101 protein-coding genes, 3 tRNA genes and 3 pseudogenes (1 of these 107 only partly in view) are annotated in these 115,343 nt (G+C 68.1%); 59 read left to right on the forward strand and 48 right to left on the reverse strand.

Translation table 11 applies throughout. The features are described 5' to 3' along the window. On the reverse strand, positions 1–549 hold a 549-nt coding region (gene rsmG / locus DEU38_RS09245), incomplete at its 3' end, for a 16S rRNA (guanine(527)-N(7))-methyltransferase RsmG (protein ID WP_114720468.1). Positions 550–1,310: 761 nt separating this feature from the next. Here rsmG (DEU38_RS09245) and DEU38_RS09250 point away from each other — a divergent pair. Next, entirely contained in the window at positions 1,311–2,261 is a 951-nt protein-coding gene (locus DEU38_RS09250; RefSeq protein ID WP_258557756.1) for a triacylglycerol lipase, read from the forward strand. Positions 2,262–2,310: 49 nt separating this feature from the next. On the opposite strand, the gene rsmG (DEU38_RS09255) is transcribed toward DEU38_RS09250, so the two are convergent. The 6 genes from rsmG (DEU38_RS09255) to rpmH form a co-directional block, all read right to left on the reverse strand. After that, positions 2,311–2,997 (reverse strand): 16S rRNA (guanine(527)-N(7))-methyltransferase RsmG, encoded by a 687-nt coding sequence (gene rsmG / locus DEU38_RS09255; RefSeq protein ID WP_114720470.1) that lies wholly within the window; start codon positions 2,995–2,997, stop codon positions 2,311–2,313. Between the two features lie 102 nt (positions 2,998–3,099). After that, complete coding sequence (locus tag DEU38_RS09260; RefSeq protein ID WP_114720267.1) at positions 3,100–3,663, reverse strand: protein jag; 564 nt, start codon at positions 3,661–3,663, stop codon at positions 3,100–3,102. A 20-nt stretch (positions 3,664–3,683) separates the two neighbouring features. Further along, entirely contained in the window at positions 3,684–4,787 is a 1,104-nt protein-coding gene (gene yidC, locus DEU38_RS09265; protein WP_114720269.1) for a membrane protein insertase YidC, read from the reverse strand. 75 nt (positions 4,788–4,862) lie between these two features. Further along, positions 4,863–5,204 (reverse strand): membrane protein insertion efficiency factor YidD, encoded by a 342-nt coding sequence (gene yidD, locus DEU38_RS09270; protein WP_114720271.1) that lies wholly within the window; start codon positions 5,202–5,204, stop codon positions 4,863–4,865. After that, positions 5,201–5,578: a ribonuclease P protein component gene (rnpA, locus tag DEU38_RS09275; protein WP_114720273.1), complete on the reverse strand. Its 378-nt coding sequence runs from the start codon at positions 5,576–5,578 to the stop codon at positions 5,201–5,203. The genes yidD and rnpA overlap by 4 nt, the downstream gene beginning before the upstream one ends. A gap of 27 nt (positions 5,579–5,605) precedes the next feature. Then, on the reverse strand, positions 5,606–5,749 hold the full coding sequence (rpmH, locus tag DEU38_RS09280) for a 50S ribosomal protein L34 (protein WP_005516618.1): 144 nt from the start codon (positions 5,747–5,749) through the stop codon (positions 5,606–5,608). 663 nt (positions 5,750–6,412) lie between these two features. On the opposite strand from rpmH, the gene dnaA reads away from it, so the two are divergent. From dnaA to DEU38_RS09365, 17 genes are all read left to right on the forward strand, one after another. Continuing rightward, positions 6,413–8,002: a chromosomal replication initiator protein DnaA gene (gene dnaA, locus DEU38_RS09285; protein WP_114720275.1), complete on the forward strand. Its 1,590-nt coding sequence runs from the start codon at positions 6,413–6,415 to the stop codon at positions 8,000–8,002. Between the two features lie 570 nt (positions 8,003–8,572). Next, the gene (dnaN, locus tag DEU38_RS09290) at positions 8,573–9,757 is read left to right on the forward strand and encodes a DNA polymerase III subunit beta (protein WP_114720277.1); all 1,185 of its coding nucleotides are present in this window, start codon (positions 8,573–8,575) and stop codon (positions 9,755–9,757) included. Positions 9,758–9,824: 67 nt separating this feature from the next. Next, the gene (gene gnd / locus DEU38_RS09295; protein ID WP_114720472.1) at positions 9,825–10,730 is read left to right on the forward strand and encodes a phosphogluconate dehydrogenase (NAD(+)-dependent, decarboxylating); all 906 of its coding nucleotides are present in this window, start codon (positions 9,825–9,827) and stop codon (positions 10,728–10,730) included. After that, positions 10,730–11,956, forward strand: a complete 1,227-nt coding sequence (gene recF / locus DEU38_RS09300) for a DNA replication/repair protein RecF (protein ID WP_114720279.1) — start codon at positions 10,730–10,732, stop codon at positions 11,954–11,956. The genes gnd and recF overlap by 1 nt, the downstream gene beginning before the upstream one ends. Continuing rightward, positions 11,953–12,516 (forward strand): DUF721 family protein, encoded by a 564-nt coding sequence (locus tag DEU38_RS09305; RefSeq protein WP_114720281.1) that lies wholly within the window; start codon positions 11,953–11,955, stop codon positions 12,514–12,516. Before recF ends, DEU38_RS09305 begins: the two co-directional genes overlap by 4 nt. A gap of 119 nt (positions 12,517–12,635) precedes the next feature. Continuing rightward, on the forward strand, positions 12,636–13,547 hold the full coding sequence (locus tag DEU38_RS09310) for a metal-dependent hydrolase (protein WP_114720474.1): 912 nt from the start codon (positions 12,636–12,638) through the stop codon (positions 13,545–13,547). Continuing rightward, positions 13,544–14,665, forward strand: coding sequence for a PDR/VanB family oxidoreductase (locus tag DEU38_RS09315; protein WP_114720283.1), 1,122 nt, complete (start codon positions 13,544–13,546; stop codon positions 14,663–14,665). Before DEU38_RS09310 ends, DEU38_RS09315 begins: the two co-directional genes overlap by 4 nt. Positions 14,666–14,701: 36 nt before the next feature. After that, positions 14,702–15,643 carry an alpha/beta fold hydrolase gene (locus tag DEU38_RS09320; RefSeq protein WP_114720285.1) on the forward strand — a complete coding sequence of 314 codons (942 nt, stop codon included), beginning with the start codon at positions 14,702–14,704 and terminating at the stop codon, positions 15,641–15,643. Between the two features lie 266 nt (positions 15,644–15,909). Further along, positions 15,910–17,943 carry a DNA topoisomerase (ATP-hydrolyzing) subunit B gene (gyrB, locus tag DEU38_RS09325; protein ID WP_114720287.1) on the forward strand — a complete coding sequence of 678 codons (2,034 nt, stop codon included), beginning with the start codon at positions 15,910–15,912 and terminating at the stop codon, positions 17,941–17,943. A 331-nt stretch (positions 17,944–18,274) separates the two neighbouring features. Beyond that, positions 18,275–21,016 carry an ATP-binding protein gene (locus DEU38_RS09330; RefSeq protein WP_114720289.1) on the forward strand — a complete coding sequence of 914 codons (2,742 nt, stop codon included), beginning with the start codon at positions 18,275–18,277 and terminating at the stop codon, positions 21,014–21,016. Between the two features lie 14 nt (positions 21,017–21,030). After that, the gene (locus DEU38_RS09335) at positions 21,031–21,453 is read left to right on the forward strand and encodes a roadblock/LC7 domain-containing protein (RefSeq protein ID WP_114720291.1); all 423 of its coding nucleotides are present in this window, start codon (positions 21,031–21,033) and stop codon (positions 21,451–21,453) included. A 13-nt stretch (positions 21,454–21,466) separates the two neighbouring features. Then, complete coding sequence (locus tag DEU38_RS09340; protein WP_114720293.1) at positions 21,467–21,841, forward strand: DUF742 domain-containing protein; 375 nt, start codon at positions 21,467–21,469, stop codon at positions 21,839–21,841. A 16-nt stretch (positions 21,842–21,857) separates the two neighbouring features. Further along, a complete protein-coding gene (locus DEU38_RS09345) occupies positions 21,858–22,409 on the forward strand; it encodes an ATP/GTP-binding protein (RefSeq protein WP_114720295.1) in 552 nt (183 codons plus the stop codon). A gap of 207 nt (positions 22,410–22,616) precedes the next feature. After that, positions 22,617–25,130, forward strand: a complete 2,514-nt coding sequence (gene gyrA / locus DEU38_RS09350; RefSeq protein ID WP_114720297.1) for a DNA gyrase subunit A — start codon at positions 22,617–22,619, stop codon at positions 25,128–25,130. Continuing rightward, positions 25,131–26,366, forward strand: a complete 1,236-nt coding sequence (locus tag DEU38_RS09355) for a DUF3566 domain-containing protein (protein WP_114720299.1) — start codon at positions 25,131–25,133, stop codon at positions 26,364–26,366. It abuts the gene before it with no gap. A gap of 75 nt (positions 26,367–26,441) precedes the next feature. Beyond that, positions 26,442–26,515, forward strand: a tRNA-Ile gene (locus DEU38_RS09360). Positions 26,516–26,681: 166 nt separating this feature from the next. Further along, positions 26,682–26,754: transfer RNA gene (locus DEU38_RS09365), tRNA-Ala, on the forward strand. Between the two features lie 216 nt (positions 26,755–26,970). Here DEU38_RS09365 and DEU38_RS09370 read toward each other — a convergent pair. Beyond that, positions 26,971–27,345 (reverse strand): nuclear transport factor 2 family protein, encoded by a 375-nt coding sequence (locus tag DEU38_RS09370; RefSeq protein ID WP_114720301.1) that lies wholly within the window; start codon positions 27,343–27,345, stop codon positions 26,971–26,973. Between the two features lie 234 nt (positions 27,346–27,579). Here DEU38_RS09370 and DEU38_RS09375 point away from each other — a divergent pair, with 234 nt between their 5' ends. The 4 genes from DEU38_RS09375 (at position 27,580) to DEU38_RS09390 (ending at position 31,191) form a co-directional block, all read left to right on the forward strand. After that, positions 27,580–28,200, forward strand: a complete 621-nt coding sequence (locus DEU38_RS09375) for a hypothetical protein (RefSeq protein WP_114720303.1) — start codon at positions 27,580–27,582, stop codon at positions 28,198–28,200. A gap of 120 nt (positions 28,201–28,320) precedes the next feature. Continuing rightward, positions 28,321–29,013, forward strand: coding sequence for a class I SAM-dependent methyltransferase (locus DEU38_RS09380; protein ID WP_220181895.1), 693 nt, complete (start codon positions 28,321–28,323; stop codon positions 29,011–29,013). A 35-nt stretch (positions 29,014–29,048) separates the two neighbouring features. After that, positions 29,049–30,308 (forward strand): TetR/AcrR family transcriptional regulator, encoded by a 1,260-nt coding sequence (locus DEU38_RS09385; RefSeq protein WP_114720305.1) that lies wholly within the window; start codon positions 29,049–29,051, stop codon positions 30,306–30,308. 31 nt (positions 30,309–30,339) lie between these two features. After that, positions 30,340–31,191: a lipase family protein gene (locus DEU38_RS09390; RefSeq protein WP_114720307.1), complete on the forward strand. Its 852-nt coding sequence runs from the start codon at positions 30,340–30,342 to the stop codon at positions 31,189–31,191. Between the two features lie 4 nt (positions 31,192–31,195). Here the strand turns inward: DEU38_RS09390 and DEU38_RS28355 are convergent, their stop codons facing one another. Further along, entirely contained in the window at positions 31,196–31,372 is a 177-nt protein-coding gene (locus DEU38_RS28355; RefSeq protein ID WP_181818717.1) for a hypothetical protein, read from the reverse strand. Between the two features lie 58 nt (positions 31,373–31,430). Between DEU38_RS28355 and DEU38_RS09395 the strand changes: the two genes are divergently transcribed. Continuing rightward, the gene (locus DEU38_RS09395; protein ID WP_114720309.1) at positions 31,431–31,952 is read left to right on the forward strand and encodes a peptidylprolyl isomerase; all 522 of its coding nucleotides are present in this window, start codon (positions 31,431–31,433) and stop codon (positions 31,950–31,952) included. Positions 31,953–31,962: 10 nt separating this feature from the next. Beyond that, positions 31,963–32,865, forward strand: coding sequence for a rhomboid family intramembrane serine protease (locus DEU38_RS09400; RefSeq protein WP_114720311.1), 903 nt, complete (start codon positions 31,963–31,965; stop codon positions 32,863–32,865). Between the two features lie 12 nt (positions 32,866–32,877). Here DEU38_RS09400 and DEU38_RS09405 read toward each other — a convergent pair whose 3' ends face one another. Together DEU38_RS09405 and crgA are read right to left on the reverse strand one after the other, a co-directional pair. After that, a complete protein-coding gene (locus DEU38_RS09405) occupies positions 32,878–33,375 on the reverse strand; it encodes a PH domain-containing protein (RefSeq protein ID WP_114720313.1) in 498 nt (165 codons plus the stop codon). A 108-nt stretch (positions 33,376–33,483) separates the two neighbouring features. Continuing rightward, complete coding sequence (gene crgA / locus DEU38_RS09410; protein ID WP_114720478.1) at positions 33,484–33,747, reverse strand: cell division protein CrgA; 264 nt, start codon at positions 33,745–33,747, stop codon at positions 33,484–33,486. A gap of 193 nt (positions 33,748–33,940) precedes the next feature. Here crgA and DEU38_RS09415 point away from each other — a divergent pair, with 193 nt between their 5' ends. Then, positions 33,941–34,705, forward strand: a complete 765-nt coding sequence (locus DEU38_RS09415) for a DUF881 domain-containing protein (protein WP_114720315.1) — start codon at positions 33,941–33,943, stop codon at positions 34,703–34,705. Between the two features lie 34 nt (positions 34,706–34,739). Then, positions 34,740–35,405, forward strand: coding sequence for an aminodeoxychorismate/anthranilate synthase component II (locus tag DEU38_RS09420; RefSeq protein ID WP_114720317.1), 666 nt, complete (start codon positions 34,740–34,742; stop codon positions 35,403–35,405). A 24-nt stretch (positions 35,406–35,429) separates the two neighbouring features. Here DEU38_RS09420 and pknB read toward each other — a convergent pair whose 3' ends face one another. From pknB to DEU38_RS09455, 7 genes are all read right to left on the reverse strand, one after another. Continuing rightward, positions 35,430–37,364, reverse strand: a complete 1,935-nt coding sequence (gene pknB, locus DEU38_RS09425; RefSeq protein ID WP_114720319.1) for a Stk1 family PASTA domain-containing Ser/Thr kinase — start codon at positions 37,362–37,364, stop codon at positions 35,430–35,432. Next, positions 37,361–38,737 (reverse strand): serine/threonine-protein kinase, encoded by a 1,377-nt coding sequence (locus DEU38_RS09430; protein ID WP_114720321.1) that lies wholly within the window; start codon positions 38,735–38,737, stop codon positions 37,361–37,363. The genes pknB and DEU38_RS09430 overlap by 4 nt, the downstream gene beginning before the upstream one ends. Before the next feature lie 3 nt (positions 38,738–38,740). Continuing rightward, complete coding sequence (locus tag DEU38_RS09435) at positions 38,741–40,228, reverse strand: penicillin-binding protein 2 (protein WP_114720323.1); 1,488 nt, start codon at positions 40,226–40,228, stop codon at positions 38,741–38,743. Next, positions 40,225–41,667: an FtsW/RodA/SpoVE family cell cycle protein gene (locus DEU38_RS09440; RefSeq protein WP_114720325.1), complete on the reverse strand. Its 1,443-nt coding sequence runs from the start codon at positions 41,665–41,667 to the stop codon at positions 40,225–40,227. Before DEU38_RS09440 ends, DEU38_RS09435 begins: the two co-directional genes overlap by 4 nt. Beyond that, the gene (locus DEU38_RS09445) at positions 41,667–43,112 is read right to left on the reverse strand and encodes a PP2C family serine/threonine-protein phosphatase (protein ID WP_114720327.1); all 1,446 of its coding nucleotides are present in this window, start codon (positions 43,110–43,112) and stop codon (positions 41,667–41,669) included. Before DEU38_RS09445 ends, DEU38_RS09440 begins: the two co-directional genes overlap by 1 nt. Further along, positions 43,109–43,576, reverse strand: coding sequence for an FHA domain-containing protein (locus DEU38_RS09450; protein WP_114720329.1), 468 nt, complete (start codon positions 43,574–43,576; stop codon positions 43,109–43,111). The genes DEU38_RS09445 and DEU38_RS09450 overlap by 4 nt, the downstream gene beginning before the upstream one ends. Before the next feature lie 163 nt (positions 43,577–43,739). After that, entirely contained in the window at positions 43,740–45,029 is a 1,290-nt protein-coding gene (locus DEU38_RS09455; protein WP_114720331.1) for an FhaA domain-containing protein, read from the reverse strand. Positions 45,030–45,224: 195 nt separating this feature from the next. On the opposite strand from DEU38_RS09455, the gene DEU38_RS09460 reads away from it, so the two are divergent. Continuing rightward, positions 45,225–45,307, forward strand: a tRNA-Leu gene (locus DEU38_RS09460). A 762-nt stretch (positions 45,308–46,069) separates the two neighbouring features. Beyond that, positions 46,070–46,558, forward strand: coding sequence for an FBP domain-containing protein (locus DEU38_RS09470; protein ID WP_114720333.1), 489 nt, complete (start codon positions 46,070–46,072; stop codon positions 46,556–46,558). 70 nt (positions 46,559–46,628) lie between these two features. On the opposite strand, the pseudogene DEU38_RS29090 reads toward DEU38_RS09470, so the two are convergent. The 4 genes and pseudogenes from DEU38_RS29090 to DEU38_RS09485 all read right to left on the reverse strand — a co-directional run. After that, positions 46,629–46,769, reverse strand: a pseudogene (locus DEU38_RS29090) (DNA alkylation repair protein); the annotation flags it as partial. Then, the gene (locus DEU38_RS28360) at positions 46,724–47,317 is read right to left on the reverse strand and encodes a hypothetical protein (protein WP_181818718.1); all 594 of its coding nucleotides are present in this window, start codon (positions 47,315–47,317) and stop codon (positions 46,724–46,726) included. The gene DEU38_RS28360 and the pseudogene DEU38_RS29090, both read right to left, overlap by 46 nt. Positions 47,318–47,372: 55 nt before the next feature. Beyond that, positions 47,373–48,110: an IclR family transcriptional regulator gene (locus tag DEU38_RS09480; RefSeq protein ID WP_114720335.1), complete on the reverse strand. Its 738-nt coding sequence runs from the start codon at positions 48,108–48,110 to the stop codon at positions 47,373–47,375. Next, a complete protein-coding gene (locus tag DEU38_RS09485; RefSeq protein WP_114720336.1) occupies positions 48,110–49,597 on the reverse strand; it encodes an APC family permease in 1,488 nt (495 codons plus the stop codon). Before DEU38_RS09485 ends, DEU38_RS09480 begins: the two co-directional genes overlap by 1 nt. A 238-nt stretch (positions 49,598–49,835) precedes the next feature. On the opposite strand from DEU38_RS09485, the gene DEU38_RS09490 reads away from it, so the two are divergent. Genes DEU38_RS09490 through tatA form a run of 3 tightly spaced genes read left to right on the forward strand, consistent with a single transcriptional unit; the run spans position 49,836 to position 52,317 of the window. After that, on the forward strand, positions 49,836–51,413 hold the full coding sequence (locus tag DEU38_RS09490; protein ID WP_114720338.1) for an FAD-dependent oxidoreductase: 1,578 nt from the start codon (positions 49,836–49,838) through the stop codon (positions 51,411–51,413). Positions 51,414–51,442: 29 nt separating this feature from the next. Then, complete coding sequence (locus DEU38_RS09495) at positions 51,443–52,117, forward strand: Rid family hydrolase (RefSeq protein ID WP_114720340.1); 675 nt, start codon at positions 51,443–51,445, stop codon at positions 52,115–52,117. After that, entirely contained in the window at positions 52,117–52,317 is a 201-nt protein-coding gene (gene tatA, locus DEU38_RS09500; RefSeq protein ID WP_114720342.1) for a Sec-independent protein translocase subunit TatA, read from the forward strand. Before DEU38_RS09495 ends, tatA begins: the two co-directional genes overlap by 1 nt. Positions 52,318–52,386: 69 nt before the next feature. On the opposite strand, the gene DEU38_RS09505 is transcribed toward tatA, so the two are convergent. Further along, positions 52,387–52,842 (reverse strand): MarR family winged helix-turn-helix transcriptional regulator, encoded by a 456-nt coding sequence (locus DEU38_RS09505; protein WP_114720344.1) that lies wholly within the window; start codon positions 52,840–52,842, stop codon positions 52,387–52,389. Positions 52,843–53,027: 185 nt separating this feature from the next. Here DEU38_RS09505 and DEU38_RS09510 point away from each other — a divergent pair, with 185 nt between their 5' ends. Continuing rightward, a complete protein-coding gene (locus tag DEU38_RS09510; protein ID WP_114720346.1) occupies positions 53,028–54,479 on the forward strand; it encodes an MFS transporter in 1,452 nt (483 codons plus the stop codon). 163 nt (positions 54,480–54,642) lie between these two features. On the opposite strand, the gene DEU38_RS09515 is transcribed toward DEU38_RS09510, so the two are convergent. Next, positions 54,643–55,662 (reverse strand): FAD-dependent oxidoreductase, encoded by a 1,020-nt coding sequence (locus DEU38_RS09515; protein WP_114720348.1) that lies wholly within the window; start codon positions 55,660–55,662, stop codon positions 54,643–54,645. Between the two features lie 282 nt (positions 55,663–55,944). Between DEU38_RS09515 and DEU38_RS09520 the strand changes: the two genes are divergently transcribed. The 6 genes from DEU38_RS09520 (at position 55,945) to DEU38_RS09545 (ending at position 68,379) form a co-directional block, all read left to right on the forward strand. After that, positions 55,945–56,916, forward strand: a complete 972-nt coding sequence (locus tag DEU38_RS09520; RefSeq protein ID WP_114720350.1) for a beta-propeller fold lactonase family protein — start codon at positions 55,945–55,947, stop codon at positions 56,914–56,916. A 426-nt stretch (positions 56,917–57,342) separates the two neighbouring features. Continuing rightward, positions 57,343–61,968 (forward strand): glutamate synthase large subunit, encoded by a 4,626-nt coding sequence (gene gltB / locus DEU38_RS09525; RefSeq protein WP_114720352.1) that lies wholly within the window; start codon positions 57,343–57,345, stop codon positions 61,966–61,968. Then, positions 61,961–63,424: a glutamate synthase subunit beta gene (locus DEU38_RS09530; protein ID WP_114720354.1), complete on the forward strand. Its 1,464-nt coding sequence runs from the start codon at positions 61,961–61,963 to the stop codon at positions 63,422–63,424. The genes gltB and DEU38_RS09530 overlap by 8 nt, the downstream gene beginning before the upstream one ends. A gap of 232 nt (positions 63,425–63,656) precedes the next feature. Further along, positions 63,657–65,426, forward strand: coding sequence for an Ig-like domain-containing protein (locus DEU38_RS09535; RefSeq protein ID WP_258557758.1), 1,770 nt, complete (start codon positions 63,657–63,659; stop codon positions 65,424–65,426). Between the two features lie 22 nt (positions 65,427–65,448). Beyond that, on the forward strand, positions 65,449–67,197 hold the full coding sequence (locus DEU38_RS09540; RefSeq protein ID WP_114720356.1) for an Ig-like domain-containing protein: 1,749 nt from the start codon (positions 65,449–65,451) through the stop codon (positions 67,195–67,197). Positions 67,198–67,464: 267 nt separating this feature from the next. Next, on the forward strand, positions 67,465–68,379 hold the full coding sequence (locus tag DEU38_RS09545; protein ID WP_114720482.1) for a cutinase family protein: 915 nt from the start codon (positions 67,465–67,467) through the stop codon (positions 68,377–68,379). Between the two features lie 51 nt (positions 68,380–68,430). Here DEU38_RS09545 and DEU38_RS09550 read toward each other — a convergent pair whose 3' ends face one another. Beyond that, positions 68,431–69,048 carry a DUF732 domain-containing protein gene (locus DEU38_RS09550; RefSeq protein ID WP_181818719.1) on the reverse strand — a complete coding sequence of 206 codons (618 nt, stop codon included), beginning with the start codon at positions 69,046–69,048 and terminating at the stop codon, positions 68,431–68,433. Between the two features lie 339 nt (positions 69,049–69,387). Here DEU38_RS09550 and DEU38_RS09555 point away from each other — a divergent pair, with 339 nt between their 5' ends. Beyond that, complete coding sequence (locus DEU38_RS09555; RefSeq protein WP_114720360.1) at positions 69,388–70,260, forward strand: hypothetical protein; 873 nt, start codon at positions 69,388–69,390, stop codon at positions 70,258–70,260. Positions 70,261–70,322: 62 nt separating this feature from the next. Here DEU38_RS09555 and DEU38_RS09560 read toward each other — a convergent pair whose 3' ends face one another. From DEU38_RS09560 to DEU38_RS09570, 3 genes are read right to left on the reverse strand one after another with little or no spacing between them, the layout of a single operon-like run. Continuing rightward, the gene (locus tag DEU38_RS09560) at positions 70,323–71,129 is read right to left on the reverse strand and encodes an SDR family oxidoreductase (protein WP_114720362.1); all 807 of its coding nucleotides are present in this window, start codon (positions 71,127–71,129) and stop codon (positions 70,323–70,325) included. After that, on the reverse strand, positions 71,126–72,787 hold the full coding sequence (locus tag DEU38_RS09565; RefSeq protein WP_114720364.1) for an FAD-binding dehydrogenase: 1,662 nt from the start codon (positions 72,785–72,787) through the stop codon (positions 71,126–71,128). Before DEU38_RS09565 ends, DEU38_RS09560 begins: the two co-directional genes overlap by 4 nt. A gap of 3 nt (positions 72,788–72,790) precedes the next feature. After that, positions 72,791–73,462: a TetR/AcrR family transcriptional regulator gene (locus DEU38_RS09570; RefSeq protein WP_114720366.1), complete on the reverse strand. Its 672-nt coding sequence runs from the start codon at positions 73,460–73,462 to the stop codon at positions 72,791–72,793. Positions 73,463–73,543: 81 nt separating this feature from the next. On the opposite strand from DEU38_RS09570, the gene DEU38_RS09575 reads away from it, so the two are divergent. The 4 genes from DEU38_RS09575 (at position 73,544) to sigJ (ending at position 76,737) form a co-directional block, all read left to right on the forward strand. Further along, complete coding sequence (locus tag DEU38_RS09575; protein ID WP_114720484.1) at positions 73,544–74,038, forward strand: hypothetical protein; 495 nt, start codon at positions 73,544–73,546, stop codon at positions 74,036–74,038. Between the two features lie 56 nt (positions 74,039–74,094). Then, positions 74,095–74,388, forward strand: coding sequence for a putative quinol monooxygenase (locus DEU38_RS09580; protein ID WP_114720368.1), 294 nt, complete (start codon positions 74,095–74,097; stop codon positions 74,386–74,388). Positions 74,389–74,587: 199 nt separating this feature from the next. Beyond that, the gene (locus DEU38_RS09585; protein WP_147283490.1) at positions 74,588–75,835 is read left to right on the forward strand and encodes an NAD(P)/FAD-dependent oxidoreductase; all 1,248 of its coding nucleotides are present in this window, start codon (positions 74,588–74,590) and stop codon (positions 75,833–75,835) included. Further along, positions 75,832–76,737: an RNA polymerase sigma factor SigJ gene (gene sigJ, locus DEU38_RS09590; RefSeq protein WP_114720372.1), complete on the forward strand. Its 906-nt coding sequence runs from the start codon at positions 75,832–75,834 to the stop codon at positions 76,735–76,737. Before DEU38_RS09585 ends, sigJ begins: the two co-directional genes overlap by 4 nt. A gap of 88 nt (positions 76,738–76,825) precedes the next feature. Here sigJ and DEU38_RS09595 read toward each other — a convergent pair whose 3' ends face one another. Continuing rightward, complete coding sequence (locus DEU38_RS09595; RefSeq protein ID WP_258557765.1) at positions 76,826–77,506, reverse strand: DUF998 domain-containing protein; 681 nt, start codon at positions 77,504–77,506, stop codon at positions 76,826–76,828. A gap of 13 nt (positions 77,507–77,519) precedes the next feature. Then, positions 77,520–80,870, reverse strand: coding sequence for a bifunctional lysylphosphatidylglycerol synthetase/lysine--tRNA ligase LysX (lysX, locus tag DEU38_RS09600; protein ID WP_114720486.1), 3,351 nt, complete (start codon positions 80,868–80,870; stop codon positions 77,520–77,522). An 85-nt stretch (positions 80,871–80,955) separates the two neighbouring features. Here lysX and DEU38_RS09605 point away from each other — a divergent pair, with 85 nt between their 5' ends. Together DEU38_RS09605 and DEU38_RS09610 are read left to right on the forward strand one after the other, a co-directional pair. Further along, positions 80,956–81,189 (forward strand): RNA-binding S4 domain-containing protein, encoded by a 234-nt coding sequence (locus DEU38_RS09605; protein ID WP_114720376.1) that lies wholly within the window; start codon positions 80,956–80,958, stop codon positions 81,187–81,189. A gap of 73 nt (positions 81,190–81,262) precedes the next feature. Next, complete coding sequence (locus DEU38_RS09610) at positions 81,263–82,831, forward strand: molybdopterin-dependent oxidoreductase (RefSeq protein ID WP_181818720.1); 1,569 nt, start codon at positions 81,263–81,265, stop codon at positions 82,829–82,831. A 16-nt stretch (positions 82,832–82,847) separates the two neighbouring features. Here the strand turns inward: DEU38_RS09610 and DEU38_RS09615 are convergent, their stop codons facing one another. Beyond that, positions 82,848–84,344: an adenylate/guanylate cyclase domain-containing protein gene (locus tag DEU38_RS09615; RefSeq protein WP_114720378.1), complete on the reverse strand. Its 1,497-nt coding sequence runs from the start codon at positions 84,342–84,344 to the stop codon at positions 82,848–82,850. Between the two features lie 32 nt (positions 84,345–84,376). Next, positions 84,377–84,898 (reverse strand): annotated as a pseudogene (locus tag DEU38_RS09620) (GntR family transcriptional regulator); the annotation flags it as partial. 8 nt (positions 84,899–84,906) lie between these two features. On the opposite strand from DEU38_RS09620, the pseudogene DEU38_RS09625 reads away from it, so the two are divergent. Continuing rightward, a pseudogene (locus DEU38_RS09625) lies at positions 84,907–85,401 on the forward strand (FAD-binding oxidoreductase); the annotation flags it as partial. A gap of 61 nt (positions 85,402–85,462) precedes the next feature. Here the strand turns inward: DEU38_RS09625 and DEU38_RS09630 are convergent. After that, entirely contained in the window at positions 85,463–86,245 is a 783-nt protein-coding gene (locus tag DEU38_RS09630; RefSeq protein ID WP_114720380.1) for an enoyl-CoA hydratase/isomerase family protein, read from the reverse strand. Next, positions 86,242–87,675 carry an acyl-CoA synthetase gene (locus DEU38_RS09635; RefSeq protein ID WP_114720382.1) on the reverse strand — a complete coding sequence of 478 codons (1,434 nt, stop codon included), beginning with the start codon at positions 87,673–87,675 and terminating at the stop codon, positions 86,242–86,244. Before DEU38_RS09635 ends, DEU38_RS09630 begins: the two co-directional genes overlap by 4 nt. Positions 87,676–87,809: 134 nt before the next feature. On the opposite strand from DEU38_RS09635, the gene DEU38_RS09640 reads away from it, so the two are divergent. Beyond that, positions 87,810–88,547, forward strand: a complete 738-nt coding sequence (locus DEU38_RS09640) for an IclR family transcriptional regulator (RefSeq protein WP_114720384.1) — start codon at positions 87,810–87,812, stop codon at positions 88,545–88,547. Between the two features lie 7 nt (positions 88,548–88,554). On the opposite strand, the gene DEU38_RS09645 is transcribed toward DEU38_RS09640, so the two are convergent. Beyond that, entirely contained in the window at positions 88,555–89,208 is a 654-nt protein-coding gene (locus DEU38_RS09645) for a winged helix DNA-binding protein (protein WP_114720386.1), read from the reverse strand. Positions 89,209–89,487: 279 nt separating this feature from the next. On the opposite strand from DEU38_RS09645, the gene DEU38_RS09650 reads away from it, so the two are divergent. The 9 genes from DEU38_RS09650 (at position 89,488) to DEU38_RS09690 (ending at position 99,969) form a co-directional block, all read left to right on the forward strand. Continuing rightward, positions 89,488–90,681, forward strand: coding sequence for a Rieske 2Fe-2S domain-containing protein (locus DEU38_RS09650; protein ID WP_114720388.1), 1,194 nt, complete (start codon positions 89,488–89,490; stop codon positions 90,679–90,681). Between the two features lie 41 nt (positions 90,682–90,722). Next, entirely contained in the window at positions 90,723–91,751 is a 1,029-nt protein-coding gene (locus tag DEU38_RS09655) for a 2Fe-2S iron-sulfur cluster binding domain-containing protein (RefSeq protein WP_254622703.1), read from the forward strand. A 53-nt stretch (positions 91,752–91,804) separates the two neighbouring features. Continuing rightward, positions 91,805–92,683: a VOC family protein gene (locus DEU38_RS09660; protein ID WP_114720392.1), complete on the forward strand. Its 879-nt coding sequence runs from the start codon at positions 91,805–91,807 to the stop codon at positions 92,681–92,683. Beyond that, positions 92,680–94,011 carry an amidase gene (locus DEU38_RS09665; RefSeq protein WP_114720394.1) on the forward strand — a complete coding sequence of 444 codons (1,332 nt, stop codon included), beginning with the start codon at positions 92,680–92,682 and terminating at the stop codon, positions 94,009–94,011. The genes DEU38_RS09660 and DEU38_RS09665 overlap by 4 nt, the downstream gene beginning before the upstream one ends. Next, positions 94,004–95,338, forward strand: a complete 1,335-nt coding sequence (locus DEU38_RS09670; protein ID WP_114720396.1) for an acetylornithine deacetylase — start codon at positions 94,004–94,006, stop codon at positions 95,336–95,338. The genes DEU38_RS09665 and DEU38_RS09670 overlap by 8 nt, the downstream gene beginning before the upstream one ends. Next, positions 95,335–96,096 carry an aspartate/glutamate racemase family protein gene (locus DEU38_RS09675; RefSeq protein ID WP_114720398.1) on the forward strand — a complete coding sequence of 254 codons (762 nt, stop codon included), beginning with the start codon at positions 95,335–95,337 and terminating at the stop codon, positions 96,094–96,096. Before DEU38_RS09670 ends, DEU38_RS09675 begins: the two co-directional genes overlap by 4 nt. A gap of 2 nt (positions 96,097–96,098) precedes the next feature. After that, entirely contained in the window at positions 96,099–96,956 is an 858-nt protein-coding gene (locus tag DEU38_RS09680; protein ID WP_114720490.1) for an alpha/beta fold hydrolase, read from the forward strand. A gap of 55 nt (positions 96,957–97,011) precedes the next feature. Then, complete coding sequence (locus DEU38_RS09685; protein WP_254622704.1) at positions 97,012–98,517, forward strand: NAD(P)/FAD-dependent oxidoreductase; 1,506 nt, start codon at positions 97,012–97,014, stop codon at positions 98,515–98,517. A gap of 150 nt (positions 98,518–98,667) precedes the next feature. After that, complete coding sequence (locus DEU38_RS09690) at positions 98,668–99,969, forward strand: S9 family peptidase (RefSeq protein WP_114720492.1); 1,302 nt, start codon at positions 98,668–98,670, stop codon at positions 99,967–99,969. 5 nt (positions 99,970–99,974) lie between these two features. Here DEU38_RS09690 and rraA read toward each other — a convergent pair whose 3' ends face one another. Both rraA and DEU38_RS09700 read right to left on the reverse strand, forming a co-directional pair. Next, positions 99,975–100,445: a ribonuclease E activity regulator RraA gene (rraA, locus tag DEU38_RS09695; protein WP_114720402.1), complete on the reverse strand. Its 471-nt coding sequence runs from the start codon at positions 100,443–100,445 to the stop codon at positions 99,975–99,977. 62 nt (positions 100,446–100,507) lie between these two features. After that, positions 100,508–100,888, reverse strand: coding sequence for a DUF5313 family protein (locus DEU38_RS09700; protein ID WP_114720494.1), 381 nt, complete (start codon positions 100,886–100,888; stop codon positions 100,508–100,510). Positions 100,889–100,942: 54 nt separating this feature from the next. On the opposite strand from DEU38_RS09700, the gene DEU38_RS09705 reads away from it, so the two are divergent. Continuing rightward, entirely contained in the window at positions 100,943–101,623 is a 681-nt protein-coding gene (locus DEU38_RS09705) for a sugar phosphate isomerase/epimerase (RefSeq protein ID WP_258557766.1), read from the forward strand. 9 nt (positions 101,624–101,632) lie between these two features. Here the strand turns inward: DEU38_RS09705 and DEU38_RS09710 are convergent, their stop codons facing one another. From DEU38_RS09710 to DEU38_RS09725, 4 genes are all read right to left on the reverse strand, one after another. After that, positions 101,633–103,483, reverse strand: coding sequence for a long-chain fatty acid--CoA ligase (locus DEU38_RS09710; RefSeq protein WP_114720404.1), 1,851 nt, complete (start codon positions 103,481–103,483; stop codon positions 101,633–101,635). Between the two features lie 96 nt (positions 103,484–103,579). After that, complete coding sequence (locus DEU38_RS09715; RefSeq protein ID WP_114720406.1) at positions 103,580–105,214, reverse strand: ABC transporter permease; 1,635 nt, start codon at positions 105,212–105,214, stop codon at positions 103,580–103,582. Beyond that, entirely contained in the window at positions 105,211–106,110 is a 900-nt protein-coding gene (locus tag DEU38_RS09720; protein ID WP_114720408.1) for an ABC transporter ATP-binding protein, read from the reverse strand. Before DEU38_RS09720 ends, DEU38_RS09715 begins: the two co-directional genes overlap by 4 nt. Before the next feature lie 83 nt (positions 106,111–106,193). Continuing rightward, positions 106,194–106,844, reverse strand: a complete 651-nt coding sequence (locus tag DEU38_RS09725; RefSeq protein WP_114720410.1) for a TetR/AcrR family transcriptional regulator — start codon at positions 106,842–106,844, stop codon at positions 106,194–106,196. Between the two features lie 183 nt (positions 106,845–107,027). Between DEU38_RS09725 and DEU38_RS09730 the strand changes: the two genes are divergently transcribed. Continuing rightward, positions 107,028–108,626 (forward strand): acyl-CoA synthetase, encoded by a 1,599-nt coding sequence (locus tag DEU38_RS09730; RefSeq protein ID WP_114720412.1) that lies wholly within the window; start codon positions 107,028–107,030, stop codon positions 108,624–108,626. Positions 108,627–108,778: 152 nt separating this feature from the next. On the opposite strand, the gene DEU38_RS09735 is transcribed toward DEU38_RS09730, so the two are convergent. Next, positions 108,779–110,080 carry an MFS transporter gene (locus tag DEU38_RS09735; RefSeq protein ID WP_258557761.1) on the reverse strand — a complete coding sequence of 434 codons (1,302 nt, stop codon included), beginning with the start codon at positions 110,078–110,080 and terminating at the stop codon, positions 108,779–108,781. An 835-nt stretch (positions 110,081–110,915) separates the two neighbouring features. On the opposite strand from DEU38_RS09735, the gene DEU38_RS28365 reads away from it, so the two are divergent. Next, entirely contained in the window at positions 110,916–111,083 is a 168-nt protein-coding gene (locus DEU38_RS28365; RefSeq protein ID WP_181818721.1) for a hypothetical protein, read from the forward strand. Positions 111,084–111,445: 362 nt separating this feature from the next. Here the strand turns inward: DEU38_RS28365 and DEU38_RS29780 are convergent, their stop codons facing one another. From DEU38_RS29780 to DEU38_RS09770, 6 genes are all read right to left on the reverse strand, one after another. Continuing rightward, positions 111,446–111,739 carry a flavin reductase family protein gene (locus DEU38_RS29780; protein ID WP_114720418.1) on the reverse strand — a complete coding sequence of 98 codons (294 nt, stop codon included), beginning with the start codon at positions 111,737–111,739 and terminating at the stop codon, positions 111,446–111,448. A gap of 146 nt (positions 111,740–111,885) precedes the next feature. Next, entirely contained in the window at positions 111,886–112,530 is a 645-nt protein-coding gene (locus DEU38_RS09750) for a TetR/AcrR family transcriptional regulator (protein WP_174907279.1), read from the reverse strand. Between the two features lie 64 nt (positions 112,531–112,594). Further along, positions 112,595–112,867, reverse strand: a complete 273-nt coding sequence (locus DEU38_RS28045; RefSeq protein ID WP_147283491.1) for a hypothetical protein — start codon at positions 112,865–112,867, stop codon at positions 112,595–112,597. Positions 112,868–113,201: 334 nt separating this feature from the next. Then, positions 113,202–113,498: a putative quinol monooxygenase gene (locus DEU38_RS09760; RefSeq protein WP_114720424.1), complete on the reverse strand. Its 297-nt coding sequence runs from the start codon at positions 113,496–113,498 to the stop codon at positions 113,202–113,204. Between the two features lie 99 nt (positions 113,499–113,597). Further along, on the reverse strand, positions 113,598–114,755 hold the full coding sequence (locus DEU38_RS09765; RefSeq protein ID WP_114720426.1) for an acyl-CoA dehydrogenase family protein: 1,158 nt from the start codon (positions 114,753–114,755) through the stop codon (positions 113,598–113,600). Between the two features lie 83 nt (positions 114,756–114,838). Beyond that, a protein-coding gene (locus DEU38_RS09770) for an acetyl-CoA C-acyltransferase (protein WP_114720428.1) crosses the window boundary here: on the reverse strand, positions 114,839–115,343 show its 3' portion. 689 nt of this gene lie beyond the right edge of the window; 505 of the gene's 1,194 nt are visible here — the last part of the coding sequence; its start codon lies beyond the right edge, outside the window; it ends in the stop codon at positions 114,839–114,841.

Consider the following 115,343-nt stretch of genomic DNA (forward strand, 5'->3'; position numbering starts at 1 on the left):
CCGGGAAATCTCCTCCGCCGCACTCGAACCCTTCAACGCCAACATCCTCCCACCCACACGCACCAACGGCAGCGACCACCGCGCCAACCGCTCCAACGGCGCCACCGCCCGCGACGTCACCACATCGGCGCCGCCGACCTCTTTCACCACGCCCGTCTGTTCCGCGCGCCCCCGGACCACGGTGACGTTCGACAGCCCCACCGAATCCACGAACTCCTGCAAATACACCGACCGACGCAACAACGGCTCCACCAACGTCACCCGCACATCCGGCCGCGCAATCGCCAACGGAATCCCCGGCAAACCCGCACCCGACCCCACATCGACCACCGACTCACCAGCCCCCACCAACTCACCCAACACCCCACAATTGAGCACATGCCGCACCCACAACCGCGGCACCTCACGCGGACCGATCAACCCCCGCACCACACCATCCGACGCCAACGACGCGTGATACGCCTCCGCCAACGACGCCCGCTCACCAAACACCCGAGCCACCGCACCGACAACATCCCACTGCTCATCAACCAGTTCCACGTGAAACATCCTCCCCAACCCACCACCACAACAACAAACTCTGGCACCAGTTCTCGACACCACGACCAAAGTGGGGGAGGGGGGCGGACACGTCGCCGCGCGCCGGATGCTCGACGCCGGCCAGCCCAGTTCCCTGACTCGACCGCATGGACGGCGGCCATGTTCCACGTGGAACAGTGCCGCGCCGCCGTTTCACGTGGAACACCGCGAAGCCGGCCCGGCGACACCCGCCCCCTCGACGATGATCCGGGCCCGACGTGCGCCGCTCGGGGCACGCCGGCAGGCGGCCCAGCCTGGTGGCACGACATCACTTCGGTCGCGGACGGCGCACGGCCCCCAGCGACCTGGTGACGCATCGGGTCGCCTCCTGCGAGAGCCCTGCGATCGACGCCCGGATGATTCACGTGAAACATCGCCACCGTGACCAGTCCGCACGCCCCAACGGGAGCGGGATCGACGAGAGCTGAGCCGCACGCTCCGCGGTCACCACACCGATCGACCTCCGCGCACCCGTGAGGGGCGCCGCGCGGATCGGATTCGAAGCCCCGAGATCCGCCAAACCCCGAACCCGCTGTCACAGTGACGAAATGAGCCGGTATGACCGGGTGGGGGCTCACGCCAGCACTGTCGCCCATATCCGACAAATCGGCTCTTCTGTTGCCGCGCAGCATGATTCACCTGAAACAACGCGGAATCGCGGCTTTCGTGACGCTCACCGCCTCGCTCGCGTAGCGTTCCGGCACATAGGGACGCGATCAGGGGGCGGCGGGATGGCAATCGGTAAGAGAATCCGCATGGGGTGGCGGGCCGCGGTCGTAGCGGCGGTACTTGCCATCGGCTCGGCTCTGTCGACGGGACCGGCCGGCGCCGAGCCGTTCCCGGTGCCGTACAACCTCTTCGTCCAGGACGAGTTCACCAACCCCGGCGGCTCGGCCGCCGGATCCAACGACTGGTCCTGCCGGCCGACCCCGGAACACCCGAACCCCGTGGTGCTCGTGCACGGCACCGGAGCCAATCGACTCAACATGTGGACCACGTTCGCGCCGCTGCTCGCCAACGAGGGCTACTGCGTCTTCGCGCTGACATTCGGCAACTACGCCGATCAGCCCTATCCGGTCAGCGCGATCGGGGGCATGGCGCGCGCGGAGGACAGCGCGGCCCAGATCGGTGACTTCGTGGACGAGGTGCTCGCAGCGACCGGCGCGGCACGTGTGGACATCCTGGGTATCTCGCAGGGATCGGTCGTGCCCAACTACTTCGTCAAGTACCTCGGCGGCGCAGCCAAGGTCGACAAGTACGTCTCACTCGGTCCGGCTTGGAACGGCAGTGCACTCACCGGACCGGACGGTGGCGCAACGATTCTCGGTCTCGGCACCGACGACGCCCGTGGAGTGCTGCCATTTTGCCAGGCGTGTCTCCAGTTCCTGCCTGCATCGCAGTTCATCGCGAAACTGCACGCCGGTGGCCTGTATGCGCCGGGGGTGACCTACACCAACATCATGACCCGCTACGACGAACTGATCCTGCCGTACACGAGCGGCTATGTGGAGGCACCGAACGCGACCAACATCGTGGTGCAGGACGGCTGCCCGTCGGACTTCTCGGACCACCTGGCGCTCGCGGCATCCCGCGTCGCGGCCGGCCACGTGCTCAATGCGCTGGATCCGGCGCATCCGCGGCCGGTGCCGTGCGTGTTCGTCGCGCCGTTCGTCGGCGGCTGATCGGAACCGTCCCGCACCATCCCTCGGTGGGGAGGGGAGTGGTCCGGTGTCAGTTGCGGTGACCGCGATGCCGATGGTGCGCGACTCGTTCCGCGCTCACCACGATCGTCGGCACCGGCAACACGTCGCCGCCGCACTCGACGACTTCGAGCTTCCCGGCACCCAGCCGCGCCAGCACGGCACGGTCGCGGGAAATCTCCTCCGCCGCACTCGAACCCTTCAACGCCAACATCCTCCCACCCACACGCACCAACGGCAGCGACCACCGCGCCAACCGCTCCAACGGCGCCACCGCCCGCGACGTCACCACATCGGCGCCGCCGACCTCTTTCACCACGCCCGTCTGTTCCGCGCGCCCCCGGACCACGGTGACGTTCGACAGCCCCACCGAATCCACGAACTCCTGCAAATACACCGACCGACGCAACAACGGCTCCACCAACGTCACCCGCACATCCGGCCGCGCAATCGCCAACGGAATCCCCGGCAAACCCGCACCCGACCCCACATCGACCACCGACTCACCAGCCCCCACCAACTCACCCAACACCCCACAATTGAGCACATGCCGCACCCACAACCGCGGCACCTCACGCGGACCGATCAACCCCCGCACCACACCATCCGACGCCAACGACGCGTGATACGCCTCCGCCAACGACGCCCGCTCACCAAACACCCGAGCCACCGCACCGACAACATCCCACTGCTCATCAACCAGTTCCACGTGAAACATCCTCCCCAACCCACCACCACAACAACAAGAGAAAGGCCGAGGGGATCTCAGTCCTGGAACTGAGATCCCCTCGGCCTCTGCACCGACGTCAGCCGGGTGCGATCAGTCCTTCAGCACGACCACGCGACGGTTGGGCTCGGCGCCCTCGCTCTCGCTGGACACACCGTCGACCTTGGCGACGGCGTCGTGCACGATCTTGCGCTCGAACGGCGTCATCGGGGTGAGTTCCTCGCGCTCGCCCGAAGCCAGGACACGCTCCGCCGCGGCCTTGCCGAGCTCGCTCAGCTCTGCGCGACGTCCGGCACGCCAGCCGGCGACGTCGAGCATGAGCCGGCTGCGAACACCGGTGGACTGCTGGACCGCGAGACGCGTCAGCTCCTGGAGGGCGTCGAGCACCTCGCCCTTGCGGCCGACCAGCTTCGACAGATCGTCGCCGCCGTCGATGCTCACGACCGCACGGTCGCCCTCGACGTCGAGATCGATGTCGCCGTCGAAGTCCAGGACGTCGAGCAACTGCTCGAGGTAATCGCCGGCGATCTCGCCTTCCTCGATCAGTTCGTCCTCGGTGTCGGTGTCCGCGTCCGTGTCCACGTTCTGCGTCTCGAGTACCACGTCTGTGCCCTCCCTGTTCTCACCGGCCCGGGCGGTGTCCTGCTCACTGGTCATGGTCGTTCTCTTTCTGGAGGTCAGCGCCGCTTGCGCTTGTTGCTCTTGGGGCGGTTCGCTGCCGGCCGCGGTTTCGGCTTGGGGCGCTGCTGCCCGGTCGATCCACCACCCGATCCGGTTCGTTCGTCAGCCGACGACTCTCCGGTCTCCGACGTCCCCGCATCGGTGGACTCGGCGTCGACGACCGGGGAGGACGGGGCGGCCTTCTTCTTCTTGTCGAGCGACGGACGTGCACCCGGCTTCGGCGCATTGTCGGCACGACGCTCGAGCGCGGCCTGCTTCTTGGCGTCCTCCTCCGCGTCGATCTTGCGGAAGACGAGGTGCTGCTGCGCGTAGGTCCAGATGTTGTTCGACACCCAGTACAGGAGGATGGCGATCATCAGGAACGGGCCACCGACGAGCACGCCGAGCGGGAACACCCACAGCGCGAGCTTGTTCATGATCGCGGACTGCGGGTTGGCTGCCGCGGCGGCGCTCTGACGCGCGACCGAGGCGCGCGAGTTGAAGTGCGTCGCGACGGACGCGATGATCATCAGCGGAACCGCGACGGCGGCGATGTTCGCGACCGTCGGCACAGTGCCGTAGGCGCCGAACGACTCGAGCGTCTCCTTCGGCATCGTGATGTAGGACGAAATCGGGGCACCGAACAGACGGGCACTCAGGAACGACTGGACGTCGGTGGCGCTGAACCAATAGTTCGCGGTGTTGGCGTTCTCCTCGACCGACATGCCGAGACCGCCGTAGCCGGTACCGGTGCGGTTGAACGAGCGCAGGACGTGGAACAGGCCGATGAACACCGGCGCCTGCAGCAGCACCGGCAGACAGCCCATGACGGGGTTGAAGCCGTGTTCCTTCTGCAGCTTCTGCATCTCCAGGGCCATCCGCTGGCGGTCCTTGGAGTACTTCTTCTGCAGCGCCTTGATCTGCGGCTGCAGCTCCTGCATCTGCCGCGTGGTGCGCACCTGCTTCACGAACGGCTTGTAGAGGATGGCGCGCAGCGTGAAGACCAGGAACATGACGGACAGCGCCCAGGCGATGCCGTTGTCGTCGCCGAGAACGGCGCCGAACACCTTGTGCCAGACCCACAGGATCCCGGACACCGGATAGTAAATGATGTCGAGCACGGCTCTAAGTACTCCTCTGTTCGTCCACGTTCACCACACCGTGGTGTTGGGCAAGTATCGGGCGAGCGCGGCGCATCATTCCTGGCTCGCATGGTGGTGGATGTGTCGTCCTCGACGTTCCGGGACGGGATCCCACCCACCAGGGTGCCAGGGCGCGCACTTCACAATCCGCACGACAGTGAGCGCCGAACCCTTCACCGCACCGTGGGTGCGTAGCGCGTCGACCGCGTACTCGCTGCAGGTCGGTGTGAACCGACAGGTCGGCAGGCGGAGTGGGGACACATAGGTTCGGTACAGCTCGATGAGGAAGATCAGGACGCGCGCGGGAAAGCGTCGCAGCGTCGTCCAGAGGGTACCCGCGAACGACGAAGAGCGCGGACCGGAATCGGTCCGCGCCTCATCGAGTTCGCTACTCATGCCGGATCACCTTCGTCAGCCAGCAGATCCATCTTTCGGAGCACGGACCGCAGCTGCTTGTCGAGTTCCCGGGAAGTCGCGGTCGCCGAACCAGGCAACGCGCGAATCACAACGTCGGTGTCGACGGGAACGGTCTCGACCAACCCGGCACAGATATGACGAAACCGGCGGGCGACTCGATGTCGAATCACCGCCGGCCCGACAGCCTTGCTGACGACGAGCCCGAAACGGGGACCGTCGATACTCACCAGGGTGTCGGTCGAGCCACGCTCGAGAGCGTGGACGACCAGATCTCGTCTACCCATTCGACGTCCGCCACGCACCGTCGCGGAGAAATCCGAGCGACGACGCAGGCGGTACGGCTCAGGTAACACCCCGAGCTCCTGAAGTCGGTATCGAAATCAGGCGGTGAGCTCGGCGCGGCCCTTACGGCGACGCGCCGACACGATTGCACGACCCGCACGGGTCCGCATACGAAGACGGAAGCCGTGAACGCGCGCGCGGCGGCGATTGTTCGGCTGGAACGTCCGCTTGCCCTTGGCCACGGTCAACACTCCTCGAAGCTCGGTGACGCCGGTCGGCGTCGGTCTAACATTTCAAATGGAAAATCCGGTGATCACACGAGAGCACTGGGGCGCGACCTCTGGCCAGCGCACATCCTCCACCATCGGGTGACTGTTCGAGGGTACTGATCGCCACAGGCAAGGTCAAACCGGATCGGTCTCGAGACCTCGAGAGATCCTCGACCGGGATCCGCGGCGGGGCCGAACGCGCCAATTGCGTGGAATCGCCATGCAGGAACCGACCGATTGTTACCGTCCCTGCATGGCACAGCCGAAGCCCGGATGCTCGCGTCGCACCGCGGATCTCGCCCGCTGCGAATCAGCCTTCCCCCTGCGACGCTCGAGAATCGGGACTGTAAGGCAACTAACATCACCACGCGCGGCCCGTGTCGACGCCGGCAGTGCCGGCACTTCCTCCGCCTGAGCGCATACCACCAGGTGACAGCCTCGAGCATTCGGTACGCGCCGAATGCCGAGTGGACGAACCCCGCACTCGAGCGTTGTCCACATCTGTGGATAATTGTGTGGAAACACAGCTCGGGTGGCATATTCGTTGCCCAGTAAGGGGTCCAGCCTCACCGGGGGGAGCTCAACCGACAACCACGGCGACGGGCCGTTCAGGCCCGCATACGGGGAGGACACACAGTGAACGACGATCCGAACGCCTTGGCGAATGTCTGGCGCGACGTCGTTGCAGAACTGACCTCCGATGCCGGGGACGGCGCAGCACTCACCAAGGCACAGAAGGCGTGGCTCGCACTCGTCAAGCCGCTCACGTACGCACAGGGTTTCGCGTTGCTGTCGGTGCCGTCGCCGCTGGCGCAGGAAGCGATCGAACGCGATCTGCGGGAGCCGATCCTGCGGGCCCTCAACCTCCATCTGGGGCAGAAGGTCGAGGGGCTGGGTGTGCGCATCGCCGCACCGTCCGAGGACGCCGACACCCTCGGCGAGCCCCTGAGCAGCAACGACATCGACTCCGCGCCCCGCGCGAACGAGCGTGTCGGGTCCACCGATTTCGCCGACGCCGGGTCGGGCGCGCACCGCCGACGCCATCTCGCGATGGGCGCCGCCGACCCCGTTCCGACGGACCTCGCCGAGCACGAGGAGGTCGACGACGACCGCGAGGCGCTGGCCAGCGTCCACGAGTCCTGGCCGTCGTACTTCACCAAGCCGCCGACGAGCACTGCGACGGCGTCGTCGGGTGGCAACAGCCTCAACGCGAAGTACACGTTCGACACGTTCGTCATCGGCGCCTCCAACCGGTTCGCGCACGCCGCGGCCGTCGCGATCGCCGAGGCACCGGCCCGCGCCTACAATCCCCTGTTCATCTGGGGCGCGTCCGGCCTGGGCAAGACGCACCTGCTGCACGCCGCCGGCCACTATGCGCAGCGTCTGTTCCCCGGCATGCGGGTCAAGTACGTCTCCACCGAGGAGTTCACGAACGACTTCATCAACAGTCTTCGTGACGACCGCAAGGTCGCCTTCAAGCGGCGGTACCGCGAGACCGACATCCTGCTCGTCGACGACATCCAGTTCATCGAGGGCAAGGAAGGTATCCAGGAAGAGTTCTTCCACACCTTCAACACCCTGCACAACGCGAACAAGCAGATCGTGGTGTCCTCGGACCGCCCGCCCAAGCAGCTCGCGACGCTCGAGGAGCGGCTGCGGACCCGCTTCGAGTGGGGTCTGATCACCGACGTCCAGCCGCCCGAACTCGAGACGCGGATCGCGATCCTGTCGAAGAAGGCGCGGATGGACCGTCTGGATGTTCCGCACGATGTTCTCGAGTTGATCGCCAGCCGGATCGAACGCAACATCCGCGAACTCGAGGGGGCGCTCATCCGTGTGACGGCGTTCGCGTCGCTCAACCGGCAGGCGCTGGACCTCAAGCTCGCCGAGGTGGTGCTCCGGGACCTGATGCCCGATTCGGCGGCACTCGAGATCAACGCGGCGACGATCATGGCGGTGACCGCCGAGTACTTCAACACGTCGATCGACGACCTGTGCGGCCCCGGCAAGGCCCGACCGCTCGCGCAGGCCCGCCAGATCGCCATGTACCTGTGCCGCGAGCTCACCGACCTGTCGCTGCCCAAGATCGGCCAGACGTTCGGCAGGGACCACACCACGGTCATGTACGCGGACAAGAAGATCCGCAAGGAGATGACCGAGCGGCGCAAGGTCTACGACCAGGTGCAGGAGCTCACCGCTCGCATCAAGCAGCGCTCCAAGAGCTGACCAGAACCGACAAGAACCGACACAGCCGGACCGTCTCGAGAACGGCACCGCCGCACGATCCACCGACATCCGCACGGATTCTGCCGTGCGGATGTCGTGCTTCCGGGGTGACTCGAGACACGAATCCGAAAGAATTCACACCTGTGGATAGGTGTGTGTATAAGGTGTAATCGTTGTGGACAACTGTGGGACAACTTCGAACTGTCTCGAGGTATCCACAACCGCGCCCGATTCGTCCTCGAGTACGTCCTCGAGAAGTCCCCATGCCTCGAGTACCGGGGACCAGCGACTTCGAGTGTCCATCCACAGATTCCACAGTGCCTATTACTGAGATTGAAGTCTTCTCGAGAGAAGTTCTTTGAAAACAGGCCCTGTGAACATCCGGGCGAACCCGACTGTTCACAGCCCGCCTCGAGGTGTCTCGAGGCGCCGGCGCCCGCTTTTCAACACGACCTCCGAACGCATACGGTGTCCTCTGGCCGCTGTGTCAGACTGCTAGCGCAGCCTCTGCAGCCTTCGTGCGCAGCTGCTGCAGATACGTCCGTGCCTACCGAGAGGAACACCCGAGCGATGGAGCTTGGAAGTATGAAGTTTCGCGTTGCTCGGGAGGACTTCGCCGACTCCGTCGCATGGGTCGCGCGCAGTCTGCCTTCGCGGCCGCCGGTGCCCGTCCTCGGTGGCGTGCTGCTCGGTGCGGACGAGCAGGGACTGACCGTCTCCGGTTTCGACTACGAGGTCTCGGCGCAGGTGCGCGTCTCGGCCGAGGTCACCACCACCGGTCAGGTCCTCGTGTCCGGCAAGCTCCTCGCCGACATCACCCGGGCCCTGCCCAACAAGCCCGTCGACGTCACCGTCGACGGCACCCGCGTGCTGATCACGTGCGGCAGCGCCAAGTTCTCGCTGCCCACCATGCCCGTCGAGGACTACCCGCAGCTGCCGACGCTGCCGCAGCAGACCGGTTCGGTGCCGGTGGATCTGTTCTCCGAGGCCATCAGCCAGGTCGCCGTCGCGGCCGGCAAGGACGACACCCTCCCGATGCTCACCGGCATCCGCGTCGAGATCGAGGGCACCAACGTCGTGCTCGCGGCCACCGACCGTTTCCGGTTGGCCGTCCGTCAGCTCGAGTGGATGCCCACCGCGGGCGAGACCTCCGCCGCGGTCCTGGTGCCCGCCAAGACGCTGTCCGAGTCCGCGAAGACGCTGGGCGGCAACACCCTCGCGCCCGTCGAGCTCGCGCTCGGTTCCGGGGCATCGGTCGGTTCGGAGGGCATGCTCGGCATCGTCGCCGACGGCCGCCGCACCACCACCCGCCTGCTCGATGCCGAGTTCCCCAAGTTCCGCCAGCTGCTGCCGGCCGAGCACACCGCGATGGCCACGGTCGAGGTGGCACCGCTGGTCGAGGCGATCAAGCGTGTCGCCCTGGTCGCCGAGCGCGGCGCGCAGGTGCGGCTCGAGTTCAACGCCGACGGTCTGCTGCTGTCCGCCGGTGGCGACGATGCCGGCCGCGCCGAGGAGTCGCTCGAGGCCGACTTCCAGGGTGAGCCGCTGATCATCGCGTTCAACCCCGGCTACCTCATCGACGGCCTCTCGTCGCTGCACTCGGAGCGCGTGCTGTTCGGCTTCACCACGCCCAGCCGCCCCGCAGTGCTGCGCCCGGCCGGCGAGGAAGCGCCCGAGCGCGGCGAGTCCGGTGCGTTCCCGGCGCCGGAGAGCGACTACACGTACCTGTTGATGCCGGTTCGACTGCCGGGCTGATCCCCGCGTCGCAGCCGACGCCCCGCGGGCCCCGCTCGAATCACCACTAGTGGAGGGACATCTCACGATGCAGCTCGGACTGGTCGGACTCGGCAAGATGGGCTTCAACATGCGCGCGCGTCTGCGTGACCGCGGGCACGACGTGGTCGGCTACGACCCGCGGCCCGAGGTGAGCGACGTCTCCTCGCTCGCCGAGTTGGCGTCGCGCCTGTCCGGTCCCCGCGTGGTGTGGGTGATGGTGCCTGCCGGCGAGATCACCCGCCGCACCGTGGCGGACCTGGCGACGGTACTCGAGTCCGGTGATCTGGTGATCGACGGCGGGAACTCCCGCCACACCGACGATCGGATGCACGCGGATCTGCTCGAGTCCCACGGCATCGGATACCTGGATTGTGGTGTCTCCGGCGGTATCTGGGGTCTCGACGAGGGCTACGGCCTCATGGTGGGCGGCTCGGACGCCGACGTGGCCCGGGCGATGCCGATCTTCGACGCGCTGCGTCCCGACGGCGACCGGGCCGGCGGATTCGTCCATGCGGGACCGGTCGGTGCCGGTCACTACGCCAAGATGGTCCACAACGGCGTCGAGTACGGGCTGATGCAGGCGTACGCCGAGGGCTACGAACTGCTCGAGGCCGAGGACCTGATCACCGACGTGCCCGGCGTGCTGCAGGCCTGGACGCACGGCACTGTCGTCCGGTCGTGGCTGCTCGACCTGCTGGTGAAGGCGCTCGCCGAGGACCCCGGTTTCGCCGAGATCTCCGGGTACACAGAGGATTCCGGCGAGGGGCGCTGGACGGTCCAGGAGGCACTGGACCACGCGGTCCCCGCGCCGGTGATCTCCGCCGCGCTGTTCGCACGGTTCGCGTCGCGTCAGACCGATTCCCCGGCCATGAAAGCCGTGTCGGCGCTGCGGAACCAGTTCGGCGGGCATGCCGTGCGGGCTGCGGATTCGGGAACGGCGACCCGAGGCTAGTGTTCGTCCGCAAGTTCTCCCTCCGCGATTTCCGGTCGTGGGACGCCGTGACCGTCGGTCTCGAGCCCGGTGCCACCGTGTTCGTCGGCCGCAACGGGCACGGCAAGACCAACCTGCTCGAGGCGCTGGGGTATCTGTCGACGCTGTCGTCGCACCGGGTGTCGGCCGATGCCCCGCTGATCCGGGCGGGCGCCGCCCAGGCGTACGCGGGGGCGATCGTGGTCAACCACGGCCGTGAGCTGGGCATCGACATCGAGATCAACGACGGTAAGGCCAACCGGGCCCGGATCAACCAGTCTCCGGTCCGCCGACCGCGGGAGATCGTCGGGATCCTGCAGACGGTGTTGTTCGCGCCCGAGGACCTGTCCCTCGTCCGTGGCGATCCGGGTGACCGCCGACGATTCCTCGACGAACTGCTGACCTCGCGGATCCCGCGGATGGCCGCGGTGCGTGCCGACTACGACAAGGTACTGCGCCAACGGTCGGCTCTGCTCAAGACCGCGGGTGGTGCGCTGCGCCGCGGGTCCAGATCGACCGACGGTGCGAGCGCTCTTGCCACACTTGATGTCTGGGACGGGCATCTCGCGGTGCACGGCGCCCAACTGCTCGAGGCGCGGCTGCGTCTGGTGCACGACCTCGCCCCGCACCTGGTGACGTCGTACCGCTCGCTGGCCCCCGAGTCGCGGCCGGCGTCGGTGCGCTATCGCAGCAGTCTCGGTACCTCGCTTCCTCCCGAATTGTTGGATCCGACAAGGGAACCCGAACGTGAGGACGTGGAACTGCTCGAGGCGAGCTTTCTGCACGAGCTGTCGGTGATGCGGCAGCGGGAGATCGAACGCGGGGTGTGCCTGGTAGGCCCGCACCGCGACGACCTCGAGCTGTATCTCGGCGACCAGCCCGCGAAAGGCTTTGCCAGCCATGGTGAATCGTGGTCGTTCGCGCTGTCGATGCGACTGGGCGCGTTCTTCCTGCTGCGTGACGACGGCAGCGACCCGGTCCTGATGCTCGACGACGTGTTCGCCGAGCTGGACCGCAAGCGCCGGACCGCGCTCGCGGGCGTGGCGGCCGAGGCAGAGCAGGTGCTCATCACCGCCGCGGTGGCCGAGGACGTGCCGGACGAGCTGTCCGCGACCCGCTTCGGGGTGCAGGCGCACGACACCGAGCGGGGCCGGATCTCGCAGATCACCGCGCTCGGCCGGATCACCACGACGGGAGGCGAACTATGACCGACGAGCAGCCCGAGACCCAGTCCGGTCCGCAGCCGGAGCTCAAGGGCATCGACCTGGCCCGGCGGGCGCTCGAGGAGGCGCGCGCCGCGGCCAAGGCCAACGGCAAGGCCGTCGGACAGGGGCGGTCGTCGCCGCGCGGCGGCGGCATCCGGGCGTTGCGGTCTCGCCGTCGGAAGAGCTGGTCGGGGGCCGGACCGGACGACCGCGATCCGCAGCCGTTCGGTGCGCTCGCCGGCGCCATCGCCAAGCAGCGCGGCTGGTCGCCGCGGGTATCCGAGGGCACCGTGATGGGCCGCTGGGTCGACGTCGTGGGCGCGGACATCGCGGCGCACGCCGAGCCGACCGGTCTGCGGGAGGGCGTTCTCAGCGTGTCGGCGGAGTCGACGGCGTGGGCGACGCAGCTGCGGATGATGCAGTCGCAGATCCTCGCGAAGATCGCGGCGGCCGTCGGGCACGGTGTCGTGAAGTCGCTGCGGATCACCGGTCCCACCGCTCCTAGCTGGAGAAAGGGCGATCGGCACATTTCCGGTCGGGGCCCGCGGGACACCTACGGCTGAGCCCTAGGTTTACCTATAACGCCGTGTTACAGTTACGCCACTTCGTCGAGTGAGTGAACTGGGTCACGATGCTGCCGTGGTGCGGCGGACGGGATCCGCGTCAGTACCTGGGAGTGGTCATGTCCGTAACGCACACCGCGCATACGCCCGCCACCGCGGAGCCGGAGCACATCCTTCTGCAGGCCCGCAACGTCGAGTTCGACTGGTCCGACCTGCCGATGCACTGGATTCCCGGTGACCCGTTCAGCACCCACGTGCTCAACGTCCTGCACCTGCTGCTGCCGGCGGGCGAGGAGTGGTTCGTCGAGACGTACAAGGAGGCCCTGCCCCTCATCGAGGACGACAGGCTCCGCGAGGACGTCGTCGGATTCATCGGCCAGGAGGCGATGCACGCGGGCGCTCACACCGGCGTACTCGAGCACCTGCGGGCGAACGGCCTGGATCCGACGCCCTACACCGAACAGATGCACTGGGCGTTCCGGAAGCTGCTCGGCCCCAGGCCGCTCACCGGTCGCCGCGCCGAGAACCACCTCATCGAGCGTCTCGCGATCATCGCGGCCGTCGAACACATCACCGCGTTCCTGGGGGACTGGGTGCTCAACGCCGACGGGCTCGACCGCGCCGGCATCCACCCGACGATGCTGGATCTGCTGCGCTGGCACGGCGCCGAGGAGGTGGAGCACCGCTCGGTCGCCTACGACGTGATGCGTTACTTCGACAAGCGCGAGTCGCGCCGGATCCGCACCCAGCTGATCGCGACACCGATGATCGTGTGGCTGTGGGTGCGCGGCACCCGCTTCCTGATGCGCAACGATCCCGAACTCGCGAACTGGGCACCGAGCCGTCGCCGTCCGCGGATGTCCGACTTCGTCGCCGCCGGCCGACGTGGAACCCTGCCCACCGCAACGGAACTCGGCAAAAGGATGTCGACCTACTTCCGTCGTGACTACCACCCGGGCAAGGAGGGCTCCACGGCCCAGGCCGTGGCCTACCTGGCGTCCTCCCCGGCGGCGCGGGCGGCCTCGCGGTGAAACTGCCCCGCGTGCGCGACCTGCTCACCGCTCACGAGGCCCTCACCCGACCGGCGCCGCCGGCCGACCTGCAGGGCCGTGACCGTCCCGACCGTGCCATGACGATCGTCGAGGCCGTCGCGGACAAGTACCTGCGCGTGCTCACCGCGTACGACTACGACCCGGCCGTGGCGGGTCACAACCCGGACACCGCGATGACGCTCGTCGTCACCGAGCGCACGATCGTCGCCGAGGACGAGAACGTCGCGGCCCTGACGTTCGCGGCCGTGGACGGCGGTGACGTGCCGACGTGGCAACCGGGCTGTCACCTCGACTTCCATCTGCCGTCGGGCCGGCGACGCCAGTACTCGCTGTGCGGAGACCCGGCCGATCGCCGGCACTATCGCATCGCGGTCCGCTCGATTCCCGACGGTGGGGGCGGGTCGACCGAGATGCACGGGCTGACCCCGGGCACCACCGTCACGGTGCGCGGTCCGCGTAACGGCTTCCCGTTCGTCCCCGAGGGCGCGGCCCTTTTCGTCGCCGGCGGTATCGGCATCACGCCGATCATCGCGATGGTGCGTGCCGCACGGGAGGCCGGAATGGACTGGCAGTTCGTCTATTCCGGGCGTTCACGCGAGTCCATGCCGTTCCTCGAGGAGATCGCGTCGTGGGAGGCGGATCGGGTGTTCGTCCGCCCCGACGACGAGTTCGGCCTGCCCACCACGACCGACCTGCTGGGCCGCGCACCGGCGGGGGGAGCGGTGTACTGCTGCGGTCCCACCCCGATGCTCGACGCCGTCCGCGGCGGCTTCGCCACCTCGGGTGCCAAGGCGCTGCACTTCGAACGGTTCGGCGCGCCACCGGTTCTCGACGGCCAGCCGTTCGAGGTGCAGTTGGTGAGCACCGGGGAGGTGCTGGATGTGCCGGCCGACGAATCGGCGCTCGAGGTGATCCGGGAACGACTGCCCGGTGTCGGCTACTCGTGCCGGCAGGGGTTCTGCGGCACGTGCCGGGTGCGGGTGCTGTCGGGGACACCGGACCACCGCGAATCGCGTCTGACACCCGAGGAACAGCAGGACCAGATGCTGATCTGTGTCTCCCGCGCCGACGGCGGACGCCTCATCCTCGATCTCTGATCCGTGAGCCGAAAGGCTTGACCGAGAGGAACTTCCATGAGCACGCCGCACTCCGTCGACCCCGGCTCAGTGCCACCCCGGCTCGTCACCAACGGCGCCGTCCGACTCGCGGTCTTCGAGCAGGGAAACCCGGACGGCGAGACCTTCGTGCTGGTGCACGGCTGGCCCGACACCCACGAGCTGTGGCAGCACGTGATCCCGCATCTGGCGGACCGGTTCCGGATCGTCAGCTACGACACCCGCGGCGCCGGGGCCAGCTCCGCGCCGACCGCGGTGTCGGCGTACGCGCTGCCGGAGCTGGCGAAGGACCTGTTCGCGGTGATCGACGCTGTCAGCCCCGACGCGCCGGTGCACGTGCTCGCGCACGACTGGGGCGCGGTGGAGTCGTGGGAGGCGGTGTGCGAGCCGGGGGCGGAGCGGCGGATCGCGTCGTACACGTCCATCTCGGGACCGAACCTCGACCACCTGGGTGCGTGGATGCGGCGCTCGCTGGCGCAGGGCCGGGTGGCCGGACCGCTCGCACAGGCCGCGGCGTCGGCGTACACGGTGCTGTTCCAGATCCCGGGGGTCGGCACGCTGCCGTTCCGGCTGGGGCTGTGGCGGATCTGGCCCATGTTCCTGCGGTTCTTCGATCGGATGGACCCGTCGCTGGTCCGGCCGGCGCCGACGCTGCGCTCGGACATGGTGACCGGGCTCAAGCGGTATCGAGCCAACATCCGGCCGCGGCTGCGTCACCCGCGGGAGCGGCGCACCGACGTCCCGGTGCAGCTGATCCTGAACCGGCGGGACCTGGCGGTGCGTCCGGTGGGTTACGAGGACACCGGGCGGTGGGTCTCGGACCTGCGGCGACGTGAGTTGCCGGCCGGGCACTGGTCGCCCGTTTCCCACGGGCGCGACGTGGCCCGACTGACCGCCGAGTTCGTCGATGATCTTCGCGGGGACACCGCAACCGACAGCCTCGGGGCCGGTTCCGCCTAGGGTTTCACCCGCCGGGGGCCGAGAAAAGTCGTCTGCGGGGCAGCTGGGGGTGTGTTAGGCGCCCTGTATGTCTGCACGTACACGTAAGATGGTCGGGTAACTAGCGGCGAATCTCGACACACCGCTCGCGGTGCTTCGTTGTGCGTGGCCGACAGAGACCTCAACAGAGACCTCGACAGAGACCTCAGGGAACTTACGGCCACCGTGTCTCGAAGCGCAGTGTAGAGCCGTGTCGGCACACTACGGAGAAGGAGAGCTACCCACCCGTGGCTGCCCAGAAGTCAGACAAGAGCAACACCTACGGCGCTTCCTCCATCACCGTCCTCGAAGGACTGGAAGCCGTCCGCAAGCGTCCCGGCATGTACATCGGTTCCACCGGTGAACGCGGCCTGCACCACCTGATCTGGGAGGTCGTCGACAACTCGGTCGACGAGGCGATGGCCGGCTACGCGAGCAAGGTCGAGGTGACCCTGCTCGAGGACGGCGGCATCCAGGTCGTCGACGACGGCCGCGGTATCCCCGTCGCGATGCATGCCTCCGGTGCTCCCACCGTCGAGGTCGTCATGACCCAGCTGCACGCGGGCGGCAAGTTCGACTCCGACGCCTACGCGGTGTCCGGTGGCCTGCACGGCGTCGGCATCTCGGTCGTGAACGCGCTCTCGACCAAGGTCGAGGTCGACATCAACGTCGACGGTTACCACTGGTCACAGACGTACGACCACGCCAAGCCCGGTCCGCTGGTGCAGGGCGAGCCGACGAACGAGACCGGCACCACCGTCCGGTTCTGGGCGGATCCCGAGATCTTCGAGACCACCACCTACAACTTCGAGACGGTCGCGCGCCGCCTGCAGGAGATGGCCTTCCTCAACAAGGGCCTCACCATCACCCTCACCGACGAGCGCGTCGCCGAGGAGGAGATCACCGACGACGTCGTCAGCGTCACCGCCGAGGCCCCCAAGACCGCCTCCGAGACCGAGGAGGCGGCGGCCGCGCCGACGCCCAAGGTCAAGTCCCGCGTCTACCACTACCCGGGCGGCCTCGAGGACTACGTGCGGTTCATCAACCGCACCAAGCAGCCGATCCACAACTCGGTCGTCGGATTCACGGCGAAGGGCACCGGACACGAGCTCGAGATCGCGATGCAGTGGAACTCCGGCTACTCGGAGTCGGTGCACACGTTCGCGAACACCATCAACACCCACGAGGGCGGCACCCACGAGGAGGGCTTCCGTGCGGCGCTCACCTCGGTCGTGAAGAAGTACGCGAAGGACAAGAAGCTCGTCAAGGACAAGGATCCGGAGCTCACCGGTGACGACATCCGCGAGGGTCTCGCCGCGATCATCTCGGTGAAGGTCGCCGAGCCGCAGTTCGAGGGCCAGACCAAGACCAAGCTCGGCAACACCGAGGTCAAGTCGTTCGTGCAGAAGGCCTGCAACGAGAACATCGCGCACTGGTTCGAGTCCAACCCCGCGGACGCCAAGACCATCGTCACCAAGGCGGTGTCGTCGGCGCAGGCCCGGACCGCGGCCCGCAAGGCGCGTGAGCTGGTCCGCCGCAAGAGCGCCACCGACATCGGCGGCCTGCCCGGCAAGCTCGCCGACTGCCGCTCCAACGATCCGAGCAAGTGCGAGATCTACATCGTGGAGGGCGACTCCGCAGGCGGCTCGGCCAAGTCCGGCCGTGACTCGATGTACCAGGCGATCCTGCCGCTGCGCGGCAAGATCATCAACGTCGAGAAGGCCCGCATCGACCGCGTCCTCAAGAACGCCGAGGTCCAGTCGATCATCACCGCGTTCGGTACCGGCATCCACGACGAGTTCGACATCGCCAAGCTGCGGTACCACAAGATCGTGCTGATGGCCGACGCCGACGTCGACGGCCAGCACATCGCGACGCTGCTGCTGACGCTGTTGTTCCGGTTCATGCGTCCGCTCGTCGAGCAGGGCCACGTGTACCTGGCGCAGCCGCCGCTGTACAAGCTCAAGTGGCAGAAGGGTTCCGCGCCGGAGTTCGCGTACTCCGACCGCGAGCGCGACGGCCTGCTCGAGGCCGGTCTGGCGTCGGGCAAGAAGATCAACAAGGACGACGGCATCCAGCGCTACAAGGGCCTGGGCGAGATGAACGCCAAGGAGCTGTGGGAGACCACGATGGATCCGAGCGTCCGGGTGCTGCGTCAGGTCACCCTCGACGACGCCGCGGCCGCCGACGAGCTGTTCAGCGTGCTGATGGGCGAGGACGTGGAGGCGCGTCGTAGCTTCATCACCCGCAATGCCAAGGATGTCCGTTTCCTCGACGTCTGAGTGACCACCCTACCGAGCCGGGCGTTTTGTGATGTCTATCACTTTAGCGCCCGGCTCGGCGCTATCCGGTGAAGGTAGTAGGGCACGCCGGTATCACTGTGCCTGTTCGGTCGGGGTCGACCGAACAGCGCGGGGGTCGGTCGTCCACATGAATCACGACACGATATCGACTCGGGAACGATAAGGCTCTGCCTGGCGTCCCGGAGCATTTAGACTCCGGAACCGCCCAGGGCTGTCCTCGACTCCCTCCGGCGAAACTTGTTCTGTGGTCCGGGGGAGGGCACGAGCGCGGCATCTTGTGCTGGACCTGGGTGGAAAGTGAGCTTGGACGATGAAGACCCAATCGCCGCCTGTCAGCAGGCTGGGGAGGCTGTGGAACCTCGAGGGCTGGGGTCTGCGCTGGAAGGTCACCGCGGTGGTGGCACTCCCGATCACCGTGGCAATGGTGCTGGGCGGTCTGCAGGTGAAGGACGAGTTCAGTCGTGCAGTGAGATACAGCAACACCGCGGACCGGGTCGCGGGTGTTCCCGACATCGTCACGCTCAGCAACGAATTCGGCCTGCTCTCCGCCGGCTACGCGGCCGGTACGTTCAAGAAATCGGACCTCGGGGACTTCAACGAATCGGTCGTCGCGGCTCACGCCGCCGCGGACAATCCCGCGATGCCCGCCGACCTGGCCGACCTGGTGCGGTCCTCACTGGTCGTGGTCGAGAGCCTCGTGGCCGACATCGAGTCCGGCACCGTGGCCCGCCCGAACCTGCCGGCCGAGACCGCGAAGGTACGCGATGACCTGATGCGCGTCGTCGACGAGATCGTCGGACCCATCGACGACCCCACCGTCATCGTTGCCTTCCGTCACCTGCACGACCTGGCTGGTGCGCAGCAGGCCCTGACGGACCAGGTCGCCGGCATGATGACCCACCTGATGGACACCTCCAAGCCGCCGAGCGCGATGGTCGCCGCGGGCGGTGCGGAGCTCGCGCTGATCGACGCCATGATGCGCGCGTACCCGGACTCGGTGCCGGTGCTCGAGAAGGCGCGGGATTCAGGGAGGGCTCGTCTCGACCTGATCATCAACTCTCCGGCCAGCCAGATCCAGTTCCAGATGCGTGATCTGTTGTACGCGAGCGTCGACAACTACACCGGCCTCGTCGCGAAGACATCCAACACCATCGCTGACACGGTGGCCGCGCGCGCCGACGAGACTTCCGCCGCAGCGTTGCGCGCCGCGGTCGTGGTGCTTCTGACGCTCCTCGCGACGATCGTGCTGGGTGTGCTGGTCGCCCGGTCGCTGATCCGCCCGATCCGCCGACTCCGGCGCGGAACGCTCGAGGTGGCCAACGTGGACCTGCCCGAGGCGATCGAACGGATCAAGGTCGGCGACGGCTCCGCGGTCACCGACTTCGAACCGATCCCGGTGCACACCACCGAGGAGATCGGCCAGCTCGCGCGCGCCGTCGACGACATGCACGGTCAGGCACTCCGGCTCGCCGGCGAGCAGGCGCACCTCCGGCTGCAGATCGGCGACATGTTCGAGACCCTGGCCCGGCGCAGCAAGTCGCTGGTCGACCAGCAGTTGGGCCTGATCGAGAACCTCGAATTCGAGGAGAAGGACCCCAAGCGGCTCGAGAGTCTGTTCCGGCTCGACCATCTCGCGGCCCGCATGCGCCGCAACGGCGACAACCTGCTGATCCTGTCCGGTAACCGGGTCCGACGTGCCCAGTCCGCCCCCGTGCAGATCGGCGACACGGTGCGCGCCGCGATGTCCGAGGTCGAGAACTATCAGCGGGTGCAGCTCGGGTCCACTCCGAACGGCGCATTGAGCGGTGCGGTCGCGGCCGACGTCGCGCATCTGCTCGCCGAACTGCTCGACAATGCGCTGCGTGCCTCCCCGCCGGACAGCAAGGTGTGGATCACGTTCGCGCGTGCCGTCGACGGCGGGGTGCTCCTCGAGATCGAGGACAGTGGAATCGGTATTCCCGCAGAACAACTGGACGAGATCAACGAGCGTCTCGCATCGGGTGGCGCGGTCGGTCCGGAGACGGCCCGGCACATGGGCCTGTTCGTGGTCAGCCGCCTCGCGGCCCGCCACCGGCTCACGGTCCGCCTGCGGCGGACATACGAGTCCGCGTCCGATCAGGGCGTCACCGTGAGCGTGCACATTCCCGATACCCTGCTGGTCTCGCAGCTCGAGATGCCGCAGACCGGTCCGGTCCCGCGCGTGGGCACCGCCGGGCTGCCGCAGGTGACCATTGTCCACTCCGGCGAGATGCCGCAACTGGTCGCCGAACCCGCCCGGCAGGAGCCGGTGCCCGCGGCGAACCCGGCGAGCGCCCTGCCGCGGCGCACTCCCGGTGCGACGGAGCTGCCGCGGCGCACTCCCGGCGCGACGGAACTGCCGCGGCGCACTCCCGGCGCCGCCGTTCCCGCGCCACTGCCGGTGGATCCCGCTCCCGTGCACCACGCGCCCGAGGAACAGTATTCGCCTCCGCCGACGCCTCCGCCGACGCCTCCGCCCGCACAGGCGCCCGCGCCGCTGCCGCCCGTGTCCGAGCCCGCCGCACCGGCTTTCGGCAGTACCGACTCCACCGAGTCCCCGGGCGCCCAGTCGGTCGACATCACGCCGCCCGCAAGGCGTCACCGTTACCTGAGCAACGCTGCCAAGACCGCGTCGTTCTTCCAGCCGCGTCCGAATGTGGCTCCGTCCCAGGACGTTACGACCACCGGAACGCCGATCTTCTCCGGCATGGTCACGGACTGGCTCACGGATCCGACCGAGTCGGAGAATCTCGGCAAGTTCGAATGGACGTCGGCCGCCGACCAGGGTTGGACCGCCGCACACCGGGCCAGTGAGGCCCCGGTCGAGGCCAGGACCGAATCGGGTCTGCCGCAGCGTAAGCCGGGACATCGGCTGGTGCCGGGTGGGGTCGACGCCGGCGACCGGGGCGCGAACCGGTCGCGGCTGCGTGACCCGGAAGCCGTCCGTGAGAACCTGAGCCGCCACCAAAAGGGAACTCGCGAGGGCCGCGCAGTGAGCTCGGCCGACCGCGCCAGTATCGGAGGAGACAGATGAGTATCGATCAGGGAATGGTGTCGAACGGGGATCAGGGCTCCGGCGGCGCCCGCCCGCTCGACTGGTTGGTCTCGAATTTCGCCAGGGAGGTCCCGGGCGTCTCGCACGCCGTGCTGGTGTCCGCGGACGGCCTGCTCATGGCGGGCAGCGAGCATCTGCCGCTCGATCGTGCGGAGCAGCTCGCGGCGGTCACCTCCGGGCTCGCCAGCCTGTCCGCGGGGGTGTCGAACCTCTTCGACGGTGGCGGAGTCCTGCAGTCGGTCGTCGAGATGCAGCGCGGCTACCTGTTGCTGATGAGCGTCGGCGACGGATCGCACCTGGCCGCGCTGACCTCCTCGTCGTGCGACATCGGGCAGGTCGGCTACGAGATGGCACTGCTGGTCGAGCGGGTCGGCAGCTCCGTGCAGGCCACGCCGCGATCGATGTTCGGATCCTGACCGGACCGTGGCCATGAACGACGAGTACGACGAGGTGAGCGAGCGCGGGCCGAGCCTGGTGCGCCCGTACTCGCTCACTTCCGGCCGGACGAAACCGGCGGTGGAACTGGCGCTGGAGGCTCTGATCCAGGCGCTTCCGCCCCGGGATTATCAGACCCCGGACCTGGGAGACATCGAGGCGACGATCATTGCGCTGTGCGCGCAGTCGCCGTCGGTGGCCGAGATCGCCGCCCGAGTGGGTGTGCCGATCGGTGTGGCACGGGTGCTCGTCGCCGATCTCGTCGAGTCCGGTCACCTGCGGATCCTGGCAACTCTCCAAGACGACGCGAGCGACACCGAACGTCGCGAACTTATCGAAAGGGTCCTCGGTGGACTACGGAACATCTAGCTCTGAGCGCAACCGGGTGACCTCGACCAAGATCGTCATTGCGGGCGGCTTCGGCGTCGGCAAGACCACTCTCGTCGGCGCGGTGTCGGAGATCGTCCCGCTGCGGACGGAGGCGCTGGTCACCAACGCCTCCGACGGTGTGGACAATCTCACGGCCACCCCACAGAAGTCGACCACCACCGTGGCGATGGACTTCGGGCGTATCAGCCTCGCACCGGACCTGGTCCTGTATCTGTTCGGAACGCCGGGACAGCAGCGGTTCTGGTTCATGTGGGACGACCTGATCCGCGGTGCGATCGGTGCGATCGTGTTGATCGACACCCGCAGACTGGACGAGTCGTTCGCCGCGGTCGACTATTTCGAGGCCCGCAACCTGCCGTTCGTGGTCGCGGTCAACGAGTTCGACGACGCGCCGCGGTACCCACTCGAGGAGATTCGTCAGGCCCTCGCGGTGTCGGCGCAGGTGCCGATCCTGTCCATCGACGCCCGCAACCGGGAGTCGGCGAAGGCCGCGTTGGTCGCGATCACCCAGTACGCGCTCACCCGGCTCGGTCAGACGGTCGGGTAGAACCCCGCCGGCACCAGCTTCGCCGGCGCATCCGACTCGACGCGGAAGGCCGGGCAATCAGCGAGTGCTGCCAGGTCTGGCTGACCTGCACCTATAGACTTGACGGGTTGCGCGTGCCTGGCATCGGAGCCATCGAGCTTCAACGCTTCGCACGCCCAGGGTCCACAGGCTCTACCAGGACCGTTTTGCTGAGAAGAAGAGGAGCCGATGACTGACACCACGTTGCCGCCAGAGGAATCGGGGCACGACCGCATCGAGCCGGTGGACATCCAGCAGGAGATGCAGTCCAGCTACATCGACTACGCGATGAGCGTGATCGTGGGCCGCGCGCTGCCCGACGTGCGCGACGGCCTCAAGCCCGTGCACCGCCGCGTCCTGTACGCGATGTACGACAACGGCTACCGCCCGGACCGCGGCTACGTGAAGTCCGCGCGCCCGGTCGCCGACACGATGGGTAACTACCATCCGCACGGCGACAGCTCCATCTACGACACCCTCGTGCGCATGGCGCAGCCGTGGTCGCTGCGCTACCCGCTGGTCGACGGCCAGGGCAACTTCGGTTCCCGCGGCAACGACGGCGCGGCCGCGATGCGTTACACCGAGTGCCGTCTCACGCCGCTCGCCATGGAGATGGTGCGCGAGATCGACCACGACACAGTCGATTTCGTCCCGAACTACGACGGCAAGACGCAGGAGCCGACGGTTCTGCCGAGCCGTATCCCGAACCTGCTGATCAACGGTTCCGGCGGTATCGCCGTCGGTATGGCCACCAACATCCCGCCGCATAACCTGCGCGAGGTCGCCGAGGCCATCTACTGGGCGCTCGACAACCACGAGGCCGACGAGGAAGCCACCCTCGAGGCCGTCATGGAGCGGGTCAAGGGCCCCGACTTCCCGACCTCGGGCCTGATCGTCGGCGGCCAGGGCATCCAGGACGCCTACCGCACCGGCCGCGGCTCGATCCGCATGCGCGGTGTCGTCGAGATCGAGGAATCGGATCGCGGTGCCACCCAGATCGTCATCACCGAGCTGCCCTACCAGGTCAACCCGGACAACCTGATCACCTCGGTCGCCGAGCAGGTGCGCGACGGCAAGATCGCTGGCATCTCCAAGATCGAGGACCAGTCCTCGGACCGTGTCGGCATGCGCATCGTCGTCGTCATCAAGCGTGACGCGGTTGCGAAGGTGGTGCTGAACAACCTCTACAAGCACTCGCAGCTGCAGACCAGCTTCGGCGCGAACATGCTGTCCATCGTCGACGGGGTGCCGCGCACCCTGCGTCTGGACCAGATGATCCGCCTGTACACCACGCACCAGCTCGAGGTCATCGTCCGGCGCACGCGCTACCTGCTGCGCAAGGCCGAGGAGCGGGCCCACATCCTGCGCGGTCTGGTCAAGGCACTGGACGCGCTCGACGAGGTCATCGCGCTCATCCGCGCGTCGCAGACCGTCGACATCGCCCGCGCCGGCCTGATCAACCTGCTCGACGTCGACGACATCCAGGCCGACGCGATCCTCGCGATGCAGCTGCGTCGCCTGGCCGCCCTCGAGCGTCAGAAGATCATCGACGAGTTGGCCGAGATCGAGCGCGAAATCGCCGACTACAAGGACATTCTCGCCAAGCCGGAGCGTCAGCGCGCGATCGTGCGTGACGAGCTCACGGAGATCGTGGACAAGTACGGCGACGACCGCCGCACCCGGATCATCGCGGCCGACGGCGATGTCACCGACGAGGACCTCATCGCCCGCGAGGACGTCGTCGTCACGATCACCGAGACCGGCTACGCCAAGCGGACCCGAACCGACCTGTACCGCTCGCAGAAGCGCGGCGGCAAGGGCGTGCAGGGTGCCGGGCTCAAGCAGGACGACCTGGTCAAGCACTTCTTCGTCAGCTCCACGCACGACTGGATCCTGTTCTTCACCACCAAGGGTCGCGTGTACCGCGCCAAGGCGTACGAGCTGCCCGAGGCCAGCCGCACCGCCCGCGGCCAGCACGTCGCGAACCTGCTGGCGTTCCAGCCGGACGAGCGGATCGCGCAGATCATCCAGATCAAGACGTACGAGGACGCGCCGTACCTGGTGCTCGCGACCCGCAACGGCCTGGTCAAGAAGTCCAAGCTCACCGACTTCGACTCCAACCGCAGCGGCGGCATCGTCGCCGTCAACCTGCGCGGCGAGGACGAACTGGTGGGCGCGGTGCTGTGCTCGTCCGACGAGGACCTGCTGCTGGTCTCGGCCAAGGGACAGTCGATCCGGTTCGCCGCGACCGACGAGGCGCTGCGCCCGATGGGCCGCGCGACGTCCGGTGTGCAGGGCATGCGGTTCAACCAGGACGACGAACTGCTCTCGCTCAACGTGGTCCGTGAGGGCACGTACCTGCTGGTCGCCACCTCCGGTGGCTACGCCAAGCGCACGCCCATCGAGGACTACGTCGCTCAGGGTCGTGGCGGAAAGGGCGTTCTCACCATCCAGTACGACCCGAAACGTGGCACCCTTGTCGGTGCGGTCATCGTCGACGACGACGACGAGCTGTACGCGATCACGTCGGGCGGCGGTGTCATCCGCACCGCAGCCAAGCAGGTGCGTAAGGCCGGCCGTCAGACGAAGGGCGTGCGGTTGATGAACCTCGGGGAGGGTGACACCCTGCTCGCGATCGCGCGTAACGCCGACGAGCCCGAGGAAGCTGCTGCGGGTTCGTCCGATGGAGCGAAGGAGTCGTAGTTGAGCACTCCCCAACAGCCCGGCGACGGCAAGAAGGACGGTAAGCCGGACGAAACGCCCGGTAAGCCGGCCTCCGGCTCGGCCGACGCGAATCCTGCTGCGGGGTCGGCCGAGTCGGCCGCTCCCGCGCAGGGCAGCGCTCCCGCGCAGGGTCCGGGTCCGCAGAAGCCTCCGGTCCAGAAGCCGGCGGAGCAGAAGGCACCTGTGCAGAAGCCCGCGGAGCAGAAGGCACCTGTGCAGAAGCCGGCGGAGCAGAAGGCGCCCGAGCAGAAGCGGCCGGGACAGACGCCGCCGTGGCAGCGGGGACAGCAGCAACAGCAGCGTGTGCCGCAGACCAACCTGAGCCGCCCGGGTCCCGTCCCGGGTCAGGGTGCGCCGGGTCAGGGTGCGCCGGGTCAGGTCGGGGGGCCCAAGCCTCCCGTCGGCCCGGCCAAGCCGAGCACCAACGGCAAGGCGGCCCCGTCTGCCCCGGCCAAGTCCACCCGGCCCGTCGTGACGGGCACGGCCGCTCCCAAGCCGCCGGCTCAGCCCCAGGCTCAGCCGCCGGCCGGGCCCAGCAGGCCCGCCCGGCCCGTCGTGACCGGTACGGCGGCCCCGAAGCCACCCACGTCCTCTCCTGCGGCCCCTGGCGGGCCGCAGGGGGGTGCGGGCGGCCCGGAGGCGGGACAGACCGCGAAGGCGGCGGCGAAGGCCGCGGCCAAGTCGAAGGCGGCGGTCATCGACGGGCCCACCCGCAGCATCGCCCGCACCGATCTGGCAAAGGACATGCCGGACCTGTCGGCGGTGAAGCATCCGGTGCCCGCCGGTGCCCCGGCTGCAGCCGGCTCGGCCCGCAAGGCGGCCGCTGCCGCGCTCACCGTGTCGACCCCGGCCGAGGGTGAGGGACTACGGGCGACGGTCCAGGTGCGCCGCGTCGACCCGTGGTCGATGCTCAAGGTGTCGCTGGTGATCTCGGTGGCGCTGTTCTTCGTGTGGATGGTCGCCGTGGGCCTGCTGTACGTCGTTCTCGACGGCATGGGCGTGTGGGACAGGCTCAACAGTGCCTTCACCGAGATCGTGACCGACACCGGCAGCGGTGGACTGGTGACGTCCGGTCAGGTGTTCGGTTACTCGGCCCTGATCGGGCTGATCAATGTGGTGCTTATCACAGCGATCGCGACGATCGGTTCGTTCATCTACAACCTGTGTTCCGACCTGGTCGGCGGCGTGCAGGTCACTTTGGCAGACCCCGACTGACCAGGCAAAAGAGTGCCCCGCCGGAGCCGTTTTGGTATCCGACGCTTCGGTGGGGTAATCTTCTGCCCGGTTCAAGGGCCTATAGCTCAGGCGGTTAGAGCGCTTCGCTGATAACGAAGAGGTCGGAGGTTCAAGTCCTCCTAGGCCCACTCCACGTGCCAACGAAGGGGTTACCAACGTGAAGGTCATCCTGATTGCGGGAGCCGGATTGCTGGTGGCTCTCGGGCTTGCCAAGTTGCTGTCCAAGCGACACGGTGAAGATGTCTGGCACGAGGTCACAAGTCGCTGAATCCGGTTTCCGGAACCAGTGCAGACGGGGCCTTAGCTCAGTTGGTAGAGCGCTGCCTTTGCAAGGCAGATGTCAGGAGTTCGAATCTCCTAGGCTCCACAAAGTTTCACAACGCAGGCGCTTTCCTTCGGGAGAGCGCCTTTTGCGTTTCCTGGGTCCGCTTCGTGGGTCCGTTTCCCGGGTCCCATGTCACGACGGACGTCGCACACGCCCTGCTGCGCGCGACATGGTGCGCTGCGCGGTAGACGGCGCGCGGGCGGCGATTCTGCGCGCAGCAGGGCGGCTGGGGGGCTTCTGGGGGCCCGGGCGGGTCGATCAGCCCGTGATCATGTCTTCCTGGCCCCAGACGGCGCGCATGCTGACGATCTTGCCGGCGTCGTCGAACTCCATGATGTCGATGGGTGCGATCTCGACGGTCTGATCGCCGATCTTCGTGATCAGACGGAAGTGGAAGGCCGCGGTGTTGGCCGCGATGCGCAGCGTCACCAGCTCGGCCTCCTGGTCCAGCGGCTCGATGATCGCGTAGAACTCACGGATCGACTCGCGCGTGGTGCGGGGCTCGGTGCCCACGGGATCCTCGACGCTGGCGCCCTCGGCGTACAGCGCCAGGACGTCGTCGGCGGTGCCGCTCGCGACAGCCTTGATGTAGCTCTCGACGGTGCTCCGGATGCTCTCGCGTGACGCGGCCATGCTGCTCCTCCATAGTTGGAACCTGTTTCAGTTTGCGAGGGTATCGCAGCGCTGCGGTCGGATGGCCCCAGCCGCGAATGACGAAACGGGTGAAGGCGATCGGAGCGGTCCTCCCGCGCATAGCACGCATACCGTTCGTTCAGTGCGGGAATGGTTCGAACTGGGACTGGCATCACAGGTGGCTGGATATCCTGTGGCGAGGCCCAGTTCGACTCGCCCACCTCGGGAGCTGCCATGAAGCTCGGGAAGATAGTCGCCACAGCCGCTTTCGTTGCGATGACCGTTGCCGTCGGTGCCGGCACCGCCTCGGCCGATCCGGCCGCGATCGTGAATACCGCGTCGGCCCAGGGGAACGACCAGGGCGTCGGGTTCACCACCGCGGTCGACCCGTCCGGTGCGACGGTCACGACGGTGCTCGATGCCGGCACGTTCCGCATCGAGGCGGACGGTGCGCAGGTGAGCGTCGTGCGCGACGACGGCACCGTCGTCGGCGCCGTTCCGCTGGCGTACCGCCTCGACGGGCAAATGTTCCCGATCGTGGGCAGTGTGGGGACGGACGGGCGCACGCTGACGCTGACGCCGGATCGAAATCCGTTGCAGACCAATCCGGTCCGCATCGACGACCCGGTTGCGCAGCAGAAGCTGATCGAAGAGGCCCAGAAGAACCAGGCGGGCGCAATCATCGGCAACATCGTCGGTTCCGCGGTGGGACTGCTGGTCGGATGCATAGTCGGCGTGATCGGCGGGTGCATCCCCGGTCTGATCGTCGGAGGATTCGTCGGAGCAGCGATCGGAATGGACATCCAGGGCGGGCCTCCGATGCGGCAGGCCTTCATCGACTTCATAACCCCCTGACGTTCAACGTCATCCGACCCCGACCCCGACGCCGCGTCGCGTCGGGGTCGGATAGTTGTACCGTGGTCTATTCCGGGTGAAACCACTACACGAACGTCCATTTGGCGCTCAAATGGACGCGTGCGTGTGAACGAGGTGGTGAGCGGACCCGTCCGTTCGTTGTGGGCAAGGGCCGGTGCCGCGGTGTACGACCCGATGTTGGTGAAGGCGGAGCGACGCGGAATGGCGGAGCGCCGGCGCCGACTGCTGGCGTCGGCCGAGGGCGCGGTTCTCGAGATCGGTGCCGGTACCGGGCTCAACGTGCCGTACTACCCGACGACCGTGTCGTCGCTGGTGTTGACGGAGCCCATCGCCCCGATGGCGGCGCGACTGCGCAATCGGGTGCGGACGTTGCGGCCCGACGCCGAGGTGGTCGAGGCGCCGGGGCACCGGTTGCCCGCCGCGACCGGCACCGTCGACACCGTCGTGAGCACGCTCGTGCTGTGCACCGTGCCGGACCCCGATGCGGTCCTAGGCGAGATCGCTCGGGTACTGCGTCCGAACGGTCGTTTCCTGTTCTGCGAGCACGTACGCTCGGAGGATCCGGCTCTGGCGCGGCGGCAGGATCGCCTCGCCGGGCCGTGGTCGGTGTTCGGGCAGGGGTGCCGGTGTGATCGCCGTACTCTGTCATCGATCTCGGGGGCGTTCGGGGACGTCGAGGTCGATCATGGAGCGTGGCAGGGGATGCCGGCGTTGGTTCGTCCACTGGTGATCGGACGGGCGATGCACGGCACGGTGTCCGGTCGCGGCACGTCGCCGCGACCGGTGATCTGACAAAGGTCGGTAGGCCATGGAAGCAGGGGGATGAAGTGAGTCGTACCGGAAAGGTACCGGTCTCGGCCGAGGGCGGGAAGGAACGGCCGGACAAGCGTGACGAGATCCTGACGGCGTCGTCGGAACTGTTCGCGGCCAAGGGATATACGGGTACGTCGATGCGGGACATCGCGGGCGCCACCGGGATGCTGGCCGGCAGCCTGTATTACCACTTCGATTCGAAGGAAGCGTTGGCCGCGACGATGGTCCGGGGCCTGCGCGACGACATCGTCGTCGCGGTGCAGCGTCCCGCGGTGGCGTCGGACTCCCCGATCGAGGCGATCCGGCGATTCGCGCTGGACATCGCCGACGCGTCCGCCCGCCATCCCGGCGCACTGCAGGTGTGCCTGGGTGTACCCGGGACGCGGGACGAGGAGCTTCAGGGCCTCCTCGCGGCCGAGCCGCGGTGGTCGGAGAAGAAGTGGCAGACGCTGATTCGCAATGCCGAGCAGGCGGGCGTACTGCGCTCCGAGGTCGATTCCCGGATCCTGCGCGAGGTACTACGGGTCGCGCTCACGCACAGCGCGACGCTCGCGCCCACCGGATTCTCGGCGCGCAAGGTCGCGGGTTGCACGATCGACATGTTGTTCGGCGGACTCGCAACCAAGCCTGCCGACGACGATCTGTCCGACTCGGCGTCCGCCCGGGTGGCGCGCAAGGTGATCGCGTCGTGGGACCGCGAGGACTCGATGATCTTGTCCGACAAGCAGGATCGCATCCTCGATGCTGCCCGGTTCGTGTTCGCCGAACGCGGGTTCGATGCGACGACGACCCGGGACATCGCCACCGCGGTGGGGCTGACCCAGGGCAGCCTGTACCACCACTTCGAGTCGCGGGAAGCAATCCTCGTCGCGATCCTGCAGCACTTCTCGTCCCGCATGCGCGCCGCGCACGAGGAGGTCGGGGCGGTGGGCGGGACACCGCTAGAGACCATTGACGCACTGATCCGGATGCGCAGTGCGGCCGGTAAGCGGTTCGACGCCGAGATCGCGATTCTCAAGTCGTGGGTGATGCTCACCGGCAAGGAGCACTTCGACTTCCTGAAGAAGGACGGCCGCAAGTTGCTGCGAGTGTGGGATCGCGCCTTCGCGGCGGGCGTGCGTGACGGCAGCGTCACGATGCCGGGATCGACTCGGTTGGTGTTCCAGTGCATGGGCGAGATCCTGTGGTCCACACACGGACTGCCGCGTGTCTCCACCGAGCGCATGACCCGGTACAACCTCGAGACGGTCCTGTGGGGGGCCTCACCCAAGTAGCACGACGTCGGCGCGACGACGGGAGGAAGTCGTGATCGGGAGGTGGTGTGCCGCAGCGGCGGCGGTGATCGGTGTAATGGTGGCCGGTGCACCGGCCGCGGCGGCGCCACCGGACTTCTACCTCCCGCCGCCGGGGTTACCCGCGGGCCCGGCCGGGGACGTGATCCGGGCCGAGCCGATGCCGCTGGTGTGGCAGGTGGGGGTACCCAACATGGTCACCGGCGCCTACTTCGATCCGGCACTGCCGTGGACCGGACCCGGTCCGCGTCCGCTGGTGAGTATGGCGGCCGGCACCCAGGGCCAGGGCGATCAGTGTGCGCCGTCCCGGACGCTCGGCGACGTGATCCGGTACGTCTCGCCGAGCGAGACGGTGACGTCGTACGAGATGGTGTTCGTCAACGCATTGCTGTCGCAGGGGATCGCGGTGGTGATCACCGACTACGAGGGGCTCGGAACCCCGGGGACACACTCGTACGTCAACCGGGCGTCGGAGGCACACGCCGTGCTCGACGCGGCCCGCGCCGCGATGCGCCTGCCCGGCACCGCGCTCAGGCCGCACGCTCCCGTCGGGTTCTGGGGCTACTCGCATCAGACCTATCCGGAGGCCCGGGAGCTGATCGATTCCGAACTCAACGACCGCGGCCGGCAGATGCTCGCCGACGTGCAGAACCAGTGCGTCAACGAGACGAAGGCGACGTACGGGTTCCAGCGCACGGAGGCGTTCACCCGCACCGGTGAGCCGCTGAATCCGTTACCGCCGATCAACCCGGGCACGGGACTCAACCACGCGCTCCCGTACGTGTTCGGGGTGCCGGAGTCGGTCACCTGGATGACCGACCGCTTCGCGGGTCGGCCGGCGCCGACCACCTGCCGGGTTCCGTGAGCGGCTAGCGCGGGTCGGTCACCGACGGCGGCTCGGCCGCCACCGGCGGCATGTCGGGCCGTCGGGTGAGCGCGACGACGGCCGCCCCCACCGCGGCCACGACCGCACCGAGTCCGATCAGCACCCGTCGGCGGCCGGCCGAGGACGTCGGGGTGGAATCACTCTTGGTCGCACGCGTCATGCCTCCACTCTTACACAGCTCGCACACGTCGCCCGGAGCGCAATGGCACGATAGGGGGGTGACTTCACAGACTGCTACCGCAACGCTGCACACCAACCGCGGCGACATCAAGATCGCCCTGTTCGGTAACCACGCGCCGAAGACCGTCGAGAACTTCGTCGGCCTGGCCGACGGTTCCAAGGAGTACTCCACGCAGAACGCCAAGGGCGAGGCCTCCGGCCCGTTCTACGACGGCGCCGTCTTCCACCGCGTCATCGACGGCTTCATGATCCAGGGCGGCGACCCGACCGGCACCGGTCGCGGCGGCCCGGGCTACAAGTTCGGCGACGAGTTCCACCCGGAGCTGCAGTTCGACCGCGGTTACCTGCTGGCCATGGCCAACGCCGGCCCGGGCACCAACGGCTCGCAGTTCTTCATCACGGTCGGCCCCACCCCGCACCTGAACCGCCGCCACACCATCTTCGGTGAGGTGCTGGACGAGGAGTCGAAGAAGGTCGTCGACGCCATCGCCACCACCGCGACGGACCGCGGCGACCGCCCGGTCGACGACGTCGTGATCAACAACATCACCATCGCGTAAGGATCCACGAATGACGAACCCCGGCTGGGGTGGCACGGCGAGCGAGGGCACCCCGCCACCTCAGCCGAGGTGCGTGCACCACCCCGATCGTCCCACCGCCCTCTCCTGCACCCGCTGCGGTCGTCCGGCGTGCCCGGACTGCCTGCGTGCCGCCTCCGTCGGCCACCAGTGCGTCGACTGTGTCGCCGCTGGTCAGCGTGATGTGCCGCAGGCACGTACCGTCGCCGGTGCACCGGTACGCACGCAACTGCCGACGCCGCTGCTGACGTACGTCCTGATCGCGGTCAACGTGCTGATCTTCGCGGTCACCGCCGTGCAGTCCCGCAGCGTGATGGACAACCACATCGCGTCGCCGCTGTTCCTCGACTGGGTGCTGTGGGGTCCGGCCGTCGCCGCCGGCGAGTTCAGCCGGATCGTCACCAGCGGATTCCTGCACATCGGCCTGATGCATCTGGCCGTCAACATGTTCGCGCTGTACGTGATCGGCCGGGACACCGAGATGGTGCTCGGGCGGGCGCGCTACCTCGCGGTCTATGTGATCGCGCTGCTCGGCGGATCGGCGTCAGTACTGATGCTCGACCCGCTGATCCCCACCGCGGGCGCGTCGGGCGCGATCTTCGGTCTGCTCGGTGCGCAGGCGGTGATCCTGCTCCGGCTCAAGCGCAGTCCGATGCCGGTGCTGGCGGTCATCGCGATCAACGTGATCATCAGCGTCACGATCCCCGGGATCTCCCTGTGGGGGCACATGGGCGGCCTGGTCGCCGGTGCCGCCGCGACCGCTGCCCTCCTGTACGTCCCGGGTGCCGTCGGCGCCAGGGACCGTAAGACCGCCGGCACCGCCGGTTGGTTCGCCCTCGGTGGCGTCGGACTGCTGACGCTGGTCGTCACCGCTGCCGCCGTCGCCGCCATCTGACCGTAGCGCCGGTCAGTCGCTGCCCGCGGCCCGATCCTCCGGCGGCACCAGTCGGTGCACGGACAGGGCGTCGAACACCACCACCGGGTCGACGCCCAGGTCCCAGCGTCCGAAGATCAGCAGACGTTCGGCGCCGTCGGGATCGACGGCGTCGATCTCGAGCATCGGCACCCGCCGGCCGAGCCGCGGGTAGCGGACGATGCGGATCCGGGCGATGTCGTCGGGCCGGTACGTGCGCCGGCCCGTCAACCGCGTCACCGCGACGGCGGAGCCGCCCGCGCCACCGGCGTCGCGCACGATCGCGAGTTTGGGGCGCTGTCTTGCGCCGAGACCGGCGAGCACGAACATCCCGACCGCGGCCAGCACGGCCAGGAACTGTCCCGGCGCGTCGAGTCCCAGCAGCAGCGCCGCGAGGAGCATGGCGATGCCGCCGGCGGCGAGAGCCACCACCGCGCCGAGTGGGGTAGACCACTCGAGCGGCGGTTCATGATCGACTTCATCCTCAGGCATGTGGACAAGTACCCCCGTTATCCACAGAGGTTATCCACACTGGGGATGAATAACACGCGTGTAATTGACTGCCTGGGGATAACTCGGTCGCTGAAACAGACCGGCAGGTCAACGCCATCTCATCGTCATGATCAGGCCCACGACCATGAAGCCGAAGCCGATGAGGAAGTTGTAGGCCCCCAAGTTGTTCATCCATGTGAGGTTTTCGCCCGCGAGGTAGTACACAATCAGCCAGGCCAGTCCGACCAGCATGAATCCGAGCATCACCGACACGTACAGCGCGCTCGACGGCCCGGCCTTCACCTTCACCGGGGTGCGGTTCGCGGGATTGATCGTGTAGTCGGTCTTCTTCCGGACCTTCGACTTCGGCATGACTTCCTTATTCGTGTGGATGGGCCCAGCGGGCTCGGGGCGGATCGGTCGCGCGGCGAGCGCGGTGCCCGGATCGGTCCGGGCCGACAAGGTACATTCGGCAGTACCTGTTGTGTAATACACGCTAACTCAAACAAGCACAGCCAGGACCGGTCGCGCACCGAATCGTCCGTGGTGGGAGTGGTGGTCGAGGGTGCCGGACGTGGAGGAGGAGCCGCAGGGCAACCGCCCGCGGTTCGGCTTCTGGCCGATTGCCGTCCTCGTGGTCTGCCTGGTCGCGGGGCTACTGCTGGCGACCACGCGGCAAGTCTCGCACGGCAACGAAATCCGCGCCGCCGATTCGACCCGTTTGTCCGACCTCGTGCGCCGTGCCCAGACCGAGGCGGACGCCGCCGCCCGCACCCGTGACGAGCTGGCCGCGCAGGTACAGGACCTGCAGGAGAATGCGGCCGGCACCGACACCCGAGTCGCCGAGGCGCTGGACCAGAGCCGCGCGCTTGCCTCCGCGGCCGGGCTGACCGCCCTCACCGGGCCCGGTGTCGTCGTCACCCTCACCGACGCCCCCCGCGACGCCGACGGCAAATACCCGGCCGGGGCGTCGCCCGACGACCTCGTGGTCCACCAACAGGATGTGCAGAGCGTGCTCAACGCGCTGTGGACAGGTGGCGCCGAGGCGATCGCGATGCAGGACCAGCGGATCGTGAACACATCGGCGCCGCGGTGCATCGGGAACACGCTGCTGCTGCACGGGCGCACGTACAGCCCGCCGTACGTGGTGACCGCGATCGGCGACCCGGCCCGGCTCGCCGCGACCCTCGCGAACGAGCCCGGCATCAAGACGTTCAAGCAGTACGCCGTCCGCTACGGCCTGGGATACACCCAGCAGGAATCCGGCCACCTGACGGTTCCCGCATACACCGGGCAGCTGCACACCGAGTACGCGCAGCCTGTCGCGTAGCAACCGCCCGATCCCGCGCATTACTCTTCTTCCCATGCGCATTCTGGTCGTCGACAACTACGACAGCTTCGTGTTCAACCTGGTCCAGTACCTGGGTCAGCTCGGGACGCAGGCCGAAGTGTGGCGCAACGACGACCCCCGGCTGACCGGGGACGACGCGATCGCGGCCGCCGCCGCCGACTTCGACGGCATCCTGCTCAGCCCCGGCCCCGGCACCCCGCAGCGGGCCGGCGCGACGATGCCGCTGGTAGGAGCCTGCGCCTCCGCGCAGACACCGCTGCTGGGCGTGTGCCTCGGGCACCAGGCGATCGGCGCGGCATTCGGCGCCACGGTCGACCGAGCGCCCGAACTGCTGCACGGCAAGACCAGCATCGTCCACCACAACGGCGGCGGTGTCCTCGCCGGCCTGCCCGACCCGTTCACCGCCACCCGCTACCACTCGCTGACCGTGGTCGAGGACACCATCCCCGCCGAACTGGAGGTCACCGCGCACACCGACAGCGGCATCGTGATGGCGATGCGGCACCGCGAGCTGCCCATCCACGGCGTCCAGTTCCATCCGGAGTCGGTGCTGACGCAGGGCGGGCACCGGATGCTCGCGAACTGGCTCGGCGTGTGCGGTCAGGCACCGGCCGAGACGCTGGTCGCGACGCTCGAGGACGAGGTCGCCCGGTCGCTGGGGGACGCGCTCACGCGCTGACCGCCCAGCGACCGTTCCGGTCGACTAGCGGGGAATCCCGAACTCGCCGACGCCCACCGACAGCGGCGCGTCCTTGGCGACGTCGCTGCCCGGGGGCTGCGACTGGGTGAGGATCTTGCCCACCAGATCGGTGTCGAGCGTCTGCTGCTTGGTCTGCGACAGCTGATTCGACGACCCGGTCCAGCCGGCCTTGCGCAGCGCTTCCAGCGCCTGCGAGATCGTCATCTCGGTCAGGCTCGGCATCGTGAACAGCTTGCCGTTGGAGACGCGGACGGTGATCGTGTCGCCCTTCGCGGCGCTCGATCCGCCGGACGGGGACGAGGAGATCACCTGGCCCTCGGGCTTGCCCGAGTCCACCTTCTCGACCTCGACCTTGAAGCCCGCGCCCTCGATGTTGGGCTGCGCCACGTCGATCGTCTGGCCCACGACGTTCGGCACCCGCACCTGCTCGGGGCCCGAGCCGAGGACGACCACGACGGTGGAGTCCAGGTTGGTCTTCGCTCCGGCCGACGGCTCCTGGCCGACGACCATGTCCAGCTGACTCGGGTCGGACGGCGCGCGCTCGACCGTGTCGTCGAGGCGCAGACCGGCCGCGTTGAGCGCCTGAATCGCCTCGTCCTGCGTCAGACCGGCCAGTTTGGGCACCTGTACCTGCTCGGGGCCCGACGACACCACCAGCGTGACGGTGCTGTTCTCGTCCACCGAACTGCCCGACGTCGGATTGGTTCCGATGACATTGCCGTTCGCGACCACCGCGTCGGGCCGGGACTGGATGGTGGTGTCGAGGTTGACGGTGCGCAGCTTGGCCTCGGCCTCCTGCGCGCTCAGCCCCGCGACGGTCGGCACCGTGACCTTCGTCGGCGTCGACAACAGCGAGAAGGTGAACACGCCGATGATGCCGACGACGACGAGTGCCGCGAGCGCGACCAGCACGTTGCGGGTGGTGTTGCGCTTCTTCACGGGGGGCGCCGACGCCGGGATCGCGGCCGGAGCGGCGGTGGCCGTGGCCGTCCGCGCCGGCTCGGCCTGGTATCCCGCTCCGGTGCCCGCGCCGCCGTCCACGGCGCCGAACATCGTGGTCCGGTCCTCGTCGGTCAGCACCATCGGGGCGCTCGGACGCTGACCGCCCAGCACCCGCACCAGGTCGCTGCGCATCTCCGCGGCGCTCTGGTACCGGTTGGCGGGATTCTTGGCCATCGCCTTGAGGATCACCGAGTCCATCGCGCGCGGCACCGCGGGATTGACCAGCGATGGCAGCTTGGGATCCTCCCGCACGTGCTGGTACGCGACGGCGACCGGCGAATCACCCTTGAACGGGGGCTCACCGGTGAGGACCTCGAACAGCACACAGCCCAGCGAGTAGACGTCCGAGCGGGCGTCCACCTGATCGCCGCGGGCCTGCTCGGGCGACAGGTACTGCGCGGTACCGATCACGGCCGCGGTCTGCGTCATCGGGCTCGAGCTGTCCGCGATGGCGCGCGCGATGCCGAAGTCCATCACCTTCACCGCGCCTGCGCGGTTGATCATGATGTTCGCCGGCTTGATGTCGCGGTGCACGATGCCGTTGCGGTGACTGAAGTCCAGGGCCGCGCACACGTCGGCGATGATCTCCATCGCCCGACGCGGCTGCAGCGGACCCTCGGTGCGGATGAGGTCGCGCAGGGTGTCGCCGTCGACGTACTCCATGACGATGTACGGCAGCGGCCCGGCGTCCGTCTCGGCCTCGCCGGTGTCGTACACCGCGACGATCGCCGGATGGTTCAGCGCGGCCGCGTTCTGCGCTTCGCGGCGGAACCGCAGGTAGAACGTGGGGTCGCGGGCGAGGTCGGCGCGCAGCACCTTGATCGCGACATCCCGGCTCAGACGCAGGTCCCGTCCGAGATGCACCTCGGACATCCCGCCGAACCCGAGAATCTCGCCCAGCTCGTACCGGGAGGAGAGATTGCGCGGTGTCGTCATGGCTGTCCTTGTGTGGCCGTGGTGGTGGTGGCCGTCGTGGTGGTGGTTGTGGTCGGTGCCGTCGTGGTGGTGGTCGTCGTCTGCGGCGGTGTGGTGGTCGTCGTAGTCGGCGGCGGTGTCGTCGTCGTGGTTGTGGTCGGCGGCGGCGTTGTCGTGGTGGTCGTCGTGACCGGCGGCGGTGTGGTGGTCGTCGTCCTCGTGGTGGTCGGCGGCGTGGTCCGCGTCGTCGTCGCCGGCGCCTTCGACGTCGATGTCGATGTCACCACCGGCGGGGTCGACGGTTCCTTCGACCCGCCGTCGAAGAACAGCATGCCGAGCGCCGCGAGGGAGGCCAGCGTGAGCAGCGCGCCACCGGCCCACGCGATCGCCTTCTGACCGCTGGTCCAACCGCCGTCCCCGTCCTCCGGGTCCGGGATCTGGCCGGTGTCACCGGTGTAGTTGCGCTGCTGCGTCGGCATCATCGCGGTGGGAGCGGCGACCGGGACCGGGGCCACCACGCTGGTCGCGCCGGTCGGTACCCGACCGGGCGGCGGCGGGCGGCGACCGGCGCGGACGGCGGCCACGGCGTCGGCGAACTCGCCGCCGTTCGAGTACCGGCCCGCCGGATCCTTTGTCAGCGTGATGTCGATCAGCTCGCGGATCGGGGCCGGCAGTTCGGCCGGCATCGGCTCCGGCGGTTCCTGCACATGCTTCATCGCCACCGTCAGGGTGCCGCCGCCACCGAAGGGGCGTCGGCCCGACAGCGCCTCGTAGCCGACCACACCGAGCGAGTACACGTCGCTGGCGGCGGTCGCCTCCTGGCCCAGGGCCTGCTCGGGCGCGATGTACTGCGCGGTGCCCATCACCATGCCGGTGCGGGTGACCGGCGAGGCGTCGACGGCCTTCGCGATGCCGAAGTCGGTGATCTTCACCTGGCCGGTGGGGGTGATCAGGATGTTGCCGGGCTTGACGTCGCGGTGCACGACGCCCGCCGAATGCGCGACCTGCAGCGCGCGTCCGGTCTGCTCGAGCATGTCCAGGGCATGCGGAATCGACAGCCGACCGACGCGCGCGAGTACCGCGTTGAGCGGCTCACCCGCGACCAGTTCCATCACCAGGTACGCCAGGTTGGCGCCGGCCTCGTCACGGGTCTCGCCGTAGTCGTACACGCCGGCGATGCCCGGATGGTTGAGCTGCGCGGTGGTGCGGGCCTCGATGCGGAACCGCTCGAGGAACTCGGGGTCGGACGAGAACTCGGCCTTGAGTACCTTCACCGCGACCCGACGGTCGAGGCGGCTGTCGGTGGCCTCCCACACCTGACCCATGCCGCCGGTCGCTATCAGCCGTTGCAGGCGGTAGCGCCCGCCGATCACCGATCCGTTCGTCAACGACATGGCTCAACCCCTCTGCAATCCGGCCGCGATGACGGCCCGCCCGATCGGCGCCGCGACCGATCCGCCGGTCGCGGCGAGCGCGCGGTCGCCGCCGTCCTCGACGATGACCGCGATCGCGACGGTCGGGTTCTGTGCCGGCGCGAACCCGATGTACCAGGCGTGCGGCGGGGTGTTGCGCGGATCGTTGCCGTGCTCGGCGGTGCCCGTCTTGGAGGCGATCTGGACGCCCGGGATCTTCCCGCCGCCGGCCGTGTTGTTCTCGGAGCCGATCATCAGCTGCGTCAGCGTCACCGCCACCTCGGGCGACACGGCCCGGCCCAGCGACTTCGGCGACGTGGTCGCCAGGTTCGACAGGTCCGGTCCCTGCAGCTGCGACACCAGGTGCGACTCCATCCGCATGCCCCCGTTGGCGATGGTGGCCGCGATCTCCGCGTTCTGCAACGGAGTGAGCGCGACGTCACGCTGCCCGATGCTGGACTGGCCGAGCGCGGCGTCGTCGGGGATGGGGCCGATGGTGCTGTCCGCCACCGGGATCGGGATGCCCGGAGTGCCCGGTCCGATACCGAACGCCGACGCCTGCTCGGCGAGCGCGTCGGATCCGGTCTTGATGCCGAGCTCGACGAACGCGGTGTTGCACGAGCGGGCGAACGCCTCCCGCAGCGACGCCGTCGGCCCGCCGCCGCACGTGGTGCCGTTGTAGTTCTCGAGCGTGGTCGACGTGCCGGGCAGCGTGATGTTCGGTGCGGCCGTCAGCTGCTCGTCCGGGTTGGCGCCGTTCTCGAGCGCGGCCGCCGTGACCACGACCTTGAACGTCGACCCCGGCGGGTACGTCGCCGACACCGCGCGGTTGAGCATCGGCTTGTCCGGATCGGAGCTGAGCTCGTCCCACGCCGCGGACGTCTCGGCGCCGTCGTGGCCGGAGAGCCGGTTGGGGTCGTAGCTGGGGGTGCTGGCCATCGCGAGGATGTTGCCGGTGCTCGGTTCGATCGCGACGACCGAACCGGTGTAGCCCTTCGCGGTCAGCTCGTCGTACGCGACCTGCTGCATCACCGGGTCGATCGTGCTCACGACGTTGCCGCCGCGCGGATCGCGGCCCGAGACGAGGTCGAAGAACCGCTTGCTGAACAGGCGGTTGTCGGAGCCGTTGAGGACCGGGTCCTCGGCCTTCTCGAGGCCCGCGCTGCCGTACTGCATCGAGTAGAAGCCGGTGACCGGGGCGTTCGCGAGCGGGCTCGACGGCGCCGCCGGGTTCGGCGGATAGGTGCGCAGGTACTTGTAGCGGTCGTCGGTGGGCACCGACGACGCCAGCACCTGCCCGCCGGCGGAGATCTGACCACGCTGGCGCGAGTACTCGTCGAGCAGCACGCGCGAGTTCCGCGGGTCGTTGCGCAGATCGTCGGCCTTGATGACCTGCACGTAGGTGGCGTTGGCGAGCAGCGCGACGACCATCACCATGACGGCCAGCGCGACGCGGCGCAGGGGAGTGTTCATTGGCGACCCAGCATTTCCGTCGGGGCGTCCGCAATGGGTGCGGGCCCCTTCTTCTTGGGGGCTGCGGGGGTGCGGGCCGCGTCGGAGATCTTCATCAGCAGTGCCAGCAGCAGGTAGTTCGCGAGCAGGGACGACCCACCGTACGACATGAACGGTGTGGTGAGACCGGTGAGGGGGATCAGCTTGGTGACGCCGCCGACCACCACGAACAGCTGGATCGCGATCGTGAACGACAGGCCGGCCGCGAGCAGCTTGCCGAAGCTGTCGCGCACCGCGAGCGCGGTCCGCAGCCCGCGGATCACGAGGATCAGGAACAGCATGAGGATCGCGGCCAGGCCGATCAGGCCCAACTCCTCACCGATCGCGGCGATGATGAAGTCGGTCTTGGCGAACGGCACCTGTGACGGGCGTCCGCTGCCCAGACCGGTGCCGGCGACGCCGCCGGTCGCGAGCCCGAACAGCGACTGCGAGATCTGGTAGCCGGTGTTCTGGTAGTCGCCGAGCGGGTCGATCCACGTGTCCACGCGCACCCGGACGTGCCCGAACATCTGGTACGCGAAGAAGAACCCGATGATCAGCAGGACCCCGCCGATCAGCAGCCAGCCGACGCGTTCGGTCGCGATGTAGAGCATCACCAGCACGGTGCCGAAGATCAGCAGCGACGTACCGAGGTCCTTCTCGAACACCATGATGCCGACCGAGACGACCCATGCCACCAGGATCGGGCCGAGGTCGCGGGCGCGGGGCAGGTCCATGCCGAAGAAGTGACGGCCCGCGGTGGTGAACAGATCGCGCTTGGCGACCAGCACCGCCGCGAAGAAGATGATCAGCAGGATCTTCGCGAACTCGCCCGGCTGGATGCTGAAGCCCGGCAGCCGGATCCAGATCTTGGCGCCGTTGACCTCGGAGAAACGCGCCGGCAGCAGCGCCGGGATCGCGAGCAGTACCAGGCCCGCGAGTCCCACCGTGTAGCTGTAGCGGGCGAGGAGTCGGTAGTCCCGCAGCAGGATCAGCACGGCGATGAAACCGCCGAGCGCGAGTGCCGTCCACATCACCTGCTGGTTGGCGTCGGGCGACGGGATCGGCAGCCCTTGGTACACCGCGTTCTCGGCGTCCGCGAGGTCGAGTCGATGGATCAGCACCAGGCCGAGCCCGTTGAGCAGGGCGACGATCGGCAGCAGCAGCGGATCGGCGTACGGCGCGTACCGGCGCACCGCGAGGTGCGCGACGAGGAACATCGCCGCGTAGGCCAGCCCGTACTTGGCCAGGTCCCACGTCAGGGTCTGCTCCTGGCTGGCCTCCACCAACACCAACGACACCGTCGTGACGACGATGGCGCAGCAGATCAGCAGTAGTTCGGTGTTCCGCCGGGTCGACTGGATCGGCGGGGGAGCGAACCCGCCGGGCGGGCTGGGGAACGGAGCGTCGGACGTGGACATCAGCTACCGGTCCTGCAGTTCTGGCCGGGGACCTGTTCGATCGGCGCCGGTGCCGGCTCGGCCGGGGGAGCGGCCGTCGGCGGCGGCGCGCCCTCCGGGGTCGGCGCCGGGGGTGCCGGTTCGCCGGTGGGGGCCGGGGCGGGCGCAGGGGCGGGAGTCGGGGTGGGTGCGGGTGCGGGCTCGGGCGTGCACACCGGCAGCAGATCGCTGGCGGCGAGCCGGCGCATCTGCTCGGTGGCGTCGTCCTTGGTGCCCGACGGCAGACCGGCCCGGACCTGTTCACGCGCGGACGGCTGCAGGTCCTCGACCTTCATCACCCGGCATTCGGTGGGGAGCTGGTCGGGGTCGACGAGCGTGAGGGTGCCGTCGTCCGTGACACAGCCGACGAGCGCGCTCTTCTGCAGTTGGTAGCCGAGGACCGAACCGGGAATCCCGCGCAGCACCGTGACCCGGTCGTCGGAGGCGCCCACGTAGTAGTAGCTGCGGATCATCGTCCGGCCCACGATCAGACCGACCACGACGACCACGATCAACCCGAGGCCGACCAGGGTCCAGCGCAGCTTGTGCGACTTCTTCGGCGGGGCCTCCGGTGCCGGTGCGACGCGCTTGGGGGTGGCGCGCGGCGGGCGCATTGCGGCGGCCCGGCCGGCGGCGGTGTTCGGCGGCGGGGTGTCCTCGTCGTCGTCATCGGAGGCCGCGCCCCCGACGATGGGGTGACTCTGGCCGTAGTCCAGGTCGATGACGTCGGCGACGATGACCGTCACGTTGTCGGGACCGCCGCTCCGCAACGCCAACTCGATGAGGCGATCGGCGCATTCGTCGTTGGTGCCCTCGCGCATCGTGTTCGCGATGGTCTCGTCGCTGACGACGTCGGACAGGCCGTCCGAGCACAGCAGGTACCGGTCGCCGGCGCGGGCCTCGCGCATCGTCAGCGTCGGCTCGATCTCGTTGCCGGTGAGCGCGCGCATGATCAGCGACCGCTGCGGGTGGGTGTGCGCCTGCTCGGCGGTGATGCGGCCCTCGTCGACGAGGGACTGGACGAACGTGTCGTCGCGGGTGATCTGGGTGAGCTGGTCGTCGCGCAGCAGGTAGGCGCGCGAATCGCCGATGTGCACCAGGCCCAGCCTGCTGCCCGCGAACAGGATCGCAGTGAGCGTGGTGCCCATGCCCTCGAGCTCGGGATCCTCCTCGACCTGGTCGGCGATCGTCGCGTTGCCCTCGTGGGTGGCCGCGTCGAGCTTGCCGAGCAGATCCTCGCCGGGCTCGTCGTCGTCGAGGTGGGCCAGCGCGGCGATCATCAGCTGCGACGCGACCTCACCGGCCGCGTGCCCGCCCATGCCGTCGGCGAGCGCGAGCAGCCGGGCACCGGCGTACACGGAGTCTTCGTTGTTGGCGCGGACGAGACCGCGGTCGCTGCGGGCCGCGTAGCGGAGAACCAGGGTCACGGGCGGAGCTCGATCACGGTCTTGCCGACGCGCACCGGCGTACCCAGCGGGACGCGCACCGCGGTGGTGACCTTCGCCCGATCCAAGTAGGTGCCGTTGGTGGAGCCCAGATCCTCGACGTACCAGTCGGCGCCGCGCGGCGACAGGCGCGCGTGGCGGGTGGACGCGTAGTCGTCGGTGAGGACGAGCGTCGAGTCGTCGGCACGGCCGATGAGGACCGGCTGCGTGCCGAGCGTGATGCGGGTGCCCGCGAGGGCACCCTGGGTCACCACGAGATTCTTCGCGACCTTCTGTCGGCCGAGCGACGGCAGCACCGACGCGGTGCGCGTGTACCGGGGCGCTACCCGGCCACCGCCGGCGCCGGCGTAGATGTCACTGCGCAGCGTCTTGATGACGGCCCAGACGAAGAGCCAGAGCAGCAGCAGGAAGCCAGCTCGCGTCAGTTGGAGAATCAGTCCCTGCACTGCTCGACACCTCCTTCGGGGGCACGGCCGCGCGGATGCGCAGCCGGGGCATTTTCAGCTGGCTGCATCATATGTGGAAGCCGCCGGTGGTGATCATGATCTTGCGCCGGGCCCGGTGTCCCGAGCCGCGGCGCGCGCTGTTGGTACGAGGTGTCCTAGGTGGTCAGAGGATACGCACCAGGATTTCGGAGTGTCCGGCGCGAATCACGTCACCGTCGGCGAGCTGCCAGTCCTGGATGGGCGCGCCGTTGACGGTGGTGCCGTTGGTGGAGCCCAGATCCGCCAGCATCGCGACCTGGCCGTTCCAGCGGACGTCGAGATGGCGCCGGGACACGCCGGTGTCGGGAAGGCGGAACTGCGCGTCCTGCCCGCGTCCGACGATGTTGCTGCCCTCGCGGAGCTGGTAGAAGCGCCCGCTGCCGTCCTCGAGCTGCAGGGTCGCGGTGAGCGTGCGCCCGGCCTCGGGGGCGTAGCCGGCCTGGTAGCCCTGGTCGTACCCCTGCTGGCCGTAGGCCTGGTTGTAGCCGGCCTGCTCGTAGCCGCCCTGGTAGCCCTGGTCGTACCCCTGCTGGCTGTACCCCTGCTGGTCGTAGCCGCCCTGATAGTCCTGCTCGTATCCCTGGTTCTGGTAGCCCTGGTCGTAGCCGGGCTGGTTGTAGTCCTGGTGGTAGCCGGGGTACTGGCCCGGGTACGGCTGCTGCGCGTCGTACTGCTGCTGGTAGTCCTGCTGGTAGCCGCCCTGGTCGTAGCCGCCCTGCTGCGGATAGCCCGCGTTCTGCGGATAGCCGGCGTCCTGCGGGTAGCCGCCCTGCGGTGCGGCCCCGTACGCCTGCTGGCCGTAGCCCTGCTGGTAGTCCTGCTGGTACTCGGCGGCCGGTGCCGTCTGCTGATCCTGTCCGGGGTGCGCGCTGCCGTTGTGCGGGTACTCGCGGTCCTGGCCGCGGTCGTCCCTGGGCTCGCGGCCGGGCTCGTAACCGGAGTTCTGCGTCATGGGGCCTGCTCCTGGGGTCGGTGATACGGGTACGGGGGCGCGTCCTGCCCGAGGGTCGGGCCCGGATCCGGCGGCCTTGCCGCGGCGTGCATCCGGATCGACCGATCCCATCGTGCGGAACTGCCCGGTGTGCAGTGTCGGTGACGCCTCGAAACGGACGTCGATGTCACCGTAGGTCTGCCACCCCTGTTCGCGGATGTATCCCTCGAGGTGTCGCGCAAAAGATTTCACAGTCAGCTCGTGATCCGACGCCAGCTTCTCGTGATCGGACTCGTTGATGGTGATCACGTAACTGTTCGGGGCCAGGTAGTGGCCGCCGTCGAGCTGCTGGACGCGGTCGGTGGCCTCGCGCTGCAGCGCGGCTTCCACTTCCTGAGGTACGACGCCACCGCCGAAGACGCGCGCGAAGGCGTCTCCGACGGCCCCCTGAAGCTTGCGCTCGAAACGTTGAACGATCCCCACGGCATAACCTTGCTGTTGTTGGTCGCGGTCTGTCTGCGTGTCGCGGCGGCAATACTGCCTGCCACCGCCCCTGCATGATATCCGGACACCCTGTCGGAGGCGGTCCGGTAGCCGACCCGGAACCTCGCTTTTCGCCCCCTACCTGCACGAATCGTCATTTTTGAGGAGTGCATGCTAGTGTTTTCCACGTCGCTCGGGCGAGTGGCGGAATGGCAGACGCGCTGGCTTCAGGTGCCAGTGTCCTTCGGGACGTGGGGGTTCAAGTCCCCCTTCGCCCACAATGAACGAGGTCACGAACTCGAAAGAGTCCGTGGCCTCGTTTTCGTTTCGGGCCACCGGTCGTCGACGTGTTCGCAGAGTTCCCCGATGGGGCTGATCCTGACGTCGCCGTGCGGATCCACCCAGACCGGTTCCGTTCCGTGCAGCCGAGGCACGAGCAGATGGCGACCCAGACTGCGGCTTCACCGAACTCGGCATCCATCGTCAGACCGTGGCCGGCGTTGAAGCCGCTGACACCTCGAACGCCCTGCCAGCCGATCGAGACGTGGTACTCGCTGTCGAGCGAGAAGTCCCAGACGAGACGATCGACGTTCACTTCCCGCCCGTACCGCAGGCATCGGAGATCGCGTGCGACAGCGCCGAGTGCCCGCACCCATGCCCCGGGTGGGTCGAAAGCCGGGTTTCCGTCCGGTTCGGCGGCGCTGTCGTGCATCGGGATGCGCCACACCAGGCTGTCGTGGTTCCACGGACCAGGAAACGGCATGACGTCATCTTTTGCGTGTTCCGGGCGTCCGATGAGCCTCTGCGCCCCATTCCTTCTCTATCGGCGCGGCATTCCGTCGCTTGCGGCGAGGAGTGGGCGCTCAGGCCGACTGCGCAGCGCCCGCGACCACCCGCCCCCGGTCGCGCACGGGCACGGCGAGGCCGAGCGTCCGACGCGGATCTCGTCGATGCCGCGGATAATCGTTTGTTCGTCCCCCGGGCCGGTCGTATCGTGGCGGTGATTAGCTGTCCGAACGATCGAAGGGATAGGTCCTGCTATGGATCCGATCACCGAACGCGACCTCCGCGCATCGTTCGTCAACTGTTCGAAAGGCGACGCGAAGCGCCTGCCCGCGCCGCGTGATCTGGACGGCCGGCCCTGGGACGACCTGGACTTCCTGGGCTGGACCGATCCCGCCTTCCCCGGCCGCGGCTACGTGGTTCTGCCCCGCGCGGACGGCGCGGTCGGCGTCGCGATGCGGTTCGAACCGAACGGCTCCGGCAAGTCGCAGATGTGCGCGATCTGCCTCACCACGCACACCCGTGGCGGTGTCGCGCTCATGACCGCGAACAAGGTGGGCGAGTCGGGGCGGGCGGGGAACTCGGTGGGCATCTACATGTGCATCGACCTGGCCTGCTCGCTCTACGCACGCGGCAGGAAGAAGCCCACGCTCGGCAGTCGGTACCGCGAGGACCTCAGCCCGGAGGAGAAGACGGAACGGGTCCGCGAGAACATCAACGCGTTCGTCGACCGGTTGTACGCCTGACCGACCGCAGACCGGATCAGTCGGGCGCGGCCGTCTGTGAGAGCGGCCGGTCGGCTTCGGGAGGCCGCCGCTACTGGACCTGTTGTCGTCGCACCATCTCGGTGATCCAGATGGGCGCGGACGGGGACGTACAGTTCGGGGGAGTCGGGTAGTTCCCGAGCACCTTCAGGCGGTCACCGATGTCGATCGCGTCGGCCCGGAGCTCGGCGTGACGGGGACACAGCCCGCCCGGCTGCGGCGGGGGAGGACATGCCCGGCCGATCTTGCCGCGAAGAGCAGGCCGACCAGTGCCAGCCCGGTCGCATCGCGGATCCGGTACCGGCGGTTGTCGCTGCACACCCGCTCGAGTTCGCTCCGGGGAATCGGCCGTGATGTCACCACCGGTTCGCCGGACGCCACCACCGTCACGCGCAGTTCGTCCGCAGGCACCGGATTCACCACGGATCCGCAGACGGTCTCCGTCTGACCGACACTGTCTGCAGGAACCGAGTAGGAGGCGAATATCGCTGTCGCGCTGCCGGAAAGCGCCAGAGCGGCGACGACGGCACACGTGAACCCGAACAGATGCCAGTACCTGCTGCGCCGGCGTTCACGCCACCAGACAACGGTGAGCGCGGCGCCGACGGCGGTGGACAGCACCCAATGCCACCACGGGGAAGCGCCGATCAGGAGGTACCCCGACCACGCGACGGCCGCCCAGAAGGCTGCGGTGATCCAACCGGTGGATACGCGTTCCGAGCGGTGTTCCTGGAGCGTCACCACCGCAGTCTCGCAGCTGGGTTGCGGGTTCGGCGCCACTTCGGGCCGCGTCTGCTCAGGTGGTCGCGCCCGCCACCACCCGCCCCGCATAGGCGCGCAGCAACTCCACGAGCTCGTCGTCGTCGACCGCGAGCCGCCCCGTGGGGCCGATGGCGGCGAGGCACCCGACGACGGCGCGCCCCCGGTCGTGCACGGGCACGGCGAGGGCGGAGCGTCCGACGCGGATCTCGTCGACCTCGCGGGCCGGCTCGCCGCGCCGGATCACCGACAGTTCCAGTTCCAACGTGTCCGGGTCGGTGATGGTGCGGGCGGTGACCTTCCGGAGCGGGCCGGACGCCAGGTCGGGTCGCGACGCGAGCATCAGTTTGCCGATCGCGGACGCGTGCGGTGCGTTCACCAGTGTCCGCTCGCCGCTGAGTTCGTGGTCGGGGTCGCGGTCCACCAGGCGCACCCGGCCGGCCGTGTACGACGCGAGGTACACCCCGTACCGCACCTGCGCGCGCAGCTCCTCGAGCACGACGCGGTTGTCGACGGGGGTGGCTTGTTCTGCGGCCCCGGCCAGTTCGCGGGTGCGACGGCCCAGGGCGAACCCGGACAGGTCGGCGATCCGCACGAGGTAGCCGTCGGCGACGAGGAGGTTCAGCAGTCGATAGGCGGTCGCCGGCGGGATGCCGGCCAGGGCCGCGATGTCTTTCGCGGACGCGCCGGAGCCCAGTCGGGCGGCGGCCTCGAGCAGTGCGAGGGCGCGCTGCACCGCACGCGGTTCGTTCCCTCCGAGGTCGCGGACCGCCATCAGCGTCCGCCCCGGCCGACCAGGATCGTCTCCCCGGTCGCGTCGGCGGCGAACAGCCCCGCTCCAGGCAGGACGTCGGCGGTCTCGGCGCTGTCGAATGCACCCATCCGCAGCAGGGCGTCGGGCCGGCGACGACGTAGATGAGAGCGCCACGACAGCCCCGAAGCGAGGATCACGATCACCGCGATCGGCACCACGTACGACGCGTCGATCATGTTGACGTACAACAGGTATCCGAGCACCGCTACCCCGGCGCCGCTGCCGAGCGCGCCGGCGGCGAGCACTCCCGGTGTTTGCTCGCCGATCCGGCTCAGGAACAGGACCGACGCCACCGCCACCACGACGTACGCGACGATGACCGCGCCGCGCACCACCAGCCGCAGGTCCCCGAACACGACACCTGTGCCGAGTATCGCGAACGTCCCGCCGCCGAGCAGGACGACGCCGACCACGAGCGTCAGCGCGACGTCCGGCGTGCGGAAGGAGCGGTGCACGCGGGCACACCACGACGGCAGCACCCGCTCGACGCCGAGCGAATACACCAGGCGCGACGCGGCATTCGACGACGACATCGCCGACGCGAGCCACGAGCAGCACAGTCCGACGTTCAGCACGATCACCACCAGCGGGCTCACTCCGGTCGCGGTGCCGTGCAGGTACGCGTTGACGAGGGTGTCGCTGCGCCCGGTCCACGCCGACCATCCGGCGAGCACGAACAGCGAACCGCAGATCACCGGCGTCAGCAGCACGGTGCGGGTGACGGTCACCAGCGGTCGGCGGGCCTCGGGACCGAAGAAGGCGGCGCTCTCGAATCCGGCGAGCGCGAACAGTGCCGCGAGCATCAGCGCGAGCATCCCGTGCCCCGACGTCGGTGGGACGATCGCGACCTGGGAGGCGCTGTCGCCGAACAGCATCAGGCCCACGATGAATGCGAGTGAACAGGTCTCGATCGCCAGGATGGCGATCGCGGCGAAGCGCACGCTGCGCACCAGGCACAGCAGGATGCACACCGCCAGAACGGGATACACGATCGGTGCCGGTGCCCCGATGCCCGCGAACGCGAACAGCGCGATCACCGCCTGCCCGCCGTGGTAGAGCGTCATCACGGCGCTGCCGACGTACTTGACCAGCATCGCGACCGCCGCGGTGAGGGCGGCCCGTGACCCGGATCCGCGGAAGGCGAAGCTGTGGAGCCCGCCGGCCGCGGCCATGCGCCGGGTGAACTGCGAGAGGCAGAATGCTATGAGGGTGACCGCGACCGTCGCGGCCAGGATCGTGAGCATGCCGCCGAGCAGGTGGCCGTGGGTGAGCATCGTGACCGGCAGTACCACCATCGACACGGCCGGCGCGGTGGTCGCGACCGACTGCGCCAGCACCTCGACGCCCGACAGCTGCCGGCGGCCGAGCGCCCGCATCGGCGACAGCGCAGGCCGCCCGGGTTCACGGACGGTGAACGAGCGCGCGATCGCGTCGGTGAGTGCGGACATAGCGCGTGACGCTAGTCCGGCTGTGTAACAGGGATATTGCCGGCGTGCTTCCACCGATCGCACCCGCCCGAGACGCTTTGAGCACGCAGGGGCCCGCGTTCTCAGTCGGCCGCGCTGAACCGTTTCACCGGTGACAACTTCCCGACCCGAGCCGTCTCCAGGATGAGTCCCAACGGATCACCCGGATCGCCGGGCGGACATTTGGGAGCGTGAAATGGCATTCACACGTAGATCTTTCATGCAGGCGCTCGGCGTCACGGGTGGCGCGGGCCTGGCGTACGGGGCGATGTCCTCGATCGGTCTGGCGCCGGCCACCGCGGCGACGCCGAGGCGCTTCCAGTCGCTGGCACCGGGTGACCTGGTCGGTTCGGTCGCGGGGGATCACTCGGTGGTGATCCTCGGCGGCGGACCGGCGGGGCTGTGCGCTGCGTACGAGATGCGCAAGGCCGGCTACAAGGTGACCGTGCTCGAGGCGCGGACCCGGCCCGGTGGCCGCGTGTGGTCGGTGCGGGCCGGTACCGAGGAGACGGATCTGGGCGGCGAGACCCAGAAGTGCACGTTCTCCGAGGGCCACTTCTTCAACCTCGGCGCCACCCGCATCCCGCAGGGGCACATCACCCTCGACTACTGCCGCGAGTTGGGCGTCGAGTTGCAGATGTTCGGCAACCAGAACGCCAACACGATGGTCAACTACACGGGCAGCCGGCCGCTGGCCGGCCAGTCCATCACCTACCGGGCGGCGAAGGCCGACACGTTCGGGTACATGTCCGAACTGCTGCAGAAGGCCACCAACCAGGGCGCGCTCGACGACGTCCTCACCAAGGGGGACAAGGACGCACTCTCGGAGTTCCTCACCAGCTTCGGTGATCTGTCCGACGACGGTCGCTATCTCGGTTCGCCGCGCCGCGGCTACGACACCGAGCCCGGCGCCGGTCTCAACTTCGGCACGCAGAAGCAGCCGTTCGGGATGCAGGACGTCATCCAGAGCGGCATCGGCCGCAACTTCGCGTTCGACTTCGAGTACGACCAGGCGATGACGATGCTGACTCCGGTGGGCGGCATGGACCGCATCTACTACCGCTTCGCGGAGGAAATCGGCGACAGCCTCGTCTACGGTGCGGAGGTCACGTCGATGAAGAACGCCCCGGACGGCGTGACGGTGGAGTACAGCGTCGGCGGGCAGCGCAGGTCCGTCACCGCGGAGTACGCGATCTGCACCATCCCGCCGCACCTGATCGAGCGGCTCGACAACAACCTGTCGTCCGAGATCATCACCGCGCTGCGGGCCGCGAAGCCGTCGTCGTCGGGCAAGCTCGGCATCGAGTACTCCCGCCGCTGGTGGGAGACCGAGGACCGCATCTACGGCGGTGCGTCGAACACCGACCGCGACATCTCGCAGATCATGTTCCCGTACGACCACTACAACTCCGACCGCGGCGTCGTGGTCGCGTACTACAGCTCGGGGCGACGCCAGCTCGGATTCGAGTCGCTCACGCACCGGCAGCGTCTGGCGAAGGCGCTCGCCGAGGGCTCGGAGATCCACGGCGACAAGTACACCCGTGACATCTCGTCGTCGTTCTCCGGTTCGTGGCGGCGCACCAAGTACTCGGAGTCGGCGTGGGCGTCGTGGGCCGGGGCCGGGGACTCGCACGGTGGCATGGCCACGCCCGAGTACACCAAGCTGCTCGATCCGGTGGACCGGATCTACTTCGCGGGCGACCACCTGTCCAACGCCATCGCGTGGCAGCACGGCGCGTTCACGTCGGCCCGGGACGTCGTCACGAACATTCATCAGCGTGTGGCCCAGGCCGCCTGAATTCCAGTCACATTCGCAGAGGAGCCACCATGAAATCCGTTGCCCGCAAGACCTTCGCCGCCACCCTCGCCGCGTCGGCGCTGCTCGTCACGGCGTCCGCGTGCTCGTCCGACACCGCCGAGGCCGAGACCACACCCGGGAGCACCTTCGTTTCCAAGTCGGTTCTCGAAGTGGGAGAGGCGAATCCGATGATCGCGCAGGGTGTCGCGATAGGCGCGAACACCGCGGTCTACAAGACCAGCGGCATCGGACCCTCCGCGTCCGACAAGTCGGCGCCCGAGGGCACCCCCGAGTCGTACATCGACAGCCAGTTCGGCGGGGGAGTGCTCCCCGCCGGTGTGACGGTCACCGAGGCGCAGGGCATAGGCGTGCTCGAGAAGATTCGCGACAATCTCGAAGCCCAGGGACTGACGCTCGAGGACGTCGTCACGATGCGGGTGTTCCTCGACAACGCCCCCGGCACCGACCGGGCCGACTACGCCGGCTGGAACCGCGCGTACCGCCAGTTCTTCGCCAACACGAACCTCGAGACCGGCGACACCGTGCTGGTCCCGATGGGCACCGCGGCGCCCGCCGCGCCGATCGAACGGAACAGCGCCCGCCCCACCCGGTTCGCGCTCGAGGTCGGGACGCTGCCGGTGCCGGGCTGGCTCGTCGAGGTCGAGGTGGACGCCGTCTACCCCGACGGCAAGGAGCCGTCCTGATGGGCGCGCTGAGCCCGGGGCACTGGGCGATCGTGGCGGTGGTCCTGCTGGTGCTGTTCGGCTCGAAGAAGCTGCCCGACGCCGCCCGCGGCCTGGGCCGGTCGCTGCGCATCCTCAAGAGCGAGGTCGGTGAATTGCAGACCGACGACCAGCCCACCGAGGTCGGGGCACCGGAATCCGCGAAGCGCCTGTCGGCGTAGTTCCACCGAGAAGAGAAGCCGCGCAACGGAAATCTGTTGCGCGGCTTCTTCACGTCCGGAGGCCGCCGGTCACGGCCGGGGCCAGGGCCGTCCGCCCATTCTCTCGATGTCGGTATTGAACCGTTTGAGGTAGGCGGCGAAGGCGGCGACGTCCTCGGCCTCCCAGTCCTCCATCATCTTGTCGAGCGTCGCGATGCTCCCCGCCCGTTCCGCATCGAGGCGGGCCTTGCCCTCCGCGGTGATGCGGAACTTGCGGGCCATCCCACCCTCGGGGTCGGGGATACGTTCGAGGAGTCCGCTGCCGAGCATCGAGGTGGTCTGCCGGTGCAGGGTGGAGGTGTCGAGGCCGAGGGCGTCGCTGAGCTGTCCGATCGACATGGGGCCCTCGATGTCGATGCGGCTGAGCAGCACGTAGGCGCTGCTGTCGAGGTGGCCGCCGCTGCGCCGGGGGCGCGGGCTGTTGTGGTGCACGTGTCGACCGAGCAGCATGGTCTCGAAGTCGATCAGATGCGTGGGTTTCTGCATTTCGGTCCTCTCACAACCCGCATCGGTCCTCGGCGCTCGATGCCCTCCCATTGTGCCCGCGAAACCGGACATATCACCCTAGCTGGGATTTTGCGCGATACAACTCGATTGCACGATACAAGTTGGTTGTATGCTGCAACTAGTTTGAGTAACGAAATCCGTTGATCTTAGAAGTTGGGAGTCCCGTGGACAGCTCCGCGTCCACCGCCCGTTCGGGCGGCATCGTCACAGTGCTGGCGGTAGCCGGCATCGTGGCGGCACTTATGCAGACCCTGGTGGTGCCGCTGATCGGCGACCTGCCTCGCATCCTCGACACGACGGCGTCCAACGCGTCGTGGGTCATCACGATCACGCTGCTCGTCGGCGCCGTCGCGACGCCCGTCACCGGACGGCTCGGTGACCTGCTCGGCAAGCGGCGCATGCTGCTGTTCTGCTCGTTCCCCCTCGCGGCCGGTTCGGTGATGTGTGCACTCGCCGACTCCCTGGCTCCGATGGTCATCGGCCGCGGCCTGCAGGGCCTCGGCATGGGAATGGTGCCCCTCGGTATCAGCGCCCTGCGTGAGCTGGTGCCGCCGCAGAAGCTGGGATCGTCGATCGCCCTGATCAGCGCGACCCTCGGCATCGGTGGCGCGCTCGGTCTGCCGATCTCGGCGGCCGTCACGCAGAACACCAGCTGGCGCGTGCTGTTCTGGGGCTGCGCGGTGCTCAGCGTCGTCATCGGCGTCCTGATCTGGCGTCTCATCCCTGCCACCCCGGCCATGGCCGCGGGCGGCCGGTTCGACTACGTCGGTGCGATCGGCCTCGGCGCCGGCCTGGTGAGCCTGCTGCTGGCCGTCTCCAAGGGTGCCGTCTGGGGCTGGGGCAGCGCGTCGATCCTCGGACTGTTCGCGGCCGCGGTCATCGTGCTCCTGGCCTGGGGATGGTGGGAGCTGCGCACCAGCGATCCGCTGGTGAACCTGCGCCTGGCCGCCGGCAAGCAGGTGCTGCTGACCAACTCCGCGTCCGTCGTCGTCGGGTTCTCGATGTACGCGCAGTCGCTGATCATTCCCCAGCTGCTCCAGCTGCCCGAGTCCACCGGATACGGCCTCGGTCAGTCGATGCTCGCGATGGGTCTGTGGATGCTGCCCGGCGGCTTCGTGATGATGGCCGTCTCGCCGCTCGGCGCGAAATTGTCCGCCGCCCGCGGCCCCAAGGTCACGCTGGTGCTCGGCGCGCTGGTCATCGCCTTCGGTTACGGATCGTCGATGCTGCTGCTCGGGTCGACGTGGGGTCTGCTCGTGGTCGTCTGTATCTCCAACGCGGGTGTGGGCCTGGCCTACGGTGCGATGCCCGCGCTGATCATGGGCGCGGTGCCGCCGTCGGCGACGGGCTCGGCCAACAGTTTCAACACCCTGATGCGCTCGGTCGGTACGTCCGTGGCCGCCGCGGTCGTGGGCGTCGTGCTGGCGCAGATGAGCGTCGACGTCGGCGGTCACACGATGCCCACCGAGGCCGGGTTCCGTACGGGTCTGCTGATCGGCTGTGGTGTCGCACTCGTGGCGGCGGCGATCGCGTCGGCGATTCCCGGCCGCAAGCCCGCCGCGTCGACGCATCCCGTCACGGCGGATGTCGACGAGAAGGTCGCCGCCAAGGCCTGATCAGGGCGTTCGATCCGGGCGATCGGACACTCCGCGAAGAAGTTCCGATCCCTGTGAGACAAACGTTCAACAGGTGCTACTGTTCGTCCTGCACTGGCCGCAGCTGTTCACTCGCTGCGGCCAGTAGCTATTTTGGCCCCCGCCCGCGCCGCGGGTGGATGTTTCACGCGAAACGGGAACCCAGCCTGACGGCGGCGTCGCGCACACCGATCCAGTGCCGCGCGGTCGCGACCCGGCCGACCAGGTGCGACGCCCGGACGAGTCGACGGGTGGGACGCCGCCGCGCCCGGTCGTAGCGGCGCAGCGCGTCGGCGACGCGGTGCTCGGTCAGCAGGCGGCCCAGCGTCACCGCATCGACCATCGCCTCGCACGCGCCGCGCCCCAGATTCGGGGCCATCGAGTGCGCGGCGTCGCCGATCAGCGCGACGTTGCCGCGCACGTACGACGGCAGTGGCGGCGACTCGTAGAGGTCGTGGTGCAGCACGACGTCGGGGTCGACCTGTTCGAGGATCTTGCGGATGTCCTGGTGCCAGTCGCCGAACCGGGCCCGCACGAAGTCGAGCCCACCGGTCGACTCGGCGGGGGAGCGGACCGCCGCGAACCAGTTCACCAGCCCGCCCTCGCGCGGCGTGATACCGAACAGCGCACCCGGCCCCCACGTCTCGCTCACCGAGGCCGCCTCGCCCGGAATCCATCCGCGCCAGGCGGTCATTCCCGTGTACCCGGGTCGGTACTGCGCCCCGAACAGCACGTCGCGGGTGGCGCTGCGGGTGCCGTCGGCGGCGACGACGACGTCGAACCCGGCGAGCGTCGCCAGGTCGGGGGACGGTGTCGCGAAGCGGACGACCCCGCCCGGCAGGCCGTCGAGCAGTACGCCGTGCAGGGCGGGCCGGGAGATCAGGTAGGCGGTGCGGCGTTCGCTGTCGACCCGTCCGATCACCGACCCGTCCGGCCGCAGGAACGCGGCGCGGCGCTGCATCGCGCCCAGCTTCCGAACCCCGTCACCGACGCCGGCATCGTCCAGTGCCGCCACCGCCTGCGGCCACACCCCCAGCGCGGTTCCAGTCGTGGGCGGGGCCGCGGAACGCTCGAAGACGGTGACGTCCCAGCCGCGCCGGGTCAGATGATTGGCGGCCGTGAGTCCACCGATGCCGCCCCCGAGGATCGCTGCGCAACCAGCCATGCGAGGGACCGTACCGGAGGTGTCGCAATCCTTCCGGGCAGCGTTTCGCGCCGTCCCCGGATCGTCTGGGGTGTTTACAGGCTCGTGGGCACGGCGTCCAATGGAGATGAGAACTGATGCGCCGCCGTGACGGTGAGCGAGGTGGATGTCTGGTTTCGGGCCTGAGAGCGTGCCGGGTGCCGTCGGGAGTCGGCCGGACACAACCATGGTCGTCCCTGGTGGCGATGGTGGCGTCGGGGCGCCCGACTCCGGCGATTCGTCCGCTTGGAGAAGGGAATACGCATGATCTCGTTGTCCACATCTGCAGCCGCGGTCGCCGTGTCGGTGGCGGGGCTGATGTTGCCCGGTCCAATTGTCCACGCGGACAACGTCACCACGACGATCTCGGTCGGCGGCGGACCGACCCAGGTGGCGATCGCGCCGGACGGTTCCCGCGCCTACATCACCAACTACTTCGACGACACCGTCGCGGTGATCGACACCGCCACCGACTCCGTCGCCGCGACCGTGCCGGTCGGCAAGTTCCCCACCGGCGTGGCGCTGAGCCCCGACGGGGCACGGGCCTACGTCACCAACTCCGAGAGCGGCACGGCGTCGGTGATCGACACCGCCACCAACGCGGTCGCCGCCACCGTGCCCGTCGGTGCGAGCCCGGAGGGTGTGGCGATCACGCCCGACGGTTCCCGCGCCTACGTCACCAACTACGACGGCGGCACGGTGTCGGTGATCGACACCGCGGCCAACGCGGTGACCGCGACCGTCCCCGTCGGCCGCCTTCCGTCCGAGGTCGCGATCACTGCGGACGGCACCCGGGCCTACGTCGCCAACCAGGGCAGCGACGAAGTGTCGGTGATCGGGATTCCCCTCGACGTCGTCGTCGGGACCGTTCCGGTCGGTGACGGGCCGTTCGGGGTGGCGCTCACGCCGGACGGCACCCGGGCGTACGTCACCGCCTGGGACAGCGACGCGGTGTCGGTGATCGGCCTCCCGGTGAACGCCGTCGTCGCGACCGTTCCGGTCGGCGACAGCCCGTTCGGGACGGCGGTGACCCCGGACAGCGGCCGCGCGTACGTGACCAACTACGCGAGCGACACCGTGTCGGTGATCGACACCGCCGCGAACGCCGTCGTCGTGACCGTCACGGTCGGTGACAGCCCGTCCGCGGTCGCGATCACCCCGGACGGCACGCGCGCCTTCGTGACCAACTACGACAGCAACACGGTGTCGGTCGTCGCGATCGAACCCGGGGCCTGATCGGCACCGCTGCAACACCCCCGACACCGCAGCGAGATGCGGCCGCAGCGCGGCCGTAGGACGATCGTGGCGAAGCTGCAATTCGCCGCCCTCCCGGGGACGAAACATTCGTCCTAGGCTGTGACGTGCGCTGCATTCGCCCAGAAGGCGAACGCAAACTCGCAGGTCACGGCGTGGAGAGGGGAGCCTTGGTTGCGTTTGTCCCAGGGGTGTGAATTAACCTTTTCTCAACACGGTGGACTCATGACCGTTCGAAACGCCCTCGAGCAACGTCGCCGGGGCGGATGTCAGTCCCGTGCCGAGGCTCAATGACGAGCCATTCTCGGTCGGTGCCGAACACAGTGTCGTGTCGGTACATGCTCTGCAGTTGTATGGCCATCAGCGCTGCTGGTCGTCGGTGCATTTACGCATACGAAGGCAGTAGGTATGAAGCATCTTCCCGGGCCCCAGGGGCTCTACCACCCGGCAAACGAGCACGATGCGTGCGGCGTCGCATTCGTCGTCGACATGCACGGTCGTCGCAGCCGCGACATCGTCGAGAAGGCGATCACCGCGCTGGTCAACCTCGAGCACCGTGGTGCCGCGGGTTCCGAGCCCAACACGGGTGACGGTGCCGGCATCCTGCTCCAGGTTCCGGACCGGTTCCTGCGGGCCGTCGTCGACTTCGAGCTGCCCGCCGAGGGCACCTACGCCACCGGGATCGCGTTCCTGCCCCAGGGCGCCGACGCCGCCGACGAGGCCGCGTCCGGTGTCGAGAAGATCGTCGCCGAGGAGGGCCTGACGGTCCTCGGCTGGCGTGCGGTCCCCACCGACGACTCGTCGCTCGGCTCCCTCGCCCGCGACGCGATGCCGACGTTCCGTCAGGTGTTCATCGGAAGCGCCGGTTCCGCCGAAGACACCGTCACGGGCATGGACCTCGAGCGCCGTGCGTACGTCATCCGCAAGCGCGTCGAGCACGAGCTCGGTGACGCCGGTGCCGGCGAGGACGGCCCGGGCCGCGAGTCGGTGTACTTCCCCAGCCTGTCCGGCCAGACGTTCGTTTACAAGGGCATGCTCACCACCCCGCAGCTCAAGGGCTTCTATCTGGACCTGCAGGATGACCGGCTCGAGAGCGCGCTGGGCCTGGTGCACTCGCGCTTCTCCACCAACACCTTCCCGTCGTGGCCGCTGGCGCACCCGTTCCGCCGCGTCGCCCACAACGGTGAGATCAACACCGTCAGCGGCAACGAGAACTGGATGCGGGCCCGCGAGGCGCTCATCGAGTCCGACGTGTTCGGCGCAGGAGAGGTTGGGCCCGGCAAGGACCAGCGCAGCGCGCTCGAGAAGATCTTCCCGATCTGCACGCCCGGCGCCTCGGACACCGCCCGCTTCGACGAGGTGCTCGAGCTGCTGCACCTCGGCGGCCGCAGCCTGCCGCACGCCGTGCTGATGATGATCCCGGAGGCCTGGGAGCGTCACGAGAGCATGGATCCGGCGCGCAAGGCGTTCTACCAGTACCACTCTGCGCTCATGGAGCCGTGGGACGGACCGGCGTCGGTGTGCTTCACCGACGGCACCGTCGTCGGCGCCGTGCTCGACCGCAACGGCCTGCGCCCGTCCCGCGTGTGGGTCACCGACGACGGCCTCGTGGTCATGGCGTCGGAGGTCGGTGTCCTCGACATCGCCCCCGAGAAGATCGTGCGCAAGATGCGCATGCAGCCGGGTCGCATGTTCCTGGTCGACACCGCGCAGGGCCGCATCATCTCCGACGACGAGATCAAGTCGGAGCTCGCGGCCGAGCACCCGTACCAGCAGTGGATCGACGAGGGTCTCGTCCAGATCGACGACCTGCCGGAGAGCAAGTACACGTACATGACCCACGACCGGGTCGTGCTGCGCCAGCAGATCTTCGGCTACACCAACGAAGAGGTCAACCTCCTCGTCAAGCCGATGGCGATCACCGGTGGTGAGGCGCTCGGCTCGATGGGCACCGACACCCCGATCGCGGTGCTCTCGGCGCGCCCGCGGATGCTGTTCGACTACTTCCAGCAGCTGTTCGCTCAGGTCACCAACCCGCCGCTCGACGCGATCCGCGAGGAGATCGTCACCAGCCTGGGCGGCACCATCGGCCCCGAGGCCGACCTGCTGAACCCGTCGGCGGCGTCGTGCCGCCAGATCGTGCTGCCGCAGCCGATCCTGCACAACGACGACCTGTCGAAACTGATCCACCTCAACGACAACGCCGAGTTCCCGCACTTCCGCAGCGTCGTCGTCCGTGGTGTGTACCCGGTCGCGAAGGGCGGCGAGGGGCTGCGCAAGGCCCTGGACACGGTGCGCGACAAGGTTTCCGAGGCGATCGCCGGTGGCGCCCGCATCATCGTGCTCTCGGACCGCGAGTCCAACGAGAAGTACGCGCCGATCCCGTCGCTGCTGCTGACGTCCGCGGTGCACCACCACTTGGTGCGCGAGAAGACCCGCACCAAGGTCGGTCTCATCGTCGAGTCCGGCGATGCCCGCGAGGTCCACCACATGGCGGCGCTGCTCGGCTGCGGTGCCGCGGCCGTCAACCCGTACATGGCCTTCGAGACCATCGACGAGCTGCTGCAGAGCGACCAGCTGCAGGGTCTGACGCTCGACAAGGCCGTTTCGAACTACATCAAGGCCGCCGGCAAGGGCGTGCTGAAGGTGATGTCGAAGATGGGCATCTCGACGCTCGCGTCGTACACCGGTGCCCAGCTGTTCCAGGTGATCGGCCTGTCGCAGGAGGTCGTGGACGAGTACTTCAGCGGCCTGCACTCCAACCTCGGCGGCATCGGCCTGGACGAGATCGCCGCGGATGTCGCTGTGCGGCACGCCAATGCGTACCTCGACCGTCCGGAGCTGCGCGCGCACCGCGAGCTCGAGGTGGGCGGCGAGTACCAGTGGCGTCGCGAGGGCGAGTACCACCTGTTCAACCCGGACACGGTGTTCAAGCTCCAGCACGCCACCCGGACCGGCCAGTACGAGGTGTTCAAGGAGTACACCAAGCTGGTCGACGACCAGTCCGAGCGCCTGGCGTCGCTGCGCGGTCTGTTCAAGTTCAAGACCGGTCTGCGCGAGCCGATTTCGATCGACGAGGTTGAGTCGGCCAGCGAGATCGTCAAGCGGTTCTCGACGGGCGCGATGAGCTACGGCTCGATCTCCGCCGAGGCCCACGAGACGCTCGCGATCGCGATGAACCGTCTCGGTGGACGCTCCAATTCCGGTGAGGGCGGCGAGCATCCGTCGCGCTTCACGCCGGACGAGAACGGCGACTGGCGCCGGTCGGCGATCAAGCAGGTCGCGTCGGGCCGCTTCGGTGTCACGTCGAACTACCTGACCAACTGCACCGACATCCAGATCAAGATGGCGCAGGGAGCCAAGCCCGGCGAGGGTGGCCAGTTGCCGCCGCACAAGGTGTACCCGTGGGTCGCCGAGGTGCGCGGCTCCACCCCGGGCGTCGGCCTCATCTCGCCGCCGCCGCACCACGACATCTACTCGATCGAGGATCTGGCACAGCTGATCCACGACCTGAAGAATGCCAATCCCGCGGCCCGCATTCATGTCAAGCTGGTCTCGGAGATCGGTGTCGGCACCGTCGCCGCGGGCGTCTCCAAGGCACACGCCGACGTGGTCCTCATCTCGGGTCACGACGGTGGTACGGGCGCGTCGCCGCTGACGTCGCTCAAGCACGCCGGCGCCCCGTGGGAGCTCGGCCTCGCCGAGACCCAGCAGACGCTGCTGCTCAACGGTCTTCGCGACCGCATCGTGGTCCAGGTCGACGGTCAGATGAAGACCGGCCGCGACGTCATGATCGCGACGCTGCTCGGCGGCGAGGAGTTCGGTTTCGCCACCGCGCCGCTCGTGGTCTCGGGTTGCATCATGATGCGCGTGTGCCACCTCGACACCTGCCCGGTGGGTGTGGCGACGCAGAACCCGGTGCTGCGCAAGCGTTTCGCGGGCCAGCCGGAGTTCGTGGAGAACTTCTTCCTGTACATCGCCGAGGAGGTGCGCGAGCTGCTCGCCGAGCTGGGCTTCCGCACCCTCCAGGAGGCGGTCGGCCAGGTCGACGTCCTCGACACCACCAAGGCGCTCGAGCACTGGAAGGCGTCCAAGCTGGACCTGTCGCCGATCCTGCACAAGGTCGAGTCCGCGTTCATGGATCAGGACCTGTACTGCTCCGGCACGCAGGAGCACGGTCTGGAGAAGGCGCTCGACCAGCAGCTGATCGAGCAGGCACGCGATGCGCTCGACAAGGGCGAGGCCGTCGCGTTCGAGTCGGCGATCACCAACGTCAACCGCACGGTCGGCACCATGCTCGGCCACGAGCTGACGAAGGTCTACGGCGCGCAGGGCCTGCCGGACAACACGATCGACATCACCTTCACGGGTTCGGCCGGCAACAGTTTCGGCGCGTTCGTGCCCAAGGGCATGACGCTCCGCCTGCACGGCGATGCCAACGACTTCGTCGGCAAGGGCCTGTCCGGCGGACGCATCGTCGTCCGCCCGCCGCTGCAGACGGCCGCGGGATTCGTGCCCGAGGACAACATCATCGGCGGCAACGTGATCCTGTTCGGTGCCACCACGGGTGAGGTTCTCATCCGCGGCATCGTGGGTGAGCGTTTCGCAGTCCGCAACTCCGGCGCCACCGCTGTCGTCGAGGGCGTGGGCGATCACGGTTGCGAGTACATGACCGGCGGCAAGGTGGTCATCCTCGGCAAGACGGGACGCAACTTCGGCGCCGGCATGTCCGGTGGTGTCGCGTTCATCTTCAATCCGGACCGTGATTTCGGGACCAACCTCAACACCGAGTTGGTCGATCTCGAGGACCTCAGCGTCGAGGACTTCGAGTGGCTGCACGGCGCCATCGAGCGCCACCGCGACGAGACCGGATCCGAGGTTGCGGCCCGGATCCTCGCCGACTGGTCGCACCAGAAGGCACATTTCGCGAAGGTCATGCCGCGCGACTACAAGAAGGTCCTCGTCGCTATCGAGACCGCGAAGAAGAACGGAATCAACGTGGACGACGCAATCATGGAGGCAGCTCGTGGGTGATCCGAACGGCTTTCTGAAGCACACGTCGCGCGAACTGCCCATCCGCCGTCCGGTGCCGCTGCGCCTGATGGACTGGAAGGAGGTGTACGAGGATTTCTCCTCGGACACCCTCGAGACCCAGGCCGGCCGGTGCATGGACTGCGGTATCCCGTTCTGTCACAACGGTTGCCCGCTCGGAAACCTCATTCCCGAGTGGAACGACCTGGTCCACAAGGATCGGTGGCGCGAGAGCATCGACCGGCTGCACGCGACCAACAACTTCCCGGAGTTCACCGGCCGGCTGTGCCCGGCGCCGTGTGAGGCGGCGTGCGTGCTCGGCATCAACCAGGACGCCGTGACCATCAAGCAGGTCGAGGTCGAGATCATCGACCGCGCCTTCGACGAGGGCTGGGTCCAGCCGGTGCGCGCGTCGCACATCACCGGCAAGAAGGTGGCCGTCGTCGGCTCGGGCCCCGCGGGTCTGGCTGCCGCACAGCAGCTCACGCGTGCCGGGCACTCGGTGACGGTGTTCGAGCGTGAGGACCGCATCGGCGGTCTGCTGCGCTACGGCATCCCCGAGTTCAAGATGGAGAAGCGCCACATCGACCGCCGCCTGGCGCAGATGGAGGCCGAGGGCACGGTGTTCCGCACCGGCGTCAACGTCGGTGTCGACATCACCGCCGAGCAGCTGCGCGAGCAGTTCGACGCGGTCGTCCTCGCCGGCGGTGCCACCGAGGCGCGCGACCTGCCGATCCCGGGCCGCGAGCTCGACGGCATCCACCAGGCGATGGAGTACTTGCCGATCGCCAACCGGGTGCAGCTGGGCGATCTGGCCGAGCCGACCATCACGGCGAAGGGCAAGAAGGTCGTCATCATCGGCGGCGGCGACACCGGTGCCGACTGCCTCGGCACCAGCCACCGTCAGGGCGCCGAGAGCGTGCACCAGTTCGAGATCATGCCGCGCCCGCCGGAGCAGCGTGCCGACCAGACCCCGTGGCCGACGTACCCGCTCATGTACCGCGTCTCCTCCGCGCACGAGGAGGGCGGCGAGCGCGTGTTCTCGGTCAACACCGAGGCGTTCGTCGGACGCGAGGAGAACGGCCGGCAGGTCGTCGCTGCTCTGAAGGCCCACGAGGTCAAGACGGTGAACGGGCGCTTCGAGAAGGTCGAGGGCTCGGACTTCGAGCTCGAGGCCGACATCGTGTTCCTCGCGATGGGCTTCGTCGGCCCGGAGAAGCCGGGTCTGCTCACCGACCTGGGCGTCGACCTGGGCGAGCGCGGCAACGTCGCCCGCTCGTCGGAGTGGGCAACCAACGTCGACGGTGTCTTTGTCGCCGGCGACATGGGCCGCGGTCAGTCGCTGATCGTGTGGGCCATCGCCGAGGGTCGCTCGTGCGCGGCCGCGGTCGACCAGTTCCTCGAGGGATCGACGGCCCTGCCGTCACCGATCAAGACCACCAGCGCGCCCCAGCGCTGATTGCAGATTTCGGCGGGGACCAGCGTCGTTCCCCGCCGATTTGAAGGCCCGAAGGCCCCGTTCCACGCAATTCGCCTCGCGTGGAACGGGGTCTTCGTCCGTTTCGACACCTCTTTCTGGACGATTGACCAGAAAACGCTTATGCAACGATCCTGCAACGGCTAGGGTCCGCCTCGTGTGATGTACGACACATAACCGCCAAGTCGGGGGGCGGGCTACCCGAGGAGGATCTGTGTTCTCGTCAACGCTTCGTAGACTCGCGACACCGGCGTTCGCCGCCGGTGCCGCGCTGGCGGTGATGATCGGCGCCGGTGCCGGCGTCGCCGCGGCCGCTGACCCGCCGTCGAGCAATACCGGCATCGTCGACAACCTCAATTACTCGAAGACCGTCGTCGGCCCTGCGGTCCTGCATCCCGGCGATACCGTCACCTACAAGAGCGAGATCAGCTTCCGAGGCGGCCTCGAGCGGTCGATCGCCAAGATCAGGGACATTCCGCCCGCTGGCTTCGTTCTGCAGAGCGCCAAGGCGACCTACCTCGGCGTCACCACCAGGGCCTCGATCACCAACGAGAGCGACGGTGGCGTCTCGGCCAAGTGCACGAGTGGCTGCACCTTTCTGGTCGGCGGCTTCGTGGTCAAGGGCGGTCAGCCCGTCACGTTGGAGGCTACCTACAAGGTGCCGGACACCTTCGCGTTCGGAACCTACGACAGCGGTCTCCTCTTCGACGTGAACGCGTTCACCACCCAGTCGGGGCAGAACCCGTTCAACGTGAACGTGCAGGTGGTCGATCCCAACGTGACCACGGCGACCACGCTGCAGGCGCCGGCGTCGGCCAAGACCGGTGAGTCCGTCACTCTCACCGCCACGGTCGATCCGACGAATGCCGCCGGCCAGGTGCAGTTCAAGGACGGCGACAACAACATCGGTTCGCCGGTCACCCCGGTGAACGGTGTTGCGACACTTCCGCACACGTTCGACACAGTCGGCCCGCACTCGATCAGCGCGGTGTTCACCGCCGGTGCCGGGTTCCACAACTCGACGTCCACGGCGCACACCGTCGACGTCACCGCCGACACCACCACGACACTGCAGGCGTCGCCGAACCCGGCTCTCGTCGGCCAAGATGTGACCGTCACGGCGACCGTGACCCCGGCCTCGGCCGCGGGGCACGTCCAGTTCAAGGTGGACGGCGCGAACTACGGTGAGCCCGTTGCGGTCTCGAACGGTACCGCGAGCATCACCCGCACCTTCCCCGAGGCTTCGGCGCACAGCTTCACCGCCGATTTCGTCGGCACGGGCGGCTACAACAACTCCGCCGCGTCGTCGGCCGACTTCACCGTGAACAATCCCGACTGGAGCACCACGACCATCGTGGTCGAACCGGTGAGCGCCGAGGCCGGCAGCCCGACCAACCTCATGGCCACCGTCCGTCCGATTCCGACCGGCGGCGAGGTCGTCTTCCGCGTCGACGGCACCGAGGTCGGACGTGCCGATGTGGGCACCGCAGACGGTGTCGCAGTTCTCGAGCACACCTTCGACACCGCCGGTTCCTACCAGGTGGTCGCCGAGTTCACCGGCACCGAGGGCTTCGGCGCCTCCACCTCCGCCGAGTTCACTGCCACGGTCGCTCCGGCCGCGCCCGTGCTCACCGCGGTGAACGCGGACCTGAAGGTTCAGGGCCTGTCCGTGGTCGGTCAGACCGTCACGCTCACCGTGGACGTCGATCCCGCCGACGCGCAGGGCACCGTCCAGTTCTACAAGGGCACCGAGGCCATCGGCGGCCCGGTGGCCGTCGTGGACGGCAAGGCCACCATCACCACCGCGCTCGACTCCGAGGGCACGCAGGTGCTCAGCGCGAAGTTCCTCGGCGGCGAAGGCTTCCGGGACACCGTCTCGAATCCCGTGGTGCTGAACGTGTCCGCTGCGCCGGAGAACCCGGGCACGGGTGCAGGGAGCTTGGGCTCGCTGAGCGGGCTGTTCACCGGATCGCTGGGGAGCTGACGAGATGAGTGCAGGAGGATCGATGAATTCCAGGCTTTTCCGCTACATCGCACCGGTTGCGGTGGGTGCGACGGTCGCCTCGGGTGCGGCACTGCTCGGCGCCGCCCCGGCGGCGGCGGAGGTGGTCACGACAGCGTTCAAGAACGCGTGCCAGGCGACTCCGGACTCCAGTCTGGCCGGCGGCCCGCAGCACCAGGTGCAGGAGGCATCGGTGACGGTCGACGCGCCTACGTCGGTCGCGCCGGGCGAAGAGTTCGTGGTGACCATCATCCCGCCACCGATCTCGGTACCGAACGATCTGGGCTCGGGTGCGAGTCTCAACAACGTGTCGCGACTGAAGATCGACGTGGCGATGCCGGAGAACGCGCAGTTCCTCGGCGCCGAGGTGGTGGCGGGCACGAGCTCCGGACTGTCCGGTGTCACGCCCAACGTGCTCGTCGTCAACGAGCAGGGCACCGTGGATGCCAACGGCAAGATCATTCGCCTGTCTGGCAACAACCAGACCATCGGTAACGGTCCGAGCGCTTCGAAGAACTCGGAGGGGGGTATCAAGGCCGCCGCGACAGGCGGCGCGAACACGAGCTTCCAATTGCCGCAGGTCAAGGCGCGACTGAAGGCCGGCGCCACTGGCGAGGTCCAGTTGAAGCTGCGCACGGCAGGCAATGCCGGGAATTACGCCGACGACGCCAACTTCCTGACGTTCCTTCCGCGGGCAAATGCGCCGTGGCCGGTGAGCAACGTATGGGCGCCGACCCAGTGCAGCCCGAGAGACAGTTCCAGTGGTCCGCTCAACACGGGTGCCGGCCCTCTCTCGACTGTGCAGATCCAGCGCGCGGTCGTCGATACCGTCACACGTCTGGACGGCCCCAGTGCTGTGACCAACGGCAGTGAGTTCACTCTCAGCGCGACGGTGGTGCCCACCCCGGACAGCGGGCAGGTTCAGTTCACTCTCGGCGGCGAGAATGTCGGTGCTCCGGTCGATCTGGTGAACGGCAAGGCGTCGCTCACCCAGACGCTCGACGTCGACGGCGACTACAACTACGAGGCCAAGTTCCTGGGCGCGGAGTTCTCCAACCCGTCGTCCGGCTCGAAGTCGGTTTCGGTGACCTCGCTGGACATCCAGACCGCCACGTCAGTCACCGGACCGGATCACGACGCCTACCGTGACCAGCCGGTGAACCTCACTGCGAAGGTCGAGCCGGGCGTCTCCGGCGGCACGGTGACCTTCGAGGTCGACGGCACCGCGGTCGGCACCGCGAACGTGATGGACGACGGTTCCGCGGTGCTCCCGCACACCTTCACTACCAACGGCACTCATCGAGTGATCGCTCGCTACTCGGGTGTGGAGGGGATCTCCCCGTCGGTTTCGCTGCAGTACCCGGTGAGCGTGACCGAGGCCCCGGCCGCGGACGTCGCCACCACGATCACCGTCGATCCGGTCGCCTCGACCGCGAAGGGCTCGCCGGTGACGCTCACCGCCCGTCTCGACCCGGCGGACGCGCGTGGCATGGTGCAGTTCAAGCTCGGTGACACGCTCCTCGGCGGACCGGTGCGGGTGGACGGGAACGGTGTCGCGACCTTGACGACGTTCTTCCAGAACCCGGGCGAGTTCGTCGTCACCGCCCAGTTCACGGCCGACGCCGGCTTCATCGACTCGGCTGCGGCACCCGTGAACGTCAGCGTGACCGGTGACCCGGACACGTTGCCGGGGAACGAAGGCCCGGGAAGTCTCGGTAGCTTGTCGGGGTTGTTCGGCAGCTTGGGAGGCTGATCTGAGTCAGGCGGCGGGCCCCCTCGACAAGTCGAGGGGGCCCGCCGTTTTCGATCCCCGCGCACCCGTTTCGTCGGCTCTGCGAAGGACCCCACACGGAACCGTCCGTCCGGTAACGTGCGTTTACCGATCGTGCACCGTCTCGCAACGTAGACCTGCCAGTATCTACGTGTCGCGTCACCCGGAGGCGTTGTCACGGGAGGGGACGTCACGGCTCGTGGCCATGGGGAAGTGGCCACTCGGATCAGTGAGTGGGGTGCGGTGTTGATGCGTGTGAAGAATTCTCTGGCAGTGATCGGCGCCTGCGTTGCAACAGTTTTCGCTTCGGCGGTGTCGGTCGGGGTGGGGTCCGCGCAGGCTGCGCCGGCGTGCCCGAACCTCCATGTAGTCGCCATTCCGGGCACTTGGGAGACGTCGACCGAGGCCGACACTCGGCCCGGACCGGGCATGCTGGCCGCCGTCACCGATCCGCTCCCGTCGACGGCGAGGGTCGATTACGTGACGTACGCCGCGACGGCGTTCCCGTGGGAGGCAGAGGTCTACGGGGCCTCCAAGCGTGAGGCCGTCGACAATGCCCGGGCGATCATCGCCGACGCGGCCCAGCGGTGTGGCAACACCAACTTCGCGATCATCGGCTACAGCCAGGGCGCCGACGCGGCCGGTGACCTGGCCGCCGAGATCGGTACCGGACTCGGGGTGGTGCCCCCGTCCCGGATCGTGGCGGTCGGCCTGTTGTCCGATCCTCGCAGGTCCGAGGGCGACACCCTCATCGGTCCGCCTGTGATCGGCAACGGTGCGGGCGGGCCGCGGATCGGCGGCTTCGGAATGGTCACCCCGCAGACCCGGACGTTCTGCGCGGTCGGTGACCTCTACTGCTCCACGCCCAAGGACGACTTCGTCACCCGCCTGGCCGGATTCCTGGCCCAGAACTCGTCGCCGCTCGCGCCGCTCACCGGGCGGTACACGCAGGAGGCACTGACGATCGTGCAGGATCTGATCGCGGCGGGCGGCGTGCCGACCCTGCAGGCGCAGTCGTCCGACGGCGCCAACCAGGACCGCGCCGAGAAGCTCACGCAGTTCTACGAGTCCCAGGTGCACCAGGACTACCGGGGCTACGTCGTGGACCGCAACGGCGCGACCGCGACGTCGTGGATGGCGAACTGGTTGCGGTCGTTGGCCTGACGAGCACGGGGTAGAGCCCGCGAGCCGACGGCTCGCGGGCCCTCTCGATTGTCAGCAGTACGTCCGCTCCGCGGTCGAGACATAGATCTCCGCGATCCGATCCGCCGGCATCGGGAGGAACTGTGCGTACGCCGTTCCGACCGAATCGAATTCGGCCAGCACGCTCGACCGGGCGTCGCCGCGCGCGAGAGCCTCGCACGTGCCCTGTGCGTACAACACCTCGGCGGCGTCCATGCCCGTCGGTGGGATCCCCGCCACCCGTAACGCGGCGAGATAGCGCTGCCCGCGCTCCCCGGAGTCGGCGACGATCCGGTCGGGGGAGCGGCTGTCGATGCCGCCCGCTGCAGGGGGCGCCGGCGGCAGCGGGGCCGGTGGCGGCACCGTCGTCACCGGTGGCGCAGGGGCCGCGGTCGTGGTGGGCGGGGCTGGAGCAGTGGGCGATTCGGCCGCAGGCGTCGGGGCGGCCGTGGCCCCGGCCGGTATCGACGTTGCCGACGTTGCCGACGTTGCCGACGATGCCGACGATGCCGACGACGTGGAGGACGGCGTCGCGGCCGTTGTGGTGTCGTGCTCCGCGTGGACCGTGCCGGAGTCCGCGCCGCTGCACCCGGCGAGGAGCAGCGCGCCGGCGGCTGCGACCACGACGGTAACTGCACGTGTGCTGGTCATGGTCGATCAGTCTTGCACGCAAAACTACCGACTGGTAGACCCCAATCTCCGTAGCGGCAGAAAGCGACGAATTCCCCATTCGTCGGCATTGCGCTGTGGTATAAACCAGCTCAGCTGTTACCGCCTGTAACAGTGGAACTCGCGCAGAGTTCGTTCCCGAAAATGCAGACTGCTGCGGGTTTTCGGGGCCGTCTCCGGTGCTGTGGACCGCTGACCGCGCTGCGCAGCAGATTGATTCACCGTAGTTCGCGGCGGGCTTGCGTCCGTCGCAGTTCGTTACCTCTGCGCGTCCGCAAACGCGGTCGCGTGTGTCGAGTGTTCGGTAACTGAGGAGAACGCGTGAAGAACGATTCGTCTAATTCGTGGTGGCGCGCCGGTAAGCGCGTGGCCGTTGTAGGGGGCGCGATCGGTGCGTCCATGGCATTGCTGGCGCCCTTGGCATCGGCTGATCCGGTGACCACGCCGGTCCCGGGCGGCGCGGTATGCGACCCGGACCTCACCGAGGCATGCCTGTCCGTCGTCGTCAGAAACGGCACGTTCTCGAACAACGGCTTCACCCTGCCGATCGGTGACGGTGACATGATCATCGCCGGCAACCTGGGCGAGGTGGACTTCGTTCCGCGGGACGACGGCAGCAACGGCGTCTACAGCAAGCCGCTGACCGTGCCCGGTGGCGTGCTCGGGATCGATCTTCCGTTCGACAACCTGTTCGGGCTGGCCGCGGTGACGTCGACCGTGGAGGCGGTGGATGCTCCGGTCTTCAACGGGATCATCACCGATTTCGACATGACGCTGCCGGTGAGGCTGAAGATCGACAACCCGTTCCTCGGCGACAACTGCTACATCGGGACCGAGGATGCCCCCGTGGTGTTCGAGTTGAACAAGTCGAACCCGATGGACGATCTGCCCGTCACCGACATCACCACTCCGTATCCCGCGGGAACCGCTGCGATCGACAACATCCAGAACACGGCGACGGATTTCCAGCTCCCGGGCGCCACGGGTTGCGGTCCGTTCGGGATGCTCAACCCGATCGTCAACTGGCGAGCCAAGGTGCCCGCCGAGTCCGGTACGACGCTGACGACGAAGTCCACCGGATTCCTGTTCCCGGCGAACGCCGGGGGCACCGATCCGCTCGACGACTCGGGGACCGGCGCCGGTTCGAGCGGTTCCGGTGGCTCCGGTGGTTCGAGCGGATCCAGCGGTAGCTGATCTCGCATGACGCGCGGGCGTCCCGTCGATCCGTCGGGGGATCGGCGGGACGTCCGTCGGCGTCAGCGCAGGCCGTGGAAGCGGGCCATCATCTTCTCGGTGACGGCGCGCGGCGCGAGGCGGCGCACGGTGAACACCAGCGGTGCCATGTTGCCGACGGCGTAGAGCGGCTTCGGCTTGTCCGCCTCGATCGCCTTGACGACCAGCTCGGCCACCTTCTCGGCCCGGATGCCGCGATCCTCGTTGCGCTGCATCGCATTCGCGACGGTCGTGTAGTCGCCCGTGTAGGGGGATCCGTCGCCGATGTAGCGGGTGCGGCGGTCGCCGATGCCGGTCGCGATGGTGCCCGGCTCGACGGTGGTGAGCCACACCCCGAACGGGCTCAGCTCGCGGCGCGCCGCCGACGCGAACCCCTTGAGCGCGCACTTCGCGGCGACGTACGACGATCGGAACGCGAGCGGAAAGCTCGCGAGCATCGAGCCCACCATCACCACTCGGCCGTAGCCTCGCTCGCGCATCCTCGGCAGCAGCAACTGGGTCAGCTGTACCGCGCCGAGGACGTTCACCTGGAACAGTCGGTCGATCGCGTCGGTGGGCAGCTCCTCGAACGGGCCCATCTGGCTCTCGCCGGCGTTGTTGACGAGGACGTCCACATCGCCCGCGGCCCGCGCGCACGCCTCGATGCTCGTCCGGTCGGACAGGTCCAGGGCGAGGTACTCGACCCCCCTGACCCTCGAGTTGTCCTGCAGGGCAGCGGGATTGCGGGTGGTACCCAGCACCCGGTAGCCGCGCGCCACCAGCAGGCGTGCCACCTCCCGGCCGATGCCGGACGACGCACCCGTCACCAGCGCGGTACGGCCCGCGCTCATCCGAGGCTCCGTCCCAGTGCGCGCCCGGCGGCCCGTCCGGAGAAGATGCAACCACCCAGGAACGTGCCCTCGAGCGCGTTGTAGCCGTGCACGCCGCCGCCGCCGAACCCGGCCACCTCACCGGCCGCGTAGAGGCCGTCGAAGACACTGCCGTCGGGCCGGATCACCTGCGAGTCCAGGTTGGTCTCGAGGCCGCCGAGGGTCTTGCGGGTGAGCAGGTTCAGGCGCACCGCGATCATCGGCCCGTGCGCCGGATCCTGCAGACGGTGCGGCTTGGCGACGCGAATCACCTTGTCCGGCAGGTAGGAACGCGCGTTGTTGATCGCCATCATCTGCATGTCCTTGGAGTAGGAGTTGTCCACCTCGCGGTCGCGGGCGGTCACCTCCCGCTCCACCTGCGCGTAATCGAGCGGGGGACCGGGGTTGATCGCGTTCATGCCGTCGACGAGGTCGCGCAGGTTGTCGCGGACCACGAAGTCCTCGCCGTGCTGCTTGAAGGCCTCGACGGGGCCCGGCGCCCCCTTCTTGACGCGGCCCAGCAGCAGCTTGAGGTCCTTGCCGGTCATGTCGGGGTTCTGTTCGGACCCCGACAGCGCGAACTCCTTCTCGATGATCGACTGCGTGAGGATGTACCAGGAGTGGTCCTGCCCGGTGCTCAGGATGTGCTTCAGCGTGGCGAGGGTGTCGAAGCCGGGGAACAGCGGCACCGGCAGGCGCTTGCCGGTCGCGTCCAACCACAGCGAGGACGGGCCGGGAATGATGCGGATCGCGTGGTTGGGCCAGATCGGATCCCAGTTGACGATGCCTTCGGTGTAGTGCCACATGCGGTCCCGGTTGACGATGTTGCCGCCGGCGTCCTCGGTGATCCCGAGCATGCGGCCGTCGACGTGCGCGGGGACCCCGGTGATCATCCGCTCGGGCGCACGGCCCAGGCGGTCGACGGGCCAATTCTTCTTCACCAGTTCGAAGTTGCCGCCGATGCCGCCGGACGTGACGACGACCGCCTGGGCGCGCAACTCGAATTCGCCTGCGGGAGTGCGCGACGACTTCACGCCCCGCGGCTCGGTGGACGGTTCCAGAACGGTGCCGCGGACGCCGACCACGGCGCCGGACTCGACGATCAGCTCGTCCACCTGGTGCCGGTAGCGGAAGGTGACCTGGCCGCGGCTCGCGGCGTCGAGGACGGGCTCGCGGAAGACCCGCACCACCTCGGGGCCGGTGCCCCACGTGATGTGGAACCGCGGCACCGAGTTGCCGTGACCGTACGCGAGTCCGGCGCCGCGCTCGGCCCAGCCGACGTTCGGCATCAGCCGCAGCCCCAGATCGTTCAGGTACGAACGCTTCTCGCCGGCCGCGAAGTCGACGTACGCCTCGGCCCACTGCCGGGGCCAGTGATCCTCACGGTCACGGTCGAAGCCGGCGCTGCCCATCCAGTCCTGCAGGGCCAGTTCACGTGAGTCCTTGATGCCCATCCGGCGCTGCTCGGGGCTGTCGACGAAGAAGAGCCCGCCGAGCGACCAGAAAGCCTGCCCGCCCAGGTTTTCCACGTTCTCCTGGTCGACGACCAGTACCCTGCGCCCGGCCTTGACGAGTTCGTGTGTCGCGACCAGACCTGCCAGTCCCGCTCCGACCACGATGACGTCGGCTTCTGTTGCCACGGCCTATCTCCTGTCCGTATCGGTACTGCTGCTGTAACTGCTCACGACGGTGACGAACAGGCGCTCGCGCGCCTGCCGCACCGCCTCGTTGTGGGGTTCCATGAGGACCTGGATGCTGGTGCCGTCGTGGAGGGCGACGAGCGCGCGGCCGAGCGCCTCCCGATCGGTGACCCGGCGGCCCGCGGCGGCGAGGGCGTCCTCGATGATCGGCATGATCGTCTGCAGGATCGCGTCCTCCCGTGCCACCATCACGCGGGTGAGTGCCGGGTTGCGCAGTGCGTGTGCGGTGAACTCGGCGGTGATGCGGTACCACGCGTCGTCGACGGGGATGGCCGCGAGGACGAGCGCGACGGCCGGCTCGAGTGTCATGGTCGACGGCCGTGAGGCCGCGTCGGCGAGGGCGGTGCGGATGCCGTCGAGCATCTGTGCGGAGCGCTGCTCCCACATGGCGAGGAACAACTCGTCGAGCGAGGTGAAGTTCGAGTAGAACGCGCCCCGGGTGTAGCCGGCCCGATCGCAGACCTGCTCGACGGTGGAGCGTCCGAACCCCTCCGCCGCGAATACCTCGCCGGCGGCGTCGAGCAGGCGCTGGCGGGTCTCCGCGCGTCGCTTCGTGACCCGCCGGGGCTTGGCGTCGGCGCCCGCGGCGCCGGTCGTGGATTCGGACGTCTGCACTGGTCACCCCCGGTTTCAGGATCGGAGAACCCTTTCGATACAAAACTGTATCCGATGAACAGGGCGCGTACCGTCGGAATTGTGCAGGTCTGGTACGTGAGCTACGGGTCCAACATGTCGCGGGCCCGCCTGGACTGCTACCTGCGCGGCGGATGTCCGGCCGGGGGAGGGTGCACGTACACCGGGGCCCGAGATCCGGGCGCGCCCGCCGACCGCGTCGCCGTCCGACTGCCCGGCACGGTGTACTTCGCGGGCGAATCCCTCGTGTGGGGTGGCGGGCGCGCGTTCTACGACCCGGAGGTGCCCGGTGATGCCGCCGCCTGCGCGTATCTGGTGACCGCCGAGCAGTTCGACGACATCCATGCGCAGGAACCGCCCTGCTACGACCGCATCGTCGATCTCGGGACCTGCGACGGCGCGCCGCTGCGCACGTTCACGTCCGTCGTGGGCCGCGGTGACGTCGCCCCGACCGAGCCGTCGGCCCCGTATCTCGCCACGATGACGACGGGACTTCGCGAGGTGTTCGGTTGGAATTCCGAACGGGCACAGGCCTATCTGCGCCGTTTGGTGGGCTGACCAGGGTACCGTCGGGAAGCCGCACGCTGTGGCGGCGCTCACAGAAAGAGGATCTGATGTCGAATCTGCATGTCGTAGCGACCATTCCGGCCAAGTCCGGATCCGAGAACGTGGTGCGTGCCGCGCTCACCACGCTCGCGGAGGCCACCCGCAAGGAGGATGGCTGCGTGTCGTACGACCTGTACGAGTCGGCGTCGGCGCCGGGCACGTTCGTCGTGGTCGAGGTGTGGGCGGGTCAGGACGCGCTCGACGCGCACATGAAGTCCCCGCACATGCGTGAGGCGGCCGGTGCCTTCGGTTCGCACCTCTCGGCCGCCCCCGGCATCCACCCGCTGCGCCCCGTTTCCTGATCTTGCCCGCGTTTTGCGCACTTACCGGCCCTGTTCGGGCCCGCGGATCAGCGATAAGTGCGCAAAACGCGGTATCGGGGGGTTCCGATCGCCGTGACAGGTGTCCGACACCACGCCGACCGATCTCACGTTTTCGCGTCCTCTGTCGTCAGTAGTGCAGGAGCCCGCACCCGGCGGGCGCGAGGCACGGGAGACCGTCATGACGAAGCTGTATTCCGACCGTCCGTCGGCGCCGGTTCACCGCGTGGTGGTCCTGGGCGCAGGGTATGCCGGGGTGCTCGCCGCCAACCGGATCCTGTCGAGCCGGGGCGGTATGCCGGGCGAGGACCCGGCCCGGAACTGTTCTGTGGTCGTGGTCAATCCCCGCGCCGACTTCGTCGAGCGCATCCGCCTGCACGAGGTCGCGGCGGGCACCCGTTCGACGGCGGCGGTGCCGCTACGGGACCTGCTGCACGGCGATGCGGAGATCGTCGTGGGGTCGGCGACGGCGATCGACGCGGCCCGGCGCCGCGTGGACGTGGCCGTCGGTGACGGCGTCGAATCCGTCGGATACGACACCCTCGTGTACGCGGTCGGCAGCAACACCGACCGGTCCGTCCCGGGCGTGGGCGAGCACGCCCACCACGCCGGTGACGCCGATTCGACGGAGGCCCTGCGCGCAGCGGTGGCCGCGCTCGCGCCGGGTTCGATGGTGCGGGTCGTCGGCGGTGGTTCGACGGCGATCGAGATCGCCGGTGAGATCGGTGCCGCCCGCCCGGATCTCGCCGTCGAGATGGTGTCGGCGGGTGGCGTGGCCGGCTTCATGCGCGATGCCGCCCGCAGCCGGGTGCTCGCCACCCTCCGCCGGCTCGGTGTCGCGTGGCGGGACGACACCCGCGTGACCGAGGTACGCGACCGCGAACTGCTCACCGCCGACGGGACCGTCCTCGGGTTCGACGTGTGCGTGTGGGCCGCCTCGTTCACCGTGCCGGACCTCGCCGCGCGCAGCGGACTGGCGACGGACGCCGCCGGACGCCTCCGCGTCGACTCGACGCTGACCAGCATCGACAGCCCCGCGATCGTCGGCGCCGGTGATGCCGTCGTCGCGCCGCCCGAGGTGGGTGCGCACCTGCGCATGGCGTGCGCGGTGGCGATGCCGCTCGGTGGGCACGCCGCCCACACCGTGCTGGCACGGGTACGGGGCGCGCGGCCCCCGACGCTGTCCCTCGGCCTGGTGGCCCAGTGCATGAGCCTGGGGCGCAAGGCCGGGTACCTCCAACTGGTCCACCCCGACGACCGTCCGCGCTCGGTCGCGGCGTCCGGGCGGCTCGGTGCCATGATCAAGGAGTCGATCTGCCGGATGACCGTCGACAAGATGCGCGCCGAGCGGACCCGGCCCGGCGCCTACAAGACCCCCAAGGGGCCGCGCCCGCGCGCGGCGTCCCGGGTGATGGAGGAGATCCGATGAATCTCGTTCCCGAATCCTCCGATTACAAACAGCTTTTCGGTGTGGCGTATCGGATGCTCGGCTCGGCCCACGACGCCGAGGACGCCGTGCAGGACGCTGTCGTCCGGTGGCAGGCACTCGGGGACGGCGAGCGGGCGTCGATTCGCGAGCCGCTCGCGTGGATGACGACGGTGGTCAGCCGGATCTGCCTGGATCAGTTGGGGTCTGCCCGTGCCCGGCGGGAGTCGTACGCGGGCATCTGGCTGCCGGAACCGGTGCCCGGCACCATCGGCCCGGCGACCGTGAGCGGACGGCCACCGGATCCCGCCGATGCGGTGACGCTCGACGAGTCGGTGTCGGTGGCGTTGATGCGGGCGATGGAGTCGCTGACGCCGGGCGAGCGGGTCGCGCTGATCCTGCACGACGTGTTCGGTATGCCGTTCGCGGAGATCGGGGACGTCGTCGGCCGGACACCGGATGCGTGCCGTCAGCTCGCGTCCACGGCGCGGCGTCACCTGCGGTCCGCGCCGAGGTTCCAGCCGGAGGACGAGCAGCGGAGGCAGGTGGTGGCCGCGTTCACGGCGGCCTGCGCCACCGGCGACATCGACGCTCTGACGGCCGTTCTCGCGCCGGAGGTGGTGTCCCGCGCCGACGGCGGCGGAATGCCGGGCATCGCGCGGGTGCCGGTGGTGGGTGTCGAGCGGGTCGCGCGATATCTGTTGGGCATCGTCGGACTCAGTGAGGCGCGTGGACTCACGCTGGGTGCGCGGTTCGCGTCGGTGAACAACCGCACCGGAGTGGTCATCTCGTTCGACGATCAGGTGGCCGCGGTCCTGGATCTCGCCGTCGCGGACGAACGTGTCCACGAGATCGCGATCATCATGAACCCCGACAAACTGGGGGCCTGGGCCGAGCCGGTCTGATCCCTCCCTGCCGCGTTTTGCGCACTTATCGTTGAGTTTCGGGCTCGCATATCACCGATGAGTGCGCAAAACGCGGGGGAGCGGGGTTTCACGTGGAACCGGCAGAACCGGACACCCCGTGCACGTCCCGCCATGTCCGGTCGTTCAGGACCGTCGCCGCGACCAGGACCATCCACCCGCTCATCGACAGCAGTTCGACGCGCTGGGCGAAGCCGAGCCAGCTGTGGCTGCCCGACGGGTCGTCGACGCCGACGAGCATCCACAGCGTGCCGACGAGGAACAGCACCACGACGGTGAGCCCGGCCCACCACATCGCCCGCGGTGCGCGGTAGACGTAGATCGCGATGATGAACGCGAGCGCCGAGACCACCGCCGCCGTCACCGACAGCGTGCTCGTGAGTGCGTGCCACTGGTGGGTGAGCGGCACCTGCGCCGCCTCGCACGCGGGCGTCGAACACCGCAGCGGCAGCCGGGAATCGGCGATCGTGCCGACGGCGAACACACCGAGCGCGATCCAGCCGACGACGGTGAGGAATCGCCACGGACGGATGGTCAGCCCCACCAGCGCGGCGATCGTCAGCACGATCCCGGTCAGCAGGTCACCGCTGCGGTAGAGGATCCCGTGTTCCTGATCGGTCGCCGCCAGTTGGCTGGCGAACCCCTCGAACGGGCCCTCCCCGGTGTTCAGGAAGAACGCGAGTACCCACGACGAGTACAGGATCGCGCCCGCGATCAGCAGCGCGGCGAGCAGGTACCGCCGGACGGTCATCGTCACCGCGTCCTCAGTTCCGCGGCTTGGCGAACGGGAAGGCGAGCGACTCGCGGATGCTGCCGCCGGTGATGAGCATGACGATCCGGTCGACGCCCATGCCGAGGCCACCGGTGGGCGGCATCGCGTGCTCGAGGGCCTGCAGGAAGTCCTCGTCCAGTTCCATCGCCTCGGCGTCGCCGCCGGCCGCGAGCAGCGACTGCTCGGTGAGCCGCTGCCGCTGGTCGATCGGGTCGGTCAGCTCGCTGTATGCGGTGCCCAGTTCCATGCCCCACGCCACCAGGTCCCACTTCGCGGCCACGCCCGCAATGGTGGGGTGCGGCCGGGTCAGCGGCGACATCGACGTCGGGAAGTTGGTGTAGAACGTCGGGAACTCGGTCTGCCCCTCCACCAGGTGTTCGTACATCTCCTGCGCGACGGCACCCGCGTCCCAGCTCTTCTGGTACTCGATCTCGTTCTCGTCGCACAGCTTCTGCAGGATCTCCAGCGGCGTCTCGGGGGTCACCTCGACGCCGACCTTCTCGGCGACCGCACCGTGCATCGTCTTGACCGGCCATTCGCCGGAGATGTCGACGGCGACCAGTTCGCCGTCCGGTCCGGGCCGCATGATCGTCTGGCTGCCGTGCGCGGCGACGGCCGCGGCCTGGATCAGCTCGCGGCACAACACCATCATGCGTTCGTAGTCGCTGTGCGCCTCGTACGCCTCGAGGATCGTGAACTCCGGGTTGTGCTTGAAGTCCACGCCCTCGTTGCGGAACACGCGCCCGATCTCGAACACCTTCTCCATTCCGGCCACGCACAGTCGCTTGAGGAACAGCTCCGGCGCGATCCGCAGGTACAGGTCCAGGTCGTACGCGTTGATGTGGGTGACGAACGGGGCCGCGTTGGCGCCGCCGTGGATGCGCTGCAGGATCGGCGTCTCCACCTCGAGGTAGTCGCGACCGGACAGCGTGTCGCGCAGCGACTTCACGATCGCGGTGCGTGCGGCCAGCAGCCGCCGCGACTCGGGGTTGATCGCGAGGTCCACGTACCGCTGCCGCACCCGGGTCTCGGCGTCGGTCAGGCCCTTCCACTTGTCGGGCAGCGGGTGCAGGCACTTGCCGTTCATCCGCCAGTCCGTCGCCAGCAGCGACAGCTCGCCCTTGCGGCTGCGGCCGATGGTCCCGCTGACCTCCATGAGGTCCCCGAGGTCGAAGTCGGCGGAGAACTCGTCGAGGCGGTCACCGACGGCGGTTCGTTCGATCAGCACCTGGATGTCGCCGGACCAGTCCCGCAGCACCGCGAACGCGACACCGCCGTACGTGCGAATTCGCAGCAGTCGGCCCGCGATCCGCACCCGCGTGCCCTCGGGCGAGGCGGCGGCCGCGGCGACCGTGTGGGTCGGGGGATAGGCGACGGGGTAGGGGTCGATGCCCTCGTCGGCCAGGCGCTCGAGCTTGTCCATCCGTACCCGGACCTGCTCGGGGCGGCGGGGCCCGGTCGGATCGACCTTGGCGGGGACGATCTCCGCGGCAATCGGGGCGGCGTCCGGTGCGCTGCCGTCCGCGTGCAGGATCCCGGAGTGCGCCAACGCTTCCGGTACCGCGGTGTGACGGCCGGTGTGGGCGAGGGCGTCGGTGCGGTGACCGAAACTCGGCAGCGTCAGGAAGCCCTCGGCGATGGCCGACGCGATCGCGACGCGGGGCAGCTGCCGGTTGTCGTCGAAGCACAGGTAGCGCGGCGCCCACTCCGGCAGGTACTTCACGTTGGAGCGGTACAGCGCCTCGAGCTGCCACCACCGGGAGAAGAACAGCAGCATCGAGCGCCACACGCGCAGGATCGGGCCGGCGCCGATGCGGGCACCCTCCTCGAACGCCGACCGGAACACCGCGAAGTTCAGCGATGTCCGGATCACCCCGAACTCGTCCGCGCGGGTCGCGAGCTCGGTGATCATCAGTTCGTTGACGCCGTTCGGGGCGAGCGGGTTGCGGCGCATCAGGTCGAGCGAGGCCCCGTTGGAACCCCACGGCACGAGCGAGAGCATGCCCAGCACGCCACCGTCGGGTCCGATCGCCTCGACCAGCAGGCAGTCACCGTCGAGGGGGTCGCCGAGCCGTCCGAGGGCCATCGAGAAGCCGCGCTCGGACTCGGTGTCGCGCCAGCTGTCGGCGCGGGAGATCACGTCGGCCATCTCGGCGGGCGGGATGTCGCGGTGGCGTCGGATCCGGACGGTGACGCCCTGCCTGCGGACGCGGTGCACGGCCTGGCGCACCTGCCGCATCTCGCGGCCGTTCAGGCTGAAATCGCGGGTCTCGAGGATCGCCTCGTCGCCGAGTTGGAGGACGGACAGTCCGCCCCGCTTGTAGGCGGTGGCGCCGGCCTCGCTCGCGCCCATCACCGCCGGAGCCCAGCCGTACTTCGACGCGAGCTCGAGCCACGCGTCGATCGCGTGCGACCACGCCTCCGGGTTGCCGATCGGGTCGCCGCTGGCGAGGCACACCCCGGCCTCGACTCGGTAGGTCACCGCGGCCTTGCCGCTCGGAGCGAAGACGACGGCCTTGTCGCGTCGGGTGGCGAAGTAGCCGAGGGAATCGCCTCCGCCGTACGCGTCGAGCAGCCCGCGCAGCGCCGATTCGTCGTTGCCGGTCAACGCGTTCGATGCCCGCTGCGATCGGAACAGCGTGATCACCGCGGCGAGCAGCGCGAGTGCGCCGAACAGTCCGAGCAGGGTGTTGACGAACGCGTGCGGGTGGCCGTCGAACTGCTCGTTCTCGATCACCACGAGCGCGGTGACGCGGTTGAGGGCCCAGAAGAACCGTTGGCCCGACGGCAGGGTGCCGGGGAACATCTCCACCAGCGCCCAGCCGAGGAGCGTGCCGACCGCGAGACCGGCCACCAGCACCCCGAGGGCTTTCCAGCCGGCGCCGCGTCGGACCCGGGTGTAGAACTCCTTGTGCGCGGCGATCAGGATCCCGATGACCGCCAGCTGCACGACGAACGCGACGGCGGAGTTGATGTTCTTGTCGACCACGGCCGTCACGGCGTTCAACACCGCGAACACCGTCAGGTAGATCGTGAGCAGCCACCACGCGATCCGCTTGCGGCTCGCGAGCGCGGCGGCGACGAGCCCGAGGACCAGTGCCCACGCGAAGCTCGTGTCCGGGGCGTCGAAATAGTAGTTCTCGACGTACACGCGCGGGGTGTGGACGAGGTACCGCAGCGCCGGCGACAGGCTCCACAGGAACACCAGGACGGAGAACACCCCGAGGACGAGTCCCGCGATGTGTGGAACTTCGCTCAGGTGTCCGCGTTTCGGCGCGAGGGAGGACCGGTGTTGTTCCGGGTTCTCCGCCGCATCGGCAGGGGTGCCGGTGCTCGTGGCCATCGAGGTCCTTCCCGTCACGGTGTGGTGTCTGTCTCCAGTGTGAGGCGTCGAAGGGCTGTTTGGGGCGAAGGAGGATGATGGTGGCATGTCTGACGCTGTGGACGCTGTGCCGATCCGTGACGAGTCGATCCGCCTGGGTCAGTTCCTCAAGCTCGCCAATCTCATCGATTCGGGCGCCGAGGCGAAGGGCGTCATCGCCGACGGGCTCGTGAGCGTCAACGGCGAGGTCGAGATCCGTCGCGGTCGACAGTTGCGCGACGGCGACGTCGTGGAGATCGGTGGGATGTCGGCACGGGTGAGCGGTCCCGAGGCGCAGTAACGCTCGGTCCGATCCACCCGCACGGCGCGTCGGCGCCCACTCCCCGACGGACGCCGGGAGGGAGCGGGACGGCATGACGGCGAGTGAGGGTTCGGGGACCACGACGGTCCCGCGTCGGCACCTGCTGTCGCGAGCGTTGTCCGGCGTGCTGGCCGCCGCGATGGTGCTGGGTGTGGGGGAGTTGCTGTCGGTGCCGATCGGCGCGGAGTCCTCACCGTTCTTCGCGGTCGGCTCCACCACCGTCGATCGGAGTCCCGCGTGGGCGCGGGAGTTCGCGATCACCACGTTCGGCACCGGCGACAAGCCGGCCCTGTTCGTCGGCATGAGCATCCTGATCGTGCTGCTCGCCGCGGTGGCCGGGATGATCGAACAGCCGCGGCGCCCGTACGGCAGCGCGATCCTGCTCGCGCTCGGCATCGTCGGGGTGTACGCCGCGACCCACCGTCCCGGCGCCACCGCTGTCCACGCGCTGCCGACGATCGCCGGTGTGGCCGCCGGCATCCTCACGCTGCGGGTGCTCACCGCGCGGGCACGGGTTCCGGAGGGAGCCGCCGTCGAGGTCTCGGGCATGCCACGGCGCACCTTCCTGATCCGGGCTGCATCGGTGGCCGCCGCGGCTGCCGCCGCCGCGGCCACCGGCCGCTACCTGGCGGGCACCGTCTCCGGGGCGATCCGGAACCGCAGCAACCTCACCCTGCCCGGCGTCGCCGCAGCCGACCGCGCGGCTCCGATCGCGCCCGGCACCGACATCGCGGTGCCCGACGCCACCCCCTTCATCACCGCCGACGACGACTTCTACCGCATCGACACCGCGCTGCAGGTCCCCATGCTCACCACCGAGAACTGGCGCCTGCGCATCCACGGCATGGTCGATCGCGAGGTCACGCTCACGTGGGACGACCTGACCGCGCGGACACCGATCGAACGGGCCGTCACGCTCACCTGCGTCTCCAACGAGGTCGGTGGCCACCTCGCGGGCAACGCCACCTGGATCGGCTACCGGATCGCGGATCTGCTCGACGAGGTCGGCGTCTCGCCCACCGCGGACATGCTGCTGTCCACCAGCTCCGACGGGTTCACCGTCGGGACGCCGGTCGCGGTGCTGCGCGACGGCCGCGACGCGATCCTCGCGGTCGCGATGAACGGTCGACCGCTGCCGTTCGAGCACGGCTACCCGGTCCGTCAGGTGGTGCCCGGTCTGTACGGGTTCGTCTCGGCGACGAAGTGGGTGGTGGACTGGGAACTGACACGCTTCGACCGCGCGGAGGCGTACTGGACGCGGCGCGGGTGGGCGGAGCAGGCGCCGATCAAGACGGCGTCGCGCATCGACGTGCCCGCGGCGTTCGGGAGGATCACCGCCGGTCCGAGGGTCGTCGCGGGGACCGCGTGGGCGCAGCACCGCGGCATCGCGAGGGTCGAGGTCCGCGTCGACGGCGGCGAGTGGCAGACCGCGACGCTCGCGCCGCCGTACTCGATCGACACGTGGCGGCAGTGGACGTGGCAGTGGGACGCCCCGCCCGGGGTGCACAACCTGCAGGTGCGGGCCACCGACCTCGACGGCAACACCCAGACCGAGAAGCGGACGGCGCCGATCCCCGACGGTGCCAGCGGATGGCACTCGTGCACGGTCACGGTGTCCTGACCGCGGTCCCGGGGTGTCAGTGGGCCCGACGGTGCTGGCGCGAGACGGCGATCCGCCCGGCCGCCCGCAGCAGGTGCGGTGCGTGGCGCGCGGTACCCAGAATCAGACGATCGATCATGTTCAGACTCAACGGGTTTCGGGACATCGCCCGGGAACTGTCGCAGGTTTCGGTGAGTGCGTACAACCGCCAGTGCCCGGGGACGCCCTTGAGGTCGTGGTCACCACGGTCGGTGAAGACCAGTCCGGAGCCGACGACGAGGTCGCGCACCGTCCGTGAGACCAGCACCTCGTCGGGGCCGGCGGCCGCCGCGATGCGCGCGCCGACGTGCACGGTCATCCCGGTCAGTTCGGTTCCGATTCCCTCGAGTTCGCCGGTGTGCACGCCCGCTCGTACGCCGAGCCCCAGTTGGTGGGCCTGGCGGCACACGGTGCGTGCACACCGGACCGCGGCGACCGGACCGTCGAACACGCTCAGCGTGCCGTCGCCGGCGACGTTCACCAGGCGTCCGCCCGTCTCCTCGACCTCGTTGCGCACCTGGCGCTCGTGCGCGGCGCGAAGATCGCGGTAGCGGCTGTCACCGATCCGGGCGAGCGTCTCGGTGGACGCGACCACATCGGTGAACAGCACCGACGCGAGATAGCGTTCGGCGTCGACGAGCCGACGGACCCCGGTCGCGACCTCCTCGATGTGGTCGAGGACCGGTATCCAGGCCTCACCCATCGAGGTGCCGGGCGGCAGCGGGGGCAGTACGTGCAGCGTGCCGTGCGGAATCGCTGCGGCGATCTGCCGGGAGGCTTCCAACGGGACCGCGCTCCGCGCGGAGTGCAGGACACGGGTGGGGCACTGGACGGAGGCCAGTGTGTCGAAGTAGTCGACCCGGAACAACCATTCGAGGTGTGCGCGGGCGGTGGCGGGGGTCGCCGAACAGCGCTCGAGCAGCGCCATCAGCCGCCGATTGAACGGCGAGTCCTGGGTCGGATCCCACATGGCGATGACCTGGCCGGAACCCCAGTCGTCGTAGACGGCCCGCCATCCGTCGACGAAGCGGTCCCGCGACTGGCCGGTCCACCCCCGCGGCAGGTCCACGCCCTCGCGGAGGGCGCCCTCGACGAAGGGCTGCTGGAAGACCATTCCGGTGACCCGGTCCGGGGCGCGGGCCGCGATCAACGCGAGGGCCCCGCAGGTGCTGCCGATGCCGACCAGGGTGGCGCGGTGCATCCCGACCGCGTCCATGACCGCGAGCACGTCGTCGGCCTGCTGTTCGAGGGTGGGGACGTGGTCGACCGGATCGGACAGGCCGAAGCCGCGGCGCTGGAAGTACACCATCCGGCAGAAGGTCGCGGCCCGCTCGAAGACGTAGTGGATGTGGGGATCGGTCCACATGAGATCGGGATGCAGGCCGATCTCGAGAAACAGGACCACGTCCGTGCTGTTCTCGCCACCCTCGCCCACGACCTGATATGCCAGCGCGTGCCCGTCACGCTCGACGTACCTCGTTCCAGGCGGGTACATAACCCCAGCGTAGGCCGCGGCCCCGATCCGACCTAGTCGGGTTCGGGCAGTGCGGCCTCGGGTCCGGACACCCCGCCCAGCACGGCGGCGAGGCGTTCGCGGGCGCGGCCGAGGTGGTCGGTGAGGACGTCCACCGCGCGGTCGGCGTCGCCGTCGCCGATCGCGTCGAGGATCTGCTGGTGCTCGGCCGCGATGCTCGACGTGGTGAGCAGGTGTTTGCCCTGCACCTGGACCATGCACAGCCGTACCTCGGAGACGAGGGTCCGGAAGATCCGGCTGGTGCGCGCGCTCCCGACGGCGTCCACGAGCGCGGTGTGGAACCGCATGTCGGGGTCCACCACCGACAGCGGCGCACCATCGGTGAGCACGGCGATCTCGGCGTTCGCGGTCACCGCCTGCTCGGGCACGATCCGGGAGGCCGCGAGTTCGCGCAGCACCTGGGACTCGACCCGGGCGCCGGTGCGGTAGACGTCGCGCACGTCGTCCGGGCCCAGGTGCAGCACCCGGGCGGTCTTGTGCGCGCCCCGCTGGAGCAGCCCCTCGCCGAGGCAACGATGCGGCTGCGGACCCGTGCCTGCTCGAGTTGATGGACCGCACCACCATCGCGGCCGTCAACGACATGACCCGGATGGGCCTCGACGAGACGGCGGGCGCGCTGCTGCTGATCCAGTGCGACGGCGGTGACTCGGTGGCCGAGGCCGCCCGCTGCGCCGCCGCCTGCACCGCGGCCGGCGCCACCGAGGTGTACGACACCGCCGATCCTGCCGAGGGCGAGGAGTTCATGCAGGCCCGCCGCGTCGCGCTCACCGCCCTCGACCGCCAGGGCAGCACGCTCCTCGACGACCTCGCCGTCCCCGTCCCGCAGCTGCCGGCGATGCTCGCCGCGATCGAGGAGATCGCCGCCCGCCACGACGTGCTCATCGGCACCTTCGGGCACGCCGCCGACGGAAACCTGCACCCCACCATCGTGTTCGACGCCGCCGACCCCGACGTGACCGCGCGGGCGCGGGCCGCGTTCGACGACCTCGTCGCCGCCTGCCTCGCGCTCGGCGGAACCGAACTTTCCGGCCGCGGATCGCGCGACTGTGACTCGGCAACTGCGCTGTTCGATACATTCTTCAGGGCACCGGACCGCTGAACCTCGGAACTGTGCCGGAGAGGAACGCGTCGAGGCCGACTTCCAGATCCGGGTTGGGCGTCTCGATCCAGCGGTCCTCGAGTCTACTGCCGATTCCCTGCCCCGCTGCCGCGTCGATCATCTGTTTGGCGGCCTGTTGTGTGATCGAGGACCGAGTGGCGATCGTTGCCGCCAAGTCGGCGGCCCGGGACCACAGACTTTCTGCGGGAACGACTTCCGCGACGAGTCCCACGCGTAGTGCCGTCTCGGCATCCATCCGGTCGCCGGTAATCACCAGGCGTTTTGCGGTCGCGGGCCCGAGCGTGCGGACCAACCGAGTGATCGTCCGGGCCGGGTAGATCACGCCGAGCTTCGCGGGCGTCACCGCGAACTCGGCGTTCTCGGCGGCCACACGGAGGTCACATGCCAGCGCGAGCTGTGCGCCACCGCCGATGCAGTATCCCGCGATCGCCGCCATCGTCGGTTTGGGGAACGCCGCCAGCGCCTCCTCCGCATCGGTCACCCGGTCTTCCATGCGGATGCCGGACGCCCGCGCCGACCGTAGCTCGCGGATATCCATCCCGGCGCAGAAGTGCGACCCGGCGCCGGTCACCAGAACCACGGAGACGGCGGGATCGTCCGCCAGCCGGGTGAGCGTGGCCGTCAATTCGTCGAGCATCGCTCCGGTCAGGGCGTTGTGGCGGCGCCGATGGTCGATCGTGATGACCGCTACACGATGTTCGACCGTGGTCAGGACCCGGCCCGGTCCTTCCGGTGTATTCATCCACCCGCCTGGAAGGCATCCACGAGCAGTTTCTTCTGCACCTTGCCCATCGCATTTCGGGGCAGGACGTCCACGACGCGAATCTCGCGCGGACGCTTGTGGATCGACAGTGTCTGCGCGACGAAGTTCGACAGTTCGCGATGGTCGTGGCAGTCGCCGACGATGTACGCGACGATCCGTTGTCCGAGATCGTCGTCCGGCACGCCCACGACCGCGGCCTCCTGGACGCCGGGGTGGTTCAGCAGCGCCTGTTCCACCTCGCCGGCGCCGATCCGGTAGCCACCCGATTTGATCATGTCGATCGATTCTCGCCCGACGATACGGTGGAAGCCCTGTTCGTCGACGACGGCGATGTCGCCGGTCTTGAACCACCCGTCGTCGGTCATCGATTCGGCGGTCTTGTCGAAGTTGCCCAGGTATCCGTCGAAGAGGGTCGCGCCCGCGATCTCCAACTGACCGAGGGATTCTCCGTCGTGTGCCACCGGGTCACCGGACTGGTCCCGCAGCCGGGCTGCGACTCCCCGGATCGGCAACCCCACCCAACCGGGGCGTCGTTCACCGTCGAACCGCGTGCTCAGCGTGATGAGGGTCTCGCTCATTCCGTAGCGCTCGATCGGCGCGGATCCGGTGAGTGCCGTCATGCGTTCGAAGACGGGAACCGGCAGTGGGGCGCTGCCCGAGACGAGGAGCCGTGCGGAGCCGAGCGCTCGGGCAGCGGACTCGTCGGCGCACATGCGGGACCACACGGTGGGGACGCCGAAGTAGAGCGAACCACGGGCCGCTGCATACGATTCCGGAGTGGGGCGCACCGTATGCACCAGCGGTGAGCCGTGCCGAAGTGCCCCCACGACTCCGAGAATGAGCCCGTGCACGTGGAACAACGGAAGCCCGTGAACGAGGGTGTCGTCCGGACTCCAGTCCCACGCGTCGGCCAACCCGTCCAGCCCTGCCGCGACGGCGGAACGGGAGAGCACGACGCCCTTCGGGGCGCCGGTCGTACCCGAGGTGTACATGATCATCGCGGGGGTGGCGGGATCGGGCTCGCGGTGCGTCGATCCCGATCGCGCTCGTGCGTCGATCGGGACGTGGGGGAGTGTGACGTCCCCTCGCTGACCGCCTAGCCAGAGTTGCGCGTCCGAGTCCTTCAGGATGTGGTGCCGTTCGGCCGGACCCGAGTCGGGTGGTACCGGTACCGCTGCCACGCCGGCCATGAGGCATCCCGTCACCGCGATCACCGTCTCGATCGTTGCCGTCGCATCGATGGCAACGCTTGTGGCGCCGCCGATCTCATCGGCCACGGCAGCCGCCGCAGCGATCAGGTCGGATCGGGTGAGGGTGTCGTCTCCGACGCGGACCGCGGGTCGGCCGTCGATGCCGGTGCCCGGATCGACGAGCGACTTCAGCAGCGGCCGAGGCGTGAGGGTGGTCATCGGTGAAGGGTCCTTTCTCGAAGTCCCTACCGGACGGCATCGGTCCACATGGTGGACCACCGTGCTACGATGTGGTCCGGCTAATCTATAGCCCGCGATGCTCGACGTCAACCGACGTGTGTGAAAGGTCTTGAATGAACAGCGTTCTCACCGCGCTCCGGGTGTTCGAGGAGGTAGCGGCGGCGCAGCCGGTCGGCCTGTCGGAACTCAGTAAGCGGCTCGACGTTCCGAAGAGCACGGTTCAGCGATGCCTCAAGACCCTGGCCGACGCGGGATGGTTGCGGCCCGCGACCAACGATGCGGGTCGGTGGGTGATCACCGGCAAGGCCTTCAGCCTGGGCAGTGCCCTCTCGGCGGGAGACGACCTGCGGGACGTGGCGCTTCCGGAGCTGAGTCGGCTGCAGGTGGAGACGGGAGAGACCGTTCACCTGGCGGTTCCGGACGGCGACGAACTGGTGCTGGTCGAGCGCCTCGACAGCGCTCACCAGCTACGAGCCTTCCTGCCGTTGGGGACGCGGCTGCCCCTGCATGCGGCGTCGAACGGCAAGGCCTACCTCGCGTCGCTTCCCGACGCCCAGGTCGAGCAGTTCCTGTCGGCCGAGCTCGCCCCGGTGACCGGCCGCACGGTGACCGATCCGGAAGCGTTGCGCAGCGAGATCGCGGAGATCCGCCGTCGTGGGTATGCAGTGACCGATCAGGGACTGCACGACGGGATCGCGGCAGTCGCGGTCGCCTTGCGGGGGCGGGGAGGCGCCGTGCGGGGTTGTTTCAGCGTCTCCGGTCCGGCATCTCGCCTGACCCCGGACCTCTATCAGGAGTACGGCGAGAAGGCGCTGGCCGCACGGGCTGCGATCGAGCGGTTCCTGTCCTGACGGGGAGTCAGGACTGAGTGCGCTTGCTCCGCGCGCGTGTCTTGCCGGCCACCTTCTTCGGCGGTTCGGTCTCGGCCGCAGGCGCTTCGTCAGGCAGCGGCTCGAAGAACATCGCGGTGTTGATGGTGGCCAGCTCGCGACTGGCCGCCTCGTAGAGGCCGGTGAGCACCTGCATCGACCGCACTGCATGGTGCATCTTGGTGGTGATGTCGCTCAGCTCTTCGAGGTTGGACACAAGGGTCTGGCGACGCAGCTGCGCGTACCGATCGGTGATCTCGCGGCCCTTCGCGGTGACGGTGAAGACCGACGAGGTTCCGGACTTGGTGCGTTCGAGAAGCCCCATGCTCACGAGTTTGCGCAGGTTGTACTGCAGGTTCGGTAGGTCGTCGCGATTGGTCAGCTGGGCGATCGTGGCGGTGTCCTTCGACCGTTCCTGCATGCGCACGACGTGCAGCGCGACCACCTCGTTGAATCCCAGATCGAGGTCGGCCGCGACACGAATCGACTGGACCGCGAACCGCTGGAAGCTGCCCTCCACCTGGAGAATTGCGAACTCGAACGCTGTCAGCGCTTCCTCGTAGGCATTCTCGGCGAGGTGCCAGCGCCGTCCTGGTGCCAGTGATTCGGGCTCTCCGGGCGACTGGGGGTCGGTGATGCTCATCTTCTCTTTCGCTGTTCGCTCGACGGTCGACCTGTGGGGTGCAGCGGATGAGTGATTCGCGCTGCGTTGCAACGGTAACAGGGGCAAGCATTGCACTAATTCGTAGATGATCCATAAAAAATCTATTGACGATCCACGGATAAATGATACTGTGACTCGCAACACCAGAGGTGTTTCGACTTCTACAGCACTTGCGGCCCCCAGCCCGGGCCATCGCACAGCTGGCACATCCAGGCAGCTGATCAGCCAATCCATCCAGAGCACACGGAGGTCTCTTCGATGACTGCTTCGTCCCACAGCGGCTCGTCCGCCGGCGTCACCCGGCAGTACGCGCCCTACGTCAAAGCCGATTGGGGCTACTCCAACCACTGGTATCCCGCGCTGTTGTCCGACGAGCTCGAGGACGGCACCGTCAAGGGCGTCACGATCGGCGGCAACGACATCGCCGTGCGCCGGTCCGCCGGCAAGGCCTACGCGGTCTCGGATCGTTGCATCCATCGTGGTGTGAAGCTGTCCGCCAAGCCGATGTGCTTGTCGGAGGGCACCATCACGTGCTGGTACCACGGCTTCACCTACGGTCTCGAGGACGGCAGCCTCACCACGATCGTCGGCAATCCCGACGACTCGCTGATCGGCAACGCCGGCATCCGCACGTATCCCGTCGAAGAGGTCAACGGGATCATCTACGTGTTCGTCGGGGACGAGGACTACGGAACCCCGCCGCCGCTCAGCAGCGATCTACCGGCCCGAGTCACCAACGACCCCAACGACACTCCGGTTCCGCACCTGCTGGACGAGGGAATCGTCATCCGGGGTATCCACCGCAAGCTCGTCGGCAACTGGCGTCTCGCCGCGGAGAACGGTCTCGACCCGGGCCACCTCCTCGTGCACTGGGACAACCAGATCCTGGTCGCGCTCGACCGTGCGCTGCCGTTGGGTGTCAACGCGCTGACCGACTCCGCGACCGAGGAGATCGACATTCCGGACGGGCCGAAGGGTGTGATGAACCGGTACGACCGTCCGGACCTGTACCAGCCTGTGCTGGACAACCCCAAGGTCAACATGAAGGCGCGCGGTACGGTGCCGCACTACTTCCGTACCTCGCTCTGGGTTCCGGGCGTCCTCATGGTGGAGCACTGGCCCATCACCGACGTCGTCCAGTACGAGTTCTACGTGCCGATCGACGATCATCACCACGAGTACTGGGAGATCATCGCCACTCGCGCCACCACCGACGAGGACATCGCCGAGTTCAACTTCAAGTACGACAACTTCATGCTGCCGCTGGCACTCGAGGGCTTCAACAACAGCGACGTCTTCGCCCGTGAGGCCACCGAGGAGCACTACACACGTTTCGACGGTTGGAACAACGAAATGCTCTGCGACATGGACTATTCCATCATCGCTTGGCGAAAGATGGCGGCGCGTCACCCGCGCGGCTTCTTCGAATCGCCCTTCCAGGACGAGGACTGACCATGTCGATCGCCCCGACCGACGCAATTCCGGAGTGCGCAGTGACCACTGAGAACAACGTCCACCTGAAGTTCACGGACGGAACCAAGACCATTTCGGTGCCGGCCGGTACCACCATTCTCGAAGCAGCGAACGCGGCCGGTGTCCGACTGGTCAGTCAGTGCACGATCGGCACGTGCGGAACCTGCGTCGGTCGGGTCGCGTGTGGTGACCTCGTGATGCCCGAGGGGCGGGTGTACTCGCTGCGGCAGGACGAGATGGCCGCCGGCCACCGCCTGCTGTGTCAGTCTCACGCCTTCGCGGAGTCCGAGGTGGAACTCGACTATCCGGCAGCGATGCTGGACGAGTACCCGGTGATCGTCACCGCCGCGAAGGTCGGTGCGGTCACCTGGCTCGGTGAGTCGGTGGTGGAGCTGCAGCTCAAACTTCCCAAGTCGGTGCGCTTCTCGTTCCGGGCCGGTCAGTACGTGCGGATGCGCGTTCCCGGCACCGACGAGTGGCGCTCCTACTCGATGGCGTCCGGCGAGCGTGAGCGCAAGAAGTTGGCCTTCACGATTCGAGTGCTCCCGTCCGGTGCGATGTCGGACTACCTGCGCACCGCCGCAGCGGTCGGCGACCAGATCGACCTGGAAGGGCCGATCGGGGGATTCGGGCTGGCGGACGATCCGGGACCGAGCCTGATGATCGCCGGCGGCACCGGCCTGGCCCCGATGCTCTCGATGCTCGAGACGCTGCAGACTGCACGTACCGACTTCCCGATTCGGCTCGTCTTCGGGTGCACCCGCGCGGCCGATCTGTTCCACCTCGACGAACTCGATGCGCGCCGGAGCTTCATGCGCAATCTGGGGGTCCGAGTCGTCGTCGACGAACCCGGCAACGAACTCGCAGCCGTCCCCGATGTACTGACGGGCAATCCCGTCAGCGTCCTGACCCCCGAGGACGTCGCGCATCCGCAGACCTCCGCATACCTGTGCGGCCCCCCGGCGATGCTCCAGGCAGCCGAGGTACGCCTGCTCGAACTAGGAATGCCGGCAGAGCGAATCCACGCCGAGCAGTTCCTCCCCAGCTAGATCGCGATCGGACTGCGCCGCGCCGCGGTTCGACTTCCGAACAGAGGCAAGAGATGAGTATTTCCCGTCTGGGCGCTCTGAGCGTCGACGTCACGGACCTCGAGGCTTGGCGCCACGTACTGGTCGACCTCCTGGGGCTCCACGCCCGACCTCGCGCATCCGATCAGGACCCGCTGTTGATCCGAATCGACGACCACCATCATCGAATAGCGCTGTACCCCGCGACCGAGGACCGGATCCGGACCATCACGTGGGACGTGGACAGCCTCGAAGAACTCCAAGCCATCGCGGACCGTGTGACGGCCGAGGGTATTGCCGTCGAATGGATCCCCGCTGGCCCGCCGGAGGAGCGAATGGCGCTGGCGTCCTTCCGGTTCGTCGATGGCGACGGATTTCCGAACGAGGTCCGCTTCGGCCCGACCGTCGATCACCTCCCGCTCGCTCAGGGCGGTGTCATCAGTGGCTTCGTGACCGGCGAGCTAGGTCTCGGCCATGTCGTCCTCATGTGCAAGGACTATCCGGCGGCCGTCGACTTCTACACCCGCGTCCTCGGATTCCGGTTGACGGACTACATCGTGTGGGACGGCGCGGATGCGACCTTCCTGCACTGCAATCCGCGTCACCACAGCCTGGCGCTGATGAACGAGTGCTTCAGCTTCAAGGGTGGGGACTTCAACCACCTGATGCTGGAGGTGGAATCGCTCGACGACGTCGGCCGTGCGTACGACCTAATCAACGAGGCCTGCATCGACCTGCAGATGACATTCGGCCGTCACACCAATGACGGTGTGACGTCCTTCTACCTGCGCACGCCCTCCGGATTCGCGATCGAGATCGGGTACGGCGGCGACCTCGTCGACTCGGACGAGTGGGAGGTCAAGACCTTCCTCTCGCCTTCCCGGTGGGGTCACGAACCGCAGAAGGCGGGGTGACCACGTTGTCCGGCGTCGCTTCCCCCTTCTCGGACATCCTGACCGACGAGAACCTCAGTGTCTCCGCGGTCGAGGGCTGTCTGGAACGAATCGAACAGCGCGACAGCGCGATCAAGGCGTGGGCCCACCTCGATCCCGATCTCGCACTGGAGCAGGCCGCGCTGCGCGATGCCGAGCCGCGTCGCTCGGCGTTGCACGGTATCCCGTTCGGTCTCAAGGACATCATCGAGACCGGCGATCAGCCCACCGGCTACGGCTCCGAGTTGTGGGCGGGGTGGCGGCCGGAGCGGGACGCGGAGGTGGTCCGCCGACTCCGCCGTGACGGCGCGGTGGTCCTCGGCAAGACGACCACTACCGAGTTCGCCACCTACCGGCCGACGGACACCCGCAATCCCCACGGGCAGGGACATACGCCCGGCGGATCGTCGAGCGGTTCGGCCGCTGCAGTCGCGGACGGTCAGGTGCCGTTGGCGCTGGGCACCCAGACCGCCGGGTCGGTACTCCGGCCGGGGTCGTTCTGTGGCGTGTTCACCCTCAAACCCACATACGGGCGCTGGCCGTTCGACGGCGTTCTTCCCGTCGCGCTCACCTTCGACACGGTCGGGGCGTTCGCGCGTCATCCTGCGTGGTTGGGGGCAGTCGATGAATCCCTCGCCACCGACGGATCAGAGACGCCGGCGGTCACGGTGCTGGCGCCGATGCGGGAGTTGCGGGTCGGTGTGCTGCGTCCGCCGTGGGCGGACCGTGCGACGCCGGCGGCCGCCGCGCTGCTCGAGGAGTTTGTCTCCCGTCTGCGCGACGTGGTCGCGGACGTCGTCGATGTGGAGGTCCCGAGTGACCTGATCGCACTCGACGAGGCACACACGCTGCTCATGGCTGCCGAGGCCTCCGCCGCCCTCGCCGGGCGCATCCACCGGTCGCACCCTGACCGGATAAGCGATCAGTTACACAGGTTCCTGCAGGCCGGACGGCAGGCCCCTGCGAGTGAGATCCAGTATGCGCGAACAGTTCTGAGGCGAACGCGTTCCTTCGTGGATCGCGCGTTCGATGAGGTGGACCTGCTGGTGACGTTGGCCGCACCCGGCGAGGCGCCGGCGATCGCCGACGGAACGGGTGACCCCGTTTTCAACAAGCTGGCGAGCGTCAGCGGATGTCCCGCCGTCGGGCTTCCCGCCGGACGCGGCGTGCACGGCCTGCCGCTCGGTATCCAGCTCGTGGCACCAGCGCATGCCGACCAGGCGCTGGTGCGGGTGGCGACCTGTCTTACGGATCGTGTGGGCCTGGCATGGCGGCCCGGTGTATCGGAGGAGGAGACGAACGGTGACTGACGTATCGACCACCACGCCACTACCGCTCGACGACACTCGTCGCGAGATGTACGAGGCCGTGTGCGCGAAGCTGGACGCGGACCGCTTCCGCGACCTGCTCGTCGACCTGATCGGCATCCACAGTCCGACGGGCCGCGAGCGGGCCGCGTCCGAGTTCATGGCTACCCACCTGCGGGATCGGGTCGGCATCGACGCTCGGTACCAGCCGATCTCCGAGCACACCGGGAACGCGGTCGGGGGATTGCACGGCACCGGTGGCGGCAGCCGGCTCCTGTTGTACGCGCCCATCGACACCCACATCGATCCCGATTCGGATGTGCCGTGGGTAGGAAAGTCGTTGCGCCCCGACATGATTCCCGAAGCCAAGGTGGACGGTGATCTGGTCGTCGGGCTCGGCGCCTCCAATCCGAAGTGCATGGTCGCCGGTCTTACCGAAGTGATGCACGCCGTCGTCGACGCGGATCTTCCTCTGGTCGGCGACCTCGCGATCGGATTCGCGGGCGGTGGCATGCCGGTGACGATGAGTGGTCGTGACCACGTCGGGATGAGCAGCGGCGTGTTTCACATGCTCACGCACGGTATGGTGCCCGACCACGCCGTCGTGCTCAAGCCGTGGTGGGCGGTCTACCCCGAGGAACCGGGAATGTGCTGGTTCAAGGTGTCCGTGCGGGGCACGTACGGGTACGCGGGAATATCCAGGGGCACTGAGGGTTTCCGTTCGTCGATCGTTCCAGCGGCGACGGTGATCCAGGAGATCGAGGCGTGGCTGCCCGAGTACACCGCACGCAACACCTCGGGCTCCACCATCCCGGAGGGCTGGATCTCCGCGGTGCGGTCGGGGAGCCCGGACAAGCCGGCGTTCCCGTCGGCCACGACGGAGATCTACCTCGACCTCCGGGTCAACCCGCGGGTGACCCCGGGCGACGTCCGCCACCAGTTCGCGCAGATGATCGCCGACATCTGCCGCCGGCACCCCGGGGTCGACATGGACTGGGAGATGTACGGTTCGCTGCCCGGCGGCATGACAGACCCGGACAACTGGATCGTCCAGTCGTGCCGCCGCGGTTGGGAGGAAGTCGAGGGCACACCGTACGAGACGACGCCCCTGCTCGGCGGCCAGACCGACGGAACGCTCATTCGTAGACTCGGAATTCCCTGTGCCCGAATTGGTTACCCATGGCCGCCGGCCGCCGCGCCGGCAGAACTCAATGAGGGGCTCGGTGGCATGGGCGTCGCCTCGGTCACCGACGTCATGATGGCGACGCGTGCTGTCGCGTACGCCGTCGTCGACACCCTCACCCGTACCAGAGAGGAACTCGACCTGTGAAGCGTGTACTCAACATCGTTCCGGTTCCGGTCCCACCGGAATCCTTGGACGCCTTCGCCTCCCAGCTCTCCGCCGACTTGGTCCACCCCGACTTCGAGAACGTGTTCGTGTCGGCACGCGCGGGCGGTGGCACGCTCGACAGCGCGTACGAGACGACATTGGCCGATGCCTTCGTGCTCGACGCGGGGTGCCGCGCCGAGGAACAGGGCTACGCCGCGGTGTGCGTGAACTCGATGAGCGACTCGGCGCTCGCCGCACTTCGCTCGCGGTTGACGATCCCGGTCGTCGCCCCGAGTCAGGCCACCATGCTGCTCGCATGTCTACTGGGCAAGCGTTTCTCGGTCGTGACGATGTGGCCGGAGTGGCACGAGCTCTACCACAAAGCCGCCCGCGAGAACGGGCTTACCGGACGCCTGGCGTCAGTGCGTGACATCGGTGTCCGGCCCGACGCGGCGGAGCTGCTGGCCGGCAAGGAGGAGTTCGTGTTCGCCGCCGTCGAGCGGGAGGCGCGTGCCGCCGTCGAAGAGGACGGTGCTGACGTCATCATTCTGGGTTCGACCACGATGCACCAGAGTCATGCGTATCTCTCGTCTGTGCTCGATGTGCCCGTCCTCAACCCCGGAGTCGTCGCGTACAAACTGTGCGAGCTGCTGGTGCAGACCGGCCTCGCGCACAGCAAGCGCGCCTACCCGTCCCCGGAGCGACTGCAGGACGATCTCCTGTCGGCAGTGGCCTCCGTCTTCCCGAGCAAGGACTGACAATGACGACTGAATCCAATCCGGAGATCGGACAGCGCCTGCGCACCGGATCCTTCGACACGAACTACCACGACGTCGGTACCGGCGCGCCGGTACTCCTGCTGCACGGGTCCGGCGCCGGAGTCTCGGCCTGGGCGAACTGGCGTGGGCTGATTCCCGTTCTGGCACAGAACTTTCGAGTGATCGCCCCCGACCTCGTCGGCTTCGGCTACACGTCGCTGCCCGAACCGGCACAGTTCGAGATCTTCGACACCTGGATCGATCAGATCCTGGCGCTGCTCGACGCGCTGGACATCCCGAAGGTGCACGTGGTGGGGAACTCGTTCGGTGGCGGCCTGGCGCTGCACCTTGCGACGCGATATCCGGACCGTCTCGATCGCATCGTGCTTATGGGCGCCGGCGGTGTGCAGTTCGACTTCACGCCGGAACTCGACGCGCTGTGGGGCTATACCCCGTCGGTCGCGAACATGAAGAAGATCATGGACATCATGGCGTACGACCGGTCGCTCGTGACCGACGAACTCGCCGAGCTGCGGTACCGGGCGACGTTGCGTCCGGGGGCGCAGGAGGCGTTCGAGAAGGTGTTCCCGCCGCCGCGGCAGCGGTGGCTCGATGCGCAGATCGTGCCCGACGCCGAGTTGGCGAAGATCGAGCACGAGGTGCTGATCCTCCACGGCCGCGAGGACCGAGTGGTTCCGGTGGAGGCGTCGCGGCACATGTTCGAAACGATCCCCAACGCGCAGCTGCACGTGTTCGGAAAGTGTGGTCACTGGACCCAGATCGAGCATGCGTCCCGGTTCCAGCAGCTGGTGGGCCAGTTCCTCGGTGAGTCGCTCGGGCGTGAGGAGGCGTCGGCGTGAGTCCGCGTCGAGCCGATTGCCCGCGGCCGGTAGTCGTCGCGGGTGGTGTGGTCCGGTGAGGGTCGCGATCATCGGAGCCGGCGTCGCCGGCCTGTCCTCGGCGAAGGTGCTGAAACAGTTCGGGTTCGACGTCACCGTGTTCGACCGGACCCCGGACGTCGGCGGCGTGTGGAGTGTGACGCGTCGATATCCGGGGGTGACGACCCAGAACAACAAGGGCACCTATGCCTTCTCCGACTACCCGATGCCGCGGGACTACCCCGAGTGGCCGACGGGGGAGCAGGTGCAAAGGTATCTGGCCGGATACGCCGAGAGCTTCGGGTTGCGCCCGCACCTGCGCCTGGGCACAGAGGTGACGTCGGCGACTCAGGACGAGGGCTCCGGGAACTGGTCGGTGACGACCCGTGAGGTCGAGAGCGGCCGAACAGTGGAGCAGCAGTACGACCGACTCGTGATCGCGAACGGCATCTTCTGTGATCCGTTCGTTCCCCCGTATTCCGGTGCGGCGGAGTACGAGCGGGCAGGCGGCCGGCTGTGTGCCGCCTCCGACTTCCACCGTCTCGAGGACGCGGCCGGCAAGGATGTCCTGGTCGTGGGGTACGGAAAGTCCGCGTGTGACGTCGCGGAGGCCCTGAGCGAGGTCACGTCCTCCATGACGGTGGTGGCCCGCGAGGTCACGTGGAAGATGCCCCGAAAGCTGGGAAATGTGCTGAACTACAAGTACATCCTCCTCACTCGACTCAGTGAGGGGATGTTCGAGCACATCGAGCAGCGCGGATTCGGCCGGTTTCTCACCGGCCCGGGCAGGTTTCTCCGCAACGGTCTGCTCGGCGCCGTCCAGGCGATCACACAGCGGCAACTCCTTCTCGATCGCGTCGGATTGGTTCCCGAGGGGTCGTTCGAGCGGATCGTGCGGCACGCGGTGAGCCTCGCGACGGAACAGTTCTACGAGAAGGTGGCCGACGGCACGATCGGAGTACGGCGAGGAGCGGTCATCTCCTCGCTGCACGAGAAGGACGGCAAGCCGGTCGCCGAACTTGGCGACGGCGCAGTGGTGCCCGCGGACGTCATCGTATGCGCCACCGGATTCGAGCAGCGGGTGCCCTTCCTGACCGATGAGCTTCAGTCACGGCTCACCGACGACGTGGGTAACTTCCAGCTCTACCGGCAGATCCTGCCGCTCGACGTCCCCAATCTCTACTTCGTCGGCTACGGCTCGTCGCTGTTCAGTCCACTCAGTGCCGAGGCCGCCGCGCTCTGGACGGCCGATCACATGCTCGGTGGTGCCCGGTTGCCGTCACTCGAGGACCGGCGTGCCTTGGTCCGCACTCGGCTGGACTGGATGGTCGAGCGCAGCGAGGGTAAACCGGCTCGCGGAACGAACATCATCCCGTTCTCGTTGCGGCAGGTCGACGAGGTGCTCGACGAGATCGACGCGAATGTGGGACCCCTGACGCGGCTGGCGCAGTGGTTCCTGCCGGCGCGCCCGGCGTCCTACCGGCGGTCGACCCGCGTGCTGCTGCGGCGCCACGGCATCACCGCGGCGTCGTCTCGTAGCTAGAAGGCGGATGCAGGGGGCCTCGACTGTCGCGTCGGGCCCCCTGCGCCCGCTGCATCTCGTGGCCCGGTCGACCGTTCTGCCCGGTCAGTGGCGATGATCCAGCCCGCGAAGCCTGCGCCGCGCGGGATACTCGTGCGAGGAGGTGCTGCCGTGGCCGAGTTCAGTGTGCAGGATGACCGGATTGTCCTGAGGCTGTCGCGTCTCGAACGGATCGCCGGAGTGCACGGTGATGTCACCGTTCCCGTCGAGCAGATCCGCGAAGCCGACGTGGTCGCCGATGCGTTCGCGAACATCCGCGGCATACGAGCGCCGGGCCTCGGTGTTCCACGACGCCTGCGCATCGGGACCTGGCGGGGTGGGGGAGTGCGCACCTACGTTGCCGCGCGTGCCGGCGTGCCGGCCGTGCGCGTGCGCACCGTCGGCCGTGCGGCGGGCGCGGAGTTCGACGAACTGATCGTGACCGCGGCCGACGCGGCGGATGTCGTGGCGCGGATCCGCGCCGCCCTCGACGCTGACCGGCCGGGGACGGCCGAGCGGGACGTGGCGTTCGCGTCGTCGGACGGCACTCGCCTCGCCGGCACCCTCACCGTCCCCGCGGGCGCCGAGGCCGGACCGGTGGCGTTGATCCTCACCGGCTCGGGTGAGATGAACCGCGACGGCGACCATGCGAAGCTTCCGATCGGTGTCAGCCGGGCGCTTGCGGAAGCATTGGCCCGCAACGGGATCGCGTCGCTGCGCTACGACAAGCGCGGTGTCGCGAAGTCGGGTGGCGACTACTATGCGACGGGGTTGACCGACAACCTTGCCGACGCGGCGGCGGCGATCGAATGGCTGCGCAGCTCAGCGGGTTTCGCGCGCGACGCGGTCGGGGTGATCGGCCACAGCGAGGGTGCGTGCCTGGCGATGGCGCTCGGTGCGGACCGGACGGTGGATCCGTCGGCGGTGGTGTTGCTCGCCGGACCGGCGGTGACCGGCCGGGAAGTGCTGCTCTGGCAGTCGGGGAAGGCCGTCGACGGGTTGCCCGTTCCTACCCGTGCGATCCTGCGCGTGCTGCGGGTGGACGTGAAGGCCAGACAGCGCAAGGCACTCGACAAGCTGTATCGATCGACCGGCGACGTCGCGCGGATGGGTGGCCGCAAGGTCAACGCCCGCTGGTTCCGGGAGTTCCTCGACTTCGATCCGAAACCGCTACTGCAGAAGAATCATTCGCCGGTGCTCGCGATCACCGGCGCGAAGGACTTACAGGTGGATCCCGACGATCTGGGGTCGATAGCGGCGCTCGTACCGGACGGGGTCGACACCGTCCGGATGCCGGACCTGACCCACCTGCTGCGCCGCGATCCGGCGCCGCCGTCGCTGCGGGTCTACCGGAAACTGGTGCGGCAACCGGTGGATCCCGAGGTGCTGTCGCTGGTGGCCGCCTGGACGGCCGGCCACCTGCGACGCGTCTGACGGACTTACCGGACGACGACGCCGTCGTCGTCGCTGTAGACCGTCTCGCCCGGGTTGAAGGTGACGCCGCCGAAGGAGACGGGAACGTTCTTCTCGCCGGAGCCGGTCTGGGTGCTCTTGCGCGGATTGGTGCCGAGGGCCTTGATGCCGATGTCGAGGGTGCGCAGGATCGCGGAGTCGCGGACTGCGCCGTTGACGATGACGCCGGCCCAGCCGTTGGAGACGCCGCGCCCGGCGATGATGTCGCCGACGAGGGCGGTGTGCACGCTCGCGTCGCCGTCGACCACCAGGACGCCGCCGTTGCCGGGCTCGCTCAGGGTCTGCTTCACCAGCAGGTTGTCCTGGAAGCACTTGATGGTGGTGATCGGGCCGGAGAACGCGGCCCGGGCACCGAACTGGATGAACTGGGTGTCGCAGCTGCGAATGTCCGGTCCGATCTCGTCGGCCAGATCGGCGGTCGCTACCTGCTCACTCATGGTTTCTTCCCTTCGTCGGTTCGCGCGTCCACCATAATTGACCGGTCGGTAACTTGTGGAGGTCAGCCGCGCCCGTGGCGGCGCTCGTAGTCGTCACGGACCCGGTCGGCGCGACGCTGCGCCTTCTCGGCGACCAGCTCGGGGTCCAGGCCGTGGCTGTGCAGGCGATGCCGGCGGTACACCTGCATCAATGCGATCGCGAAGTAGACCAGCGGCAGGAACAGCAGCGCCATCATCGCCAGCGGCACCCACACGGGGCCGGGGATCAGCAGGAACAGCGCGAGGATCGGCAGGATCGGCAGCGTGAACCGGATGAGGTAGCGCACCGACGCGCCCGGACCGACCAGGTCCTGGCGCACCCAGTCCTGGTACTCGTCGGGCAGCGTCCGGCCGAAGAGGTACCCGACGTACTGCCCGAACGTGGGGCGCTGTGGTGCGGACATGGGTCCAGACTAGAGCGGCCCGCAACGGGAACGAACCTAGGTCTCGTACCGAACATTTGCTACCGTCGCGAACGGGCGGATGATGAACGGCTCCGCCTCGAGTACATCGCCGGCGGGGCCCGTGCGATGCAGGACAGCGACGACGGCTGGGCGTCGAGCCTGGGGTACCTCGAACGCGCCGTCGACGCCGCCGCCCGGAACGGTGTTCCGACAGTCTGTTTCACGTCGGGTGGGTCGCGCGCGCTGTCGTGGGAGGACGCCGCGGACCGCGCCGTCGACCGGTTCGGTCCGCTCGTCGAGCGGGCCCGTGACGCCGGCGTGGCGGTGGCGCTGGAGAACACGATGTCGATCCGGTCCGGCATCAGTTTCGTCCACACCGTCGCCGACACCGCCGCGCTGGCCCGGCTGCACGGTGTCGGGCTCTGCGTGGACCTGTACTCGGCCTGGCAGGAACGGGGTCTGATGCGGACCCTCGCCGACAACCTCGATGCGATTCACCTCTTCCAGATCGGCGACCACCGGGTCGAGATCACGTCGGTGCCGACCCGCTGGGTGCCCGGCGACGGGCACATCCCGCTGGACCGGCTGGTGCGGGAGGTGCGCGAGTTGGGTTACGCGGGGCTGGTGGATCTCGAGCTGCTGGGTCCGGCGATCGACGACGAGGGCCCGGAGTCGGCGCTGGGGCACGGGCTGGACTGGATGCGAACGCACGTCCCCGTTCCGGCCGGGATCTGATCGACGGGCTCAGGCGTACAGGTCGGTGATCCTGTCGGCGAAGTTGTCGACGACCTTCTTGCGCTTGAGCTTCATGCTGGGCGTGATCTCGCCGTTCTCGATGGTCAGTTCGCGTTCGAGGATGGTGAACCGCTTGATCTGCTCCCACCGGTTGAGCCCGGCGTTGAGTTGGTCGATGTAGGCACTCATCATCGCGATGGTCGGTGCCGCCGCGGCGACCTCGCGCATCGGCCGATCGCCCATGCCGTTCTCCTGGGCCCATTCGGCGATCGCCTCGCCGTCGAGACTGATGAGGGCGACGCAGTACGACTTGCCCTCCCCGTGCACGATGATCTCCCCGACGTACGGGCAGATGCCCTTGAACGTGGCCGCGATCGCGGACGGCGCGACGTACTTGCCGTTGGACGTCTTGAACATGTCCTTCTTGCGGTCGGTGATCCGCAGGAACCCGTCGGCGTCGATCGTGCCGATGTCGCCGGTGTGGAACCATCCGTCGGCGCCGAGAGACTCGGCGGTGGCCTCCGGATTGTCGTGGTAGCCGCTCATCACTCCCGGACCCTTGATCAGGATCTCGCCGTCCTCCGCGATCTTCACCTCGGTGCCCGGGATGGGCCAGCCCACGGTGCCGAACCGGTATGCCGACGGTCGGTTCACGAGCGACGCCGCACTGGTCTCGGACAACCCGTACCCCTCGAGGACGACGATGCCGGCCGCGTCGAACCATTGCGCCACATCACGATCCAGCGCGGCCGAGCCGGAGATGAAGAACTTCAACCGTCCGCCGAACCGGTCCCGGATCTTCTGGAACACCAGCCGGTCGGCGAGGGCGTACTGCGCCTTCTGCATCGCCGACGGTGTCCTGCCGGTCTGCCGGGTCCTCGACATCGCGAGTCCGACGCCGATGGCCCAGTCGAAGATCTTCTCCTTCACACCGCCTTCGGATTTCACGGTGCCGACGATGCGGGCGTACGCCTTCTCGAAGATGCGCGGCGCGGCGCCCATGAACGTCGGCCGGACCACGGCGAGATTGTCGACGATCCTGTCGACGTGTCCGTCCACGGCGGTCGCGAATCCGATCTGCAGCGGCAGCGTCAGCAGGATCTTGCCGAACACGTGCGACAGCGGCAGCCACAGGTACTGCAGGTCGTCGGCGTCGAGGATCCCGACCGCGTCGATCGCGGCGGCCTCGTACGTCCACGCCGAGTGCGGCAACCGCACGCCCTTCGGTCGACCGGTGGTGCCGGAGGTGTAGATCAGTGTCGCGAGGCTGTCCGGCGAGATCCCGGCGATCCGCTCGTCGACGGCGTCGGGCCGCTCCTCCAGTAACCTCTCGCCGAGTGCGGCGAGGTCGTCGAACCCGACCACCCACTCGTCGTCCGCGGGTGCGGTGCCGTCGACGAGCACCACGCGCTGCACGTCGGGGATCTCGGCGCGGTGCTCGCGCAGCTTCGCGAGCTGGGCCTCGTCCTCGGCGACCACGACCCGGCTGCCCGAGTTCGCGATGATGAAGGCGACGTCGGACGCCGTGGTCGTCGGGTACACGGTGGTGGTCGCGGCGCCCGCACACATCACCGCCAGGTCGGCGAGCACCCACTCGTACCGGGTCATCGACGCCAACGCGACGCGCTGCTCCGACTCGACACCCAGCGCGATCAGCCCGGCCGCCAGCGCGCGCACCCGCTTGCCGACGTCGGCCCACGTCACGCTCGTCCAGCCCGCACCGCCCGGACCGGGGAATCGGAAGGCCTCCGCCTGCGGGGATGCGGCCACCCGATCGATGAACATCCGGGCGACCGACGGCGCCCGCTCCTCGATCTTGGACCAGTCCACGACCTCGTCTGACGCGCGCGAAGCTGTCATAACCCGAGTCTAGAAACCCCCCGCGAACCCCTGAACGGGAATTCACGGCACGGTTCGGTCTCGAAAGTGCGCCGTGCATTCCCGTTCAGGGGTTGATCAGCGGAGGTCCCGGCGGCGCAACGCGGCCAGTCCGGCGAACAGGAGTGCCGCGGCGATCAGCAGCAACCAGACGATCGGGGCGGCCTGGAACTCGCCGCCGGGCAGCTTGGGGAGGTGGGTGAACGGGACGACGTCGAGCAGGGGCTGCGGCAGATCGGCGACCATCCCGAACACGTACAGCGCCATCAACGTCCCGAACACCGCCCAGGCCGCGGGTGCGAAGCGCGGCAGCACCCCGAACAGTGCGACGGTGATGCCGGTGACCAGCCAGACGGCGGGCAGCTGCACCAGAGCGGCGCCCAGGATCCGGGGAACCTCGCCACCGATGTCGTCCACCGACGCGCCGTACGCGAAACCGGCCGCCAGTCCGGCGACGGTGAGCGCGACGGCGGGGCCGATCAGCGCGAACAGGATGTGGCTCATCGCCCACCGGTCCCGCCCGATCGACGCGGCGAGGATCGACTCTGCCCGGCCCGACTCCTCCTCGTCGTGCAGTTGCAGTGTCGCGGAGACGGTGTAGGCGCTGGACACCAGCCCCAGGATCGTGAAGGCCATCGCGATGAACGAGTCCTCGAGCGCCGACGGCCCACCGAGCCGCGCCAGGACCTGGGTGATGAGCTCGCTGTCGCCCAGCTGATCGCTGACACCGTGTGCGGCGCCGCCGATCACGAGTGCGAACACGGTCAGGCCCACCGTCCAGGCGATCATCGACCCGCGCTGCGTGCGCCACGCGAGCCCGACGGGGCCGGCCAGCGACGGCGGCGATGCCGCGGGCCCGGGCCGTTCGGCGATCAGACCGGCGCCGAGGTCGCGTCGGGACAGGAGGCGGTACGCGACGGCGACGAGTACGACGGTCGTGACCGCCGGTAGCAGCAGCACCCACCAGCGTTCGTCGGCGTACGGCCGCACCTGCTGGGCCCAGCCGATGGGGGACAGCCACGACAGCGTCCCGGAGGTGGCGTCGCCCACCGCGCGGAGCAGGAAGGCGAGCGCGAGGACGGCGAAGGCGATGCCGCGCGCGAGCCGTGCCCCGGTGCTCACCTGGGCGGCCACACCGGCGACCCCGGCGAACACCGCACCGGCGCCGAGCACCGCGGCGCCGAATGCGATGGAACCCGTTGCGCCGGTACCGATACCGATCAGACCGAGGGTGCCGACGAGCGCGCTGATCGTGGCGCCGATCCCCGCGACGAGCAGCGCGGCGGTGAGGCCCGCGTACCGGCCGATGGACGTGGAGTCGAGTAGTTCGGTACGGCCGGTCTCTTCCTCCGTGCGGGTGTGCCGGACGACGGTGAGGATCACGGCGACGGCCAGGAACGTGAACAGGTAACCGGCACGCCACGTGGTCAGGGCCCCCACGCTCGAGCCGAAGATCGGTCCTACCAAAGCGATTTCGGACTTCAGGGCCGCGGTCGACTCCGCGAACGCGGTGCGGGCGGCGTCGGTGGTGTACAGCCCGGCGATGGCCTTGCCGTACACGATCGGCAGCAGACCGATCGTGATCGACCACGCCGGCAGGATCAGCCGGTCACGTCGCAGGCACAGGCGTAGCAGTGCGCCGGTCCCGGCAAAATGGGCGGGCGACCGTCGATCCGTCCGGACCGACGCGACCGGTGCGGCGGTGGTGGTCATACCCGCACCTCCTCCGTCAGCTCGTAGTGCCGCAGGAACAGTTCCTCGAGCGTCGGGGGCGTGCTGACCAGACTCCGCACCCCGATGTCGCCGAGCGTGCGAATCAGCGTCCCCAGGGCGTCCGCATCCACCTGACAGTGCAGGGTGCGGCCGTCGAATCGAATGTCCGCGACCCCGGGAATGGCGGCCAGGTCGCCCGGATCGGCGGTGAGTTCGGCGGTGATCGACGTGCGGCTGAGATGACGCATCGAGTCGATCGTGCCGCTCTCGACCGTCCTGCCGGACCGGATGATGGTGACCTTCTGGCACAGCGCCTCCACCTCCGACAGGATGTGGCTCGACAACAGTACGGTCACGCCGCGCGCGCCTGCCTCGGCGATGCAGTCACGGAAGATCTTCTCCATCAACGGATCCAGGCCCGACGTGGGCTCGTCCAGCAGCAGCAGCCGGGCGTGTGACGAGAATGCCGAGATCACGGCGACCTTCTGCCGGTTGCCCTTGGAGTAGGCGCGCGCCTTCTTCCGCGGGTCCAGGTCGAACCGTTCGATCAGGTCGGCCCGGCGTGCGGTGTCGAGGCCACCGCGCATCCGCGCGAGCAGGTCGATGATCTCGCCGCCCGTCAACGACGGCCAGAGCGTGACATCGCCGGGTACGTAGGCGATCTCGCGGTGCAGTTCCACCGCGTCCCGCCACGGGTCGCGGCCCAGCAGTCTCGTCGTCCCGCCGTCGGCGCGGAGGAGTCCGAGGAGAACCCGGATGGTGGTGGACTTCCCGGCGCCGTTGGGGCCGAGGAAACCGTGCACCTCGCCCTCGCTGACCGTGAGATCGAACCCGTCGAGGGCGCGGGTGGCGCCGAACGTCTTCACGAGCTTGTCGATTTCGATGATGTTGGTCATGCCTTCTCCTCGGGAGACGGAATGTGGGGCAACGGATCGGCTGAAGGGTCCCTTTACGCGCTGCGGGCGCACGAGGGGTCCCTTCAGCCCGGGTCGGGGTCGGGGTGGACGCCGGTGTAGGCGTCGAGCATCGACGAATCGACGAACAGTCCCTCGGTGTAGACCTCGAGGCCCGGCAGCATGATCTCGTCCGTCATGTCGCGGATCGCGCGGGCGTAGTCCGTGGACCGGTCATCGTCGGACCGCATCTGCAGGTAGAGCAGGGTCGACCCGAGACTGTTCATGGTGAGGTAGCGCGCGCGTGCGGTCGGGTCGCGACTTGCGCGCACCCGCCCCTCGGCGACCGCCGCCTCGAGGTACGCCTCGACGCCCGCAACCATGTGCTCGAACAGTGACGTCGCGAGCCGCCCCCCGGCCTGGAAGCTGCGTACGAGGTACGCCACCAGGGGCGCGTACCGCTCGAGCTCCGACAACGAGGAGAGCATGCGCGCCGGACTGGACGCCGTCAGCACATCCCTCTTCTCGGCGATGATGATGCCGAGGACCTCCTCGTCGCACACCGCCCGTAGGCCCTGTTTGGAGCCGAAATGATGGTTCACCAGGCCGGGCGACACCCCCGCCGCGGTCGCGACGGCGCGGATCCCGGCGTCGAACCCCTGTTCACCGAACACGCGGATCGCGGCATCGCGGATCCGGGCGCGGGTGTTGAGGTCCCGGTCGGACGGAACAGCCATGGCTGAACACATGTTCAAAGTCTTACTCGCCTGTTCAACCCCCGCAAGGGGACGGCCGCGTTCCTGACGGGATCTTGACGGGAAACCGGCACAACGATTTTGGTCCCAACAAACACCCGATTGTGTTAGCTTCGCGAACAATTGACCCGCGATCCGGGCCTGCCGAAGTGAGGATGGACTTACGTGACGCTGAACATCGCCGACCTGTACGAAGCGGTCGCGGATGCGATTCCGGACCGGGTGCCGGTGGTGTGTGGGGACGAACGCCGGACCTACGCCGAGCTCGACCGCCGGGCCAACCGGCTCGCGCACCACCTCGAGTCGGTGGGAGTGCAGCCCGGGCAGCACGTGGCGGTCCATATGCGGAACCGGATGGAATACGTGGAGGCCCTGCTGGCCTGCATGAAGATCCGCGCGGTGCCGATCAACGTCAACTTCCGGTACACCGACGCCGAGCTGGTGTACCTGTACAGCAACTCCGACAGTGTCGCGCTCATCGTCGAGAACGAGTACCTCGCGACCGCGGGCGTGGCTCTGCCGCAGTGCCCGGGCATCGGGCACGTCGTCGTGGTCGGCGAGCACGACGGGCTGCCGGCCGGTTTCGAGTCCGTGACGGTGGTCGACTACGAGGACGCCCTCGCCGCGCAGCCCGACACCCGCGGCTTCGGACCGCGCAGTTCGGACGACCACTTCGTGATCTACACGGGCGGCACCACGGGGATGCCGAAGGGCGTGGTGTGGCGGCACGAGGACTTCTACTTCGCGGCGCTGTGTGGTGGGAACGTCGGCGGCGCCCCCCGGCGTTCGCTCGAGGAGGTGGTGGCCGGCGCCACCGCCAACACCGAACCCTCTGCGTACCTGTTGATTCCGCCGCTGATGCACGGGGCGGCCATCTATTCGCTCCTCATCGCCTTCCTCATGGGTGAGCGGCGCGTCCTCACCCGTACGTTCGACCCGGCCGACGTGCCGCGTCTGGTCGAGGCCGAGCAGCTCGCGGGCATCACGGTCGTCGGCGACGCCATCGCGCGCCCGATCGCCGACGCCATCCGCGAACACGGGGCGGGCCACGACCTGAGTTCGTTGAAGATGATGGGCTCGGGCGGTGCGCTGTTCTCCCCGACGCTCAAGGACGAACTGCGCGAGATGATCCCGGGCCTGACGATCAAGGACGCCTTCGGCGCGTCCGAGACCGGCCACGACGGCATCGTCGAGTTCGGCGAGGACGGCACGAAGCGAATCCGCTCCAACCCCAACATGATCCTCGTCGACGAGAAGTTCCGGCCGATGTCGCCGGGCTCCGACGACGTGGGCTTCATCGCGCGCAGGGGGCACGTGCCGCTCGAGTACTACAAGGACGAGGCGAAGACGGCCGCCACGTTCCCGGTGGTCGACGGCGTGCGGATGGCGATCCTGGGCGATATGGGTCGGATGGAGGAGGACGGCACCATCCTGCTGCTCGGTCGGGGATCCACGTGCATCAACACCGGCGGCGAGAAGGTGTACCCCGAAGAGGTGGAGCAGGCACTCAAGACCCACCCCGCCGTGATGGATGCGCTGGTGGCCGGTGCCCCCGACGTCCGGTACGGGGAGCGAGTCGCAGCGGTGGTGCAGTTGCGGCCCGGCTTCGACGACACCGATCCCGGCCAGATCGCCGAACACTGCCGCGTTCACGTTGCGGGCTACAAGATTCCGCGTGCCGTGGTGGTGGTTCCGTCGATCCGGCGGTCGCCCAGTGGCAAGGCCGACTACCGCTGGGCGCGCGAGGTCGTCACGGCGGGCTAGGTCTGCCGGGATTATCCGCCGCACATGCGTGGGGCCGGCAGTCGTACGACTGCCGGCCCCACGCATGTGCCGATCCGCTCACGGCGGCAGAGTCGAGATGTCGACCGCGAACTCCGTCGGCGAGAGGTTCCGGATCAACAGACGGGTGACGATCAGCCCAGGATGGCGCGGCGGTCGCGGTCCGGATTCGCGAGCAGCAGTGCCGCGACCGCAGCGATGGCGGCGAGGATGCCGATCACCTGAAACACCAGGGTGTAGCCGGCCGTCGGGGTGGCGGCGTTGTCGATGATCACGCCCGTCGCATACGGCGCAATGAGCCCACCGATGGCCATGGTCGCGAGGAAGGCGCCCATGGTGCCGGCCGTCTGCTGAGGTGGGCACAGCTCCGAGATGGCTGCGTTGATGAGAGGAAACGCCATGCTGGCGGCACCGTAGCCGATCGACAACGCAATAACCGCCAGCATCGGTACGTCGACGAGGGGCAGCGCCGCCAGAACAATCCCGCAGACCAGCACGCCGATGCACGGAACGATGATCCGTACCGTGCGGGAGCTCGCGCCACGTCCCATCAGTCGGTCTGTCACGAATCCCGAGGTGATCAACAGGATGAGTGTGACGATGGCGGGTATCGCGAGCATCGATCCGGCCTGCAGCGCGCTGTACCCGAGGCCACGTTCGAAGTATGAAGGGAGCCAGGTCAATACCACAGTAGACAGGCCGTAGACGACGATCGTGAGCGCGCCGCAACTGACGAATGTACGGGAGAGGAGGATCTTCCGCCACGGAACGCTCGCCACGGCGTCGTCAGCATCGCCGGCCTCGGCCTTCGGTGCCTTCCCCGTGTAGGGGCCCTCGGTCCAACCGATGAGCCAGCACACCATCCATGTGACGCCGAGGACGGTCAAGACTGCGACGGTGGTTCTCCAGCCGTAGTTGATGGTGATGAACGTGAGGACCGGGGCGAGCAGGATCTTCGCGATGGATCCCGATGCCATGAGGAAGGCGCCCGGCAGGCCACGCTTGTTCGGTGGATGCCAGGAGTAGGTCGCAGTGTGCATGAGCGCAGAACTCGGACCTTCGGCGAGTCCCAAGAGCATCCGACCCACGATGAGGGTCACCAGGGATGCCGAGATCAGCAGCGGCAGCATCACCACCGACCATGCTGCGGCGAGGATGAGCAGCGCCCAGCGCAGCGTCAGGTACTTGTTCAGGGGACCAGCGAAGAAGCCGCCGATCGTGAAGGTGAGGAAGAACAGCGAGCCGACCATGCCGATCTGGGCGGAGGTGAGGCCCAGTTCACGGGCCATCGGCTGGGCGATGATGCCCAGGACGGCTTTGTCGGCATAGTTGATGATGTAGAGAAACACGACGAGGCCCGTCATGCTCCAGGCGCGGCGCCGGTTGTCGGGTCGGCTTTGGGCGACTATCGGAACAGCAGTCTGCTCTGCGGTCATTCAGTCATTCCTTCGGGCTGATGCTCTCGACCCTCGTGGGCTGAAGCTCTGGATGTGGATGATTGGTTATTACGTTGCGCAAGAGAGTGATCCACTCGGGTATGGGCGGCAGTCGACCGCTCCGAAGGTGCGTGGTTGTGCCCGGGTGCGAGTGGAAGAGGCGATGCGGGGAGTCCCGCATCACAGACAATAGCGATGAGTGTCCTATCGAACAAACAATTGATTCGGGTGGATGCGATGGCGTCCTATCGGGACTGGGCTGAAGGTGCACAGACGTCCGGCTGTTGATGGAGTGCAAGACCGCCGATTCCCCGTCATGAGCTTCGCTCTACGGAATCGGTTGATGCGCAACGTTATCGAGTTGCAGGGCTGAAGTCTTAGAGCAAGCCGGAATCGCAGTGTTCGCGGCGGTGGTCGGCGATACGGGGGTGCCTAGCTCAGGGGGAATCGTTGCTTGACGCAGTCGGTGATGACGTCGGCGACGCAGACTTCCCGCTATGCCGCACACTCTGAGCGCGGCGGTCACAGCCCTCCTCGGGTCTGGACTGCGTGCCGCATGTGCGTGCCGCATGCGCGCGCCGGCTGCGAGTCAGTTCGGTGGGCGCCGGGTGGGCCGAAGGCATGCTCGGTCGCCATGTGGATTGTCTGAGTCGGTTCGGGCTTCCTCAGCATCGGCTGAACATCCCTTCGAGTGTGTGACCGGACTCACCGGGTATGAGCCAGGACTGATTGAACCGCTGCGACGCCGCTGATGTCAAGACCGATCTATCGATCGGTAAGTCAATATAGTGCCTGTACAGCGCCTTCTTTGTCCATTCGTTTCTGTTTAACAGAGATGGATTCTTGCAACACGCTGGGTGTGGTGACCCGGCGCGTGCGCCGACGATGGCCCGTCGTCCCGGTGCGGTCGCGCCGTCCGGCAGTTGCGGAGGCCACGGTGATCCACAAGGCGTCAGTGGGCAAGATCGACAAGAAGGCGCTGCGCGTGCAGTTCGTGCCGTAGCGTCGGTGATCTCGACGGGGCCTCCCGAGTGTGAGGCGGAGCCTGCCGCGTCGGATATCGAATGTCCTGGTCGGGTCGAGCATTGAGCGAAACAAATTGCGTAAGAGTTTCTTTCGTGCGCAAACAATGATCGGTCAGGGGCTCGTACCGACCGCGGTTGTATACCGGCGGGCGACCCGACGGCTGCCAGGCGGCTTCCATGACCAGGCCCGGGACGATGTTGCGGTCCCTGCCCGGGACAACCGAATCGATAATGCACTCGATATGCGCGAGGGAGCCCTCGATCAGTGGTGACCCTGTTCTTCCTGTGCGCTAGAAGACATCGCCGAATTGGTCATCGCGCCGTTGCGCGATGAGGTTACTCAGCTCGAGCTGGCTCCCGCGAGCGCATTGATGCAGCAGGCACCCGATGTCCTGATCTGCTGCCGGCTCGTCGATGCCTTCGAGGGGCAGAACATTACGATCGGGGGATTGATCGAAAGGGATGAGAACGACTGACAGGTGAGGCTCACCGGTTGCCCGCCGACGGCACCTGTCACGATCAGCACACCCGACGTGAAGTGCCCGAGATCATCCCGCAAGGCGCGACCTCCGTCCCGAACAACAGGGTCGGTGCTTACCTCAGGGGTGATCGACGAATCTCGAGTCTGCGTCATGAAAATACTTCTGGCAGAAACTGATTGAAATGTGATTGATTACGACGTGCGACGCCCGCCGGGAACCGCCGCGCGCCCGGAAGGCCCCCGAGTTCCCCAGGGGGCGTCGCTGTTCGCATAGTTGGAGGGCCGGTACCGGGTCGGTATCAGAGCACTTCGTCACCGATCCCGAGGGACCGCGACCACAGATAACTGATGGTGTCGATCGCTTGGTCGTCGGAAGCCGGCCGTCCGGATCCCTGTGCGCTCATCCCGAGCCACAAGTAGCAGCTGTGCTCGAGCATCGACGAGAGCGCGGAAGCGGCGACGTAGGGGTCCAGATCCTGGTCCACAGAGCCTTTGGCCTGCATCGCCGAGACGAGTCGAGCGATCTTCCGCACACCCACTTCGCGCATACTCATCCATACCTGCACGAACTCGGAATCCACTGCCGCCGCGTGATGGACGCCGACCAACTCGGGCAGGAATTCTGTGTATGCACGCCAGAAGCCGGCGACATCCGATCTGAGGGTAGCCCTGGTGTACCTGCTGACGGGTGTGGCGTCATCGCTCGGGTCGACAACAAGATCCATGAAGTCCTGCAACAACACTTCGAGGATCTCGCGCTTGTTGTCGAAGTAGTTGTACAGCGCGGCCGGAGACTTCCCGGCCTCGTCAGCGATGTCGGTGATCCTGGCATTGAGGTAGCCATCGCGCGCGAAGACCTTGCGTGCAGCATCCTTGATCGTCTGCTCGGTCTGCCGCCCCTTGGCCCCGATGCGTTGGCGGTCGGTTCGGTTCGTCTGCGCCACGCGGATCTCCTCCAGTTCGAGTCTTGCTGGCACAAATCGTATCGACCGCGCCGGAGCGGTGCGCTCAGCGCTCGGGCATCACGTCGGCCGGGAACATGCCCATGTTGTCGACGAGAACGTCGTGCGGGAGTGCATCGACGTCGAACACCGCGAGGTGAATGTCCGGCTCGACCACTGTCTTCACCTCGTGCACCCGGTCCTTGGCCTCTGCAGGGCTGACATACCCGGTCAGGTAGGGCCGCCACCGTTCCCGCGCAGTCTCGCCGTCCTCCGCGACGTGGACGTAGCACCCGGACCCCCGAGGAGTCGTTGGGGAAGTCTTCGAATGTATCGGCACCACTCGAGTTTTGAAGTAAAGAGGATGCGCGCTCCGGCCGCGGTCGGAATCGCGGGTGTTGGAAAGGCTCTCGGAGCCGCTGTGGGGCGGCGAGCGCGAAGGTGAGCACGCCTGGATATCCGCCGCTGCGGTCACGCTACTTGCCGGCGCGGACGGAGTCGGGGAGGGCTGGCGGGTCGGTTTGGAGGCGATGTCGGAATACACGTGTGGGCACGGATGGCTCCGAGCTGACGGAGCCATCCGTGCCCACATCGGGTACCGCTGAGGCGACAGCGGCGCTGCGCTACCGCCCGACGGCGAGGCGACGGAGAGAGGCCGGTTCAGGTCTGTTCGCTCACATGAGCGGGTCGACACTTCCCGTCACGAGTGACGGCGAAGCGGCGAGGAGCGGACCGAGATCGGTGATGGCCCCCTCGCCGGCCCGGAACTTGCGATACGCGGCATCGTGCTCGGCTGATTCCCAGGTCTCGACGAAACGCCAGGTATTGGGATCTCTACCGTCGATAACCGACTTCACACTCACGCAGCCGGGGAATCCACGAGTCTCGCCGAGTACCCGTGTCATCACCTCGCGCGCCTTGTCCAGGGATTCCGGCTTGAAGGTCAACTCCAGTACTGCGATCAATTCCATGTCAACTCCTCGGTAGTGGGGCGAATGATGTGTCTGCGATTCGCAGACAGGTCGGTCCGACTGCTCTAGGACCTCGTCGATCGGTTCGGGGCGTCCGTGTCACCGGAACTCGGAGGCAATGTCCCGTCCGACGATCTCCTTCATGATCTCGGTGGTACCGCCGTAGATGGTCTGGATTCTCGAGTCGACATAGGCGCGTCCGATCGGATACTCCATCATGTAGCCGTAACCGCCGTGAAGCTGTACGCAGCGGTCGACTACGCGGGTCTGGAGTTCGGTTGCCCACCACTTGCTCATCGACGCGTCGACGGCAGTGAGCTCGCCGTCGCCGAGTGCGAGAACGCAACGGTCGATGTGCGACTCGGTGACCTCGATTTCGGTGCGCATCTCGGCCAGGGCGAAGCGGGTGTTCTGCAGATCGCCGATCGGCCGTCCGAAGGCCTTGCGTTCGAAGACATACGACTTCGTCCACTCGTATGCTGCCCGCGCCGCTGCGATCGCGTTCACCGCGATGGAGATCCGCTCGAGCGGTAGGTTCTCCATCAGGTGGATGAAACCCCGCCCCTCGGTGCCCAGCAGGTTGTCGGCGGGCACGCGCACGTCCTCGAACACCAACTCGGCGGTGTCCTGAGCGGCCAGCCCGACCTTGTGGAGCTTTCGTCCGCGGCTGAAACCGGGAGCATCACGTTCGACGACGATCAGTGAGAAGCCCCGGGACCCTGCCTCGGGGTCGGTGCGGCACACCACGATCACGATATCGGCGTGGATTCCGTTGGTGATGAACGTCTTCTGTCCGTTGATCACCCATTCGTCGCCATCCCGCACCGCGCTGGTCTTGACACCCTGCAGGTCGCTGCCTGCCCCCGGCTCGGTCATCGCGATCGCGCCGATCAGGTCACCGGCGGCCATGCCCGGCAGCCATCGCCGCTTCTGCTCCTCGGTACCGAGATGCACGATGTAGGGGATCACGATGTCGTCGTGAACACTCAGGCCGGAGCCGAACGAGGTGACCGCCGTCCGGGCGATCTCCTCCGCAACGACGTGTCGGAATCGGTAGTCGGTGACACCCGACCCACCGAACTCTTCGGGAACGCCGAGGCCGACCATTCCGGACCTGCCCGCCGCGGTCCACGCAGAACGATCGATCAGCTTGTCGGTCTCCCAGCGTTCGTAGTGTGGCTCGATCTCGCGAGCGAGAAACTCGCGGACCGATTCGCGGTAAGCCTGGTGGTCGGCCTCGAAGTGTCTACGCTGCATTCCGTCTCCTTGGCGGGTTCATGGGCGGACAGACACCTGCACACCCGGGTGTGCCCGAGTGCGCAGGTGAGTTGTTCTGTGTGTCAGAGGCGTTCGATGATGGTGGCGTTGGCCATGCCGGCGCCTTCGCACATGGTCTGCAGGCCGTAGCGTCCGCCGGTGGCCTCGAGGTGGTTGACGAGGGTGGTGAGCAGGCGGGTGCCGGAGGACCCGAGGGCGTGGCCGAGGGCGATGGCGCCGCCGCGGGGGTTGAGCTTGGCGGGATCGGCGCCGAATTCGTGTGCCCACATCAGCGGGACGGGGGCGAAGGCCTCGTTGACCTCGTAGGCGTCGATGTCGTCGATGCTCAGGCCCGACTTGGCGAGGACCTTGTGGGTGGCCGGGATCGGGGCGGTGAGCATGAACATCGGGTCGTCGCCGGCGACGGAGAACGAGTGGAACCGGGCGCGCGGGGTCAGGCCCAGCTTGGACGCCATCTCCTCGCTCATGATCAGCACGGCGGAGGCGCCGTCGGTGAACGGCGAGGAGTTGCCGGGGGTGATGTGCCACTGCGCTTCCGGGAACCGCTGCGAGAACTCGTCGCTGCGG

The sequence above is a fragment of the Rhodococcus sp. AG1013 genome, assembly GCF_003350365.1.
Classification (GTDB): domain Bacteria; phylum Actinomycetota; class Actinomycetes; order Mycobacteriales; family Mycobacteriaceae; genus Prescottella.

What these genes read in the sequence shown, in the direction of transcription:
- DEU38_RS09250 (WP_258557756.1), top strand. Translation starts at nt 1,311, where the DNA reads ATGGCAATCGGTAAGAGAATCCGCATGGGGTGGCGGGCCGCGGTCGTA.
- rsmG (WP_114720470.1), bottom strand. Translation starts at nt 2,997, where the DNA reads ATGTTTCACGTGGAACTGGTTGATGAGCAGTGGGATGTTGTCGGTGCG.
- DEU38_RS09260 (WP_114720267.1), bottom strand. Translation starts at nt 3,663, where the DNA reads ATGACCAGTGAGCAGGACACCGCCCGGGCCGGTGAGAACAGGGAGGGC.
- yidD (WP_114720271.1), bottom strand. Translation starts at nt 5,204, where the DNA reads ATGAGTAGCGAACTCGATGAGGCGCGGACCGATTCCGGTCCGCGCTCT.
- dnaN (WP_114720277.1), top strand. Translation starts at nt 8,573, where the DNA reads ATGGAGCTTGGAAGTATGAAGTTTCGCGTTGCTCGGGAGGACTTCGCC.
- gnd (WP_114720472.1), top strand. Translation starts at nt 9,825, where the DNA reads ATGCAGCTCGGACTGGTCGGACTCGGCAAGATGGGCTTCAACATGCGC.
- DEU38_RS09305 (WP_114720281.1), top strand. Translation starts at nt 11,953, where the DNA reads ATGACCGACGAGCAGCCCGAGACCCAGTCCGGTCCGCAGCCGGAGCTC.
- DEU38_RS09310 (WP_114720474.1), top strand. Translation starts at nt 12,636, where the DNA reads ATGTCCGTAACGCACACCGCGCATACGCCCGCCACCGCGGAGCCGGAG.
- DEU38_RS09320 (WP_114720285.1), top strand. Translation starts at nt 14,702, where the DNA reads ATGAGCACGCCGCACTCCGTCGACCCCGGCTCAGTGCCACCCCGGCTC.
- DEU38_RS09330 (WP_114720289.1), top strand. Translation starts at nt 18,275, where the DNA reads ATGAAGACCCAATCGCCGCCTGTCAGCAGGCTGGGGAGGCTGTGGAAC.
- DEU38_RS09335 (WP_114720291.1), top strand. Translation starts at nt 21,031, where the DNA reads ATGGTGTCGAACGGGGATCAGGGCTCCGGCGGCGCCCGCCCGCTCGAC.
- DEU38_RS09340 (WP_114720293.1), top strand. Translation starts at nt 21,467, where the DNA reads ATGAACGACGAGTACGACGAGGTGAGCGAGCGCGGGCCGAGCCTGGTG.
- gyrA (WP_114720297.1), top strand. Translation starts at nt 22,617, where the DNA reads ATGACTGACACCACGTTGCCGCCAGAGGAATCGGGGCACGACCGCATC.
- DEU38_RS09370 (WP_114720301.1), bottom strand. Translation starts at nt 27,345, where the DNA reads ATGGCCGCGTCACGCGAGAGCATCCGGAGCACCGTCGAGAGCTACATC.
- DEU38_RS09375 (WP_114720303.1), top strand. Translation starts at nt 27,580, where the DNA reads ATGAAGCTCGGGAAGATAGTCGCCACAGCCGCTTTCGTTGCGATGACC.
- DEU38_RS28355 (WP_181818717.1), bottom strand. Translation starts at nt 31,372, where the DNA reads ATGACGCGTGCGACCAAGAGTGATTCCACCCCGACGTCCTCGGCCGGC.
- DEU38_RS09400 (WP_114720311.1), top strand. Translation starts at nt 31,963, where the DNA reads ATGACGAACCCCGGCTGGGGTGGCACGGCGAGCGAGGGCACCCCGCCA.
- DEU38_RS09405 (WP_114720313.1), bottom strand. Translation starts at nt 33,375, where the DNA reads ATGCCTGAGGATGAAGTCGATCATGAACCGCCGCTCGAGTGGTCTACC.
- crgA (WP_114720478.1), bottom strand. Translation starts at nt 33,747, where the DNA reads ATGCCGAAGTCGAAGGTCCGGAAGAAGACCGACTACACGATCAATCCC.
- DEU38_RS09420 (WP_114720317.1), top strand. Translation starts at nt 34,740, where the DNA reads ATGCGCATTCTGGTCGTCGACAACTACGACAGCTTCGTGTTCAACCTG.
- pknB (WP_114720319.1), bottom strand. Translation starts at nt 37,364, where the DNA reads ATGACGACACCGCGCAATCTCTCCTCCCGGTACGAGCTGGGCGAGATT.
- DEU38_RS09430 (WP_114720321.1), bottom strand. Translation starts at nt 38,737, where the DNA reads ATGTCGTTGACGAACGGATCGGTGATCGGCGGGCGCTACCGCCTGCAA.
- DEU38_RS09435 (WP_114720323.1), bottom strand. Translation starts at nt 40,228, where the DNA reads ATGAACACTCCCCTGCGCCGCGTCGCGCTGGCCGTCATGGTGATGGTC.
- DEU38_RS09440 (WP_114720325.1), bottom strand. Translation starts at nt 41,667, where the DNA reads ATGTCCACGTCCGACGCTCCGTTCCCCAGCCCGCCCGGCGGGTTCGCT.
- DEU38_RS09470 (WP_114720333.1), top strand. Translation starts at nt 46,070, where the DNA reads ATGGATCCGATCACCGAACGCGACCTCCGCGCATCGTTCGTCAACTGT.
- DEU38_RS09480 (WP_114720335.1), bottom strand. Translation starts at nt 48,110, where the DNA reads ATGGCGGTCCGCGACCTCGGAGGGAACGAACCGCGTGCGGTGCAGCGC.
- DEU38_RS09485 (WP_114720336.1), bottom strand. Translation starts at nt 49,597, where the DNA reads ATGTCCGCACTCACCGACGCGATCGCGCGCTCGTTCACCGTCCGTGAA.
- DEU38_RS09490 (WP_114720338.1), top strand. Translation starts at nt 49,836, where the DNA reads ATGCAGGCGCTCGGCGTCACGGGTGGCGCGGGCCTGGCGTACGGGGCG.
- DEU38_RS09495 (WP_114720340.1), top strand. Translation starts at nt 51,443, where the DNA reads ATGAAATCCGTTGCCCGCAAGACCTTCGCCGCCACCCTCGCCGCGTCG.
- tatA (WP_114720342.1), top strand. Translation starts at nt 52,117, where the DNA reads ATGGGCGCGCTGAGCCCGGGGCACTGGGCGATCGTGGCGGTGGTCCTG.
- DEU38_RS09505 (WP_114720344.1), bottom strand. Translation starts at nt 52,842, where the DNA reads ATGCAGAAACCCACGCATCTGATCGACTTCGAGACCATGCTGCTCGGT.
- DEU38_RS09515 (WP_114720348.1), bottom strand. Translation starts at nt 55,662, where the DNA reads ATGGCTGGTTGCGCAGCGATCCTCGGGGGCGGCATCGGTGGACTCACG.
- DEU38_RS09520 (WP_114720350.1), top strand. Translation starts at nt 55,945, where the DNA reads ATGATCTCGTTGTCCACATCTGCAGCCGCGGTCGCCGTGTCGGTGGCG.
- gltB (WP_114720352.1), top strand. Translation starts at nt 57,343, where the DNA reads ATGAAGCATCTTCCCGGGCCCCAGGGGCTCTACCACCCGGCAAACGAG.
- DEU38_RS09540 (WP_114720356.1), top strand. Translation starts at nt 65,449, where the DNA reads ATGAATTCCAGGCTTTTCCGCTACATCGCACCGGTTGCGGTGGGTGCG.
- DEU38_RS09545 (WP_114720482.1), top strand. Translation starts at nt 67,465, where the DNA reads ATGCGTGTGAAGAATTCTCTGGCAGTGATCGGCGCCTGCGTTGCAACA.
- DEU38_RS09550 (WP_181818719.1), bottom strand. Translation starts at nt 69,048, where the DNA reads ATGACCAGCACACGTGCAGTTACCGTCGTGGTCGCAGCCGCCGGCGCG.
- DEU38_RS09560 (WP_114720362.1), bottom strand. Translation starts at nt 71,129, where the DNA reads ATGAGCGCGGGCCGTACCGCGCTGGTGACGGGTGCGTCGTCCGGCATC.
- DEU38_RS09580 (WP_114720368.1), top strand. Translation starts at nt 74,095, where the DNA reads ATGTCGAATCTGCATGTCGTAGCGACCATTCCGGCCAAGTCCGGATCC.
- DEU38_RS09585 (WP_147283490.1), top strand. Translation starts at nt 74,588, where the DNA reads ATGACGAAGCTGTATTCCGACCGTCCGTCGGCGCCGGTTCACCGCGTG.
- sigJ (WP_114720372.1), top strand. Translation starts at nt 75,832, where the DNA reads ATGAATCTCGTTCCCGAATCCTCCGATTACAAACAGCTTTTCGGTGTG.
- DEU38_RS09595 (WP_258557765.1), bottom strand. Translation starts at nt 77,506, where the DNA reads ATGACCGTCCGGCGGTACCTGCTCGCCGCGCTGCTGATCGCGGGCGCG.
- lysX (WP_114720486.1), bottom strand. Translation starts at nt 80,870, where the DNA reads ATGGCCACGAGCACCGGCACCCCTGCCGATGCGGCGGAGAACCCGGAA.
- DEU38_RS09605 (WP_114720376.1), top strand. Translation starts at nt 80,956, where the DNA reads ATGTCTGACGCTGTGGACGCTGTGCCGATCCGTGACGAGTCGATCCGC.
- DEU38_RS09610 (WP_181818720.1), top strand. Translation starts at nt 81,263, where the DNA reads ATGACGGCGAGTGAGGGTTCGGGGACCACGACGGTCCCGCGTCGGCAC.
- DEU38_RS09615 (WP_114720378.1), bottom strand. Translation starts at nt 84,344, where the DNA reads ATGTACCCGCCTGGAACGAGGTACGTCGAGCGTGACGGGCACGCGCTG.
- DEU38_RS09630 (WP_114720380.1), bottom strand. Translation starts at nt 86,245, where the DNA reads ATGAATACACCGGAAGGACCGGGCCGGGTCCTGACCACGGTCGAACAT.
- DEU38_RS09635 (WP_114720382.1), bottom strand. Translation starts at nt 87,675, where the DNA reads ATGACCACCCTCACGCCTCGGCCGCTGCTGAAGTCGCTCGTCGATCCG.
- DEU38_RS09640 (WP_114720384.1), top strand. Translation starts at nt 87,810, where the DNA reads ATGAACAGCGTTCTCACCGCGCTCCGGGTGTTCGAGGAGGTAGCGGCG.
- DEU38_RS09645 (WP_114720386.1), bottom strand. Translation starts at nt 89,208, where the DNA reads ATGAGCATCACCGACCCCCAGTCGCCCGGAGAGCCCGAATCACTGGCA.
- DEU38_RS09650 (WP_114720388.1), top strand. Translation starts at nt 89,488, where the DNA reads ATGACTGCTTCGTCCCACAGCGGCTCGTCCGCCGGCGTCACCCGGCAG.
- DEU38_RS09660 (WP_114720392.1), top strand. Translation starts at nt 91,805, where the DNA reads ATGAGTATTTCCCGTCTGGGCGCTCTGAGCGTCGACGTCACGGACCTC.
- DEU38_RS09680 (WP_114720490.1), top strand. Translation starts at nt 96,099, where the DNA reads ATGACGACTGAATCCAATCCGGAGATCGGACAGCGCCTGCGCACCGGA.
- rraA (WP_114720402.1), bottom strand. Translation starts at nt 100,445, where the DNA reads ATGAGTGAGCAGGTAGCGACCGCCGATCTGGCCGACGAGATCGGACCG.
- DEU38_RS09700 (WP_114720494.1), bottom strand. Translation starts at nt 100,888, where the DNA reads ATGTCCGCACCACAGCGCCCCACGTTCGGGCAGTACGTCGGGTACCTC.
- DEU38_RS09710 (WP_114720404.1), bottom strand. Translation starts at nt 103,483, where the DNA reads ATGACAGCTTCGCGCGCGTCAGACGAGGTCGTGGACTGGTCCAAGATC.
- DEU38_RS09715 (WP_114720406.1), bottom strand. Translation starts at nt 105,214, where the DNA reads ATGACCACCACCGCCGCACCGGTCGCGTCGGTCCGGACGGATCGACGG.
- DEU38_RS09720 (WP_114720408.1), bottom strand. Translation starts at nt 106,110, where the DNA reads ATGACCAACATCATCGAAATCGACAAGCTCGTGAAGACGTTCGGCGCC.
- DEU38_RS09725 (WP_114720410.1), bottom strand. Translation starts at nt 106,844, where the DNA reads ATGGCTGTTCCGTCCGACCGGGACCTCAACACCCGCGCCCGGATCCGC.
- DEU38_RS09735 (WP_258557761.1), bottom strand. Translation starts at nt 110,080, where the DNA reads ATGACCGCAGAGCAGACTGCTGTTCCGATAGTCGCCCAAAGCCGACCC.
- DEU38_RS28365 (WP_181818721.1), top strand. Translation starts at nt 110,916, where the DNA reads ATGGATTCTTGCAACACGCTGGGTGTGGTGACCCGGCGCGTGCGCCGA.
- DEU38_RS29780 (WP_114720418.1), bottom strand. Translation starts at nt 111,739, where the DNA reads ATGACGCAGACTCGAGATTCGTCGATCACCCCTGAGGTAAGCACCGAC.
- DEU38_RS09760 (WP_114720424.1), bottom strand. Translation starts at nt 113,498, where the DNA reads ATGGAATTGATCGCAGTACTGGAGTTGACCTTCAAGCCGGAATCCCTG.
- DEU38_RS09765 (WP_114720426.1), bottom strand. Translation starts at nt 114,755, where the DNA reads ATGCAGCGTAGACACTTCGAGGCCGACCACCAGGCTTACCGCGAATCG.